Below are 112,203 nucleotides of genomic sequence, written 5' to 3' on the forward strand. Positions count from 1 at the left end.
GAAAAGCTGGTGTATTTCCCCACCGTGACCCGCGAAGAGTTCGACAACCAGGGCCGGATCACCGACCTGATCGCCAACGGCGAGCTGTTCGAGCGCCTGGGCGTGGAGCCGTTCTCGCTGGAGAACGACCGCATTATGCTGTGCGGCAGCCCCGATATGCTCAAGGACATCCGCACGATGCTGACCGAGCAGCACTTCACGGAAGGCAATATGAGCGAGCCGGGCCACTTTGTGCTTGAAAAGGCATTTGTGGGCTGATCGTCAGACCCTTATGGCGATGGCCGGGGCTGCCCGGCATCGCCTAAGCCTGCTGGCGAGACATCACCCAGAAGTAAAGACCCAAGGTGGTCGGGAAGATCCTCGCCAACTGCATCCACGCCAGTTCCATCCCCAGCGACAGGTATAGGCCGGCAGCACCGGCGGCCGTACCGGTTCGTCCGTGCCAAGCCTGGCGCGATCCCCTCCGCGGTTCGCCGTCCCAACAAGGTTCTCCGGAAAGGGCCTTGTCGTCGGGCGAGAATTACCAAATTCCTTCGCGCTGCGCGCAGCGCAGGCCCAGTTCAGCCAACGTCCCGACCTTGCGGTTGATCTCAAGGGTATCGCCGCCTGCTGTACGGGCTGCAGCGCCATGAAGGATCGCAGCCATGCGGAAGAAGTTGTAGGCGAGGTAGAAGTCCCAGTGCTTGATGGCCGGGATGCCGCGTGCCCGGCAATAGTCTTCGACGAACGCATGCTCGGGCGGTATGCCTAGCGACAAAATGTCCACGCCGGCCACGCCATGCCAGAGTTCCGGCGGCACGCGCCAGCACATGCAGTAATAGGACAGGTCGGCCAGTGGGTGCCCCAGCGTTGACGCTTCCCAGTCCAGCACCGCGGCCACGCGTGGTTCGGTCGGATGCAGGATCAGGTTGTCCATGCGGAAGTCGCCATGCACGAGACAGGTTTCATCACCGTCGGGTATGTTGGCCGGCAGCCATCCTATCAGGGACTCCATCGCCATGACCGGCTCCCGGGCCGATTCCCAATATTGCCGCGTCCAGCGATCGATCTGCCGGGCGAAGTAGTTGCCCGGCCGCCCGAACGAATCAAGTCCAGCGGCACGGTAGTCCACGGCATGCAGAGCCGCCAGCACGCGATTGATGTCGGCATAGACTTCCCGCCGCTCGACCTTCCCAAGGCCTGGCAACGCAGGATCGGTGAAGTTCCGGCCCTTCACGTACTCCATCAGGAAGAACGGCGAGCCTACCACCGAGGGATCTTCGCAGAACGCCAGCATGCCTGGCACTGGCACGCCGCTGTCCGCCAGCGCAGCCATCACGCGGAACTCGCGGTCTATAGCATGCGCCGGTGGCAGGCGTTTCCCGAGCGACTGCTTGCGCAGTACGAGCGATCCGGAAGCCGTCTCGATCACGAATGTCGGATTCGACTGGCCGCCTGAGAGAGGAGGGCGCACCCGCAGGCCGTCGGCGTCAAGGCCTCGGTTGCGGAGAAAGCCTGCAAGGCGTGCGGCCTCCGGCGTGTGGGTATCGTTTTGCATGCGTCGCGTGGATTCTTCCTGGCAAGTCCGTCGGGATCGCCCGGCGCCTGGTGGGACGATACGACGTGGCCATAGCCGCCGCCAGCACCGATCCGGTCATTATCTCCAGCCAGTCTGCCGCGTGCCTCGTTCAAAGGAATGATTTGCGGGCGGCGCCATCTCGAGCCCACTCTTTCTGGCAGCCGCGGGAAAACCCGGGCAGCGAGGCGCCCGAAGAATCATCCGTTCGAACGAGGCGACGCCCTGGCTCCCCCACAGATAATCGACTCGCAGGCTGTGTCCCTTGGCAGGGCGTCGATACCTGCGCCCAACGACAAGACAATAAGGAGACTACCGGATGACCACCGCGCCGCTTTCCTATTCGATGGAAATGCCCATGCTGCTTTCCACGCTGCTGCATGGCGCAGCACGCCACCACCGTAAGACGGAAATCGTATCGGTAATCGACGGCAGCACACATCGCCAGACCTACGGCGAATGCGAATTGCGCGCACGCAAGGTCGCGCAGATGCTGCTTGCGCAGGGCGCGCAGCCGGGCGACCGCATCGCCACGCTGGCGTGGAACGATCATCGCCATCTGGAGCTGTACTTCGGCATCAGTGGCATGGGAGCGATTTGCCACACGATCAACCCGCGGCTGTTCGCCGAGCAGGTAGTGCACATCGTCAACCATGCGCAAGATCGCTTCGTGGTGTTCTCGCCCGACTTCCTGCCGCTGCTCTCGTCAATTGCGCCGCAGTGTCCAGGCGTGGAGCAGTGGATCATGCTGGGCGAGCCGGGCGACGGGCTTGAACTGAACGGCATGGCCGTGGCCGGCTTCGAGGCCTTGTTGGCGCACCACGAAGGGATCTGCGACTGGCCTGAGCTGGATGAGCGCAGTGCCGCGTTCCTTTGCTACACGTCCGGTACGACCGGCCTGCCGAAGGGCGTGGTATACGGGCACCGTGCCACGGTCCTGCACGCTTATGCGTGCGCGCTGCCCGACGCGCACAATCTGTCGGCACGCGACGTGGTGATGCCAGTGGTGCCGATGTTCCATGCCAACGCCTGGGAAGCGCCTTTCTCGGCGACACTCACCGGCGCAAAGCTCGTGCTGCCGGGCGGCCGGCTTGACGGTGAATCGCTGCATCGCCTGATTGAGCAAGAGGGCGTGACGTTCTCAATCGGCGTGCCCACGGTGTGGTTCACACTACTGCGCCACATGCAGCAGCATGGCTTGCGTTTCCGCACATTGCGCCGGCTGCTGCTGGGCGGTGCGGCCACACCGCCAGCAATGATCGAAGGCTTTGCCGAGCTGGGCGTCGAGCTCTACCAGGGCTGGGGCATGACGGAAACTGCCGCGCTGACGACCTGCGCTCGCCCGCTGCACCACCAGGCGGGGCTGTCGGACGCCGAATTGCGCAAGACGATTTACCGCAGCGCCGGCCGTGCCGCAGCCGGCGCCGACATGCGCGTAGTCGATCCCGAAAGCCGGGAAATCGCCTGGGGAAGCGGCATTGCCGGCTCCTTGCAGGTGCGGGCACCGTGGGCCATCACCCGCTACTACGGGGCTGCCGATTCTGCGTTGCAGGACGGCTGGCTGCCCACCGGCGACATCGCCGAGATCGACGAAGACGGCTTCATGCGCCTCACGGACCGCAGCAAGGATGTCATCAAATCCGGCGGCGAGTGGATTTCCTCGGTGGAGATCGAGAACATCGCTGCCAGCATCCCCGGTGTGCACCTGGCAGCGTGCATCGCGGCCGCTCATCCGAAATGGGGCGAACGCCCGCTGCTGGTCGTGCAGCGCAAGCCTGGCAGCAGTGTGTCAGAGCAGGAAGTGCTGGCCGAACTGGAGGGCCGGCTCGTCAAATGGTCGCTTCCAGATGCGGTCGTATTCATTGACGAGATGCCGCTGACAGCAACGGGCAAGCTCTTCAAGTTGCAATTGCGCGAACGCTATGGCAGTTACCTGGCGGACAGGATGCGAGCAGCCTGAGCGCAACCTCCAGGCGAAGCAAAACCCAAAGGCGGCAGCAGAACCGTCAACACAAATGACAGGCCAAAGCGCCAATCCAAGGAGACTATCGCATGAAATCGCAGCAATCCCGGGCAGGAGCCCGCCCCCAGCTTTCACTGTCTGTCCTGTTGGCGCTGATGCTGGCTGGCGCGGCGCCCGGCCTGGCATCCGCCGCCGCGCAGCCTGCTGGCCTGTCGGATGGTGAAGTCCGCATCGGCGTGCTGACCGATCTGTCAGGCATTTACGCGGATGCAAGTGGCCGCGGCTCGGTGCTGGCCGCACAGATGGCGATCGACGACTTTACGGCGCAGGCCAAGCCCGCCTTCAACGTCAAGCTGCTTTCCGGCGACATGCAGCTCAAGCCGGACGTAGGGGCCAATATCGCACGCACATGGTTCGACCGCGAGGGCGTGGACATGATAGTGGACTTGCCGTCCTCAGCCGTGACACTGGCTGTGATGAACCTCGCAGCCGAGAAGAATCGCGTGGTCATCCCCACCGGGCCCGCCTCGCTGCGAATCACCAACGAAGACTGCATGCCCACTACGCTGCACTGGGCTTACGACGAGTACTCCCAAGGCCAAGGCACTGCGCGCGCCATTACCGACGCCGGTCACAAGACCTGGTATTTCATCGAGGCAGACTACGCCGGCGGCAAGGCACTGCGCAATGGGTTCGAGGAAGCGCTGAAGGCTGCCGGCGGCAAGGTCGTGGGTGGCGCGAAACACCCTCTCGGCGCAGCCGACTTCTCGTCGCAGATCGTGCAGGCCCAGGCCTCCAAGGCCGAGGTCATCGGCATGGCCAACGCGGCCGGCGACTCGGCAAACCTTGTCAAGCAGGCCGCGCAATTTGGCGTCACACCCAAGCAGATCATGGCCGCGTCGCTGATCCATATCACCGACATCCACGGGCTGGGCCTGAAATCGACCAAGGGCATGTACCTGACCGACGGCTTCTATTGGGATCGCAATGAGGAGACGCGCGCGTGGTCGCGCCGCTTCTTCGAAAAGCAGAAGAAAATGCCAACCATGGTTCAGGTCGGTACCTACTCGGCAGTGCTCCACTACCTGAAGGGTGTTGATACCGCGGGAACCGACGAGGCGAAGGCAACCGTGGCAGCCATGAAGGCGATGCCGGTGAACGATGTGTTCGCCAAGAACGGCCGCATCCGCGACGACGGCCGCATGGTCCACGACATGTACCTGTTCGAGGTCAAGAAGCCCGAGGACGCCAAGTACGCGTGGGACTACTACACCCTGCGCGCGACCATTCCGGCCGACAAGGCTTTCCGCCCGCTATCGCAGTCCAGCTGCAAGTACGTCAAGCCGCAAAAGACCTGATCCGCGAGCGTGCCGGCGTTGCTGCACAGCGCCGGCATCGTCAGGCGATCAGCCCCAGCTTGCGCGCGACGGCCACGGCGTGCGTGCGCGACGAAGCGCCGAGCTTGGCATTGATGCTGCGCAGGTGCGTCTTGACGGTCGTTTCCGAGACAAAAAGCCGGACCGCCATTTCCTTGTTTGCCATCCCGTCCGCCAGCAGGCGGAGCACCTTCAGTTCCTTTTTGGTCAGGCCATGGCCGTCCTGCACCGGATGGGCGTTCGCTATGGCTTGCACTACGCCCTCCGGCGCGGAGGCGGTACGCTCGGCAAACATGCCGGCGAGTTGCGCTACCAGACCGCGGGCCGCCGGCGACAGCTGTGGGCCGCCGTGCGGCCCGCCTGCGCCCACCGCGCCTATCATGCGAGCCACCGGCTCGCCCTCGTCGATGAACGTACTGACGAAGCCTTCGCTGGCGCCAAATTCCAATGCCGGCGCCAGCTCCTGCAGCGCAAGCGCACTGTCGCCTGCGGCCTGCAATGCCGTCGCCAGCAGGATGCGCAGCTTCAGTGCCCGGCGACCTCGCTGTGCTGCCTGGGCCAGCGCCAGCGCATCGCGCAGCGCTTGCGCGGCGCCGGCGGGGTTGCCAAACGCGATCTCCAGCCTGCAACGCGCCAGTTCCACGGTCTCGACGTCGTTGGCATGCGGCACAAACTCCGGGCCGAACGACCAGGCGCGCAGCGCCTGCGCCGCTGCCAGTTCCAGTTCCGCGCCATCGCGGTCGCCGCGCTGCACCGCGATGCGCGAACGCTCCAGCCGCGCGTTGGCGACCATGCGCAACAGCCCGGTCCGGTAGCCCATCTGCTCGCAGTCGTGGAGCCACAGCATCGCGTCGTCCTCGCGGCCGTCAGCCAGCGCCCCCCGGCATAACAGCACAAACGTGACGATCAGCGGATCGACATAGGCCGCCTCGCGGATCAGCGGCAGGTAGGCGCTCAGCAAGCGCTGCGCCTGATCGCTGCGTCCCGATTCATAGAGGGCTTCGGCCAGGAAGGCCCCGGCGATCTCCTGCCCGTCCACGCGCTGTTCGCCCCGGCTGGCGTCGGGTTCGTGCGCGCCGCGGTAGCGTGTCAGCGCCTGCCGCAACCGGCCCTGGACCAGGTCGATCGATCCGTCCAGGCAATGCGCCACGCGCATGTTCGCCCCGCCGCCGATGCCGGCGTGGACCTGCCGGCTGCTGTCCAGCATCCGGCGCGCCTGGTCGAAGTGCCCCAGGTAGATATGGCAGGACGCCAACGAATTGAGTTGCACGCCATAGGGAAACACGTGGCTTGGGGAGAGCTTGCGCAAGCAGTCCTGCCATGCAGCGTAGGCCTGGTCGAGCTTGTCGCCCAGCGCCAGGATAAATGCATGCAGCGCAAGCATGCGCGCGGCAATCTCGGCATCGCGCTCGCCCGCATCGTGCATGTCTTCGAGCATGCGCAACGCCTTGTCGCCGCGATGCAGGAACGTCAGCGCCCAGGCCTGCACCAGCCTGAGCCGTGGACGGTTCGACAGGCTGTCGGGCGGCAGGCATTCAAACCAGCGCGCCAGCAGGCGCACTCGCCCCTGCCACAGCAACGGGTCCGCGTGCTGCTGCAGCAAGTCCAGCGCAGCGCAGAAGTCTTCTGCCTTGAGCGCGTGCTCGATGGCGGGCACCGGCCGGCCTTGGCCGATAAACCATTCACTCGCCAGGCGGTGCAGCCCGGCGATCTCCACGCTGCCGTGCAGTTGCGCCAACCGTGCCTTGAGAAAGTCGGAGAACAGGCTGTGATAGCGATACCACTGGCCGGCCGCATCCAGGCTGGTAAGGAACAGATTCTCGTGCGCGAGGCGTTCCAGCATCGCGGTGCCGTCGCTGCGCCTTGTCACCGCATTGCAGAGGTCGGCGCTGAACGGACCCAGCAGCGATGTCTTCAGCAGGAAATCCTGCACTTCCGGCGACTGGCGCGAGAGCACGTCTTCGGCCAGGTAGTCGGCCACGGCTGCATCGGAGCCGGAGAATGTACCGATGAACGCCGAAACATCCTCGCAGCGCTGCATGGCCAGCACCGCTAGCCAGATCGCCACGACCCAGCCCTCCGTGCGCAGGTGCAGCTTGCGCAGGTCTGCCATGGAAACGCTCTGCCCGATGCGCTCGCGCAGGTAGGCGCCCGTCTCTTCGAGGGTGAAGCGCAATGCGTCGGTCGTGATCTCCAGCAGCCGGCCGTGGGCCCGCAGCCTGCCGAGCCCCAGTTCCGGTGTGCCGCGCGAGCCGACCACGAACTTCCCGTGCGCTGGCATCTGTCCGATCAACTGGCGCAGGAATTCCAGCGCGGCTGGGTTGTGCAACGTCTCGAAGTCATCGAGGAATATGGCGAATGGCATCGGGAAGCGCGTCAACCGGTCGACCAGCGTATCCGTCGGCAAACCGTCTTGCCCGGCTGCGCTCACGTCTTCGTCCCCCTCGCACAGGGCATCCACCGCCACGTTAAGGGATGCCAGGAAGATGGAGAAGTCGTTGTCCGCGGCCCCCAGCTGGCACCACGCCGTGCGCATGCCGGCGGCCACACAGGCCGCATGGATATCGAGCATAGTGCTCGTCTTGCCAAAGCCGGCCGGCGCCTGCACCGAGACGAGCCGCACATCGCTGGCCTGTATGACGGGCGCCGCCAGGCGGTCCCGGGTCAGGTGCGTGCGCAGTCGCTGGGGAACAAGGAACTTGGCGGGCGGGGTACGCATGGCAATCCGGATGGACTTCGCTACTGGTGGGACAAGCGTGGATTCTATCCGCTCATGGCGCTATCCTGTGCCAGTCATGGCGTGCTCTGCCGGTATCGACGCCACAATGCGGGAAAATCGTCCCTTTGGATGAAGTATCGCCCGTGCGCAGGCGCTAACCTTGGCGGCACCCCGGCTTGGCCCGGCCCAAGCGTGTACCCGCCTGCCGGCCGCACACCGGCAGGCGTCACCACAGCACCAGAGCGAGACGAATATGGACTTCAGTTTGAATGCCGCGCAGCAGGCATTGCACGCACCCGCGAGTTCATCGCGGAACACGTCATGCCGATGGAGCGCGATCCCAGGCAGACCGCACACGGACCCACCGAAGCGCTCCGCACGGAACTGGTTGCAAAAGCCCGCGCCGCTGGCCTGTTGACGCCGCACGCCTCGAAGGAAGCCGGCGGCCTTGGCCTGAGCCATGCCGACAAGGCGATTGTGTTCGAAGAAGCGGGGTATTCGCCTCTTGGTCCGGTCGCGCTGAACATCCACGCCCCCGACGAAGGCAATATCCATCTGATGGAAATCGTGGCGACGCCGGCGCAGAAAAAGCGCTGGCTGCAGCCGCTGATCGACGGGCACACACGCTCCTGCTTTTGCATGACGGAGCCGTCGCCAGGTGCCGGAGCGGACCCGTCCATGCTCCAGACTGTCGCGGTCCAGGATGGCGGCGACTACCTCATCACCGGCCGCAAGTGGTTCATTACCGGTGCCACGGGCGCCACCTTCGCCATCATCATGGCGCGCATGGAAGACGGCACGGCGACGATGTTCCTTGCCGACATGGACCAGCCGGGCGTGGAAATCGAGCGCCAGATGGATGCCCTCGACACCTGCTTCACCGGCGGGCATGCCGTCGTGCGGTTCGACAAGCTGCGCGTGCCGGCCACCGATGTCCTCGGCAAGGTGGGGGAAGGCTTTCGCTATGCGCAGTTGCGTCTCGCGCCCGCCCGCCTCACCCACTGCATGCGCTGGCTTGGCGCGGCACGGCGCGCCCATGACGTGGCGGCTGACTATGCGCGGCAGCGCCGCGCGTTCGGCCGTAGCCTGGTCGAGCACGAAGGCGTGGGCTTCATGCTTGCCGACAACGAGATGGAACTGCACATTGCCCGGCTGACCATCTGGCATTGCGCCTGGGTCCTGGACCAGGGCGAGAAAGGCCGGCACGAGTCAAGCCAGGCCAAGGTGATCTGTTCCGAAGCCCTGTGGCGCATCGTGGATCGCTCTGTCCAGGTGCTGGGTGGCAGCGGCGTAACCGACGAGACCATCGTCGCCCGCATTTTCCGGGACATGCGCGCATTCCGCATCTACGATGGCCCTTCGGAAGTCCACCGCTGGAGCATGGCGAACCGCATCGCGCGGGGATAGGAATACGGGCGTTTCCGTTGGCCGGAAACGCCCGTATTCTCCTGTCGGACTGTACGCAGAAGACCCGTGCGCGCTAGGCCATGCGCTCCGACAACCCCAGCGAGCGGCCGACAATCTCCAGCATGATCTCCGAGCTTCCCGCATAGATCCGCGACACTCGCGCATCGCGGTACATACGGCTGATCCGGTATTCGTCCATATAGCCGGCTCCGCCGTGGAACTGCAGGCAATCGTCGATCAGGCGATTCTCCAGTTCTGAAGTCAACAGTTTGGCCGAGGCGGCCGTCGGGGCGTCCAGCCGCCCGGCGTTGTGCTCAATGACCAGAGTGTCGATCCAGGACTGCATCGCGTCAAGTTCCGCATGCTTGCGCGCCAGTGCGAACCGTGTGTTCTGGAAAGCGCCCAGCGGACGGCCGAACGCACGTCGCGCCTTCACGTAGTCCAGCGTCAGGTCCAGCGCCACCTGCGCGTGCGCGACCGACTGGCAGGCACTGAGCAACCGTTCTTCCGCCAGTCCTTCCGCCAGGTAGCCAAGCCCCTTTGCGGGGTCACCCAGCAGGTTGGCATCCGGCACGAATACGTTGTCGAAGAACAGTTCGGCCGTGTCCTGCGCGTCAAGGCCAAGCTTGTCCAGCTTGCGCCCCCGCTCGAAGCCGGGCATGCCGCGTTCCACCAGGAAGAGGCCGAAGGCGCGTGGCTGGGCCGGATCGGTGCGGGCCACCACGATGACCGCATCGGCATTCAGCCCGTTCGAGATATATGTCTTCGTGCCCTGCAGCAGCCAGCCGCCGTCGGTTTTTCGCGCGCGGGCCTGGATGCCCGCCAGGTCCGAGCCCGTTCCGGGCTCGGTCATGGCAATGGCCAGGATGCGCTTGCCGCTTGCCGCATCGGGCAGCAGCCGCGCTTTCTGTTCATCATTGCCCAGGCGTGCGATGTATGGTGCCACCAGCCGTGAATGCAGCGTAAAGAACACGCCGATGTCGCCATGCCGGATCGTCTCCTCGTACAGGATCTGTTCGTAGCGGAAGTCCGCCATGCCGGCGCCCCCATACTGCTCAGCGGCCCACATCAGCAACAGGCCCTGCTCGCCGGCCTTCTCGAAGACGGTACGATCACAACACCCAAGCTTGCGCCAGGCATCGACATGCGGCGCAACCTCCTTGCGGATAAACCGTGCCACCGAGTCGCGGAACTGGTCGTGCTCGGGCTCGAAGATTCTTCGTATCGTGCTCATGCCGCCTCCGTGCGGTAGAACGGCTCGCCGCGCCGTGCGCGCTCGCGAAGGGCCTGCGTAGGCCGGAACCGGGAGCCGTACGCGTCGGCAAGCGCATCGCAGGCAAGCACGAAGGCGCGCACGCCAACGGTGTCGACCAGCGACACAGGCCCGCCAGTCCATGCCGGGAAACCGAGTCCAAGGATGGCGCCAATGTCTGCATCTTCCGGCGCCGAGATCACCCCCTCTTCCAGGCAGCGGACCGATTCCAATGCCTGGACATGCAGGAGACGCCGCTTCACTTCTCCCAGGCCGGGTTGCTGTCGCGCCGCTGGGTACGCTTGCGCCAGTCCAGGCCACAGGCGCTTCTTGCCGCCCTCTGGGTAGTCGTAGAATCCGCCGCCGCGCTTGCGGCCCAGCCTGTCAATGGCATTCATGCGGGCGATGACCGGCTGTGCGTGGATGCGGCGCAGCGGCTCGGGCACACCGTCCGCCTCGGCCTGCCTGACCACGTGCTGCTGCAGGTCCAGCGAAACTTCGTCCAGTACGGCCAACGGGCTCACCGCCATGCCGGCCATGCGGGCGGCGTTCTCGATCAGCGCCGGCTTGACACCCTCGGCAAGCATCGCCATCGCCTCGTCGACGTATGCGCAGAAGATGCGGCTGGTGTAGAAGCCCGGGCTGTCATTGACCACGATGGGCGTCTTCTTCAGCCGGGCAGCCAGGTCCATAGCGTGCGCCAGGGTTTGGCGCGATGTCCGCTCACCCAGGATGATCTCCAGCAAGGGCATGCGCTCTACCGGTGAGAAGAAATGCATGCCGATGAAGCGCTCCGGCCTGCCGGTGCCTGTGGCCAGGCTGGTGATGGGCAAAGTGGACGTATTCGAAGCAAAGATCGCCGTGGGCGACAGCACGGCCAGCGCACGGGCGATCACATCGGCCTTGACAGCGCGGTCTTCGAACACGGCTTCGATCACGAAGTCGCAACCGTCGAGGTCGGCGTAATGCTCCGTCGCATGAATCAGCTTGCCCGCGCGCTGCGCGGGCTCGCTCTGCGTCGTTGACACCCCCGCGCCGGTTGCCAGCTCCATGGCGCGGAGCCGGCCAGCAGCCGCTTGCTCGCGTGTGGCATCGAGCAGTACCACTTCGATGCCGGCCCGCGCGGCGGCAAGCGCGATGCCTGCCCCCATCATGCCTGCGCCGAGAATCCCGAGCCGCTGCGCCGACCCCTGGGGAATGCCCTGCGGACGGTGCGCAAGCCGCTCGTAGCGCTTGCGGTTGACGAACTGCGTGCGGACGAGGTTGCGTGCGACCGGGTCCGCAGCGAGCCGCGCGAAGTACTGAGCCTCGATCGCCATGCCGCGGTCGAAGGGAAGCTGCGTGCCTTCATAGACCGCCGAAAGAATCGCCAGCGGCGCCGGATAGTTGCCGTGCGTACGGCTGCGAACTTGTGCCATGCCGGTGTGGAAGCTGCGCAACGCATGCCCGGCCAGCGCGCCGGCGCCCCCTGGCACGCGGTAGCCGTCCCGGTCCCAGGGCTGGCGCGTGCCGCGATTGGCCAGGAGCCAGCGCTTGGCACGCATCACCAACTCTGCGCACGGTGCAATCTCATCCACGACGCCGAGCCCCAGCGCACGATCGGGAGCGAGGGTGGTGCCATCCAGCAGCAGCGGCAACGCGGCTTCAATCCCGAGCAGGCGTGGCAGGCGCTGGGTTCCGCCACCGGCCGGCAACAGGCCGACCCCGACTTCTGGCAGCCCGACGCGCGTATCGGGCGCATCCGACAGAACGCGGTAATGGCAGGCCAGGCAAAGCTCCAGCCCGCCGCCGAGCGCCGTGCCATTGATGGCGGCGGCGAACGTCTTGCCGCCGGTCTCCATGCGGCGCATGAAAAGGTTCTCGGCGACGAAACCGGGCAGCGCGCTTCGCCCCTGCGTCAGCGCCGCCTCCAGCCGCCCAAGCACCGCGTTGAGGTCGGCGCCGGCGAGGAAGCCGTCCTTGCCGGAAGTGATGATGGCGCCGACGATCGCGTCGTTGGCCAGCACGTGCTCGACCGCCTCGCTCATCCCAGCCGTCAAGGCCGGCGTATAGACGTTGACGGGCCGATCGGCGCAGTCGATTGTGATCAGCGCAATCCCGTCTTGATCGACGGAAAAGGAAATGGGCTTCATCAGTACGTTTCCTGATTTGGGATTCGGTATGGCTTGCACATGTTCCGCAAGTTAGACACGCTCGATCAGCGTCGCGGTGGCCTGGCCGGCAGCAGCGCACAAGGTAACCAGCCCACGGTGCAAGTCGCGACGCTCCAGTTCGTCGAGCAGCGTGCCCAGCAGCATGGCACCGGTCGCACCCAGCGGATGGCCCAGCGCAATTGCACCGCCATTGACGTTGACCTTCGCGTGGTCGATATCGAAGGCCCGCATGAATACCAGCGGAACGACGGAGAACGCCTCATTGACTTCGAAGAGATCGATGTCGGCTATGCGCAAGCCGCTGCGCGCCAGCAGCTTCTTCGTGACAGGGACCGGCCCCCCCAGGTTCATGTCGGGATCGCTGCCAAGCGCTGCAAAGTGGCGGATGCGGGCGCGCGGCCTCAGCCCGGCGCGTTCGCCGAACGCCTTGCTGCCGACCAGCACCACGGCGGCGCCATCGACAATGGCACTGGAGTTGCCGCTTGTGTGGATATGCTCGATTTGCTCCAGTTCCGGATAGCGCTGCAGGGCGATCGTGTCGAAGCCCTGCTTTCCGGTGCCGGCAAACGCGGGTGCGAGCTTCTTGAGGCCTTCCATGCTGGTCTCGGGCCGGACGGCTTCATCCCGCGCCAGGACGACGTCGCCGATCACGTTGCGCACCGGAATCAGCGATCGGTCAAAATGACCTTGCTTACTCGCATGCGCCGCGCGCTTCTGGCTCTCCAACGCGTAGGCGTCCACATCGTGACGCGTCAGGCCCTTCAGGGTGGCAATCAGGTCGGCCGCCACGCCGTTCGGCATGTAGGGAAACTGCCGCGTAATGGACGGATCGGTATAGATTGCACCGCCATCCGAGCCGATGGCCACGCGCGACATCGATTCGACGCCGCCGCCGAGGGCGGCTTCGATCTGGCCGGCCATGATCGCCGCCGCGGCCTGGTTGACCGTATCGAGGCCGGATACACAGAAGCGGTTGAGCTGGTAGCCCGGCACGCTCTCGCCGTAGCCCGCGGCCAGCAACGCGATGCGCGGCAGATCGGAACCTTGTTCGCCCAGGGGCATGACAATGCCCAAGCCTGTCTCCTCGATCAGTGTCGGGTCCAGCCCATGACGCTCGCGCAGCGCGCGCAGCGTCTGCGCGGCGAGCGAGACAGGCGTGATGTCGTGCAAGGCTCCGGTGTCGCGGCCCCTGCCGCGCGGCGTTCGGACGGCGTCATAAAGAAAGGCTTCATTCATCTCGATTCCTGGTCTGCATTTTTTCGGGCAGGGCGCCAAGCGTGCGCGCGGCCTCTGCGGCACCACATCTTTTGCGAAAGGATTATGTTGTGCCGCTCGGGCGACGCGCCTCGTTCAAAGGGATGAATATTCGTGGACGTTGGCTACATTGCCCGCCTTTTGTCCTGCTGCAAATAGCGACCCATGCACTTCGTCGACAGCTTCAGGCCCGGGCAGGCGTGCTCCATACAGGTCCGGGCTCCCACATTAAGGTCCGCTTGGCCGAGGCGGTGTCGGCAGACATTTCCCGGCGTCCACAAGAGGTACTTCAGCAGCCTGAACCGGTGCATGCCTAGGGTAAGTCCGTACTCGGATATTGTTAGGGCTGTAAGCATAATTGATTCGGGAGGTCCAGGTGCTCACGGCGCGACGCGTCGCGATGAGGAGATCCGCATGGCCGCGGCAACTGAAATGCCCGCGACCATGGCTTCTCGGGTGCGTGATGGCGTGGCGCCATTTCACGACGATCGCCGGGCTACCGCAACGTTGGAAACCTGTCTTGCAATCCGAACTTCAGCGCAGCTAAAACGGGATGCCGCGGCTAGTCAGCAACGGCCACTGACGAGGGAGGATCTGAGGAAGCCAGGGGATGCCGGAGTGATCCAATGGCGAGAGATGCGACTGGCACGTCGCTCATTCCGCTCGCGAACTTGCTCGATGCAAGCGTCAATTTATTAAAGAGGCAGGAATGCGGTTACTTTCGAAAACATACTGGAATGGTTCGTGGGTGAGGTTTCGGGAGCCAGTCGATACGTTTGCTACTTGCGAGCAGGTTACAGCCAACGCCAGCGATGGCGCGCAGAGCCGCGGTCTGTATTGGACGCCGAAAAGAAATCCACGTCCTCGCGTCGCAATCGTAGCGGCGCATCCGAGGGTGGATTTCAGCCAACACTACGCTTTTCCGGGATTGCTGCGCGCGGGATATGCGTGCCTCGGCGCTAATGTTCGTACGCTGAATAACGACATGACCTGCGTCCATGAGCAGATCATCCTGGATATTGCGGCACAAGTCCGGTGGTTGAGGGAGTGCCGCGGCGTGGAAAAAATCATCTGGCTGGGCAACTCTGGCGGCGGGTCGCTTGGTGGCTTCTACCAGTCGCAAGCGCAACTGGAGCCATCGAGACGGCTTGAATTCACACCAGCTGGCCGGCCGACCGCGCTACGTACTGCGGTGATGCCGGCCTTCGATGCCATGATCGTTTCAGCCGCCCATACTGGTCAAGGTCTGATATTGAACGAGACAATCGACCCCTCCGTCATCGACGAAGAGAATCCATTGCTCACCGAGCCCAGCCTCGACATGTATGACCCGATCAATGGGTTCAAGCCTCCGCCACAGTGGTCGCACTACAACTCGGAGTTCATCCAACGCTACCGCGCCGGGCAGTTGGCCAGGATTGCGCGAATCGACGCGAAGGCACGAGCGTTGGTCGCAGCGCAGAAGGAGGCGGAGCTTGCGACCACGGGGCCAATGTTCCCGGCACTGACGCTGGCACAGCAGCGTGCGATTCTCCGGCGCTCCGCATTCCAGCCGGTCATGACGATCTACAGAACCATGGCTAACCTGAACTACACGGATAACGCACTCGATCCCGGAGTCCGCGGCTATGGCAGCCTGCTCAGCGAACGCCCGGATCTGATGAACTACCAATTGCTCGGCTTTGCACGTGTGGTGACACCCGACGCCTGGCTCTCTACATGGTCTGGCTTGTCAAGTAATGCCAATTTCCTGAAGACCGCGCCCACGATCAAGCTACCGGTCCTGGTTATTCACGCAGGGCGCGATCTGGACTGCTACATGCAGACGCACTCCAAGGCGCTTTTCGATGCGTTCGGAAGCCTCGACAAGACATTGGTGAACTTCCCGGAGCATTTGCACTACTTCGAGCCCGATGAAGGCGAGCCCGAGAACGCGGGAGCCTTGGCCCAGACAGAAAAGGTAGTCCCGTGGGTTGAGTCCCGCATGCCGCTGTAGAAAGCGCTGCATGCGATGTCCCACTGGAGCGCTGGGGCCGGGTTAGGGGCGTTCTGCCCGATTACGTTGGCAACAGGCGGGGCAGGGGAGGTGCCTGAAAGTTGTCTCCAGTTCGGGATCACTTGAAGAAGACGTGAGGATATTCCCAAACACAGGCCAATCAGGTGGGAGAAAGAATGAAGGATCTTGTCAGTAGGAAGCGCCGTTTTATCTTGAGCGGGCTGAGCATTGCCGCGCTGGCATCGATGCAGAAGCCGGCAATGGCTCAACGCGGGACATGGCCGGATCACCCAATCAAGCTCGTGGTGCCAGTCGCCCCTGGCGGAGTTGCTGACGCTATCGCGCGCCGATTTGCAAAGAACATGGCGGAGCAGCTTGGGCAGCAGATAATCGTGGAGAATCGCCCCGGCGCCAGCACAATCATTGGAACCCTCGCGGTTGCGAAGGCCCCGCCGGACGGCTATACGATTCTCCTGGCACAGACCTCTCATATCCAGAATCCAATTCACTTCAAGAAGGTTGCCTATGATCCGATGAAGGATTTCACGCCTCTGGCCAGGATCGGACTAAGCGCAACGGTCGTTGCGGTTCGTCCCGATTTGGGCGTAAATAATGTCGATGAGTTTGTTAAAGCCGCTCGAGGTAAGCGCTGGAGCTATGGCGCAGGATCAACCGGACCGCAGGTGATCTTGGAGATTTTAAATAAGGAGAATGATCTGGGAATGACCGGGGCATTGTACAAAGGGGAGACTCCTGCCCTCACCGATCTACTTGGTGGTCAGATCGAGATGGGATTGTTCTCCGTGTTTGCTGCCAAGAGTTATTTGCTCTCAGGCAAGCTCACGCCCATTGCCGTTATAGGCGAAAAGAGAGTGGGTTCCCTGCCAAATGTGCCTACGTTTACTGAGCAAGGGCACAACGAGATGAGCTATGGGGGAGGCTGGTATGCCCTTATGGCCCCGGCGAACGTACCGCCGGAAATTGCTGGCCGTCTAAGCATGGCTATCAAGGCATTCCTCGACAACCCGGTCGAGCGCAAGTATCTGGAGGATATGGACGTCATTATATATTGGACTAATGGTGATGCTTTCGCGCCACAAATGAAGCGGGACATGGACGCTTGGCGGGAGATGGTAAATCGCTCCAAGGTTGTTATAGATCAATAGGAAGTCACATTGCGGTGTGAAAAATGGAATTTAATTTAACGTGAAATTACGGGAATTGAGATTTGATTGACGGTGTGTCCAATACTGCCGGGAAGAATCATGACAATGGAATTTGAAAAGAAGGCGGTGTTTGTAACCGGCGCGGCGTCGGGTATCGGGAAGGCGACGGCATTGGCATTTGCTGCTCGCGGTGCGCGGGTAGCTGCAGTGGACCGCAACAAGGAAGGCCTCTTGGAAGTAGTGGAGGCAATTGGGGCGATTGGAGCCGAAGCGCAGGCACTGCACTGTGACCTGACAGAAGCCGGCGCGGTACTTATGGCTGTGGAATCGACCGTTGCCAGCTGGGGATGCATTGATTGCGCAGTCAATGCGGCTGGCGTGGAGGGAGCGACCAGGAAGTTGCTGGAGGAGGATGATGATGATCTCTACCATCGCACCATGGACGTCAATGTCCGAAGTGTGTGGATTTGCATGAGGGGCCAGATTGCCCAGATGTTGACGCAGGAGGGCGGGGGAACGATTGTCAATGTCTCGTCGGGCGCCGGACTGGTTGGCTCCGCCCGTTCGGCCATCTACAGCGCATCCAAGCACGCCGTGATCGGTCTTACTCGTAGCGCCGCATTGCAGTATGCAAGAAGCGGTATTCGCATCAATGTCGTCTGTCCGTCAGGGGTGCGGACGCCGATGTCAGATCGCATAGTTGCGTCTTTCGGAGGCGCCGCACCTTCAGAAAACGGCGCGAGATATCCGCTAGCCCTACCTTCGCAAGCTCGGTGTTGTTCCGCGGCGGCACCGAGTCGGAATGCCGCGTAGATACTGGATTTCGCTTGATTCTTTGGCTCTGAGATGCTACATGAAAGAACATGCACATCTTCGAACGAGAAGTCAACGGCCATCGCTACCGTATTGCCGCGCAGTCGGTGTGGGACGCCGAGCGGGGCCGTTCCGTCGCACGCCAGGTCGTGCTGGGACCGGCCGAGCCGCCGCGAGTGGCGGATCTGAGCGCGACCCAGACGGTGGGCACGCGCGGGGTCGGCGATGTCGGAGCCTTGATCTGGGTGGCCGAGCAGCTGGACTTGGTCGGGCAGATTGATCGCGCGTGCGCAGGGGTTGGCGCCAAGGATGGCCCGTCGGTGGGTGAGTTGGCGGTGGCTGTGGCGATTCAGCGTGCGTGTGCGCCGGGACCCAAGTGCGAGCTGGGTGATTTTCTGGACGCGAGTTTGCCGCGGCTGTCGTGTTTGCCGGGGTCCGCGTTCACCGGCCAGGCCTTTCATCGCATCGCGCAGCAGGTGACCGATGAGCAGTTGGAGCAGGCTCAGGTGGCCATCGCGAAGGCCGCGGTGGCCCGCTTCGAGCTGTCCGCCGACGTGCTCGCGTTCGATACGACGAACTTCGATACCCACATCGACACGCAGACGCCCGGCGAACTGGCCCGGCGAGGCCACGCCAAGAGCAAGAGAAGCGACCTGCGTGTCGTAGGGCTTGGCGTCCTGGTCAGCGAGACCGGACATGTGCCGCTGTTGTATCGGACGTATCCCGGCAACGGCTCGGACCAGGCCGTGCTCGCGGCGTGCCTGGGTGGGTTGGCGCAGTTGCACGAGGCACTCGACAGCGGTGAGGGCCGCGCGCGGCCGGCGCAGCGCACGGTGGTACGGGACGGCGGGTTTTGGAGCCCGCAACTGGAACTCGATCTCGATGCCGCCGGCTACTACAGCCTCATCTCGTTGCCGCTGGGACACAAGGCCGCGGAGGAGGCGCTGCGGATGGCGGCGCAGCGCGGTGCCATGAAGCCGCTGTCAGGCAAGCTCAGCGACGTGCGGGCGGCGCGGGTTCGGACCACCGTCGGCGAGTTGGATCGCACGCTCGTCGTGGTGGAGAGCCAGGAGTTGCTGGCGGGCCAGAAACGCGGGATCGCGACGGCACTGCGCAAGGCGAAGGTGGAACTGAGCACGCTGGAGGAGTTGGTCCAAAAGGGCCGCATCACGCGCAGCCGGCTGGAGCTGCGGGTCAAGAAGGCGCTCGCTCGGGAACACCTATCGAGCTTCGTCGTGACCACCATCGCCGGCAGCGAAGCGGTACCGACCTTGCATTGGCACGTCGATGCCACGTTGCGCCGCGAACTGGAGAGAACGCGGCTGGGCAGGCGGGTGCTGTGTACGGATCGGCACAACTGGAGCACCGGGCGAATCGTTTCCGCCTTCCGAGGACAGTGGAACGTCGAGGAGCTGTTCCGCAGGGCCAAGAAAGGCGGCGTGGTTCCCTGGGGACCGTCACACCAGTGGGCAGATGGATCGTTGCGTCTGCACACCTTCGCGACCGTGCTCGGCCTGATGCTCGTGAGCTTGGCGAAGATTGCCCTGCGGACCGACGCCTCGGCCCGTCGCATGATGGAAGGACTGGCCGAGATCAAGGTGACGTTGGTGAGGACGAAGACCGGGGCGGCGGGACGACGGCCAACGGCAATGCTGGCGCCGGAGCTCACGGCCGAGCAGCGCCGCGCCGTGAAGGTTTTCGAACTGCAGCGGTGGGGACCAACGTTGTTTCATGTATGACCTGGGCGCCCGTTCAGCCACGATTGACGGGCAAGAACCGTCGATCCGGCCCCTTGCTTTGCGAAAGTAGCGCTAGGGCGATACAGCACACCGGAGGAAATTGCTTCGGGCATCCTCTGGCTGAGTTCGGCAGGCGCTGCCTCAGCGATTGGCAGCGTCATGGCAATTGATGCGGGTTACACTGCGGCTTAAGCCGGGCAGCCGGAGCTACTCCGCCTGGGCATCGGCACCGAGATTGTTGATCATCACGAGCAGCGCACGGCGAGTCGTCTCCACTTCCTTGGCTGGAATGCCATTCAGTGCCAATGCGTTGACTTCTTCGGCCAGCGGAACAAGCAGCTTCTTCAACTTCCTGCCCAGAGGCGTCAGGAACACGTAGATATTCTTGCGGTTGTCGGGCCGCTGCTGGAGGCTGACGTAGCCAAGTTTTTCCATGGCCTTGAGCGCAACGACCGTGGTGGGTTCCATCACGCCTGCCTCTATGCTGAGCTCGCGCTTCGTCAGGCCGTCGCGCTCCCATAGGATGCGCAGGAAGGTCCAGTGCCCCAATTGCACATCGTGGCGGGCAAGCCTCGTCTGTAGCGCTCGCAAAAATCCCCGCGTCGCGTCCTTGACGAGATGTGCCATTCGATCGTTGGGCACTGCTTCGTGCCAGTGCCGCAGCATGCGACTGGCAATTTCCGTATCTCTGGTGTTGCTCGGCATGGAAAGGTCCAGAAGCTCTTCAAGAGGAAGAGCGGATTATCGCAATCCCGGCTGTGGCATCGACCGCACGCCGGGGTCCGGCAGGACGCTGCATGCGGATGAAGGTATCGCCAGCGGGATTTGTTTATGAGCCTAATATTAACATCATGCCAGGGATGGGCTGCGCAGACATGGATCGGCAGGTGGAGATGGCGCGAGCGGGAGCAGCCATGCGGTTGGTCACATCGCTGTAGGCAGTGCCGGAGCGCGTCCCCGACATGCGTCGATACAGGTGCCAGGCGCGGAATCTGCTGTGGTCGCACAGGTAATGGAACGGTGCATGGCGGGGACGCCGATGCGTCCCCGCTCAAGAGCCGGCGGCAACCAGTTCGACCGCTGTGCCATGTAGGCCCGGAATTGGGCGCCGTGGATCTTATCGTTTCCCCGCGGGAGATTGAACCGCGCCAGCCTGCGATGTTATTGTCGGATATCCGACTGGCAGGATCACGCTACTCCGCGACTACCTGGGCCATCTTGATGGCTTCGACATAGCGCGCCGTCTCGTCGCTGAGCGCCTTGGCGTAGTCCGCGCTCGACCCACCCACCGGCTCTATGCCTGCGATGTGCAGCTGCGAAATGACTTCTGGCATCTTGACGGCATCCGCGACGGCGTCTGCCATCTGCTTCACCACGGCCTCAGGCGTTCCCGTCGCCGCGAGTACGCCAACGGTTACGGCATAGTCGTACCCGGGCACTACTTCCGAGATCGCCGGAATCTGCGGTGCGAGCTTGGACCGCTGCAGTGAGTTGGTGCCAAGGATCTTCACCTGGCCGGACTTCACGAAGCCCGATAGCGAAGGCAAAGCGGCGAACACCACTTGCACCTGGTCCCCGATCAGCGCCGGGACGGACTGGCCGGAGCCGCGGAAGGGGATGTGCCTGATATCGATCTTGAGTGAGGCTTTCAGTGCTTCCATCGATAGTTGATGCGTGCTCCCTATGCCGGACGAGCCGTAGTTGAGTTGGCCAGGCTTCGACTTTGCAAGGGCAATAAAGGATTGGAGCGAGTTTGCCGGCACACGGGCATTGACGGCTAGAAACAGCGGAGATCTCGCCGCCAACGAGACTGGCACGAAATCGCGCTTGGGCTCATAGGACAGATCCTTGTAGATCGCGGGGTTGATTGTCATCATCGACCCGTCGGTGACCAGAAAGGTATAGCCATCGGCAGGGCTCGTTTTAAGCGCCTGCGCAGCTACCACGCCATTGGCGCCGGGACGATTCTCGACCACGAACGGTTTGCCCAGACGTTGTGTCAATTGCTGGGACAGGACGCGGGCAACGGTGTCGGGCAGACCGCCCGGCGCATAGGGAACGATCAGCCGGACCGCCTTGTTGGGCCAGGAATCGGCGCCTGCCAGAGTCGCCGTTGGGGCGAATGCGGCGGCCGTTAGGCACAGGCACAGGCACAGCTTGCGCCGTGCGAGATGGTTGGGGGGGCGTCTCATGGTGTGTCTCCTCTCTTTATAGTAGTGCGCCGCTATGTCGGGTAAGTTTGATGCGGCAATTCGATGTCCCGGGCCTCACGTGCCGAAGCCAGCATCGCGAGGCAGACTTCGAGCGTGGCCTTTGCCCAGGGTCCGCCGTGGATTGGGCGCCGGCCGTGAACGACGGCGTCAATCAGTTCGTCGATGACTTCGAAACGCGGCACCGACGGCGCCGGCAGCGGGATGTGTTCCCGTTCCCTATCGCCATAGACCCAGATGCCGTCTGGCATGGGGCGGATGTCTGCGTGCTCGCAGCTGACGATAACGGGGCCGAAGTGCTGGTGGGCGAGCGGGGCGTGCGCGCCGGCGGGCGATGTCCAGGATGGCCCGCCGTAGGTGGCGTCCGCCTTGAGCCGTGTTTCCGCCTCGGCCGAGCCGATGCCGGCGAGCCTGCGTCGCGCCTTTCCGTAGTCCTCTTCGTGGGCTGGGAAACCCATTTCGGTGAATCCGCCGTTCCACGGGTCCGAGTCGAAGCGGCCGTAGCCGCTATAGGTCAGGGAAGCATAACTCCCGTTCTCGAACCAAAGCATGGCGGAATATGCGCCTTCGGTCGGTCGGGATGGATCCCATTGGCCAAGCGTCGCCCGGACCCGACTGGCCGGGGAACCGGCGAGCAGGCGGACCACGTCGACCTGGTGCGCCGCCTGGCTGAAGACGACCCCACCGCCAGCCTCGGTCTGAAGTTCCTCCGGGCGCCGCGGCCGGTAGAGAAAGTCCGTGTAGTTCAGCGCGTGGATCATCCGCACTGCGCCGAAGCGGCCCGAGTCGAGCAGGCGACGAGTGTGCAAGTAGGGGGAATCGAAGCTGTGGCAATGCCCGACGATCATTTGCACGTTAGCCCGCGCACACGCCTCGATCATCTGGTCGCACTCCGCCATCGATAATGCCATTGGCTTTTCGACCAGCAGGTGCTTGCCATTCGCCGCGGCAAGGCATGCGTGGGCGGCATGGAACTGATGTGGACTGGCAACGTAGACTGCATCGATGGCAGGCGAGAATGCCATCTCAGACAGGTCCTCGTACACCGGGGCATGGAAATCGCGCGCAAACTGCCGGCGCGCAGTGTCGCGCGGGTCGCAGGCGGCGGCGAGGACCACGCGATCGTCTGCGAGGAAGGTGGGCAGCATGAGCGAGAATGCCCGGCCGAGTCCGACGACACCCAGGCGCACCTTTCCGTCAGGTTTCCGTTTCATAGCTCGATCACGAGTTCGGCGCTTCTTGCCCGCGAGACGCAGATCATCACCTGGCCTTTCATCTCTTCCGGCATCAGGACCATGTCACGGTGATCCGCCTCGCCCGCCACCAGCGTGGTGCGGCAGGTACCGCACGTTCCGCTCTCGCAGGAAGACGGCACGTTGCAGCCATGCTGGCGCAGGACACTCAGGATACTCTTGCCCACCGGAACCTCGAAGCGCTGCCCGGTACTGTTCAGCACAACGTCGAACGGCTTGTCGTGCGCGCGCACCTCGCCCCCCTCGTTGAAGCTCTCAAAGTGAATCTTCGTGGCGGGCCAGTGACCTGACATGTCACGCACGGCGTCCATCAGCCCGCGCGGGCCGCAGCAGTAGACGTGCGTGTCGCACGGCCGCTCCAGCACCGGCCACAGGTCGAATGCCTTGTCGGGATCGCCGAAGTCATGATGGATCTTTACCTTGCCCCGGAGTTCGGGTGCCTGCAACGCATCCAGGAACGCGGTGGTCTCCGGCGAGCGCGTGAAATAGTAGAGTTTCCACTTGGCCGTCGACAGTTCTCCAAAGCTGCGGATCATCGACAGGATGGGTGTGATGCCGATGCCACCAGCGATGAAGATGAACGCCCTGCCATTGTCGACGAGAGGGAATGCGTTCTCCGGCAAGCCAACGGGAAGCGGGTCGCCCTCCCTGGCGTCGTCGCAAAGACTCACGGAGCCGCCCTGGCCGTTGGCGTCACGCTTCACGGTGATGATGTAGTGGTGACGTTCCGCGGGGTCGTTGCACAGCGAGTACTTCCTCAGCAGGCCGTTGGGCGTCTGCACCTTGATATGCGAGCCTGGCGTGAAAGGAGGCAGATCGGTGCCATCGGGCTGCACGAACTCGAAGCTGCGGATACCTTCCGCCGCGTCATGGATGCGGGCGATACGCAGGAGCATCTGCGTATCGGCGTGGGGCTGTGTAATGGTCGTCATAAGTCTCTCTTGTCAGGCGTCGAATCGCATCGACAGGTCGATGGCGAACACGTCCTTGGTCAGCTTGCCGCTGGATATCCGGTCTACGCCGGTGCTCGCGATGGCGCGCAGCGATTCCCAGTCCACACCCCCCGATACTTCCAGCAGCGCGCGCCCGGCGTTCAGGGTGAAGGCCCGGTGCATATCGTCCAGGCTGAAGTCGTCCAGCAGGACGCTGGTGGCGCCTGCCGCCAGCGCTTCTTCCAGTTCCGCCAGGTTCTCGACTTCGATCTGGACGGACACGTCGGTGCCAAGGTGCCTGGCCCGCTCGAGTGCCGCCTTGATCCCGCCTGCGGCCGCGATGTGGTTTTCCTTGATCAGGATCCCGTCCCACAGTGCCATGCGGTGGTTGACGCCGCCTCCAACGCGAACGGCGTACTTCTGGGCCTGGCGCAGCCCAGGCATGGTCTTGCGCGTGTCGAGGATGGCACAACCCTTCGGGTTCGGCGATACGTCGGCGATGCGCTCGGCATAGCGGCGCGTCACTGTTGCCACGCCGGACAGCATCTGCAGGAAATTCAGTGCCGAGCGTTCGGCAGACAGCAGAGCCCGCGCGTCGCCTTCCAGGCGAACAAGCTCCTTGCCCGCCGCCGCCGTGGCACCTTCGGCGACCAACCATTCGATCGACGCGGTCGGGTCGAGGCGCAGTACGCAAGCGCTGAACCACGGCTGGCCGGCGATCACCGCGCTTTCCTTGGCGATCACGCGAGCACGTATGCGTCTGCCGGCCGCCACGAGCTGGGCCGTCCAGTCGGTGCGCCCAATGTCCTCCCGCAGGGCATCCTCGACATTGCGATGCAGCGCCTGCTCCAGGCTCTCGTTGTACTCGAACATCCTTGCTCCCAGGGGCGCGCGTTGCAGCACGATCTGCGCGCGCGATCTTGTCAAATGCTGTATGACTCGTAGGTGGACGGGTGAAAGATGTCTTCCACCGGGACCAGGCGCTCGGACAGTCCCTGGCCATGGTGATGCCGCACGAAGGTTTCCAGAGTCCGGCGGTTCGCTTGCACACCGTAGGACCAGTAGTCCTCGCCGAGCGTCTCGCGGGCGGCCTTCAGCATCTCCTCGACAAAGGGCATGGTCACCTTCGTCGCCGACGTGTCGGACAGCTGTTCGAGAGCGTAGGCCTTGGACTGGCTGAATGCCTTGAACACCGCGCCGGGAAGCCAGGGATGGGCTTGCGCCAGGGTCTTCCGGACGCCAACCACGTGCATGATCGGAAAGACCCCCGTGCGACGGAAATAGTCCTTGGCTTCCGCGGTAGGGTCATCGAACAGCCACGCGATATTCTCGTTGCGCAACGCGCTGGCGCCAGGCGGTCGGGGCGCGATGAACCCGTCGATCTCGCCGTGGTCGAGCATGTCCGAGATCGTGCGTCCTTCCGGCGCGGGCTCGACGCGGACGTCGGCCGGCAACTGGAGCTTGACCTTCTCGGGGCGGCCCGCCGTATCGATGCCGCCGCGCACCCAAGTGACGTCGGACGGACGAACCCCGAACTCGTCCTGGAGGATCGCTCGCGCCCATACGATCGCGGTGAGCTGGTATTCGGGGATGCCGATGCGGCAGCCCTTCAAGTCTTCAGGCCGCTTGATGCGGTCCTTGCGGACATAGATCGACGTATGGCGAAAAGCTCGGGAGAGAAAGACGGGGACGGCGATGTACGGGCAGTCGCCACGCGAGTGCTTGACCAGGTAGCTCGAGAAGGAAAGCTCCGTGATATCGAAGTCCTGGCTGCGCATCGCGCGGAAGAACATCTCCTCGGGGGTGAGCGTCATGTAGACCGGGTCGACACCGTCGATCTGGGCGCGGCCATCGAGCAGGGCGCGGGTACGGTCATAGTCGCCCATGGCGACGGAAAGGCGTAGTTTTGTCATCGTGCAATGGCTCTGGGGGCTGGGTCTGATAAATCGGAAGGTGCCGGGCGCGTCCTACGTCGTGATCGAGTAAGAAGGTTCGAACTCCGGCCGGTCCTGGCCATCCGCCCATACATAGGAGACCGTGAAAGTCCGCCAGTCGTCCGTCTTCGGCACGACGGCCTGGAACGCGCAGACGTCGGCGGGAATCGCGTTGGCGCCGGTGCCGATCGCTTCGCTGCCTTCCTGAAAGGCCTTGACGGCATCCAGCATCTGCTTGCGGAACTCGACGATGGCGAGATCGCTGGCACCGAGCCGATCATGGGTTCGGTCCGCAATCGGCCCCATCGTCAGCCACATTGCCACGTCCTGGTTGGGGAAGCCCGAGATGCCGGTGAAGTTGCCAGCCTTCATGGCCTGGCGATCCTGCCAGAAGCGGTTCTCCATATTGCGCAGCGGCCGGTAGTAGGGGTCCAGGTCGACGCCCACGGTCTGGCGGAGGAACTTGCGCCAGGATTCGGTCTCGGGTGTCTGCGCAGGATGGCCCCAGGCGATGAAGTAGAACGCCGTGTTCGTGTCATCCATCGGGACATTGACATTGGCGACGTTGTAGAGATTGTTGGGAGGAATCAATGCCGTCGCCGGGGCAACGAACACGGTCGAGCGGACGTAGTCGTGGGTCTGCGCCTCGTGGATGGGCCGGCGAATGGCGGCATAGCGGAATCCGTAGCTGCCGCGCTGCACCTGCAAGCGCGGCGCCTTGTCGGTCGAGGGACGGAGCCAAAGGTTCGAGGTGGCCTTTGCGCTGTTCACCCGTGCCGGAACCATATCGGAGCTGTGCAGGCTGGAACTGTGGGCCGAATCGATCGCGCCCTCGAGCACTTGTGCCCAGTTACATGGCAGGAGTACCTTGGCAATGCTCACTCGGGTCTCTTCGGTCGGCGCCCATCGTGGCGGCGTGAATTCCGGTATCGAGTCCGCCGGGCCCATATAGGCCCAGACCATGCCGCCCCATTCCTTGCTGGGATACGCCTTGTGCTTGACCTTCTGCGCCATGCAACTCGAGGGGGGCTCCGAAACCATCTCCAGCACATTGCCTGCGACGTCCATCTTCCAGCCGTGGTAGAGGCAGCGCAATCCACCTTCTTCATTGCGGCCGTAGACTAGAGAGGCCCGGCGGTGCGGGCAGTATTCGTCCATCACGCCGACCCGACCATCGCTGTCGCGGAATACCACCAGGTCTTCCCCGAATACGCGTGATTTCACGGGCGCACCGTCAGGTTCCGCAACCTCCTCGATCAGGCATACCGGCGTCCAGTGCCGGCGCATCAACTGTCCCATCGGCGCGTCGCCTTCGACTCGGCACAGCAGTTCGTTGTCTTCTTCGGTGATCATTTCTCGGCACTCCTGGCGGACGTCTCCCGGGTGGGATCGGTCGTGCACATCGGTTGTTTTGGATGGTAAAACTTAGTTAGCTAAGCATAATGAGGTGGGACGGCAATGACAAGAAGACCGAACGAAAACCAAGGGAAAATACTTAGTGATGTAAGTATATTTTTTAGAAACGCGGGCTCAGCAGGCGTATGCGAAAGCTGGTAGCAGCCGAGCGGGTGGGCGGTGGCGCAGGATCTGGCAATCGGAATTCATCACGCGAGCAGGCGTGTCTGGCGTGGCACGGGAAGCACAAATGGCGCACAGCATGTACTCGCCGGGCTCAGGCCGATTCCGCGCAGTTGCTGAGTTGCCGGGTGCGAGCGTCATTGCAACTGCATCCGGCCGTCATTGCTGCCGACGGTGAGGGTGTTCGGGGTGGTGTCGGGGTGACGGTCACCGCGTCGGGTGCTAACCCGGTGCCCAACCAGCTATCCTCCCCAAGGTCCGGAAGGACGAGGAGAGGGGCACGGTGATGACGCTGGACAGCACCTTGCATGCCGCCCTGACGCGCGCGCTTGCTACGTGGGTGGGGGCAATAATTCGATCGGCAGGCTGGACGGCGACAATGGCATGTAATGCGTCCCTCGCCGCCCGGCAGCCGGATCATTCGCCGATCTCGACCTCCATGTTGGTGATGGTCGGGAAGTCCTTGTTCTGTTTCAGGTTGACGGAGAACGTCACGCCCTTGCGCGTGCCCATCACGTAGCCGGTATTTTCATCCGCGTCGGACTCAGCATCTTCCAGCGGCGGCGTGAGTTGCTGGTAGAAGGCCAGCACCTGCTCGATGCTGTCGGTGGTCTGCAGCCTGAGCACGCGCTTGGCCTTGGCGTTGCTCAGGGCGTCCTGCGCGGTGCGATAGATGATCGCCTTCGGATACAGCGGCACCTCCGGGGAGAATCCTGTGGGGCGCTTGACCGGCTTGCCCGCGGTGTTGCTGGCATCCAGCGTGACGTATTCCACCGTGGCGATCTTCTCGCCGTCCCCATTTTTGAGGTCCTCGGGCACGTCCTGGCTCCACGTGACCAGCGGCTTTGCCTTGGCGCGATCGAAACCGGGCCGCAGGAAGACAGACAGCACGCCGTGCTGGCTGTCCTGGCAGGACGTCAGCCCCTTCTTGCCGCATTGCCGGTGCACCATCGCCGCGGCCAGCACGTCGCCGCGATCGTCCACCAGCACGGCCGCGCGTTCGGCGCCGTCGGAGAGCTGGCGGCGCGACGACAGCAGGCGCAGGTCGCCGGGCAGTTGCTGCCGGGTCCGGTTGGGGCGCGATGCCAGCCCGGACAGCAGTTGTTCGGCCAGCAGCCCTTCCGCCCAGTAGTAGGTACCGGACGCGTTGCCCGCAAATCGGGTCACGGCGAGATCCAGCGCGGGGGCGTCCCTCGTTTCCTTGGGGCTGGTGTCCAGGACCAGGACGGCATCGGCGGCCAGGGCATAGGGCGCGGTGCCCAGGGTGGAGAGCAGCAAAGCCAGTGCGGCGCAGTGGGCGGGACGAAATCGAAGAGTCATGCGGTGAGCGGAAAAAGGTAACGATGTCAGGCCGGGAAACAAGAAAACGGACGCCGGAGGGTCCGTTTTGACGGAAGGCTGCGAAGCCTCATGTGATTAAAAGTATACTTGGTAATGCCAGGTAGTTGACGCCGGGCACCGAAGACGGTGGCCGCGACGACGACAGGTGGATCGAGTAACCCGGCATTTGAATGGACGCGTAGCGAGATATGAACAAGAAGATCTCAGTATTCCTGATGGCCGCCGGCACGATCGGGCTTTCCGCCCCGGCTCACGCACAGGCAGACCCGGCTGTGCTCAAGGGTATGTATGAGATGTCCCGCAACGTCGCCGGCCTCACCAGCTACTGTGTCGGAAAGGGCTTCCTGAAAGCGGACAGCATCAAGAACGCCAGGAAGATGGTGGCTTTGATGGCGGGGCTCCCTGGCGTCGACACGAGCGGGGGCGATGCCAGCGAGGCTACGGGTTTGCGCGGCAAGGTGAGGCTGTCCGACGGTAGGGAAGAAGGGATTGAAAGCAGCCCGCTCGGCGCCAGGCAGTGGTGCAAAGACTCGGCACAAGGCGTGTCGGACGGTTTGAAGAGCGCTGCTGCCGGCTGATTGCGCGGCCGCGCAGAGACAGCCTTCGGCTGCTTCGATGCCAACTGCGCAGGCGCCGCCTGGTACCGCGCCCAGGCTCCCGCGCAAAACCGCATATCGACACGCGTTCTTATTCCTTAAAGATCGAACCGCGACGGCGTATGTTCATGTTCCAGCCGCGTGGCGCCTTTCATCCCGGCGCTGCGGCGTTACCGAGAACCAGGAACAGGAGCCTACGATGAGCGTGGAAATCATTGGCATGATCCAGAGCCAGAAACAGTCGGAAATCCATCCGGCCAGCGGCCCGGCGGTGGATCGCGACTATGTGCGGGCATTTGCACAAGCGCATGAGAACGCCGGTTTCGACCGCGTGCTGGTACCGCATCACTCCACCGGCCCCTCCGCCACGCTCACCATCGCCTACGCGGCGGCCGTGACCGAGCGGGTGCATTTCATGCTGGCGCACCGGCCGGGCTTTACCGCTCCCACGCTGGCGGCCAGGCAGATTGCTTCGCTCGACCAGTTCAGCGGCGGCCGGCTGGGCGTGCATTTCATCTCCGGCGGCTCGGATTCGGAGCAGCAGCGCGACGGCGATTTCCTCGGCCACGACGAGCGCTATGCACGTACCGACGAATACCTAGGCATCCTGCGGCGCCTCTGGACGGAGGGCAAGCCGTTTGATCACGAAGGCAAGTATTACCGCTTTACCCAGGGCTTCTCGGAAGTGAAGCCGGCCCAGAAGCCGCATGTGCCGATCTTCTTCGGCGGTGCTTCGGACGCGGCGATTGAAGTTGCCGGACGTCATGCCGATGTCTACGCACTGTGGGGCGAGTCGCTCGACCAGGTCCGCGACATCACCACGCGAGTGCGCGCCGAAGCCGCCAGGCATGGTCGGCAGGTGCGCTTCTCGGTCTCATTCCGGCCGATCCTGGCGGAAACCGAGACGGCGGCATGGGCCCGCGCCAATGCCATCCTCGAAGAAACGCGCCGCCTGCGCGCAGCGGCCGGCCTGGGGCAGGGCGGCCCGCAGCAAAGCGAAGGCGCGCGCCGCCTGCTGGCCGCCGCCGACAAGGGCCCGCGCCTGGACAAGCGCCTGTGGACAGAGATCGCCACGCTGACCGGCGCGCGCTCCAACTCCACGGCACTGGTCGGCACGCCGGAGCAGGTGGCCGATGCACTGCTGGACTACTACGACCTTGGTGTGACCACCTTCCTGATCCGCGGCTTTGATCCGCTGGAGGATGCCGTGGACTATGGCCGCGAGTTGATTCCGCGCGTGCGCGAACTGGTGGCGCAACGCGATGCCGCCAACGGCCGCAAGGCTGCCTGAAGGGGATGGCGAGCGGCACCATGACGACATCCCGAAGACAATTCCTGCACTACGGCGCGGCGGCGGCTGCGAGCAGCGCTTTGCCTTTTTCCGTTTCCGCCCAGGGGCGGCCCGTGCTCAAGGCCGGCGACCAAAAGGGCGGCCTGCGGGCGCTGCTGGAAAGCGCCGGCGAACTGAAGGGCCTCGCCTACGACATCCAGTGGACAGAGTTTCCCGCCGCCGCGCCATTGGCCGAAGCGCTCAATGCGGGCGCCGTGGATTCCGGCCCGATCGGCGATGCGCCGGCCATTTTCGCGCTGGCCGCCGGCACGCCCATCAAGATCATCGGCGCCAACCGCTCGGACCCGTTCGGCACCGCCGTGCTGGTGCGCGCCGATTCGCCTCTCAAGACGGCGGCGGACCTGCGCGGCAGGAGCATCGGCACCAACCGTGGCTCCATCGGCCATTTGGTCGCCCTGAAGGCGCTGGAATCGGCCGGGCTCAAGCCGGAGGACGCCAGCCTGCGCTTCCTGCCGCCTGCGGACGCCAAGCTTGCGCTGGTCAACGGCTCGGTCGATGCCTGGGCCACCTGGGAGCCCTACACCGCGCTGGCCGAGACCAGCGGCCACGCACGCGTGCTGGTCAGCGGACGCGGGCTGTGGTCGGGGCTGAGCTACCTGGCGGTGACGGACAGCGCGCTGGCTGCCAAGCGTGAAGTGCTGCGCGATTTCCTGCAGCGCGTGGTGCGCGCGCAAGTGTGGTCGTACCAGCATGTGGACAGCTTTTCCGCCGCGCTGGCGCGCATCATCGGCATCCCGCCGGAGGCGGCGCGGCTGCAGTTCGAACGGCGCCATACGCAATGGCGCAATATCGATGCGCAGTTGATCGCCGAGCAGCAGCGCACGGCGGATTTCTACCTGAAGGCCGGGCTGCTCAAGCAGCGGCTGGATGTGCGGACGACGTTCGACACCAGCTTCCCGCTGGCTGTCTGAGACGCTGCGCCGGCGACCGCGCCTGCCTGCCCGGTTTCACGGTGGAGGCCGCGCTGGCGGCGGCTGTGGCCGGCGAGCCGGCATCTCTCGCTCAATCTCAGGGTGTTGATCGACTTCCTTGGCGAGCGGGTGTTCCCGCGCCGCTGGTGACTAGTGCAGCGGCGGCACGAGATCGGATTCACGCAGGCTGACTACCCGGTTGCGGCCGCTGCGCTTGGCCTGGTACAGCGCCTCGTCCGCGCGGGCATATGCCTGTTCGAAGCTGGTGCCGGGCGGGTTCCAGCTCACGCCGAAACTGGCCGTCACCTGCAGGCTCCGGGGCAGCGCAAACGCATGGCTCGCGATATGCAGCCGCATGCATTCCGCGAGCTTGACCGCGGCGTCGAGCGTGCGCCCTGGCAGCAATGCGGCGAACTCCTCGCCGCCCACCCGGCCGATCAGCCCGCCATCCGGCACGGTTTGTTCCAGGCAGTCGACGACACCGCGAATCACGGCGTCGCCCACCGGATGGCCAAGCGTGTCGTTGACCCGCTTGAAGTGGTCGATGTCGAGCACGATCAGCGACAGGCTGCCGCCAGCAAGCAAAGTTCCGGCCCGCTCGATGATGGCGCCGCGGTTCAGCGCGCCCGTGAGCGTATCCCGCGTCGCGCGGAACTCCAGTTCGCGCGCCAGGTCTTGCAGCCGGTGGTTGAGCCGGTTCATTTCCAGCTCTTCGCGGTCGCTGCGCCGTATCAGGCGCCGTGTCTCGCGCATCAGCCGTTCGTAATAGCCAATCAGGTCGCCGAGCGTGTCGCGGTACGCCTGGGCGCCGGCATCGGGATTGGCGAATATCGCCCTGGCACCGGCCAGGACGCTGTTTTCCGACTCGAAAAGGTCTGGCTCGGTCATGCGCGGATCAGCTTGTCGTCGTGGCGTGGTCGAAGAATGCGATGGCCGGAAAATCGGCGTGCAGGTCCTGGCCGAACTCAAGGATGGTGTCATCGTCCACGTCGTGATACCAGTGCAAGATCACCCGGTTGCCTTTGTCGGCCGCATCGTTCATGGCATCGAACATGCTGAACAGCACCTTGGTGCTGGAGCTGTTGAAGTACGTCAGCGCAACGTGGACGGTGACCTCCGTATCCTCGCAGGCAGCCAGGTACTTGCGCAGGCGCAGGATCACGTCTCCGTAGAACACGGCGGCATTCTCCGGATAGGACTCGCCCCTGAGCGAGAGGGTGTGCTGCTTGAAATCGAAGCTCACCTCGGGCGAGGTCGGCGTGGCGGCTATGAACAGGTTTTCCATCAGGTTCCCTTTCGATCCCGTTCAGATTGTTCAGATGGTTGCGGTGAGGAAGAACATGGTCGAGACCGGGTCCGTATCGATAGGCTGGAAGCTGTACTCCAGCGGCGCGCTGGCGTCGCGGGCCACCGTCAGGAAGCCGAGGCCGGCGCCCTTGCTGCCTTCCGGCGCCTCCGCCCGCATGGTTTCCTTGTACGCCTGCTTGATCTGGTCCAGCGTCATGCTGCGCAATGGTTCCAGCGCGGCGCGCAGTTGTCCCACCCTGGTGACCGCCACCGGGTTGGAGCACATCAGCCGGTAGCGGTCGTCGACCATGCAAATGCAGACCGAGCCGTGCCGCAGCTGGTTGCTGTCCTGCGTGGGCGGGGTCAGCGCATCGGACGAGTAATGGACGATGTTCTGCGCCATCTCCACGAACGAGGAGAAGAGCTTGCGCCGGGTCGATCCGTCCACGCCGCTTACCGTCAGTTGCAGCCGCACCGCGTCCGACATCGCCGCGATGATGTTCTGGGAGAAATAGCCGACGTAGTAGAAGATCACGTTGCGTTCCCTGGCCATTTCAAAGAATGGGCCATATTCGTTGTCAATCGAATTACCGTTCATATCTGGACTATTGAACGCGAAAACAGAAAAATGTGAGATCGTCGCGGCGGCGGTGATGGGCTTGCCATGCGCGATACTGATCCAGCACCGCCTGGTTGATCTGTGCCGCCGAGGCATGCCGGCTTGCACGGATCGCTTCGCGTATACGGCGCTTGCCAAAGGCAATCTCCTTGGGGCCGCCAATCTGGTCGATCAGCCCATCGGTGGTCACGAACACCACGCTGCCAGGCCGGGTCTGGATCACGCGGTTCCGCCACGCAAAATCCAGGTTTGTGTCGACATAGCCGACGCCCATGCGCTCGCCGTCCAGGATCTCGCCTTCTTCGTCGCCGGGCTGCAGCACGAACAAGGCGCTCTTGGCGCCGGCGAACGCGAGCCGCCGGCTAGCGTTGTCGAACCAGAAGAACGCCGCATCCATGCCGTCATTGGACCCGGGCGTGTCGTCGTCGCCATCGATCTGGCTCAGCATCTGCTTGATGCCACGGTTCACCGCCGCCAGCAGCGCCCCGGGGTCGCGCGGGCCGCGCTGCTCGATGGCCTGGATCAGGATGGACGAGGAGATCAGGGTCAGGAACGCGCCCGGCACGCCGTGGCCGGTGCAATCGGCCAGCGCGGCGAACCAGCCGTCTTCAAAGGCGGCAAAGTGATAGAAATCCCCGCCGACCACATCGCGTGGCTCCCACACCAGGCTGGCGTCGCCAAGCGTTCTGGCAAGCGCCTCGCGAGAGGGGCGCAGCATCGAACGCTGGATGGTGCTGGCGTAGTCGATGCTGTGCATGATCTGGCGGTTCTTCTCGGCCTGCATGTCCGCGACCACGCGCATCAGTTGCAAGCCATGCCCGATGCCAAGGAAGCGGCCGTCCCGCGCGATGATGAAGCCGTCGGCAAGCGCCTTCTCGCCATACTCCACCGCCTTGAAGGTGAGTGCCTCGATGCTCATCGCGGCATCGACCACCAGCGGCTCCTTGTCCATGAAGGCGATGCAGCTCTTGCGGTTATACAGCTCCCGGTGATAAGGCTTGCTCATCTGCGACATGAAGATCGCGCGATTGATCAGGCCGATCGGCGTGCCGTTCTCGGTCACCGGCAGGCTGGCAAGGTCCCGGTGCTTGCCGAACACATCCAGCACTTCCTGATTGTTCTGCTCGGTGGTCACCGATGGCGTCGTGACGCAGAGATCCTCGGCACAGGGCTGCCGAAAGCGGGAACGAGCCAAGTGTGAGTCAACCGGAACGTCAGGCATCGCCAGGGCATTCGGACTATTGGGAAGCCGCCGATTGTATGGCGCGCGCATGACGGTTACGTGACATGTGGCCGCGGCCCATCCTGGTGGAGGTAGTGTCGCTAGCCACCGCTAGTCGGTTGCCGGCGCGCTCGCTTCCTTTAGTGCCGCCGCGTCATACTCACGCGCCGCGTCGGCGGCGCGGCCCCTTCCCCGCACGCGGAAGGTGGCCGGATCGGCGCCGTCGATCGCCACCAGGTTCACATAGCCGACGATGTAGGCATGCTTACGGTCGCGCGCAAAGTCGGCGTCGAGGAATTCGAGGGTGGGCAGGTGCACGCGCCTGGCCGATACCGGGCGGCGCCCGAAGAAGAGCTGGTCGCCGGCCAGCAGGAAGCCGGGGTGGGGCACCTGCAGCGTATCGTGCGGCGCGGCCACCTTGAGCGGCTTGTCGTCGCAGAACAACTGCGCGTCGTCCCACGCGTAGCAGCCCGCGATGCGCAAGGTATCAGGGTTCACGCCTTTTTTTGCCTTGCCGCGATAGAAGGCGCGGCTGGCATCCCGGGCCCACGAGTGCTGCAGCACGGTAAAGCCGGCGGGATCGATCTTGCGCAGGGCTTGCGGCGTTTCATCGTGGTTCGGTGCGTAGAACACGGTGGCGCCGTCGCTGAGATAGCCGTCCCCCAGCGCTTGCAAGCTGGATATCGGCCGCGAGGAAAGCAGGGTCAGTTCGCATGGGCCTTCGCTGTACCAGTGCAGCCAGTGGATACCATGCGCATCGCCACAGAACACGCCGGTAAGACCGTGGCCAACGGGCAGTTCCCGCGCCGCAAAGGTGACCGGATCGAGCCCGGTGAGGCGATGGCCGTCGTATAGCACATCGCGCGCTGGCGTGGCTTCTGCGGCTGGCGCCTGCAGGCGGTGCCACCAGTAATCCTGTAGCGTGGGGAGAGCGGTGAAGAAGTCCCGCCAGCGCTCCACCTCGTCCTGGTCGAGCGCGGTCCTGCGCTTGCCGTCGTCGATCGGGCCGAGCTTGTCGGTCATGCGCAGCGGGCCGTCGCCATTGGGCGCTACCACCAGGCTGGCCCGGTCGGCATCGATGCGCCGGCCGAAGTAGTAGACATGCCCGGCATCCGCAATGTAGTTGCCCGGGAGGCCCACCACGGTGGCGCCGTCGGCGCCGATCACGCGCTTGCCGTTGAAGTAGGCCGACTCGGCGTCCACCGCGTAGTAAGCATGCGTGCAGGCCACCGGCTCCAGCGGGCCGCTCTCCGGCCAGCGCCAGCCCTGGTAGGTGAGCGGCCGGAAGGCCTGCGGGCTGCGGGTGCGGATGGTCTTGCCGGTAATGAAGTACGCCTGGTGGGCATCGCGGGCGTAGCGCTCGTTCAGGACTTCGAAGGTGGCTAGATCGGCGTCTTCGATCCGGTAGAAGTAGTACCAGGCCGTGCCGCTGCCTTGCTGGGCCTGCACGATGACGTGCTCGCCATCGGTGAACCAGCGTCCGTCGATGCAGCGAAACGCCTGCGGGTGGGCGATGGGCAGCGGGTTGCCGTCCTTCCCCCAGAGCGGCCGGTCGTTGTATGACCAGATCACGGTGTCGCCTTCGATGAAGTACGAAGGATGGTTGGTTGGCTGGCGCGATGCAGTCATGAAAGGCCGTTTTGAATGCCGAGTGGAGCAAAGCCGACATGGTAAGCGGTAATCCCGCACAGGCCAATGCCTTCCGCCGTTCATGATTGCAATTAACGGCCAGGAAATTTCCCCGCCCGTATGTGGCGCGCCGGCCACTTGCGGCCGGCGGCAGAGGCGTGCAGGATGTGGGGCGGTAAGCAAAACCCTTGAATGAATTGGACGAACTGGAGACCTTATGCCGTACATGCTGCTCATCGTCGAACCGATTGGCCAGCGCGCCGGGCGCACCCCGGAACAGGGGCGCGAAGCCTACGCCAGCATGCAGCGCTTCGCCGAAGGCCTGAATGCGCGCGGGGCGTTGCTGGGCGTCAACTCCCTCACCTCGGAAACCAACGGCGTGCGCGTGCAGGTGAGGGAGGGGCGGCGCGACCTGCTTGACGGCCCGTTCGCCGAGGCCAAGGAAATGATCGGCGGCTACTTCCTGATCGACTGCGCCACGCAGGACGAAGCCATCGCAATCGCCGGCGAATGCCCCGCCGCGGCGTGGTGCACCGTGGAAGTCCGCGAGGTTGGCCCTTGCTTCATGTAAGGCCGCTGGGGGGCGGCGGCGTGGCGCAGATTAGGGAGTTACCCTGCATCGGGGATTTTTTTCGCATTGCGTGTCGATCAGGGCGCGCGTGGTTCGTCGTACCGGTAAGAGCCACCGAAACGGCATGGCTTGCTACCGACAACGGATTACCCCGAGTACAAGGAGAACTGCAATGCGATTCATGATCCTGGTGAAAGCCACGCAAGGCAGCGAAGCCGGCACGATGCCGGAAGAAGGCCTCTTCGCCGCGATGGCGGCCTATCACGAGCAACTGGCCAAGGCGGGCGTGTTGCTGGACGCCGCGGGCCTCAGGCCCACCTCCGCCGGCTGGCGCATCCGCTATGCCGGCGGGCAGCGCACGGTCATCGACGGACCGTTCGCCGAGACCAAGGAAGTGGTGGCGGGCTACACGCTGATCCAGGTGCGCAGCCGCGATGAAGCCATGGAATGGGCGCGGCGCTTTCCCTCGCCGCACGGCGAGTTGGCCGACGGCGAGATCGAGGTACGGCAGCTGTTCGAGCTGGAAGACTTCGGGCCCAGCCCCTCGGTGCAGCGCTTGTGCGACATTGGCGCGGGCCAGCATTGAACCCGGCGCCAGATTCGAATCCCTCCCAGCCAGCCAATCCGCGGACACCCATCATGCTCAAGACCATCCTGCTAGTCGCCTTGTCGGCCGTCGCCCTGTTGCTGATCTTCACCGCCACGCGCCCCGATACCTTCCGCGTGGAACGCAGCGCCAGCGTCAAGGCGCCGCCCGAACGCGTGTTCGCGCTGATCAACGACCTGCACAGCTTCAACCAGTGGAACCCGTATGAAAAGAAGGACCCGGCGCTCAAGGGCACCTACGGCGGCACGCGCAGCGGGCAGGGCGCCGCCTATGCCTGGGAGAGCGACAAGGTGGGCGTGGGACGGATGGAGATCGTCGACACGGTGCCGGCCTCCCGGGTCACGATGAAGCTGGATTTCTTCAAGCCGTTCGAAGCCCACAACACCGCCGAATTCACGCTCAGGCCGGAGGCCGGTGCCACGCGCGTCACGTGGTCGATGCAAGGCGCCGTGCCGTACTTCGCCAAGCTGGTGCACCTGGTCTTCAACATGGACAAGATGGTGGGCAAGGACTTCGAGGAAGGGCTGGTCAACCTGAAGACGCTGGCCGAGGCGCCGGCGGCCCGGTAAGCCCCGGCCATCTCCAGGCATGCACGCCAACACGCGATTCCGGATTCAAAGGACAACATCATGCATAAGCAAATCTACCTGAACCTTGCCGTGGCCGACCTGCAGCGCTCGCAGGATTTCTTCAAGGGCCTGGGATTTACCTTCAACCCGCAATTCACCGACGACAACGCCGCCTGCATGGTCATCGGCGAAAACATCTACGCGATGCTGCTCAAGCATGAATTCTTCAAGTCCTTCACCACCCGCAAGCTGTGCGACACGACCGACAGCACGGAAGTGCTGATCTGCCTCTCCTGCGAGAGCCGCGCCGAGGTGGACGCCCTGGTCGCCAAGGCCGTGGCCGCCGGCGCAACGGCGCCGCGCGCACCGCAGGACCACGGCTTCATGTACGGGCACGGATTCGATGATCTCGACGGGCATATCTGGGAATTGGTGTATATGGAGCCCTCGGCGCCCGGCGCGACCAGCGCGGCCTGAAGCACATGGTGACGACGACACCGACGCAGCGGGCGATCGAAGCCGTCTGGCGCATCGAATCCGCCAAGGTCATCGCCCACGTTGCGCGCGTGGTGCGCGACGTGGGGCTGGCCGAAGAACTGGCGCAGGACGCGCTCGTTGCCGCGCTGGAGCGCTGGGGCGAGACCGGCGTGCCGGACAATCCCGCCGCCTGGTTGATGACCGCGGCGAAGAATCGCGCGCTCGACCATCTGCGCCAGCAGGCACTGCATGCCCGCAAGCACGAGCAGATCGGCCACGATCTCGAAGCGATGGAGGCTCACGTGGTGCCGGATTTTGTCGATGCGCTTGACGCCGCGCGCGCGGACGATATCGGCGACGACCTGCTGCGGCTGGTCTTCACCGCCTGCCATCCGGTGCTCTCCACGGATGCGCGGGTCGCCATGACGCTGCGCTTGCTGGGCGGGCTGACCACCGAGGAAATCGCGCGTGCCTTTCTCACGCCGGAGGCCACCATCGCCCAACGCATCGTGCGTGCCAAGCGCACTCTCGGCGCGGCCCGCGTGCCCTTCGAGGTGCCCGGCCCGCAGGCACGGGCGCCGCGCCTGGCTTCGGTGCTGGAGGTGATCTACCTGATTTTCAACGAAGGTTATTCCGCCACGGCTGGCGACCACTGGATGCGCCCCGCGCTGTGCGAGGAAGCGCTGCGCCTGGGCCGCACGCTGGCTCGCCTGGTGCCGGAGGAAAGCGAAGTGCACGGACTGGTGGCGCTGATGGAGATCCAGGCCTCGCGCACGCATGCGCGGGTGGATGCACAGGGCCGCCCGGTGCTGTTGCCCGACCAGGACCGCAGCCGCTGGGACCACTTGCTGATCCGGCGCGGGCTAGGCGCGCTGGCGCGGGCGGAGGAACTCGGTGGCGCGCTCGGGCCCTATGCCTTGCAGGCGGCGCTGGCGGCCTGCCACGCCCGCGCGCCCAGCGCCGACGAGACCGACTGGGCGCAGATTGCCGCGCTCTACGATGCGCTGTCCCAGGTCGCGCCGTCCCCGGTGGTGGCGCTGAACCGCGCGGTGGCGGTCGGCATGGCCTTCGGCCCCGAAGCCGGCCTGGAGCTGGTCGATGCGCTCGTTGCCGCGCCGGTGCTGGCGAAGTACCACCTGCTGCCCAGCGTGCGCGGGGACTTGCTGTTCAAGCTGGGCCGCCTGGATGAGGCCCGTGCCGAATTCGAGCGCGCGGCGGGCATGACGCGCAATGCCCGCGAGCGCGAGCTCCTGCTCGGGCGGGCGCGCGATGCGGGGGCCACCCGGTCGTGATTCGCCAGCGCGCATTGCAGCGCGTCACCACCGCCCCCGGTAAAACTCTAATATCGGATACCGAAATATCTAAATTCCCCAATACCGGAAAGCCGACGATGATCCTAGCCAAGGGCCCGGGGGATCGATTGCTCCCGGGCTCTGCAAAAGCCAACCGGCCGCCGACGACGGCAGGACCGGCAGGCCTCACCATCGAAGTGTTCCAGGAGACTCCAATGATTCCACGGCTACTGTCGACCGCCAGCCTGGCGCTGGTCGCATTCTTCGCCTCTGGCACCGTCGGCGCGCAACAACCCGCGCCACAGCCTGCACCTCAGGCCGCACCGCAAGCCGCGCCTCAAGCTGCGCCTCAAGCGCCCATGAATGCAAAGGAAGCAAAAGCGAAATACGCGGAAAAGTTCGCTGCCGCCGATACCAACCACGACGGCAAGCTGACCCGCGAGGAGGCGGAAGCCGGCATGCCGGAGGTCTACAAGAACTTCGACAAGATCGATACGAAGAAGAAGGGCGAGGTTACGCAGAAGCAGATTGGCTCGTACTTTGTGGCCAAGGCCAAGCAGAAGGCCGCGGCGCAGAACCCGGGAAGTCTGAACTGACCTGGCGGTGCCGGCAGGGAATTCGCGAGCGAAACGCTTCAGGATTCCGCTGGCAGCGGATGGTGGGGCAGCATCGGAAATGCAGGTCCCCGACGACAGAGATCCCCGGAAACTGGCTGGATTGCAACCAGTGCCGGGGAGCTTTAAATATTCTTTAATTCTATTTAATACCTTTTATACCTGAACACGACGGAGGGTTTCCGTTGTCGTTTCAGTCAGGTCAGGTCAGGTCAGGAGATTGAAGGCGAACCCTAGCGCAATTGCGCCGCCGAGCGCCTCCACTGCTGCCAGCGCGAGAAGGTTCTTCAAAATGAAGGCATCGTCCTGCTTCGTCACCATGGTGTTGTCTCCTGAAGTAGGAATCAACGGCTGGAAGGTAATGGCTGCCACAGCAGTACCGATCCACGCTCCAGCCATGTCTTGATTCGCTTCCAGTAGACCGCAACCCGAAGCCGGCGAAAAGTTGGCATAAACCCCTATTCAGGCGTCCGGTGGACCGCTGGCCTGGGGCGACTCATCACAATCCGGAACTTGCAGCAGGCCTGGAAGCTGAGAAATCTGCAGTTCGGGTTTCTAGTTTCTATTCCGATCGCAAGGCCTCCTGCGGAGCAAGCCGTGCCGCCCTGCGCGCCGGCAGCACTCCGGCAGCCAGACCAATCACCACCGCCAGCAGCTCGGCCAGCACAGCGTAGGACCACGGTGTGTGGACCGGCAGCGCCGGCAACGCCGTTGTAAGCACCAGCGCGATACCCCATCCCAGCAGCAGTCCCGCCATGCCGCCGATGGCAGCGAGCACCGCGGCTTCACCAAGGAAGAGGAGCATGACCTGTGCCTCGGTCGCACCGATGGCGCGCAGGAGCCCGATCTCCGATGTGCGCTCGGCCACAGCGATGGTGAGGATCGTGAGGATCCCCACGCCGCCCACGATCAGCGAGATGGCGCCGATCGCTGCCACCGCGAAGGTAATGGCATCGAGTACGGTGCCGAACACGTCCAGCATCTTCTGCTGGGGCGTGACGGTGAAGTCCTCGGCACCATGGCGCGCGCTCAACAGGCGTTTAATGCCGTCCTCCACATCGGGGAGCGGGGCGGTGGGATCGTAGGTGACCTCGATCTCGACCAGGCTTTCCCGGTTGAACAGGTCCAGGGCACGACCGGCCGGTATATAGACCGTATCGTCCAGGTCGAAGCCCAGCATCTGGCCCTTCGCTTCCATCACGCCCACCACGCGATAGCGTTCACTACCCACGCGGATGCGCGCGCCCAGCGGGTTGTCGCCGCCGAACAGTTCGCGCGCCACTCTTGCGCCGAGTACCGCCAGCGTCCGCGCGGCGCGCGGATCGTCATCCGGCAGGAACTGGCCGGTGGCCACGCGCATGCTCAGTGCCTCGGTGAACCTGGGCCCGACACCATACAACGTCACCCGCCTGCTCTTACCGAGGTAGTCGACTTCGGCATTGCCCTGCACCAGTGGGTTGGTCACCCGCACGTGGGGGGCATGGCGCAGGGCGATGGCGTCCTCGATCGTGAGTGGGCGCACGGTGTTGATCGACCCGAGCGAAGCACCGTGGGTCTGGGTGCGGCCTGGCGTCACGCCGATCAGATTGGTGCCGAACTGGGTGAACTCTTCGATCACGAAGCGATGCAGCCCTTCGCCGATTGAGGTCAGCAGGATGACCGCGGCGATGCCGACGGCAATGCCCAGCGCGGTGAGCAAGGTGCGTAGCCGGTGGGCAGCCAGGGAGGCGAGGGTGAACTGGATGAAGTCTGCGTAGCGCATGGGTCATCGTCCCGACAGGGCCTGCACCGGATCCAGCTTTGCCGCGCGTTGGGCCGGTGCCACGGTGAAGGCGATGGCGGTCACGACGGCGATGGCCGGCGCCCCCAGCAAGGCCCACCAGGGCGGGGTGAAGGGAATCGCCGGATAGAGCCGTACGGCAAGCCTGCACGCGGCTTCGCCCACAGCCAGGCCCGCGGCCACGCCGCCGAGCGCCAGCAGTACCGCCTCGGTGAAGAAGAGCAGCCGGATGTGGCCGGCGGTGGCGCCGAGCGCCTTGAGCAGTCCGATTTCGCGCTGCCGCTGGGTCACGGCAATCAGCATCACGTTCATGATGAGAATGCCGGCCACGGCGAGACTGATGGCTGCGATGCCGCCCACCGCCAGCGTGAGCGCGCGCAGGATGCGGTCGAACGTGGCGAGCACCGCGTCCTGTGTGATGACGGTCACGTCGCGCTTGCCTTCGTGACGCTGGCGAATGATCTCCTCGGCGTCGGCCCTGGCGCCCTGGATCTGCTCGCGGGCCTTCGCCTCGATCAGGATGCGGAACAGCGAGTCGGTGTTGAACAGGGCCTGGGCCGCGGACAGGGGAACGATGACCAGTTCGTCCGTGTTGAAGCCCAGCGATTCGCCCTGGCCGGCCAGCAGCCCGATCACGCGAAAGCGCCGGTCTCCGATGCGCAGCCATTCACCCAGCGCCTGGCGCGTGCCGAACAGCTCCATCGCCACCCTGGTGCCGATCACGCACACGGGCTGGCCGTGGTGCGGATCGCCCTCGGGCAGGAAACTGCCCTGGGCTAGTGCCATATGGCGCACCGCCAGCAGTTCGGCGGTGGAGCCCAGCACCGGCGCTTCGCGTCGTAGCGCGCCAACATGCAGATCCGCGTTCCCGACAATGAGCGGCGCGACGCGCAGGACGGCGGGACTGCGCCTGAGTGCGAGCGCATCATCCAGCGTCAGGTCGCGCGTGGTTGCGCCCAGCACGATCCCCGGCGCTGCGCCGGCCGTTTCGCTGCGCCCGGGCAGCACGATGACGAGGTTGGTGCCAAGTGCGCCGAACTGGTTCACCACGTACAGCCTGGCTCCCTCGCCGAGCGCGCTCACCGTCACCACGGCGGCGACACCGATTCCCATGGCGAGCAGGATCAGCAGGCTGCGTGAGCGGTAGCCGCGCAGTACCTGCCAGGTGAAACCGAGGACGTCAGTGAGCCGCATGGGTATCCTGCCGCGGCTCGTCACCGGCGATGCCGCCGTCCACCATGCGCAGCCTGCGCCGGGAGCGGGCGCCGATCTCCGGGTCGTGCGTGACCACGATCAGCGTCGCACCCTGTGCATGCAGGCCTTCCAGTACGGCCATGACTTCCTGGCCGGTATGCCGGTCCAGGTTGCCGGTGGGCTCGTCGGCGAGAATCATCGCCGGGCGCATGGCCATTGCACGGGCGATGGCAACCCGCTGGCACTGCCCGCCCGAGAGTTCGTCTGGCCGGTGCCTGGCGCGGTCTTGCAGGCCGTACTCGCCGAGCAGCGCGTCCACGCGGCGGCGGCGTTCGGCCGGGTCCATCCCTGCGAGCACCATCGGCAGCTCGATGTTTGCGGCGGCAGTGAGGCGCGGCACCAGGTGAAAGAACTGGAATACAAAGCCGATCTTCTCACGCCGCAGGCGCGCCAGTTCGTCGTCCGGGAGCGCGGTCACGTCGCGGCCGTCCAATTGGTAAGTACCTGTATCGGCGCGATCCAGCAGGCCCAGGATATTTAGCAAGGTGGACTTGCCAGAGCCCGATGGGCCCATGATGGAGAGGTACTCTCCCTGAGCAACCGCAAGGTCGACTCCATGGAGCGCATGCACAGCCTCGCCGCCCAGCACGAAGGTCCGCCCGATGCCGTGGAGCCGGATCATTTTGCTTGCGTCTCCACGGAAGTCTGTTTTTCCTCGACAGCGGCGATGCCGGCCTGGAGGCCAATCCGTTCCGGTGACGTGACGACGCGCTCACCGCGCTTGAGCCCCGCCGTCACCTCGGTGAACTCCGTGTTGGAAATCCCGGTGTCGAGCTTGCGCGCCTCCAGCCTGCCGGCGGCATTCAACACCAGCACGCGGTTGCCGGACGTCAGTGCAGCGGTAGGGATGCGCAGCGCCTGGTCGCGGGCATCTGTCACGATTTCCACATCGGCGCTATAGCCCACCAGGAGATGGCGGACGATGTCGGGGCTGTCGAACTGGACCTCGACTTCAACGGTGCGGGCCTGCTTCTCCAGTGCCAGGACATAGGGGGCGATGCGGCGCAGCCTGCCTTCGAAATGCCTGCCCCGATAGGCGTCGAGGGTGACGCGCGCCGGCATGCCGACCTGCAGGCGTGCCGCGTCGATCTCGTCGATCGGTGCGGATACATAGAGGCACGAGTCGTCGATCAGGTCCACGGCGGGCAGCGTCGGGATGCCGGGCGGCGAGGGCGTCAGGTATTCGCCAATCTCACCGTTGACTTCGGCCACCACGCCGTCGAAAGGCGCCTTCAGCACCGTGCGCGCAGTATCCGCGCGCGAGGCGGCGATACGCGCCCCGGCCTCCTTCACCTGCGCCTTCGCGGATTCGCACGCGGCGCGCCTGGAGTCGGCGTCGGCATCGGTCCGTTCCACTGCCTGGGGCGAGACGAAGCCTTTCCCCACCAGTTCCCGCGAGCGCCTGGCGTCGCTTGCCGCCGCCTTGGCCAGTTCGCACACTTCGCGCACGTGCGCGGTGGCCGTTAGCAACTGGTTTTGCGAGAGTTGTTCGCGCGCGACCAGATCTTCGTTCCAGAGGACGAGGAGTATCTGGCCAGCCTTCACCCGATCACCCTTGTGGATATTCAACACCTCGATGCGTCCGGCCGCCGGCGGCGCCAGTTTCGCCCGCCGGCAGGCTGACACCGAGCCTGCCCGGGTGTTGGCGACAGTGGCCTCGACTCGCCCCTGCTCGACCTCGGCAGTGAGTACCGCTACCGGCTTGGCTCGGGTTGCGTACCAGCCTGTGCCAGCGAGGCCCGCGAGTATCGCCACGACAATCGCGACTCGCTTGACGAGGCGGCTGCGTGTCAGCGTTCCTGGCGGAGACAGCGGCTTGTCTGGCATAGGGTCAGGGATGCGAAGACGTCGGGTGCGAATGTTGCGCTGCATCAGCCCCACCGTCCCGCGGTCTTTTTATCCTAGCCCATCCGAGGGACACCCATGCGGCGCATTTCCGGGATCATGTGATGTAGGAGCGGGGCGGGACGGGGGCTAGCGATGGGGGCGCGGGTGATGCGCCGGCAGCTTAACTACCGCGCAGTGCGCGGTCCGGCGCGCTAACGCACCAGCGCGCGCAAGCCCCCCAGCAATTTCCCGATCTCCGCCTCGGTGGTCAGGTAGCTGACCGAGGCGCGGGCAATCTGGCTGAGTCCGCGGGCGTTCATATCCAGGGGCGTATAGGCGGCGCCGTTGCTGCCGATCACCACGCCCTGCGCCGCCAGGCTGCGCTGCACCGACACGGGGTCCTGGCCGGCCACGTTGAAGGCCACCAGTCCGGAGCGCTCGCGGCCCTGGTCCAGCACCGTCACGCCGGGTATTTCGGCCAGTTGCGCGCGCAGCGCCTGTGCGGTGGCATCGATCCGCGCACGGATGTTCTCAAGGCCGATCTCCAGCGCTTCCTGCAAGGCATTGGCCAGGCCGCAGCGCAGCGCCATCGATGCTTCCGCCGATTCGAAGCGGGCCGCGCCAGGCAGCAAGACGGGCTCGCCGCGCGCATCCAGCGGCGCGGAATAGGTGTCGACGAATGCCGGCGTCAGGCGGGGCAGGAAATCCTGCCGCACGTAGAGCAGGCCGGTGCCCCTTGGTCCGCGCAGCGCCTTGCGGCCGGCGCCGCTCAGCACATCGCAGCCTACCTGGGCCACGTCGACCGGCAACTGGCCCACCGCCTGTGCGGCGTCGATGAAGTAGGGGATGCCGTGGCGCCGCGCCACCTTCCCGATGGCTGCGGCGGGATTGATGAGTCCGCCGTTGGCCGGCAGCCAGGTCAGCGCAATCAGGCGCACGCGGTCGTCCAGCATAGCCTCCAGCGCTTCGGGATCCACGGCGCCGCTGCTATCGGACGGAATGGCTTCGATCGAGGCGCCCGCGCGCTGCGCCGTGAGGCGCATGGCGGCCAGGTTGCCGCCCCATTCATGGCGCCCTACCAGGATGCGGTCGCCGGGCTGCCAGGATCCCAGTGCGGCAAAGGCGGCGCCCCAGCCGGGAGAATTGCCTGTGGTCAGGGCGATCTCCGCCGGCTGGGCGTTCAGCAACTGCGCGGCAAGCGTACGCGCGCGTTCCGTTTGTTCGCGGGCCGCTACGCCGGCCTCCATTGGCCCCTGCGTGGCTTCGCGCCGCAGGTGGGCGTGGATTGCCTCCAGCGTGGCCGCGGAGGGCAGCGAGGCGCCGGCGTGATTGAAATGCGTGGTGGTCAGCGTGCCTGGCGCGCGGGCGCGCTGCGCGTCCACGGCGGCGGGGGTGAGGGGGGCGGGCATGGGGGTTCCGGTAGGGCGCGTCGGGTTCAGGGCTGGGTCAGCGAGAGCACGGCTTCGACTTCCACGGCAACGCCGCTGGGCAGCGACGCAACGCCAACGGCGGCGCGCGCGTGACGACCCGCCTCGCCGAATACCTGCACCATCAGGTCCGATGCGCCGTTGGCGATGGCGCTCTGGCGATGGAATTCCGGCGTGCTGGCCACGAAGACGCCAAGGCGTACGACACGGGCCACGCGGTCCAGCCGGTCACCCGTGGCGGCGGCAATCTGCGACAGGATGCCCAGCGCCGACAGCCGCGCGGCCTGCACGCCGTCTTCGTCGGAGATGTTGTCGCCCAGGCGCCCCAGGTAGGCGGGCTGGCCATCCTTGCGTGAGATCTGGCCGGAGATAAAGAGCAGATTGCCTTCCTGCACGAACGCCACGTAGTTGGCGGCGGGAGCGGCCGCGGATTCCAGGGCCAGGCCGAGTTCGGCCACGCGGGCGGAGATGGAGAGGGTCATGTCGGTTACGCCGGAACGAGGTTGGGAAACGCCAATCCTATCGGCTTGGCCACGTCGGAACCAATCAATTCTTGGCCCGCATGCATGAGTAAAACTAATGCGTGGCGGCTAATGCGTGCCGTCCATCGGGTCGCGGACGGCGGTTTCGAGGAGCCACGCACGGAATGCCGACGCGGCCTCGCTCAGCGGGCCGCGCGGCGTGACCAGCCACCATCCGATGCCGGGGTCATCTAATACCGCGCCGGGCAGTGCGGGCACCAGTGCGCCGCTGGCCAGCTGCTGGGCGATCAGGCGGTGCCGGCCCATCGCCATGCCTTGCCCGGCGAGCGCCGCTTCCACCACGATGTTGTAGTCGTGCAGGCGCACGGTCTGTGCCTGGCCAAGCTCCAGGCCGAAGCGGCGGGCCCAGGCATCCCATTCGAACGGATGCCTGGCATGCGAGGCCAGGAACGGGTAGCGCAGCAGGTCCTGCGGCTTGCGCGGGCGGTCCGGGCCCGCGATCAGCGCGGGGACGCAGACCACCGACAAGCGCTCGGGCATGATCAGTTGCGCGTCCACGCCCGGCCAGGCGCCCCGGCCGTAGCGGATCGCCACGTCCACCTCGCCGCCCGCCACGTCCGCAAGGGCGATATCGGGGCGCAACTGCAGGTCGATGCCGGGATGCTCGGCCGAGAAGGCCGGCAACCGCGGCGCCAGCCAGCGCGTGCCAAAGGACGCCAGCAGCCCCACGGTCAGGGCCGTGCGCGCGCCGGCGGGGGCGCGGATCTGCTCGGTGCCCTGGCGCAGCAGCTCGAATGCCGCATGGACCTGTGCGTAGTAAGCCTGCCCCGCCTGGGTCAGCGCTACGGCGCGGGCGCGCCGCTCGAACAACGCCACGCCGAGGTCTTCTTCCAGTTTCTGGATATGGTGGCTGACCGCGCTTTGCGAGACGAACAGCTCTTGCCCCGCCTGGCTGAAGCTCAGGCGTCTTGCAGCCGCTTCGAAAGCGCGCAGGGACACAAGGGGCGGCAGGGATCGCGTGGAACGCATGAGGCTAGGCGGAGGGCTTGGGGAGCCGATATGCTACGCCTTGTCGCGGGGAGGTGCTTGCGGGCGGGGGGCTGCTAATGCAGGGCGGGCGCGGGCGGCATCGGCGCGGCCCACCGATAAACCAGCAGGCGCCCCTTATAGGCCTCCACGCCGGGGGAGGCCGCGCGGTCCAGCTTTTCCTCGCGCATCAGGAAACCCTGCTCGGCCATCTGCCGGTTGAAGGCCGGGCGGTTGCCGCGGTCGGGATCGACGATCCAGACCTCGACGGTGGGGCTGGCATGGCGCCCGATAAAGTGAGCCAGGCTGGCATTGGCATCGCGCTCGTAGAGCAGGTCGCTGCCGATGATCAGGTCGAAATGGCCGTGGACGTAGGCGCTGGCCGGGCTCGCACCCTCGGCGGCGTCCTGTTCCGGCGCCGTGGCGCTCCAGTGCCCGTGCCGGTATTTCATCGGCGCCAGGCCATTCAGGCGCACGTTTTCCGCCAGGAAGCTGGCTGCCATCGGATGGCAGTCGCTGGCGGTCATGTCGGCGCCGCGGCGGTGTCCCACCAGGCTGGCCAGGCCCAGGCCGCAGCCGATCTCCAGCACGCGTTCGGTGATATCCACCGGACGCGCCGCCATGCGGGCAGCCAGGTGCGCGCCGGATGGCCACAGCAGGCCGAACAGCGGCCACATGGCGGAAGAAATGCCCATGCGATCGGCTTCGCCGAGGGGGTCGTAGTACTGCTGCTTATCCAGCAGCGAGCGAATGACCAGGTCGGCGACGCCGGCGACGGCGATGCTCTCTTGCTTGGTTTGATAGCCGGGCATCGAGGGGGGGGGGAAGCCAGGACGCCGGCTTCGCAATGGGGAGGGAGCCAGCCAGTATGCCCGAAAAGCACCGCAGCAGCGCGGAAACAGGCGGCAAATGCGCCGAAGTGCAGCGAAAAATGCGGAAGAAGGGCTCCGGACGCCGTAGCGGCGGCGGGAATGTGCCGGAAAGGCCAGCCGCGGCAGACCGCTCTCGCGCCCAAGCCATGTGCGAGAATCCGCGATAAACAAAACATCGGATATTGTTGTCCGCCTATTCTCGGAGCTTATCGCCGTGACCATCCCATCCAGCGCGTCCATCCGCAAACGCCTGCGTATGCGGCACCTGCAGCTGATGCTGGCGCTGTCGGAGTCGCCCTCGTTGCGCCAGGCGGCGGAAGGGCTGGCGCTGACCCAGCCGGCGGCCACCAAGTCCTTGCAGGAACTGGAGGATGTACTTGGCGTATCGCTGTTCACGCGCCACGCACGCGGGCTGGACCCCACGGTGTCGGGCAAGGCGGTGATGCGCTACGCGCGGGTGGTTTTTGCCGACATGGACGAGTTGCGCGAAGAACTGGTCGCCATCCAGGCTGGCGATGTCGGCAAGGTGCGCGTGGGCGCCGTGATGGCGCCGGCGCCGGATTTGCTGACCCGGGTGATCGTCAGGCTCAAGCAGGCGCATCCGCGCCTTCACATCATCGTGCAGATCGATACCAGTGATGTGCTGGTGCACGCCCTGCAGCAGGACCAGATCGATATCGTGCTGGGCCGCATCCCGGATGGCTGGCCGTCGGAGGAGCTGTCGTTCGAGACGCTGGGGGAGGAGGCGCTGTCCATCGTCACCCGCGTGGGGCATCCGGCGGCGGAGCGCGGCAAGCTGAAACTGGCCGCGCTGACGGAATACGCGTGGATCATCCAGCCGCATCCCAGCCCGATGCGCCAGATCATCGACCAGACCTTCCGTGAGAACCGCGTGCCGCCGCCGGTGAGCACGGTGGAGACGTCGTCGATCCTCACCACGCTGTCCGTGCTGCGCGAATCCGACATGCTGGCCGTGCTGCCCACCTCGGTGGCCCGCTACTACGAAGACCTGAACATGATCGCCACGCTGCCGGTAGCCTTGCATGGCCGGCTCGCACCCTATGGCCTGGTGCTGCGCAAGAGCCGCCCGCCCACGCCCGCCATGCAGCTTGTCATCGACATGCTGCGCACGGGCGGGCACGACGGGCAGGGCGGGGCGGCCACCGTCAGGCCTTGATCCCGCGCACTCACTCCGCCGAGATCCGGGCTCGCCGGACCACTTCGCCGTAGCGCTGCATCCGCTCGGCCATCATCCGCTCGAAGGCGGCCGGCGCCATCTCCTCGGGCGGGAACACGCCGCGCGCGCGCAGGGCCGTCTGCATGGCGGGGTCGCTGGCGGCCTGGCGCACCGCCTGGTAGAGCTTCTGCACCACCGGCTCGGGCGTGCCGGCAGGCGCGGCAATGCCTGTCCAGGAGCTCAGGTTGAGCTGTGGATAGCCTAGCTCGGCCATGGTCGGCACATCGGGCAGCTGCGGCAGGCGCTGTTCGGAAGCCACCGCCAGCGCACGCACCTTTCCTTCCTTGATGTAGGGCAGCATGATGACCAGGTTGTCGAGGATGAACTGGACTTCATTGCTCAGCACTGCCGTGATCAAATGCGTGCCGCCGCGATAGGGAATGTGCGTGGCATAGATGCCGGTGCTGGCCTTGAGCATCTCCACATTCAGCTGGCCCATGCTGCCAACCCCGCCGCTGCCGTAGTCGAGCTTGCCCGGGTTCTTTTTCGCGTAGGCGAGGAACTCCGCGAAGGTACGCACCGGCAGGCTCGAGTGCACCACCAGGGCGTTGGGCTGGCGGCCCAGGATGGCGATGTTCTCGAAATCCTTGATCGGGTCGTAGCCCAGCTTCGGCTGGGTCAGCGGGTTGGCCAGGTGACTGCTCTGGGAGGAGACCACCAGCGTATAGCCATCGGGCTTGCTGCGCGCCACCGATTGCGTGGCGACCGAGCCGCCCGCGCCCGGGCGGTTGTCGACGACCACCGGCACGCCGAGGATGCGCGAGAGCGGCTCCGAGTACTGGCGGGCCATGATGTCCACCGAACCACCGGGCGGAAAGGGCACCACCAGCGTGATGGGGCGCGAGGGATACGCGCCTTGCGCTTGCGCGGCCAGCGGCGCGGCACACGCGAGCGCGGCTACGCTGAGGCCGGTGCGGAGGAAATGGCGGCGAGAGAATGGCACGTTCGGCATGGCAGTGTGGTGAAGGTGGTTAAACATCGGATGCAGGGGAAGTGCCCCGGCTCAGCGCAGTGCGAGGATGGCTAGTGCTACCGCCTGCGCGCGCGGCACGAAGGTGGCAAGCTCGCAGTACTCGCGCACGGTGTGCGCATGGCCGCCCACCGGGCCGGTGCCGCACAGCGTGGGGGTGCCCACCGAGGAGGTGAGCCCGCTATCGGCGGCGCCGCCGGTGAATTCGCCCTCTACCGAGAAGCCCAGCTGCTGCGCGCCGCGCTGGTACAGCGCCAGCAGGTCCGCGGGCGTGCGGGTCATCGGCCGGGTGCGGCGCATGTCGGTGATCCGGCCCGTGGTACGCGGCAGCGATTCGGCCTCGATGATGGCGCGTATCTGCTCGACCAGCGCGTCGATGTCCGTGTCGGCGGTGAAACGCACGTCGAGCTCGGCCTGCGCATGCGGTGCCACCATGTTGGGCACGATACCGCCTTTCACGCAGCCCACATTGGTGGTGATGCCCCGCTCGGCGTCGGTCAGCGCATGCAGCGCCAGGATCTTGCGCGCGAGCGCGTCGATGGCGCTGGCACCCTGGGCATGATTGACGCCCGCGTGCGCGGCCACGCCCTCTACCTCGAACTCCACCACCATCGACCCCTTGCGCCCGGTCACCAGGTTGCCGCTGACGCGGCCAGGCTCGGCGTTGAACACGGCACGCGCGCCGCGCGCCACGTCCATGATCCGCTCGCGGGTGGCGGCCGATCCGATTTCTTCGTCGCAGGAAAAGAAAAGGCGCACTGGCAGGGCGTTGCCGCCGCAGCGCGCCAGGGCCTCGGCCACGAACACATTCATCACCAGGCCCGATTTCATGTCGGCCACGCCTGGCCCGTAGGCAAGCCCGTTTTCCACGCGGAAGGGACGGCGCGCCGCCGTGCCGGCCGGGAACACGGTGTCCATATGGCCCATGAGCAGGATCGGCGCGCCATCGCCGGCGCCGGGCACCAGCGCATCCAGGCACACGCCGTAGCCGGGCACGGCATGCAGCGTGACCGCAATGCCCGCAGCTTGCAGGTGTCCGCGCAGGACCTCTGCCACGGCCGTCACGCCGGCTTCCTGCCGGCTGCCGCTGTCGATGTCCACAATGCGCTGCAGCAGCGCCTGCATTTCAGCCTGCTGGCCTTCCAGCCAGTCGATCACCTCGCCCGCCGCCTCGGCAAGCATCTCGCTATCCGCCATATACCCCCGCTCCTTCCACCGTGTGGATCTGATTCATGCATTGCAACAGTGCTATGATCATGCAATATGCATTGCAATGTGTCAACGCCATGAAAAATCGACAGGAGCCCCCTCAACACAGCGCCACCCTGCTTGAGCGCCTCGCGCGCGAGGCGGCCACGCTGACCACCCGCGAGCGCACGCTGGCCGATGCACTGGGCCGCGACTATCCGCATGCGTTGCTGGAATCGGCCACCTCGCTTGCCGCCCAGCACGGCACGAGCGCCTCGACGGTGGTGCGCCTGTTCGCCAAGCTGGGCTATGCCAGCTATGCCGACGCCCAGCGCGAGGCGCGGGCCAGCGTGACGGCGCTCCTGCCCACCGCCGGCCAGCGCGCGCCGGCCACGATCGGTGGCAAGCGTACTTTGCGCGCCTGCGTGGACGACGCGCTGCTGCACGACCAGCACAACCTGGCGGCCACCCACGATGGGCTGGACATGGCGGCCTTCGAGGCGATTGCGCGTCTGCTAGCCGAGTCGCGCGGGCGGTTGTTCGTGCTGGCGCAGAAAAACAGCGCGCCTGTGGGGGCATGGCTGGCGCTGCATCTGAACATGTGCCGGCCGCAGGTTCAGGAGTTGGGGGCAGGAGCGGTGACTGCCACGGACGCCATGCTGTGGGTGGAGCCCGAGGATGTGCTCCTGACGTTCAGCATCCGCCGCTATTCCAGCGCGCCGGTGAGCATCGCCCGCGCTTTCCGGGAGCGCGGTGCGCGCGTGATTGCGATTTGCGACAGTCCGGCCGCGCCACTGGTTCCGCTGTCGCATCATCATCTGCTGGTGCGCACGGCCAATGCTTCCCCCTTTGATTCCTATACGGCGGCCTTCTTCTTGTGCAATGCGCTGGTCTCGGCGGTAGCGCAATTGCGCCATCCGGCGGTCATTAAGGCGTTGCAACGGCGCGATGCGCTGTGGGAAGCCTTTGAGGCTGATCCTGTTGAGGGTTTGAGGCGGGGGTAGGCTGGTGCTGGCACTGCCGGGGATTTCGCCGCTGGCGCGGGGCTACAAGCAGCCCCCCCAAAGGCATGCATTAACTCACACCACTACATCTTCCAGCGTGACCAGCTGCGCGCCATCCTGCACCTGATCGCCGATGGCGTAGAGCACTTCCTGCACCACACCGTCGGCGGGCGCAGTCAGTGTGTGCTCCATCTTCATGGCTTCCATCACGATCAGCGGATCACCCTTGCCGATGACGGCGCCGGCCTGAACCATCACCGCGATGATGCGGCCCGGCATCGGTGCCACCAGCTTGCCGCCCTCGGCATCGGCCGTGCCCGCGTGGGCGAGCGGGTCGATGACCTCCAGCCGGGTTTGCTGCGCGCCGCTGAACACGTAAAGCGTTTCACCGTCGATATGGGTGCTGCCCTTGACGGTGCGCGCGCCAAGGTCGAGCGCGTAGCCGCCGGCCTGGGTGGTGGCGCGGAAGGGCACGGTCTGGTCGCCCACGGTGAGCCATTGCTTGCCGCTATCGCTGCGCAGGCTGGCAAGCGTTTCGCCTTCGCTGGTGCGCAGGCGGAACTGGCTGCTGGCGTCGCCGTTCAAGCGCCATGCCCCGGCGTTTTGCCACGGCGAATGCGCATCGGCCGGATCGACGCGCCGCGCGCGGGTTTCCGCATCCACCAGCGCCGCTACCGCCAGCGCGATGGTCTCGGTGCCCACCTGCGCGGTCGGCGGGAATAATGCTGCCTGGTTGCGTTCGATCAGCCCGGTGTCGAGGTCGGCGGTGCGGAACGCCTGCGAAGTCACCAGCCGTTGCAGGAAGGCGATATTGGTCGACAGGCCCACCACGTGATACTCCGCCAGCGCCTGCGCCATGCGGGCGAGCGCTTCCTCGCGGTCGCGGCCCCACACGATCAGCTTGGCGATCATGGGGTCGTAGTAAGGGCTGATGGTGTCGCCCTCGCGCACACCGGAATCGATGCGCACGCCGGCCGGGCCGTCGCCGTCATGGCCAAGGGCGAACGTCACCGCCGCCGGGGTGCGCAGGTAGCGCAGCGTGCCGGTGGAGGGCAGGAACCCCTTGTCGGGATTCTCGGCGTAGACGCGCGCTTCCAGCGCATGGCCGTGGATGCGAAGCTGATCTTGCTTCAGCGGCAGCGGCTCGCCCGAGGCCACGCGCAGTTGCCATTCCACCAGGTCTTGCCCGGTGATCATCTCGGTGACCGGATGCTCCACTTGCAGGCGGGTGTTCATCTCCATGAAGTAGAACGAGCCGTCCTGGTTGGCGATGAACTCAACGGTGCCCGCGCCGACATAGCCGACGGCCTGCGCCGCCGCAACGGCGGCTTCGCCCATCGCCCGCCGGCGTTCCTCGCTCATGCCGGGCGCCGGGGCTTCCTCCAGCACTTTCTGGTGGCGCCGCTGCACCGAACAGTCGCGCTCGAACAGGTAGACGCAGTTGCCATGCGTGTCGGCAAACACCTGGATTTCGATATGGCGCGGTCGGGTCAGGTATTTCTCCACCAGCACGCGGTCGTCGCCGAAGCTGGCGCTGGCCTCGCGCTGCACCGAAGCCAGCGCGGCTTCGAAGCCTTCGCTGGCTTCCACCACGCGCATGCCCTTGCCGCCGCCGCCGGCGCTGGCTTTCAGCAGCACCGGGTAGCCGATGCGGTCGGCCTCGTGCCGCAGCAGCACCGGGTCCTGGTCTTCACCGTGATAGCCCGGCACCAGCGGCACCGCGGCTTCTTCCATCAGGCGTTTGGCCGCGCTCTTGCTGCCCATGGCGCGGATGCTCGATGCCGGCGGGCCGATAAAGACTAGGCCCGCCGCGGCGCAGGCATCGGCGAAGCCGTCGTTTTCTGAGAGGAAGCCGTAGCCCGGATGGATCGCCTGCGCGCCGGTCGCCTTGGCCATCTCGATGATGTGGTCGCCGCGCAGGTAGCTGTCGCGCGCGGCGGCGGCGCCGATGTGCACGGCCTCGTCGCACAGCGCCACGTGGCGCGCGTTGGCGTCGGCATCGGAGTAGACGGCTACCGTGCGGATGCCAAGGCGGCGGCAGGTGGCTGCCACGCGGCAGGCGATTTCGCCGCGGTTGGCGATCAGGATCTTGTTGAACATGGCTGTTCCTAGTTTTAGTTCTGGCGGCGTGGCTGCGATGGCCGCGCGGGTGGTTCGGCGGCTACCCGTGCCGCACGGCGCTTGATTGGCTGGGGGCTGGCTGGAGGTTCGCTCAGGCAGGCCGCCAGGACGGCGAGCGTTTTTCCAGGAAGGAACGCACGCCCTCGCGGCCTTCTCCCGAGGCGCGGATCGCGGCAATGCGGTCGGCGGTATCGGCCAGCAGCGCATCGTCGATAGCCCGGCCCGACACCTCCTGCACCAGCCGCTTGCTCTCGCGCACGGCGTTGGGGCTGTTGGCCACCAGCGCGGCGGCCAGTTCGGCCACCTTGGCGTCCAGCGCGTCGGCCGGCACCACCTCATGCACAAAGCCGAGTCGCAACGCCTCGGCCGCGCCGAAGCGCTCGGCCGTGATGAAGTAGCGGCGCGCGGCCTGCTCGCCCATGGCGCGGATCACATAGGGGCTGATGGTGGCGGGCAACAGGCCCAGGCGCGCTTCCGACAGGCAGAAATTCACCGGTTCCGCGGCTACCGCGATGTCGCAGGCCGCAACCAGGCCCACGCCGCCGGCATAGGTGTCGCCGTGGATGCGTGCAATCACGGGCTTGGGGCAGGCCCAGATCGTGTGCAGCATCTGCGCCAGGGTCAGCGCATCGGACCGGTTCTCGTCGTGCGAGTAGCCGGCCATCTTCTTCATCCAGTTCAGGTCCGCGCCCGCGCAGAAGGCCGGGCCATTGCCCGCCAGCACGATGGCACGCACCGCGGGCTCGCTGCCCAGCGCGCGGAAGGCGCCGGTCAGCTCGGCGATCACGGTCTCGTTAAAAGCGTTGCGCACGTCCGGCCGGTTCAGCGTGACGGTGGCCACGTGCTGCGCGGCGGTGACGGTCAGGGTGGTGAATTCCATGGTTGTGTCCTGTGCGATGCGGTGCGATTCAATATCCGGGGCATTTACGCGTGCAATGACGGCGCGCGATCACATGCGGAACACGCCGAACTTCATCTCGCCGATCGGCGCGTTCAGGCTGGCCGACAAGCCCAGGCCCAGCACCGTGCGCGTCTGGGCGGGATCGATCACGCCGTCATCCCACAGCCGCGCGCTGGCGTAGTAGGGGTGGCCCTGGTGCTCGTACTGGTCGCGGATCGGCTGCTTGAACTTGTCCTCGTCCTCGGCGCTCCAGCTGCCGCCCTTGGCCTCGATGCCGTCGCGGCGCACGGTAGCCAGCACGCTGGCCGCCTGCTCGCCGCCCATCACCGAGATCCGCGCGTTCGGCCACATCCACAGGAAACGGGGCGAATACGCGCGCCCGCACATGCCGTAGTTGCCCGCGCCAAACGAGCCGCCGATGATTACCGTGAACTTCGGCACCTGCGCCGTCGCCACCGCCGTCACCATCTTGGCGCCGTTGCGCGCGATGCCTTCGTTCTCGTACTTGCGGCCCACCATGAAACCGGTGATGTTCTGCAGGAACACCAGCGGGATCTTGCGCTGGCAGCACAGCTCGATGAAGTGCGCGCCCTTCAGCGCCGATTCCGAAAACAAGATGCCATTGTTGGCGATGATGCCGACCGGATAGCCCCAGATCCGCGCAAAGCCGCAAACCAGCGTGGTGCCGTAGCGCGCCTTGAACTCGTCAAAATCCGAATCGTCCACGATGCGTGCAATGACTTCGCGCACGTCATACGGCTTGCGCGTGTCGGTAGGAATTACGCCATACAGTTCTTCCACCGGATAGCGCGGGGGCAGGGGCTCGTGCAGGCGGATCTGGTCCGGCTTGCGGCGGTTCAGGTGCTGCACGATATTGCGCGCGAGCGACAGCGCGTGCGCGTCGTTCTGCGCGAAGTAATCGGCCACGCCAGAGAGGCGTGTGTGCACGTCGGCGCCGCCCAGGTCTTCGGCCGTGACTTCTTCGCCGGTGGCCGCTTTCACCAGCGGCGGGCCGCCCAGGAAGATCGTGCCCTGGTTCTTGACGATGATGGACTCGTCGCTCATCGCCGGCACGTAGGCGCCGCCCGCCGTGCACGAACCCATCACCACCGCGATCTGCGGGATGCCTTGCTTGGACAGGTTGGCCTGGTTGTAGAAGATACGGCCGAAGTGATCGCGGTCAGGGAAGACGTCGTCCTGGTTGGGCAGGTTGGCGCCGCCGGAATCCACCAGGTAGATACAGGGCAGGTTGTTCTGCTCGGCGATTTCCTGCGCGCGCAGGTGCTTGCGCACGGTGAGCGGATAGTAGGTGCCGCCCTTGACGGTGGCGTCATTGCAGACGATCACGCATTCCTGCCCGGCGATGCTGCCGATGCCGGTGATGATGCCGGCGCCGGGCGCGGCATTGTCGTACATGTCGTAAGCCGCGAGCTGCGACAGTTCCAGGAACGGCGTGCCCGGATCGAGCAGTTGCTGCACGCGATCGCGCGGTAGCAGCTTGCCCCGCCCGAGGTGCTTGGCGCGGGCTTCCTCGCCGCCGCCTTCGGCCAGCCTGGCGATCTTCGCCTTGAGGTCGGCGACCAGCGCCTGCATGGCGTCGGCATTGGCGCGGAAGGATTCCGAGCGTGCATTGAGTTTGGTTTCGAGCGTGGGCATAGGTGTCGGGTCTCTATTCTTTTATGTCGTGCAGTGATCGCGGCGGCGCAGGCAGGCCGGCAGGGCAGCTTACGCCGTTTCGGCGTACAGCTCGCGCCCGATCAGCATGCGGCGGATTTCCGACGTGCCGGCGCCGATCTCGTACAGCTTGGCGTCGCGCCACAGCCGGCCGACCGGGTATTCGTTGATATAGCCGTTGCCGCCCAGGATCTGCACCGATTCACCGGCCATCCAGGTGGCCTTTTCGGCGGTGTACAGGATGACCGCGGCGCAGTCCTTGCGCACCTGGCGCACGTGTTCGGTGCCCAGCGAATCCAGGTTCTTGCCCACCGTGTACAGATAGCTGCGTGCCGCCTGCAGCGTGGTGTACATGTCGGCCACCTTGCCCTGGATCAGCTGGAACTCGCCAATGCTCTGGCCGAACTGCTTGCGGTCGTGGATGTAGGGGGTGATGACGTCCATGCAGGCCTGCATGATGCCGACCGGGCCGCCGGAAAGCACCGCGCGCTCGTAGTCCAGCCCGCTCATCAGCACCTTGGCGCCGGCGTTCTCCGCGCCGAGGATGTTCTCGACGGGCACTTCCACGTCCTGGAACACCAGCTCGCCGGTGTGCGAACCGCGCATGCCCAGCTTGTCCAGCTTCTGCGCCACCGAGAAGCCCTTCATGCCCTTCTCGACGATAAAGGCGGTCATGCCGCGCGCGCCCAGGTCCGGCTCGGTCTTGGCGTAGACCACCAGCACATCGCAGTCCGGGCCGTTGGTGATCCACATCTTGGTGCCGTTGAGCACGTAGCGGTCGCCCTTGAAGTCGGCGCGCAGCTTCATGCTCACCACGTCGGAGCCGGCATTGGGCTCGCTCATGGCCAGCGCGCCGATCCAGTCGCCGGAGACCAGCTTCGGCAGGTATCTGGCTTTTTGCGCGGGGGTGCCGTTGCGGTGGATCTGGTTCACGCACAGGTTGGAGTGCGCGCCGTAGGACAGGCCAACCGAGGCGGAAGCACGGCTGATCTCTTCCATCGCGATCATGTGGGCCAGGTAGCCCATATTGGCGCCACCGTACTCCTCCGCCACGGTGATGCCGAGCACGCCGAGATCGCCCATCTTCTTCCAGGCGTCCATCGGGAACTGGTCGGTGCGGTCGATCTCCGCGGCGCGCGGAGCGAGTTCGGCCTGCGCCCAGTTGCGCACGGATTCGCGCAGCATGTCGATATCTTCGCCGAGGTGGAAATTGAGGCCTGGAAGTTCGTTCATAGGAGTGCTCGTTATGTTGTTCAGTGGGGCTGCGAGAAGCACAGCCCGATGTCAGGTGGAAGCCGGGTCGGAGTCAGGCGGTCTTGGTCTCGTCGAGTCCGAGTTCCTGTGTCATGCGGTCGCGCATCACGAACTTTTGCACCTTGCCGGTAATGGTCATGGGCATCTCGCTCACAAAGCGGATATAGCGCGGAATCTTGTAGTGCGCGATCTGGTCGCGGCAGAAGGCGCGGATATCGTCCTCCGTGGCGGTCTCGCCCGGCTTCAGCACGATCCATGCGCACACTTCCTCGCCGTACTTGGGATCGGGCACGCCGAACACCTGCACCGCCTGCACCTTGGGGTGGCGGAACAGGAATTCCTCGATCTCGCGTGGGTAGATGTTCTCGCCGCCACGGATCAGCATGTCCTTCACGCGGCCGACGATATTGCAATAACCCTCTTCGTCGATGGTGGCGAGGTCGCCGGTATGCATCCAGCCATCGCGGATCGCCTCGCGGGTGCGCGGTTCATCGTCCCAGTAACCCTGCATCACCGAATAGCCGCGGGTGCACAGCTCGCCTTTTTCTCCAACGGGCACAATCTCGCCCGCGCCGTCGACCAGCTTGACCTCAAGGTGTGGCTGGATCAGCCCGACCGTGGTCACGCGCTTTTCCAGCGGGTCGGTGGTGGAGCTCTGGAAGGAAACCGGGCTGGTTTCGGTCATGCCATAGGCGATCGTCACTTCCGCCATGTGCATTTGCGAGATCACGCGCTTCATCGTCTCGATGGGGCAGGGCGAGCCAGCCATGATGCCGGTGCGCAGCGTGGAGAAGTCGAATTTCCCGAAATCCGGGTGATCCAGCTGCGCGATAAACATGGTCGGCACGCCATGCAGCGCCGTGCAGCGCTCCTCGCTGACCGCCGCCATGGTGGCTGCCGGTTCGAACGCCTCGCCAGGGAACACCATGCAGGCGCCGGTGGACACGCTGGCCAGCACGGCCAGCACCATGCCGAAGCAGTGATAGAACGGCACCGGGATGCAAAGCTTGTCCTGCTCGGAGAACCGCATCGCCATGGCGATAAAGCGTCCGTTATTGACGATGTTCCGGTGCGTCAGCGTGGCGCCCTTCGGCGCGCCGGTGGTCCCGCTGGTGAACTGGATATTGATCGGGTCGTTGCGATCCAGTTGCGCGGTGATCGCGTCCAGCTCCCCGGTGATGGCGTGCGTGCCGTGTGCCAGCAGCGCATCGTAGTTCAGCATGCCCGGCGTACGCTCGCCGCCCATGCGGATCACCCAGCGCAGTGTGGGCAGACGCGCCGCCTGCAGCGCGCCCGGCTCGCAGCTTTGCAGCTCCGGCGCCAGGGTCTGCAGCATTTCCAGGTAACGCGACGTCTTGAACGACTCCGCCGCCACGATCGCCTTGCAGCCCACCTTGTTCAGCGCGTATTCCAGCTCCGACAAACGGTAGGCCGGGTTGATATTCACCAGCACCAGTCCCAGGCGCGCCGTCGCGAACTGGGTGACCAGCCATTCCACGCGGTTCGGCGACCAGATACCGATCCGGTCCCCGCGCTCCAGGCCCAGCAGGCGCAAGCCGCCGGCCATGGCATCCACCACCTGCGCGAACTCGCGCCAGCTCCAGCGGATACCCTGCTCGCGGAACACCACCGCCTCGCGGTCCGGGAAACGCGCTACGGTTTCCGCGAGCAAGGCCGGCACCGTCAGTTCGGACAGGGGGATATCGGTCCGGCCCCGTACGTGGGAGAGCCCGCCAATGGGCAAAGTGGTTGGGCTAGCGGCACCCTGTGTGGTCATACTTGTCTCCAAAGCGCTGTCGCAATCATGTCTGTTACCTGACTTCTTGAGCTCTATTCAACTTTGTTGAGCGCGGCTCAAGTCTCGGGGTGCGCATATTTTCTTGTATCTGGGCCTGCCATCCAGGCACCGGACCAGTAGCGTTGAGTGGAAAAGTACACGCTAGACCGGAAAATTGCAACCTAGACTTGAGTAAAGATCAATTACAATGCGATGACAGGGCCGAGGGGGCGCGGAGGCACGCCCGGGCGCAGGTTTTCATGCTGCGCGGCACTATAATCGCCGGCTTCCGGCAAGCGAGGTAACACGTCGATGGACGACATCATGGTGCGGCGCCGCATTCCCGCGGGCGCCAAGGCGGAGCAACGCATCCGCGACATCCTCCGCGTGAGCCGCGAAGTCTTTGCCGAGATGGGGTACGAGCGGACCACCACGACCGAGATCGCCCAGCGCCTCGGCATCTCGGAGGCCACCGTGTTCACCTACTTCCACGGCAAGCGTGAGCTATGCGTGCGGGTGATCGAGGACTGGTACGACGAGATCATCGCGGCGGTGGAAGAGGGCATGCCGCGTGACCAGACCACCAAGGCCCAGCTCGAGTTCTTTGTGCGGACCCATTTACGGCTGTTCCTGATCCAGGGCACCGGCCTGTGCGCGCTGGTTCTTTCCGAGGGCCGCGCCAAGGGGCCCGGGCTGGGCGAGGTATTCGTGCCGCTGCAACGGCGCTACACGGCGCCGCTGATGGATATGCTGGCGCGGGCCAGGGAGAATGGGGAGATCCGCACCGATTTGCCGTTGAGTTTGCTGCGTTCGGCGATTTTTGGGCCGATGGAGCACATTCTCTGGGATGCGATCGCCAGGCAGCGGCCGGTGGACATCGAGCGGACCGCCAGGGACATCGTTGCGCTGCTCTGGCCGGCCTTGTTGCCGCCGGATCTGGAGGTGGTGGCGCTGCGGGAGTTTTATGGGGAGGTGGGGGCGGCTTTGCGGCGGGCGAGCGGCGGGCCGGTATAGGGCCAGGTGTTCCGCGCCTTGGACAAGGACTCCGCACTCGCCACCAATGCCGCCCGTTCCGTAGGCTACGCTAGAGATAGTCCGAAATCTCCACGGTGTTTATGTTGAAGCCGACGGCGAGCGCTAGCCCGATAAGAAACAGGATAAATGGCTGGAACGCCGATAGCGGCTGGAAACACGTTCCATGGCATGTCAAACCAGGTTTCGATGTGCTTGCTCCTCGGCACTGATGGACTCAAGACACTGCCCCGGTTCGTCGTCATTGGAAAACAAGCGCGGGGTGGAAAGGTAATCGCATTCAGGCGCCTGGCGGGGCTCCGGTCTCACCCAAGGTGATGGTCACGAACTACACGATGGCGCTCGCACAATGAGTGCGTGGTGCCTGTCGTCAAACGGGGAGTACCACGATGACTGACGAAGAGATCATCTTTCAGGAGTGTGGCCTGCAGATCGACAGGGTCGGCGAGCTTGCGCTGCTGATCGCGGACGTGTTCAACGCTTGCCGCGAAAGCAAGGCCAGTCTCAGGCCATCGGGGCTTGAGGATTCCCTGTTTGCCCGGCTGGTTGCGACGCAGGCCGTGGCCGGCTACCTGGTGGCAAGCGATGTGCTGCTCGGGCTGGACCGGCGCATGCACATACTGGCCGAGAGGGTCTGCTACGGTGTCGTCCTGAAGGAGCCATTCGGTGCCGGCACGGACTTCATCGTCATCCGAGGCACGGCCAGTCTGCTTGAGTGGCTGGTCAACGCAGAGTGCGAACTGGTCGGGGTACCGTCCGTCACGACCGCCGGGAAGGTCGAACTGGGTTTCTCGAGCATATTCACTTCCATGCAGTTCCTGAGCGCCGATAACACGGGGGACGCCCAACCGCTGCTTCCGAGCCTCATGAATGTGGCAAACGGCAACAAGCTGGTCGTCACGGGGCATAGCCTGGGGGCGGCCATCGCAAGCTATCTCACGCTAGGCCTGGCGAAGGCGGGTATCGGCGGTGACAAACTGGCGGCCTGTCTCTTTGCGTCGCCGCGGCCTGGGGACCAGGGCTTCGCGGATGACTTCCAGAGCAAGGTTGATAACTACATCGTGATCAACCACGCGCTTGACGCCGTGCCAAAGCTGCCGAAAGAGATTGCTGGCTTCAGATCGCTCCGGGACGTGTTGACATTCCCCAACCCAAACATTCCGTCTGTTGGCCCGACGATCAGGGATGATCTTCTCTGCCATCACCACGCAGTCTGCTACGCGGCGCTGGTGGCGCCTGGCGCCCTGCGCGCCTACACCGCGGACGCGGGAGTCGCGCCCGGCAAGGTTTCCTGGGCCAGCCTGCTTACGGCAAACCATGACGAGATGAACTGTATCGTGACGGACGTACTCCTCGTGCAGCAGAATCTGGACCGTCTGCGCGGGGCATAGTCCGGGTCCGGCCTGTCGCGGCGTTCCGTTCGGAAGCGAATTACCCGGCGACTGGCGCGATTGAATTTGCTGGCACAGTTCGCCGCGATTGCAGCTACATCACCAGCGCCGGCAGGAGGGTCGCCAGAATACAAGGCGCTGAAAGGTTGGCAGGTTCGGTCGCGGCGCAGTCCCACAGTAGCCCCACAGCAGCCCAAATGAAAAAGGGCTTCCATAACTGGAAGCCCTTCAAATAGGTGGTGCGGCTGGCAGGATTCGAACCCACGACCCCTTGGTTCGTAGCCAAGTACTCTATCCAACTGAGCTACAGCCGCACGCGAGGGCAGAACTATATCGCAATCGCGGAAAAATGCAATCTATTTTTGGTTAATGCATGCGCAGGATGTGCGGCGGGCTCTTGTCGTACCCCAGCCAATGGCGCGAATAAAGCCGCGTGACGAGCGGGTTCAGAATATCTCGGGCTGAACCAACGCATGGCCTCTCTCCTTGTTGCCGTTTCCCGCGGACGCGAACCTGCGTTGCGCGCCAAATGCCGTGCCCGACCGCACACAAATCAGGCGCCCCTACGGAAACGGGAAATTTTGCGCCGGGTAATCCCCATTTTTGCGTGTCGTGGGGTGTGGGCGTACCTTCCAATACGCTTCGGGTGAGGCGTGCGGCACTCGCGCCGCCGGCCGATTCCACTGCACCGCTTGCATCGCCACCGCGCCGGCGCGGCGCGGGTATCACTCCATATGGTGTTCCCGGCCCCTATCGCCAATAATGGTCTAACTGACATTGCCGGACGAGGGCGCGCCATGCTTTATAGTCCCGATGCAATTCGTACGATTGCCCTGCTGGGGCACGCGGGGTGCGGCAAGACCTCGCTGGTCGAAGCGCTGCTGCACAAGGGAGGCGCGCTGCATCTCCCGGGCAGTATCGAGCGCGGCACCACGGTCTGCGATTCCGATCCTCTCGAGCGCAAGTATCGCCACTCCCTCACCTCCGCGGTTGCGCACCTGCACTATCGCGACACCCGCATCTACCTGCTCGATACGCCCGGCTATCCCGATTTCTCCGGCCTGTCGATGAGTGTCCTCCCGGCGGTCGAGACTGCCGCCATCGTCATCAACGCGCAGACCGGCATCGAGATGACGACCCGGCGCATGATGGCCTGGGCGCAGGATCGCAAGCTGTGCAGGATGATCATCGTCAACGGCATCGACAAGGAAAAGACGGATCTGCCCGCGCTGCTGGCCGACATCCAGGAGGCCTTCGGCAAAGAGTGCTTGCCGATCAATCTCCCGGCGGGGCGCGCCGGCGAGGTCGCCGACTGTTTTTTCAGTCCCGCCGGCGAGGCGGACTTCCTGTCCGTGGCTTCGGCGCACGACGCGCTCGTCGATCAGGTCGTGGAGATCGATCCCGAGTTGATGGAACTCTATCTGGAGCAGGGCCAGGCGATCGCGCCGGAGCAGTTGCACGCGCCGTTCGAGCGGGCGCTGCGCGAAGGCCACCTGGTGCCGATCTGTTTCGCGTCGGCGGCCAGCGGCGCCGGCATCAGGGAACTGCTCGACGTGTTTGTGCGCCTGCTGCCTAACCCGACCGAAGGCAATCCGCCGCTTTTCTACCGTGACGCAGGCGAGCGCCGCGTCGCCGTTCGCGCCGAGCCGGTGCCCGACAAGCATGTGCTGGCGCATGTCTTCAAGATCACGATGGACCCGTATCTCGGCAAAATGGCCGTGTTTCGCATCCACCAGGGTATCGTCTCGCGCGACAGCCAGCTCTATATCGGCGACGGCCGCCAGCCCTTCAAGATCGCGCATCTGCTGATGCTGCAGGGCAAGGAGCGCGTCGAAGTGCCGCAGGCCGGACCCGGCGATATCTGCGCGGTGGCCAAGATCGACGAGATCGCCTTCGATGCCGTGCTGCACGATGCCAGCGAGGACGGCAACATCCACCTGGTCCCGCTCGATTTTCCGAGGCCGATCTATGGCCTGGCGATCGAACCGGCGCGGCGCGGCAACGAGCAGCGCCTGTCGGAAGTCCTGCAGAAACTCGGCGCGGAAGACCCGTGCCTGCGCATCGAGCATCCGGCCGGCACCAACGAAACCGTCGTGCTTGGCCTGGGCGAGCTCCAGCTGCGTTGCGCGCTCGAGCGCCTGACCGACCAGTACAAGCTCGAGGTGGTGACGCGGCCGCCCAAGATCGCCTATCGCGAAACCATCGGCGGCAAGGCCGAGGGGCACCACCGCCACAAGAAGCAGACCGGCGGTGCCGGCCAGTTCGGCGAGGTGTTGCTCCGCGTGGAGCCGCTGCCGCGCGGCACGGGCTTCGAATTTGTCGACGCGGTCAAGGGCGGTGCGATTCCGGGGCAGTTCATTCCCGCAGTTGAAAAGGGTATCCGCCAGGTTCTCGAAAGCGGGCCGCTGGCCGGCTTTCCGATGCAGGACGTGCGCGTTACCGTGTTCGATGGCAAGAGCCATTCGGTCGATTCGAAGGAAGTGGCGTTCGCGGCCGCCGGGCGCAAGGCCTTTATCGATGCTGTGCTCAAGGCGCGGCCAAGTGTGCTGGAGCCGATCGTGGATATTGAGGTGACGATGCCCGAAACGGCGATGGGCGACATCATCAGCGACCTCTCCGCCAAGCGCGGACAGGTGCGCGGCACGCGTACGGGGGCCGGCAACAGCGTCGTCGTGGCGGGGCAGGTGCCGCTGTCCGAGCTCAACGACTACCAGTCACGCCTGAACAGCATCACGGGCGGACACGGCAACTACACGATCCAGCTCAGTCACTATGAACCCGTGCCGCCCGCCCAGCAGGAACTGATGGCTTCGCAGCACAAGTCGCATGGGGAGGGCGCGGCCTGACGGTGCAGCAGGCCGATGGCGCCGGCGGTATCAGGCGTTCAGCGCAGGCAGGTTTTGCACTCTCAGCGTTTGTGGCACCGACAGTGAGATCTCGGCCGCGCGCAGCCGCTTCAGGATCTCGAACAGCAGGTCGCTCTTTGTTTCCGTGGCGATCCGCGGGCTGCCTACGTAGCCCGTCACGCTCAGCGTGATCCCGTTCGATGCCAGCTGGCTGAACGTGACGGACGGCGCGGGCTTCTCGAGAATCGCCATGTTTTCGCGGTAAGCCTCCAGCAGCAGATCGCGCACATGCTCGGGGTCGATGTTCAACGGAAACGTCAGCTGCAGCGTCGCCACACCTTGCGTGCTATTGCTCATCGTCACGTTGCGCAGGTTCTGCGATATCAGCTGCGAGTTCGGCACGATCACGGTGGAGCGGTCGCCTAACTGGATTTCCGTCGCGCGCACGTTGATGCGCCGGATGTCGCCCTCGACGCCGCCGATGCTCACCATGTCGCCGACCTTCACCGGACGCTCGGTCAGGAGAATGAGCCCCGACACGAAGTTCTTGACGATTTCCTGCAGGCCGAAGCCAATCCCGACCGACAGCGCACTGACGATCCACGCGAGGTTGTCCCATTTGACGCCCAGCAGCGACAAGGTCAGCAATACGATCAGTACGTAGCCAATATTGCTGAACAGCGTAACGAGCGAGACCCGCAAGCCCGGCTCCATGCATACCTTGGGCAAAAGCTCCGCATCCAGCCAGCGCCGTACCGAGCGCAGCAGGTAGATGCCAACCGACAGCGCGATGGCCGCGCTGAGGATCCGATCGGGCATGATATTGAGGCGGCGCAGCTTTTCTCCGCCGAGCACCGTGAGCAGGCTGTTCAACAGATCGCTCGGTGTCGTGCCGAAGCCGCCGGTCAGCAGGGCAATGACCGCGACCAGCAGCAACAGGCTCGTGCCGATGCCCGACACCACCGTCGACGCCTGCTCGAGATGGCTGTCCCCCAGGCCGAACAGCTGCTTGATGACTTTACCGCTCGAATGATGCAACGAGAAAACGCACTCGCAGATGTCGCGTGTCAGTTGCGTCAGCAGATACAGGCTACACAGGACGATATCGACCCAGACGAGTTCGTAGGTCAGGAAGCGCGCGAAAGTGATATAGCCGATAAGCAGGGCGAACAACGATGCGATCACCGTAATCGTCACGCCAGCGTGGATCATGCCGGCCAGCGTGGAGCGCGCCTCGGGCTGCTCTCCCGCCGCGCAGAGCAGGGTGCGCACGCGGTTGGCGCGCAGCAGCGCCGCGCCGATTGCCAGGACCACAACAAGCGACACAAGGCCGCGGCCCGACAGCGTGACTTGCAGGCTGGTATCGGCGCTCCGGTTCAGTTGCTCGAGCGTACCGGCCAGCAGCAACAGGCCGGCGAGGACAGCTGGGAACGGGCTCATCGCCAGCGCGACCCGATCGGCGAGTGCCGGCAGGCGCCATGACGGATGACGCGTGCATAGCAGCGCGCGGCCGAGGCCGGAAATCAGCGCGCTGGTCAGCGTCAGCTTTCCGAGTTCGCTGATCAGGTCTTGCAACTGGGGCGGCGGCTCGTAGTATCGGGTGAAGGCGAAGCAGACGATCTGTACCGCGACCGCCGTCGTCACGACGGTTGCGAGGGCTGTCGCCAGTGCGAGCGCACTGCGCCGTAGGCGGGACTCCGGCAATTGCGTCAGGCAGAACCACGCGAGAGCCCGCTCGATGAGCCGCCGGCCGATCAGCCAGACAGCCAGCGCAAGGAGTACGAGGAGGGTGGTGACAGCCTGCTGACCCGGCTGCCAGGCCAGTTGCCACAACGGGACGACCTGGTCCTTGAACGCACTTAGCCTTTGCTGGTCTTCCGGTGTCGGCTTGAACAACGGCATCCAGAACTGCGCGCTCAGGATGCTGTCCGAGCGCAGCGCCAGCTGGTTCTTCAGCAGGCTGCGCTGCAGCTTGGCGATCTGCCCGTTCAGGTTGGCTACGTTCTCCTTGTCGTCGGCCGCCTGTTTCAGTCCATTGTCCAGCTGCGTCTTGCGCGCGTTGAGTTCGCCCCGCTGCAGCGCGACGGCAGGTGCTTCCGGCGTCGTTCCGGCGGCGGGCGCCGGCCCGAGCACATCGAGCTGTGCCTGCAACTGCGCACGCTCGGGCAGCAGTGCCGCAGTCAGCTTGTCGACGTCGCCCGCCAGTTGCTTGATGTCATTGTCAAGCCCTTCGAGCTGCGTGCTGCTCGTGGCGGCCGACGCCAGCTGCTTGATACGGTCCTGTTCTGTCTGGAGCCTCTTCAGTTCAGCGACGGCCTCGGCGTGCGAAAGTGACGTTGCGAGCTGGGTGTCCGTACTTTTTACGGTATCGGCGGCGGCGGCTGTCGGCAGCGCGGCCGGGCTCAGGTGGAATAGCGCAATCAGCACAAGGCTCAGCGCGAGCTTGGGGAGTTTGCTCATAAGACAAAAAAAGCTACAGATCGGCTAGCCGGGCAAGCAATCGGGCACTTTTCCGTGGATGGCCTTGGTTCGCCAGACGGCGCGTTGCCAGGCTCGACGATCGGGATGTTGGACGGCCGCGGCGCCGATCAAACGGGAAGTCGATCAGACGGCTGGGGCGCGATTTCGGCGGCGTGCTCTTGCTCTGGCGGAGAGGACGCCCGGTACTGGGCGGTCAGTGCGGGACACTGCGATACGATGCCGTGCGGGCGGTAAGCCGCTGCAGCAGGGCCGGATTGGCGGCCGAACTGGCTTATTCATCGCTTGCGCAGGCCACATTGCGCTGACCAGTCTGGTGGCGGCGTGACCTAAAGAAGCTGCATTATACATAGGCATGCCGGCCCTCCTGATCGTGCGGTGGTCCGGTGTCCGCAGGAAAGGAACTTGCCAAACAGCATATTGGCTCGCGAGGAATTACTGCATTGCGAGGCCGTCCGCCATCTGGTCTAGCGCCATGGGAGTGACTTCGGATGAGCCGTAGATCACGCCGGCCACAGGCGCGCTGCCTGCCGCCACCATAATCGTCTGGACCGGTTGTTGCGCCCGGTACGTGACGGCACCTTTAATGACACTGGCCGCTGTCACGGTATAGGTGCCCGCTTCCAGGTTCGCCAGCGTCGTCGATTGCCCCACAGTCTGCCGGTAGCCGCCGGGGCCAGTGACTGCAACGTTGGCGGGCGTTCCCGCAGGCAGGCCCGAGATGATGATGGAGAGGGTGCCGGGTGTGCCGTCACCGGTGGTCACTACGATTTCGCCGCCCCCGCCGCACGCGGCGAGAATGAGGCAGCAGGTGCTGAGAAGTAAGCACAGGGCGTGGCGGAGCGTGGAGGTCATGGCTGGCTCCCTCGTGGAGGTTGGCCGTAATGGAATCATGGCGGTGCGGCAACGCGATGTCCACCCCAGGGGAGGCAGGGACTTCCGGGCGCGGTCGGCGCCAGCGCCTCGCCGCAGTCCATGGACGGCCGCTTCTAAGACAGGCAAGGCGCCGGCTACGGCTTGCGGCCTTCCTGCGGCTTGATGGCCGGGGATTAGCACCGCAATGCCTCGGCCATGGCACGAAGCGCCAAGATGCAGCCGGCAGGCTAGGCGTTGCTGCGCCAGATCCCGTGATAGCCGAACGGCACGCGATGCGGCAGCCGGGCGATCGCGACGAATAAGTTTGGTTGTTTTTGGCGCAATACGCTAATTGCCCTGCATTTTCCGCATCGCCTGCACGAATATGTTCAGGTGTTCCGGTTCCGCGTCGGTGATGGCCCAGAAGTTCATGCCGTTCTGTTGCAGGCGAAGCGGGGGCTTTACCCGTCTTTTTCTTATGTTTCTTTAAGATTTGCCTGCCTGATTCCGGCTCCGCTGCCCCCCGGCGGACGACCTCGGGGCAATCAGGTTGCCCACATCCGTCCGGCCGTCACGCCAGACTCCAATATCTTCCTAATGCCCAGAGCAACGCGCTCAGCGTAAAGAACGACACAACCGTAGTCACCAGCAACGTCACCGCGCTGAAATCTTCCTGCCCATAAACCTGCCCCAAGGTCGCATAGATCCCCATCATTGGCATGGCCGCCATCAGCACAGCTGCCATCCGCAGCGAAGGCTCGATCTCCCCGAGTCCGAGCATCGGCACCATCGTGATCGCCACGAAAACCAGCAACGGATGGAGCACCAGCTTGCCAACAACAATCGGCGCAATCCGCGAGCCGTGTCCGCGCATGGGAAGCCCGACCAGCGTGCCGCCAATGACAAACAGGGAAAGGGCACTACAGGCAGTCGCCAGCATATCGACCGTGCGTATCACCGGCCCGGGCAGTTTCAATCCGAGTACCGACACGGCCAGCCCAGCGAGCAAGCCGATAATCAGCGGGTTATAGGCCATCCGCATCAGCGATTTGCCCAATGCACGCCATTGTCCGGCGCCGCCTTGCCTGCTCTCGGCCATGCAGAGCAGGAAGGGGATGAGCAGCAGGTTCTCCACCGTCATGTTGAGCGCAAGCGATACCCCGGCCACAGGGGCGAGGGTGAGCAGCAGGATGGGATAGCCGACATAGCCGCTGTTCGAGCACGACATGCCCATCGCGTAGAAAACGCTGGTGGCCGGATTCAGCCCGGCAGCCCGCCGGCACCAGAAATAGCCCAGGCCAACCATTGCCCACGATCCGAGGCAATACGCGAGCAGGTAGCTGATATTTAGGATCTCCCCAAGCTGTCGTTGCGACAGCGTCCGGAACAGCAGCGCAGGCAACGCCAGATTGATCACGAACTTGCCGAAGACGCGCATGTCGGCCTTGGCGAAGATCCCCGCGCGGGTCATCGAGTATCCGATCAGGATGGCGATATAGATCGGGGCGATGATGGCCAGGATGTCGAGCATTAGGTGGCTTCCGAAAGGCGTCCGTTAAGTTAAGGCTGGCGCGCGCAACGCCGCCGTCATGCCGCGGCGCCGGGGAGGGCAACCACAGCATGCGGGCGGCGTTGCGGCTTTTGTTCTTGCAACTGGAGGGTCGCTGGCAGCGCTCAGAACTTGTGGCGTATCCCGGCCATGACGCCCAGCCGTGTGCTGTTGCCGAACGTATTGCCGCTGTTGATGAAGGTGGGGGAACTGTTCAGCGGGATCCATGCGCCGCTCAGGTGGGTGTAATCGACCGCCATATAGACGTCGGTCCGCTTGCTGAAGTTGTAGTCCAGCATGGCCGCGGTGGTCAGGCGCTTGCCGCTTTCGCCGGCGTGCTTGAGCCAGTCGTACTGGAAGGTTCCGATCAGGCTCAGGGCGTCGGTGAGGTTGACGCGGGTGCCCACGTAACCGACGTTGTTGCGATAGTCGGCGACATCGAGGCGATTGTTGGTATAGCCCAGGTAATACTGCGCGCGCGCGGCTTTCCAGGTGCCGCCCAGGCCCCAGACGGTCTGCTTGCTGGCTTGCGAAGCGGGTACGGCGCCAAAGAAGGCGGAGGAGACGTCGTGCGTGACCTGGTAGACGGCGCCAACCTCAAAGGGCCCGGAACTGTAGACCAGCGAGCCGGCAGCGGCGTTGCTGGCCGAGGTACTGCCGGCGACTTCGCCAAAGGTGTAGGCGCCGGCCACCTGCAGGCCGCCGAAGGATTTGATGTACTTGATGGTGTTGTCGTAGCGCAGGCCGGTGTAGTTGCCGCCCTGGTACCCGACGATGGAGTTGTTGGCGAAGGCCATGGCCTCGTAGGAGGACAGGATCTCGTGCGCAAGGGTGTACTGCCGGCCGAGGGCGAGCTTGCCCAGATTGCCGTCCAGGCCGACCACCGCAGTGCGTCCGAAGAGGCGGCCGCCTTGCTGGCTGGTGCCGGTATCGGGGCTGAAGCCCGATTCCAGGATGAAGAAGGCCTTCAGGTTGTTGCCCAGGTCTTCGGTGCCGCGCAGGCCCCAGCGGCTGCCGGTCAGTTCGCCGTCTGTCATTTGCCATTTGCTGTTGCCGGCAGCGTTCTCGTGGGTGGAGAAACGAATCGTGGTGTCGATCAGGCCATACAGGGTGACGCCGGATTGCTGCGCGAATGCTGGCCATGCTGCGCTCCCCAGGATAAGCAGGGCGGCGGCTTTTTTCATATTGATACTCCTCCGGTTGGCTTTTGATATTTATTGATATCTTTTAATCCGTCTTGATAGGTCGCAAGCTGCCTCAGGCGAGTGCCTTGTTCACTTTCGCTTCGCCCATTGCCTCTTCCCGCAGCCGGTCGTATTCCCGCTTGTCCATGGGGACCGCGCCGCGTTCTCCGAGGTCGCTCATGCGGATGCGATGGGTCTCGCGGGCACTCCAGGCGGCGATCGCCGCGATGATCGTCACGGCGAGGGCGATCGCCCCGACCGTCAGGGGGATATTGGTCGAGCCCGGCGGCGCCACCGTTGCGAAGAGTGCCGGAAGCAGGGCGGTGATAGCCGTGCCGACGTTTTGGGCGATGGCCATTGCCGAGACGCGGGAACGGGTCGGGAACAGCTCGGGGTAGAAGCTCGGGAAGATCGCGTTATAGCCTTGGTAGACGATGCCCCACATCAGCAGCGACGATACGATGGCGAGTGGCACGTTGTGGATGCTGATGGCGTAGAGGTAAGCAAATGAGAGCAGCCCGGAGCCAAGCGCACCGACAATGATCGGCAACCTGCGGCCGATCTTGTCGGACAGATTGCCGACATACGGAATGACCAACACCGCGACGATGTTGCCCGCGACCGGAATCCACAGATAGACACTCTTGTCGAAGCCGATGCCATACGCCGGTTGCACAGCGTAGGCCGCGCCGAAAATCGTGGCGACCACCGGGATGACGTTCATCAGGGAGAGGCATACGACCCGGATCATGTCTGCCCAGCTGTGCTTGAAGGCTTCGGCGATGGGCGAGCGTGCCACTTCGCCGCTCTTGACCTCTTTGGCAAACGCCGGCGTTTCATGGACTTCCCGGCGAATGATAAAGCCGGCGAGGAGCACGAAGGCGCTCAGCAGGAAGGGAATGCGCCAGCCCCATGCGTTGAAGGCATCGGCGGGCATGTAGTACGCCAGCGGCAGGAATACCGCGGCGGCGAGGATCTGGCCGGCCTGCACGCCCTGGAGCGTGAAACTGGCGTAGTAGCCGCGCCGGCCGAACGGGGCGTGCTCGAGAATCATCGAACTGGCGCCGGAAATCTCGCCGGCCACCGCGAAACCCTGGATGAGGCGAAGGACGACCAGCAGCACCGGGGCAAGCATGCCGACCTGCTGATACGTCGGCAGCAGGCCGACCGCCATCGTCGAGAAACCCATCAGGAACATGCACAGGACAAGCACGGTCTTGCGTCCGTGGGTGTCGCCCCAGTGGCCCAGGAAGAATGCGCCGATTGGCCGTGCGATGTAGCCGACGCCATAAGTTGCCAGCGACGCGACGATCGCGATCTTGGGGTTGCCCGAGGGGAAGAAGATCTGCGGGAAGATCAGGGACGCGGCCGTCGCATAGATGAAGAAGTCATAGTATTCGAGCGCCGATCCGATCCAGCCGCTCGCGGTCGCCTTCTTCGTCTGGCGTGCGCCGTGTGTGTCACGGTCGATGGTGGTAGCCATGTTGTCTCCTGTATTTGGTGCCTGAAAATTAAGCGATCGCCGGTCCCCGGACAAGCTCAATTCGCGCAAGTTGCGCGCTAATCGCGCGACTTGCGCGTTAGACGCCCGAAAGTCGGGTTTTTACTAGCGGGAGGGGTTTCCGGGACCTGCGCCGGGGTCAACTGCGGCGACAGCGCTGGCAAGGTGTACACGGCACTCGAGCGCCTGCCGAGCGACCTGATCGCCACGGCGCCGCCAATCGCCGGCTGCGCGGTATCTGCGAGACGGGAGATCAAGCGCGGCAAGTTGGGGGGCCGATGCCGGTGTGCCGCGGGCGGGGAGCGTCGGTGAAAGGGGGGAAGAAGCCGCGAACACATTCGTTGTCACTGTGATCGGGGAAAGGAGCGTCCGGCTGCGAGGCCCGCTTGTCGCCACCGCTGCCTTGCGCAACGGATAGCCGCCAGCGCGCGCCCCTGGCCCGCGCCGGCGGCTCCGGGACTTAGTCGCCTTTGAAGCCGGATGCCTTGATGACCGGCGTCCAGCGAGCGGCAAGTGCGTTCGCATATTTGCCGACTTCGTCCGCTGTACCGCCAGGCAGCAAGTCATAACCGGTGCGGCCCAGTTTCTCGCGGACGTCGGGCATGGCCAGCACCTTGCGCACGGACTGGTACCACTGTGCGGACACCTCGGGCGCGGTGTTGGCGCGCACGTACAGCAGGTAGCGCGACGAGGTCACCAGGTTTGGAAATCCGGATTCCGCAAACGTGGGCACGTCGGGGAGGGCGTCCGCGCGCTTGTCGCCGGCCACCGCCAGCACGCGGAGCTTGCCGGCACGGTGGTACTCCATGAACGAGGTCGTCGCGTCCATGCCCGCCGCAATCTGGTTTCCCATCAAGTCCGTCACCAGGGCGCCGCCTCCGCGATAGGGCACCAGGGTGCTGCCGGTACGGGACTGGGCCACGAATTCCCCGGCGAGGAAGTGGAGCAGGGTACCAACCGTGCTGATGCCGATCGAATGGTCAGCGGGACGGGCTTTGGCTGCCTGGACAAACTCGGCCAGTGTCTTGGCCGGGGAGTTTGCATTGACCGCCAGGCCAAACTGAACGCCGGCCACGTCGGTGATCGCCCTGAAATCGGTGGCGGGATTGAAACGCATATTGTTATAGATCAACGGTCCGATAAACATCGGATCCACCGGCGCCAGCAGCACGGTATGGCCGTCTGCCGGAGCGTTCTTCAATACCTCCGCCGCCACGCGGGTGCCGGCACCGGGCCGGTTGTCGACGATGACGGTCCGGCCAAGCGTTTCCTTGAGTTTCTCGGCCAGCAGACGGCCCATGAAATCGGCGGGTCCCCCGGCCGGGAATGGCACGATGATGCGAGACACGGATTGCCCCCATGCGGCGCGCGAGATCAGGCTGCCGGTGCAGAGGGCGGCGGCGGTGCCGGCCAGCATGGCCCGGCGCGAAAGCCACGCAGGGGAAGTCGGGTTGCGTTCGTTCATGGGAGTCTCCTGTCTTGGTTGCGGGGGTTGTTATCGAGCGGTGAACGGGGTGAAGCGCGCGGCGTCTTCTATGACCTGGCCTGCCTGCAGCAGCAGATCCTCCCGGAAGCGCCAGGCCAGCAGTTGCACGCCGACGGGTACACCGCCGGCCATGCCTGTGGGCACCGAGAGGCCCGGCACGCCCAGCATGGCAGTGGCTAGCAGCGGGCTTTGGGCGTCAAGCAGGGCGTGGGTTTGTTCCAGCGTGCCGGTATCCGCGTCCTGCGGGCATGGGCGCTGCCATGACACCGGCATCAACACCAGCGGATATTTATGCAGAAAGACCGACCAGTTGCGGCCCAGTGCCTGGCGCCGCGCCAGGGCATCGAGGAAGCCGTCGCGGTCGGTCTCCGGCATGCCCGCCAGCATGTTGCGCTGGCTGCGCCGCATGGCGTCGTCGCCATGTTGTTCCACGCCCGCGACGATATTCCGGCGGCTGTCGTCAGTCGTCAGCGTGCGCCACAGGGCGGCGGCTTCCACAAAGTCCGGCAGCGCGGCTTCCTCGACGGCGTAGCCGGCTTGCTGCAGCCAGTGCGCAGCGCTGTCCAACGCTTCGCTGATTGCTGGATCGATGGGGATGCCGGGGCAGCGTTTGAACAGCGCCACGCGGATAGGGCCCGCCGGCTGCGGCAGTTCCAGCGGTACCGGCACCCAACTGGGGTCACGCGCGTCATGGCGCGCCATCGCGTGGTATCCCAGCCGCAGGTCAGCCATGTTGCGTGCCAATGGTCCCTGCACCGACATGAGTTGCGGCGTGATGCCGCGCTCGACGCTGGCAGTGGGGTTGTACGCGGGTACCCGGCCTGTCGTGGGCCGCAGGCCAGGCACGCCGCAGGCATACGCCGGATAGCGGATGGAGCCGCCGATGTCATTGCCATGTGCCAGCGCGCCCATGCCGCAGGCCACCGCGGCAGCGGCGCCACCGCTGGACCCGCCGGGAGTGATATCCGGGTTCCAGGGATTCAGCGTGCGCCCGTGCAGACCGTTGTCGGTGAACCAGCGCGACGAGTAGGTGGCGGTGTTGCTGCGCCCGACGATGATGGCGCCGGCATTGCGCCAGTTGGCAACCACCGGGGCGTCCTCGCGCGCGATATTGTCCCGCAGCGGGATGACGCCGTTGGTGGTGGCATGGCCCGCCTGGTCCACGTTGATCTTGATCGTGACGGGCACGCCGTGAAGCGGCCCGAGTTGCGCTCCGCTCGCGATCAGCCGGTCGGCTGCATCGGCGCTGGCCAGTGCCTGCCCGGCCAGCACTTCGGCCAGGGCGTTGATGCTCGGGTTGAGCTGCTCGATGCGCGCGAGCGCGCTGGCCGTGGCCTCGCGGCAGGATATCTCGCGCCGCCGTACCGCGGCGGCAATGTCGACGGCGCTCCAGCGCCACAGCGTTTCATGGGGTTTCACGTGGGACTCCAAAAATTAGAGCAAAAGCGATCCCGCCCACATCGGCTGACGGCTGATGGGAGTGTGGCGGGGAGGAGGTCTGTGCCGGCGGGCGAGACCCGCGCGGCCAAGGTCAGTCGCCCGGATTTATCAGCAGGCTGCTCCGGTCGACCCGCGACTCGGCTTCGAGGGCCAGGGCTTCGGCGTGCGCCATATGCTCTTGCATGAGTGCGCGGGCACGGTCGGCGTCGCGCGCGCGGAATGCGTCCATCAGGGCCGTGTGGCTGTGGACGATCTCGTCGTCAAAGCGGTCGAAACTCTCTTGTGCGTTGCGTACCACAATCACGCGGCGAATGATGTCGTTGAGCAGGCGGCAGAACAGCGCCAGCATGGGGCTGCTGCAGGCATCGGCGAGCCGGTCGTGAAAGAGCAGATCCGCTTCGCGGCGCTCGTTCCAGTCCTCGCTGCCGCCATGCGCCGGATGGCTCAGGCCGATCAGCGCATCGAGATCGGCCAGGTCGGCCTCGGTCAGGCGCAATGCCACATTGGCCGCCAGTTCGGGCTCAACCGCGCGGCGCAAGGCATATAGCGTCGCGATATCGACCGGCTGGAAGTAGAGGAAGTTGGAGACAGCCTCCAGGCACTGGACGTAGGAGGGCTGCGTCAGCGTGGCGCCTCCGTTGGGCCCGGTAGTGACGGTGACCAGGCCCTGCACCTGCAAGGCGGTCAGCGCCTCGCGCACCGTCCCGCGGCCGACGCCCATCTGCTCGATCAGCGCCGCCTCCTGCGGCAACTTGCCGCCCACTTTCTGGTGCGTCTGGACGATCCAGCGCTTGATACCGTTGACTACCTGATCGACGCGCTTTACGCGCTTGCTGCCGGATAACCCGGGCTTGGGGGTGTGAGGCATTGCTGACTCTATTTATGATCATAATTATCATAATTGGTCAGCGGCCTGATTTTTCCTATGCGGGTATTCCCGAGGCGGTGGCTTGCGGGCATCGCGCCTTCGTGGAGGCGGCGCAAGAGGTGGATGGCCGGCTGAAGGCTGATGGCGAGGCCCCTGGCGCCGCGCAAGGCAGCCGGAACAAGCCCGGCACGCAGGCGCCGTAGCGCCCCGCGTACGGGGCTGGCGCGGACGCTGCACGCTGTGCGCAGGCCGCCGGAAGAGGCCGTCCCGGGATACCAGCCGGGCAGGCAATGCGTGTTTTTTGCATTTCATAATGCAAAAAGCCATCTCGTGTTTAAGCCCCCCGAAGCAAAATCAGGCAAAATTCGACGTTACTGCCGGGCTGCGACCCAGCCGGTGGCGTTCTCCAACCCATTTCTTGACCCTGAGAGAAGCAATGAGTACCCAGCAACCCACCATCATCTACACGCTGACCGACGAGGCGCCGCTGCTGGCGACCAGCGCCTTCCTGCCGATCATCCGCACCTTTACCGCGCCGGCCGGGATCGACGTCACCACCAGCGATATTTCGGTGGCGGGCCGTATCCTGGGCGAATTCCCGGAATTCCTGACCGAAGCGCAGCGCGTCCCGGACAACCTGGCCGAACTGGGCCGCCTGACCCTGCTGCCGGACACCAACATCATCAAGCTGCCCAACATCAGTGCTTCGGTGCACCAGCTGGTCGGCGCCATCAAGGAACTCCAGGCCAAGGGCTACAACGTGCCTGACTTCCCGGAAGACCCGAAGACCGATGCCGAGAAGGCCATCCGCCAGCGCTACTCCAAGTGCCTGGGCAGCGCCGTGAACCCCGTGCTGCGCGAAGGCAACTCGGATCGCCGCGCACCGGCCGCCGTGAAGAACTACGCCCGCAAGAACCCGCACAGCATGGGCGAGTGGAGCATGGCTTCGCGTACCCACGTGGCGCACATGAAGCACGGCGACTTCTACCACGGTGAAAAGTCCATGACCCTGGACCGCGCCCGCGACGTGAAGATGGAGCTGGTCACCAAGAGCGGCAAGACCATCGTGCTGAAGCCCAAGGTTTCGCTGCTGGACGGCGAGATCATCGACAGCATGTTCATGAGCAAGAAGGCGCTGTGCGACTTCTACGAAGAGCAGATGGAAGACGCGCGCAAGACCGGCGTCATGCTGTCGCTGCACGTGAAGGCCACGATGATGAAGGTCTCGCACCCCATCGTGTTCGGCCACGCCGTGAAGATCTTCTACAAGGAAGCCTTTGCCAAGCACGGCGCGCTGTTCGAAGAACTGGGCGTGAACGTCAACAACGGCCTGGTCAACCTGTACGACAAGCTGGAAAGCCTGCCCAGCTCCAAGCGCGAAGAAATCATTCGCGACATGCACGCCTGCCACGAGCATCGCCCGGAACTGGCGATGGTGGATTCGGCCAAGGGCATCTCCAACCTGCACGCCCCCAACGACGTGATCGTGGACGCCTCGATGCCGGCCATGATCCGCATCGGCGGCAAGATGTGGGGCGCCGATGGCCGCCCGAAGGACACCAAGGCCGTGATCCCGGAAAGCACGTTCGCTCGCATCTACCAGGAAATCATCAATTTCTGCAAGACCAACGGCAACTTCGACCCGGTCACCATGGGCACCGTGCCCAACGTCGGCCTGATGGCCCAGCAGGCCGAGGAATACGGCTCGCACGACAAGACCTTTGAAGTGCCCGAAGCCGGCGAAGCCCGCATCGTCGACATCGCCACCGGCGACGTGCTGCTGGTGCAGAACGTGGAAGAGGGCGACATCTGGCGCATGTGCCAGGTCAAGGACGCGCCGATCCGCGACTGGGTCAAGCTGGCCGTTACCCGCGCCCGCAACTCCGGCATGCCGGCGATCTTCTGGCTGGACCCGTACCGTCCGCACGAAGCCGAGATGATCAAGAAGGTCGAGACCTACCTGAAGGACCACGACACCACCGGCCTGGACATCCAGATCATGTCGCAGGTGCGCGCCATGCGCTACACGCTGGAACGCGTCATCCGCGGCCTGGATACCATCTCGGTCACCGGCAACATCCTGCGCGACTACCTGACCGACCTGTTCCCCATCATGGAACTGGGCACCAGCGCCAAGATGCTCTCCATCGTCCCGCTGATGGCCGGTGGCGGCATGTACGAAACCGGTGCGGGCGGTTCCGCGCCCAAGCACGTCAAGCAACTGGTGGAAGAAAACCACCTGCGCTGGGACTCGCTGGGTGAATTCCTGGCGCTGGCCGTGTCGCTGGAAGACCTGGGCATCAAGACCAACAACGCCAAGGCCAAGATCCTGGCCAAGACGCTGGATGCCGCCACCGGCCAGCTGCTGGAGAACAACAAGAACCCGTCGCCCAAGACCGGGCAACTGGACAACCGCGGCAGCCAGTTCTACCTGGCCATGTACTGGGCCCAGCAACTGGCGGCGCAAACCGACGATGCGGCCCTGGCCGCGCAGTTCGCGCCGCTGGCCAAGCAACTGACCGACGACGAGCAGGCCATCGTGGCGGAACTGTCGGCCGTGCAAGGCAAGGAAGCCGACATCGGCGGTTACTACAAGCCCGACTTCGCGAAGCTGGATGCCGTAATGCGCCCGAGCAAGACGCTGAACGCGGCGCTGGCGGCTGCGCAGGCTTAAGGAAGTTCCGCTGCTTCCCGGTCGGGGCGGGTTGTACGTGCGCTCTCCCTGACCGCTCCCTTCCGGCCCATGGCCGGGAGGTATGTTGTTGATCGTCCCGTTGATGGCAGCAGTTGCACAATGCGCTTCGGGATAAGGCGATATTTTTCTTCCGGTTCGCTATGCGGAGCACTTGCAAATTCCGATCCGTTAGGTAGAATGCGCCTCCTCACCTAGCCCAGGTGGCGAAATTGGTAGACGCACTAGGTTCAGGTCCTAGCGGTGGCAACACTGTGGAGGTTCGAGTCCTCTCCTGGGCACCAAGATAGAAAGCAAAAGGCCTGCATTCGTGCAGGCCTTTTGCTTTGTGCTTCGCGGCGAAATGCGACCCCTTGCCGCGTCAAGGCAAAGGCCTAGGTATTTGTGCTTAGTTGCACGAAGAAACTATTGCAACGAGAATCTGTTGTCGATATCGACTAATTCTCCGAAGCGTGGCATGCCATCCTCCGATCACCCCATCCTCGAATACCTGTCGTTCCGGCTCGATCGGCTGAGCGAGCTGAGCAAGGCGGCGGGTTCGCAGTTCTACGAAAACGAGTTCGGCGTCACGGTGCGGGACCTGCGCGTGCTTCGCCTGGTTGCGCTGGAGCCGGGGCTGACCCTGAGCCGGCTCATCGAACTCTCCTTGCTCGAAAAGACACAGGTGTCGAAGCTGGTCAGCGCGCTGGTGCGGCAAGGGCTGCTGAGCCGGCAGATCGGCGAACTCGATGCCCGGCAGATCAATCTGTTCCTGAGCGCGGAGGGCGAGAGCATGGTGAAGCGAACCTACGAGCGCGGCAATACGCTGGAGAAGGCATTGCTGGCCACGCTGACCGAGGCGGAGCTCAAGACTTTCAATCGCTGCATCGACAAGCTGACGGATACGCTCGAGTATCGCGCGAGGGACGCCGGCGGGGAGGGGGCGGCCAGGGTCAAGCCCAAGCGGGCCGCATAGATTCTTCGTTCCCCGTGCCGGGGTTGCGAATCCGGTGCCGGCTGATGGACCTTCACCCAGAGATGACCCAATGACAATAAACGAGACAAACGAGACAAACGAGGCAAACGAGGCAACTGCCCTCAATGCACTGAGCGCCACGACGCTGCTCGACCTCTATGCCCGCAAGGCGTTATCGCCAGTGGAGGTGACCCAGGCCGTGCTGTCGCAAATGGAAGCATGGGAGCCGCATATCCATGCGGCCTATGCCCTCGACACGCAGCGCGCGCTGGCGATGGCACGCGAGTCCGAGGCGCGCTGGCAGCGCGGCGCGCCGCAAGGGGCGCTGGACGGCGTGCCGGTGACGATCAAGGAGAACATCGCCACGCAAGGGGTACCCGTCCCGCTGGGCTGCGCCGCGACCGAGTTGGTCCCGGCCGCGAAGGATGCGCCCCCGGCGGCGCGCTTGCGTGAAGCCGGGGCTGTGTTCCTCTGCAAGACCACGATGCCGGACCTCGGCATGCTTGGCGCGGCCATGTCCAGCTTTCACCCCCTGACGCGCAATCCATGGGACCTCAGCCGGAATACGGGCGGCTCCAGTTCGGGCGCGGGTGCGGCAGCGGCGGCCGGCTATGGTCCCCTGCATGTCGGCACGGACATCGGTGGCTCGGTGCGCGGGCCGGCCGGTTTTTGCGGCATATTCGGGCTCAAGCCGAGCCTTGGCCGCATTCCGATCGATCCGCCTTATGCGGCGCGCGTTGCCGGTCCGATGACGCGCACCGTGGCGGATGCCGCGCTCATGATGCGCGTGCTGTCGCAGCCCGATGCGCGCGACCATATGAGCTTGCCCTACCAGGCTATTGAGTGGAACCGGCTGGATCGCAGCCTCAAGGGCCTGCGTATCGGCTTGTGGCTTGAGCTCGACTGCGGCATCGCGCTCGATCCGGATGTGCGCGAAGCGGTGGAGAGGGCGGCCAGGGCGTTCGAAGCGGCCGGCGCGGTCGTCGAACCGATCCGGCCGTGGATCGAGCCGGGCATGCTCGAAGGCGTTAGCCGCTTCTGGTCCATGCGCACACGCATGGACCTTTCCGCGCTGCCCGAAGCGCGGCGCGGCAAGGCGTCGCCAGCCATCCAGTGGGCGGTGCAAAAGAGCCAGGAGGTCAGCGCCGAGCAGCTATACAAGGCACACGCCCAAGGCCTGGCGCTGCGCGCGGCGACCGTGGCCGCCACGCGCGATTTCGACTATGTGCTCTCGCCCGTTTTCCCGCAGCCTGCGTTTGGCGCGGAACAGACGCATGTGGAATACGAGGGCGTCGAACCGATTCACCAGGCAAGCTTCACGATCGTCTACAACTTCTCCGAGCAGCCCGCGGCATCCGTCAATTGCGGGTACGCAGCGGATGGCATGCCCATCGGCCTGCAGATTGCCGGACGGCGTTTCGACGATCTGGGCGTCCTGCAGATGGCCAGGGCCTGGGAGGAGATGCGTCCCGCGCAACGGCCCTGGCCGCAACCGCCGCGGACGGCAGCCTGAGCGCGTCGGGCAGCGAGGACGTCGCCCGGTGAGGCGGCGTCCCGTCAGCTACCCAACCGGGCTTCGATCTTTCCGGTCAGCCCGTCAACCCAGGTACGCAGCAGTTTGTCGGAGACCACCAGCGGCACTGATGCCGCCACGATCTGGTACACCTTGTTGCGTCGTACCTTGGAGACTTTTCCGGGGTCGAGCCAATCGTCGTTATTGACGAGCAGCAGCAGGGTTTCCAGGCCGATGAGGACCGGCCACAGGCACGCCAGCCGCAACCGGATGGAGAACGCCGGGATGGCGAGCGTGTATTCAACCGCCTCCCGGAAGTGATCCAGCGTTTCGCGGATCAGCTCGAACAGGATGGGTTGGGCGCGCAGGGCGTTGGCCGGCAGCAAGAGATCTTGCGGCGTTAATCCAAACCGGTCCAGCAGCGTGGCTGGCAGATAGCAACGGCCGATGCGCAGGTCCTTGCAGCAGTCACGCAGGACGTTCGTCAACTGCAGTGCCTTTCCGAAGCGCACGCCACGGTGCAGCATGGTCTCCGGGCTACCCTTGAGTGTCCCCGGCATGTGCGCATAGGTCATCTTGGTCCAGAATTCCCCCACGCACCCCGCAACCAGGTAGGTGTACCGGTCAAGCTGTTCCGGTTCGCGAAGCGCGACGATCTGCCCGGAGCATTCGTCGGGGAAGGTACGGAGATCAAACTCCATGCCCGTCGTCAGGGTCGTCACGATCTCGCGCACCGCCTCCCGGTCGGACTCGCTCAACTGGGACAATATCGACAGCGCGGGCCCCAGCGACTCGAGCAGGACCTTCTCGTCCGACTGCGTCTGCTGCCCCGCGACTTCCACCGCCATGCGTCGCAGGAACGTCCCGTCGTCCGCGGCGCCGTTGACCCGATCACGCAGCGACAGGAGCAGATCCAGCCGTTGCCGCGGCGGAATGAGCGAAGTGTCGGCGATCGTGTCCGCGGCGCGAGCCAGCAGATACGCCAGGCCAACGGGATCGCGCATCCCGGCGGGCAGCACGCGCAGCGTCAGGTAGAAAGAACGTGAAACGCCTTTCAGTAGCGGGCCGAGGAGGAAGGCCCGGGTGGGGTTAGGCATGGATTGGGGTCAGGTCGGTATTGGACAGGTCAGGCGCTGCCGAATTGTATCCGGCAACGATGCCGCGGCGGTGATGCGTAGCGAGTGGCCATCCAAGGCGGATTAATGCTTTTTCTCATCGACTCTCTGCGACCTCGGTGTGGAGGTGACAGTGAGGGGCACAGATCAGCCACGTTGCGGCGGTGCATTTGCGGCAGCCTGTGAAGTTTGCTTCCAGCTCGAAACCGTCATGCCAAAGTGTTTTCTGAACCAGAAAGCGAAAGCGCTGGGACTTGAGAAGCCGAGCAGATCGGCGAGTTCGGCGAGGGAGCGATCGCTGTCGAGGATCTGGCGGGAGGCGAGTTCAGCTCGGACCGACTGGAGCAGCGACAAAAAGCCCGTGCCTTCCGCAGCGAGATGGCGATGCAAAGTCCGGCGATCCACGCCAAGGTGCTTTGCCACCTGGTCCGATGTACACCTGCCCCCAGGCAACATGGCAACCACAACCTGCCGAACGGTGTGCGTCGCACTTTCATTGGATCCAGACAGGGCCTGATCGAGAAAGCGACGGACATATGGCGTCATGCGGTAGTCATTGGCCGGCATGGGCGCGGCGAGGTCCTTTGCGGCACAGACGATGCCATTGAAACTTGCATTGAACTCAACCGCCGAGCCGAACAGCGCTTTGTGACACGTGGCACCGTGCGGTTGACGATGCTCGAAACAGACGCTTCGGGGGCGCCAGGTTGGCCCCAATAGTTCCTGGATCGTGCGGTATAGCACGCCCACGGCCATTTCAATGGACTGCCGCACCGGGTGCTTGCCGGTGGCCAGGATCTCTTCACGAATCAATACGGCGTCGCCAAAGTCTTCGATGCGAGTCAACAGCGACGCATTGATCAGGCGCATATAGCGACACAGGTTGTCCAGCGCCTGCCGGGCATTCGGCGCTTCGCGCATCACGAAACTGATCGGGCCCAGGTTGGCCAGCCGCCGGTCCATGGCCAGTTGCAGGCCGAAGTCTTCCACGCCTGCCATCAAAGCACTGTCCTCAAGCAGCCGGCGTACCGCCATGGTACTGACCGGCATATCGGGATCGAGAAGGCTCCGGGGACTCAACCCCACCTTGCGCAGCATCGCCTCAGGGTTGAGTCCATGGTGGCGCGCCAGTTCCGTGTAGCCGGTAAGACTGGCGCTTCGGATCAAGGGCGTGTAACCGGGCATGGGAATGTCCCAATTTAGACATCGAATGTCCCAAATAATACATCACATTGGATCTTGCAGCGATAGTCTTCGGATGTGGATCTGATCCCCGATGCCCGGCGGGGCGAGGTCAATGGAGCGCAGCGTGGCTTCAGTCTTTACGCCGGACCTCATGCGCAAAACCGAGCTGTTGACAGACCCGAGTCGCAGCATCACCTCAAATCGAATTCGATCATGACAACATCCACAGTGCTTATCGTCCCCGGCCTGCGTGACCAGGTTGCCGAGCATTGGCAGACATTGCTGGCCGAGCGACTGCCCAATGCCCGCACAGTGCCGCCAATGGGGCGCGAAAACCTGGACTGCTATCGCCGTGTCGCGGCAATTGAGCAGGCGGTGGCAGACATTGGCGGTCCTGTACTGCTGGTCGCCCACAGCGGGGGCTGCATCATGCTTGCCCACTGGGCCCTGACAACCGCACACGCGGCACGCATCAAGGGCGCATTGCTGGCGTGTCCGCCCGACTTTGAACGCCCCATGCCGGAAGGCTACCCGACACTTTCCGCGATCCACGCCAACGGCTGGCTCCCGGTCCCACGCCAGCGGCTTCCGTTTCCCAGCCTGGTTGCTACCAGCCAGAACGATCCGCTGGGCGAACTGCCGAGGGTGATCGAACTCGCGCAGGCCTGGGGCAGTGACACGGTGGACCTGGGCGAGGTCGGTCATCTGAACCCGGCATCTGGCTATGGCCCCTGGCCGATGGCCACGCAGTTGATCGAGCGGCTTGAGGCAGGGCGCCTCTCGAGCAGCGCCGAGTCCACGTTGTACCACTGACCAAGCAAGCATCAGCGGCAGCTCTCAACGCAAGAGCGGCCCGACCAGCGCTACGCGCCGCATGTAGCGGCCATGCTCACCGCGACCTCGAGTCCCGCAAGACCACGGGATCGTCCGTCCTGGTGATCTGAACAAAAAAAACAAGGAGACAAGCCATGCATATCGAACCGTTGACGTGCGCCATAGGTGCCGAGCTCGTGAACGTGAACCTGGCGGACGCCGTGCACGACGATGGCCTGTTCGCCGAGATCAGGGCCGCGCTGCTCAGGCACAAGGTGCTGTTCCTGCGCGACCAGGACATCACGCGCGCTGAGCATGTGGGCTTCGCGCGCCGCTTCGGCGAACTCGAGGACCACCCCGTGGTCGGCAGCGACCCGGATCACCCGGGCCTGGTGCGCATCTACAAGTCGCCGGACGCCCCCAACGACCGCTACGAGAACGGCTGGCACTGCGACGCCACCTGGCGCGAGTCGCCGCCAATGGGCTGCGTGCTGCGCTGCGTGGAGTGCCCGCCGGTGGGCGGCGACACCATGTGGGCCAATATGGCGCTGGCCTACGACAAACTGCCCGACCAGGTCAAGATCCAGATCGCCGGCCTGCGTGCGCGGCACAGCATCGAAGCCACGTTCGGTGCGGCCATGCCGATTGAGAAACGCCTGGCACTCAAGGCCCAGTACCCGGATGCCGAGCATCCTGTGGTGCGCACCCATCCCGAGACCGGCGAGAAGGTGCTGTTCGTCAACGGCTTCGCCACTCATTTCACGAACTTCCACACGTCGGCCAACGTGCGCTACGGCCAGGACTTCACGCAAGGCGGATCGGCTCTGCTGCAGTACCTGATCGGCCAGGCCTTGATCCCCGAGTACCAGGTGCGCTGGCGCTGGAAGCCAAACAGCATCGCCATCTGGGACAACCGCTCGACGCAGCACTACGCCGTGATGGACTACCCGCCCTGCCATCGCAAGATGGAGCGCGCCGGCATCGTCGGCGACAAGGTGTTCTGATCCTCAGTTCCGCCAACCCTATCGCCTTTCTGCTTTTCCCACCCAGGAGACACGCCATGAACTTTCTCGACGGACACCTGTTCCCCGAAAACCAGCAGCCGCTCATCATCACGGCCGCGCCCTACGCGCCGTCCTATGTCCCCTCTGACTTTCCCGAGGACATCCCGGTGACGATGGAGGCGCAGATCCAGAAGGCGGTGGACTGCTACAACGCCGGTGCCACGGTGCTGCACCTGCACGTACGCGAACTCGATGGTCGCGGCTCCAAGCGGCTGTCCAAATTCAACGAACTGGTCGCCGGCGTGCGCAAGGCCGTGCCCGAGATGATCATCCAGGTGGGTGGCTCGATCTCCTTCGCGCCGGAGACCGATGGCGCTGCCGCCAAGTGGCTATCCGACGATACGCGCCACATGCTCGCCGATCTCGATCCCAAGCCCGACCAGGTCACAGTGACCGTGAACACCTCGCAGATGAATGTGCTGGAGCACTTCGATTACGAAGACCTGCGCGGCACGTCGATGGAAGATCCGGCCACCTTTCAGGCTTACAAGGAAATGACGGTGCCCTCGCAGCCTGGCTGGGTCGAGGAGCACATCCGCCGCCTGTCGGCCGCCGGCATCCAAAGCGCTTTCCAGTGCTACAACATCAACAGCTTCGAGTCGGTCGAGCGCCTGATGCGCAGGGGCATCTACAAAGGCCCGCTGGTCATGAACTGGGTGGCCATCAGCGGCGGCATGGACGCGCCCAACATCTACAACATGGCCAACATTGTGCGCGCCGTGCCCGATGGGGCGGTGCTGACGGTGGAAAGCTCCGTGCTCAACGTGCTGCCGATCAACATGATGGGCATCGCCATGGGCCTGCATGTGCGCTGCGGCATCGAGGACAACCTCTGGAACCAGCAGCGCACCAAGAAGTTCAGCACGGTCCAGCAGGTCGAGCAACTGGTGCGCATTTCACGCGAGTTCGGCCGTCCGATCGCCACTGCGCAGCAGGCGCGCGAGATTTCCAAGATCGGCGTGTTCTACGACACCGTGGAGGAGTCCCTGGCGGCCAACGGCTTCGCGCCAAACCGCATCGGTCGCCAGCAGGGCCACCTGCGCAAGGTCGCCTGAGCGCCGCCACGCCCTGGCTAACAACAACAAGGAGACAAAGGATGAAGCAAGCAACCAAGTACCGCCAGCGCGCGACGCTTCTCGGGGTCGCCTTCGCCCTGTGCGCGGCGCCTCTGGCGGCAAACGCATGGTCGCAAAAGCCGGTCAGGGTCGTGGTGCCGGCGCCCGCCGGTGGCACGATGGACGTCGTGGCGCGGGTGCTGTCCGAGGCCATCTCGACCGAGATCGGCCAACCGGTGATCGTCGACAACAAGCCGGGCGCCGGCGGCGCCATCGGTGTGCAGGGACTGAATCTCGCGCCGCCGGATGGCCAAACGATCATGGTCATTGCAAGCAACATCCTGACCGAAATTCCGCTGGTGATGAAGACGGGCTTCGATCCGGTCAAGGACGTGAAGCCGGTGACGATGGTGGCTCGCTCTGCCATGGTGCTGGTGGCAACGCCGACGGTGCCGGCCAAGGACCTGAAAGGGTTGATCGGCTACCTCAAGACCGCCAAGGGTGGCCAGGGAAGCTATGCGTCCTACACCGCGGGAACCAGCTCGCACTACGCAGGCGCCATCTTTGCCAACAAGTCCAGGCTGGACCTGCAGCACGTGCCCTTCCCGGGCTCGCCACCCGCGCTGCAGAACGTGATGGGCGGCCAGGTCGACATCATGTTCGACGGTGCCGTGACCTCGCTGCCCCTGATCAAGGCAGGCAAGCTCAAGGCCTTCGGCGTCGGGACGACGACGCGGCTGGCGCAACTGCCCGATGTGCCAACGATGGCGGAGCAGGGCTTCCCCGAGATCATCGATTTCTCGAACTGGGTGGGCGTCATCGTATCGGCCAAGGTGCCCGACGACATCGTGAACAGGATCAATGCCGTGGTAACCAAGGTGGCCTCGACGCCAAAAGTACGCGAGAAGCTGATGGGGCTCAGCTTCTCTCCGATGGTCAGCGAGAACCCCGAAGCGCTGGCCAAAGTGACGCATGCCGAGTACGAGCGCAATGCGCAGATCGTCAAGGTGTACAACATCAAGTTCAACCAATGAGCGATCGGGCCCGGCCATGCCTCCGGCGTGTTGATGCATTCAGTGCCTGGCCCGGCCACGAACCCATCGCCGGACTGTCAGCGACCAACTGAGTCGGCCGCATGGGACCCCTCAGAACATACACAGGAATACAAGCATGTCAAAAGCCATTCGCTTCTACGAAACCGGCGGCCCGGAAGTGCTGAAGTTCGAGGACGTCGAGGTCGGCGAGCCCGGGCCCGGCGAGGCCCGCGTGCGCCACAGCTACATCGCGCTGAACTTCATCGATATCTATTTCCGCACCGGCCGCTACCCGCTGGCGCTGCCCAACGGGCTGGGCTCCGACGCGGTCGGTGTGGTCGAGGCCGTGGGTTCCGGCGTGACGGACATCCGCGTGGGTGACCGCGTTGGCTACCTGATCGGGCCGCAGGGCGCTTACTCCCAGGTGCGCGTGATGCCGGCCGCGGTGCTGATTCCGCTGCCCGATGGCATCTCCGACCGCACCGCCGCCACGCTGATGATGAAGGGCATGACGGCGCAATACCTGTTCCGTCAGGTCTACCCGCTCCAGGGTGGCGAGACCATCCTCTACCATGCGGCTGCGGGTGGCGTGGGGCTGATCGCATGCCAGTGGGCGCGGGCGATGGGCGTCACCATGATCGGAACCGTGAGTACCGACGAGAAGGCCGCGATCGCCAAGGCCAACGGCTGTGCGCACACCATCGTGACTTCGCGCGAGAACATCGTGCAGCGCGTCAAGGAGATCACCGACGGCAAGGGTGTTCCGGTGGTCTATGACTCGGTGGGCAAGGACACGCTGGAAGCCTCACTGGACTGCCTGCAGCCGCGGGGCTCGCTGATCAGCAACGGCACCTCGTCGGGAGCGGTGATTGTCGACTCCCAGATGCTGGCCGTGAAGGGATCGATCTGGTTCACGCGGCCCGCCATGATGCACTATATCCAGCCGCGTGCACACATGCTGGACATGGCCAGGGAATTGTTCGACCACGTGCTGGCCGGCAGCGTCGCGAGCGAACCCCAGCAGACCTTTGCCCTGGCCGATGCCGCCGACGCGCATCGGGCGCTCGAGTCGCGCAAGACAGTAGGGTCCACCGTCCTGGTGCCCTGACAGAGGCATTGTCACGTTGTAGAAGCGATCGCCTGAGATGGCGTGACGAAGACGATATCGCTTTGTCACCGCCATCTCGGCGCTTGCTTCCGCAAACGCCGCGGATCGGATTGTCCCGATCTTGACTTTTGATGGAAGTCCGTGCGGACAGAATCGGCCATGAACGGCCGTTCCTTATAGCTCCCCAATCCAGGTCGATCGGAACCGATCCCTAGCATTCGCCATTACGCCCGTCTATCTTGCGCGCTTCCAGGTTACCGTCGCGGAGCCGCCCCCGGACGCTTGCGCAGTCATGTATTGAAGATCGTCTCGGCTGAGCGCGACCACGGAGCGCTTCTGCTCGGTTGCGTCCCAGTTTGGAAAGGTCGATTTATCGATATTGAGAGTGAGGCTCTTCCCTTCCGGATTTAAGGCGTAGGTGCCAAAGAGGGCAACGCTCTTGCCGATTACCGCCTTGTTTTCCTCCGGCGAACCAGCAGCGCGATTACCGGAGGTGAATTTTGGAAGGTCCGCCCCAATGATGGTTAGCATAAACCGACCTTGGGCATCCAGAATCATCATCCCTTTCGCGCCTGGACCGAACTGATCGATCTTCTTTCCGTCCTTATCGAGAACGGATGAGACAAGCGTCCACGTTCCGACTATGTCGTAGGCTTCCTGAGCAAACGCGCCAGTCGCTGGGAGCGCCATGCCCAGCAATATCGCCACCATTGCAGAGCACTTCCCAAGGATGCTGTTCATTCGACTCCTCCAGGGTCAATGGATGACTCGTTCCCAGCGCCCCCGTGCCGCGGGCAATGGGCAATGATTGGTCCCGCCGCCTCATACAGGGCAGAGGCTGCGCACACGCACATAGTGCCGCCGAGTCCTTGGACGTCTGTTCGCTTGCGCACGTTGGAACTGCGGCTCCTGCCAGGCACAGGTAAAGGTTCGCCTCGGCGGAGAGGGGGGTTTTGCGTCGGCACCGCGCCGACAGCCGGCGAGTGTCGACTCCGGGACGCCGCAAACGGTTAGGGATGCTGCCGTCCTGAAATTAGCTTTGGTACCCTTCGCCCCGTTGCAACTAATGGATCAGAACTTTCGCCCGTCGCATCTCGCATTGAAACAGGGTGGTCGCAAGCTAGCCGCTAACAAGAAGTTCTGAAGAAGGCCGGCCTCGGCTTGTGCGCCTAATGCCGGCCTTTTTTGGGCGATGGCCGCCGCCCCACAGCGGAGGCCATCGGTGGCTAATGTTTGCTGTGGCTCGAATGCACCTTCCCGTGCCGCTCACCCGCGCGCATTTCGCTGCGATCCTCGGCGCGCGATCGCCCCTTGTCCCGGTCTCCCGCATTTGGGCCATTGCTATTGATCAGGCCACGGCTACTGATGTGACTGACCGAGCGGCCACCGAGATCACCGCCGGCTCGAGCCGCCCCGCCCATGCCGCCGCCAGGCTGCGCGTGAGTGGCTACCGGGGTGGCCGCCAGGATGGAAGTTGCGATCAGGGAAAACAGGTGGATCTTATTCATGCGATTCTCCTATGCTCGATGTTGTTCAAAAGAAGCACGCTGCGTGCTCAGCAACGCCCTTTCTTTGCCTGCCCGGGCGGGCAGAAGCCGGGACCCGGCCCCGAGTCGACGACCACCCCGGCCGGGACAACAACGGCCGCGCCGGGTGTGTAGACGGCGCAGCCGGCCATGAGCGTGGCGGTCAGCACGGCTCCGAATAGTAATTTCATCTATGGCTACTCTCTTATCGGGTTTGAGTGTCGGTGCGGCCGTGGCACCCGAGCGTCAGAATGCGAAGTTCTGGGACACGCCCGTTGTGGTCACGGTGACCGGCTGAGTGATGACCGACCCGCTGGCACTCGTAGCCTGGATACTGTACTTGCCGGCCACAGTGCCATCCTGCGTGAGCGGGATCCCCCCAGCCGGCAGGGGGGTCTGGTATGTGCCAACCGCAGGTCCAGCCAGCGGCAATGCCGGCTGCGCCAGGAACAAGCTGTAGGCGCCCGAATCCGACGCCGCCACGGTGGCGGCAATCTCGAAGGTGGCGCCGCCAGTCTGCTGCAAGGCACGGACCGTTCCCGCTGCAGTGGCGGGAGTGATCGTCCCGGAGACCCTGCCGAACGTTGAGGCCGGCAGGCTGAGCGGTGCAGCAGCCGTCGCGACGGCAGTGCTGCCGCGCGCCACGACCGGCACGCCCCGCACGATGCCGGTGCCGCGCCCGGTGGCCGAGGTTGGCACAACCACAACGTCCACATTGCCGGCGGTACTGCTCTGCTCGATCGGCGACAGCGTGAAGTTGCCGCTGGCGTCAGCCACGGTCGCCTTGACCACGACGCCATTGCGTTCAGCAAATACCTGGGCGCCTGGCGCAGAGGCCACCACACCAGTGACAGCGCCGCTCACCACCGTTGGCAAAGCGGTAACCACCGGCTTGAGCCCATAGGTCTTGTTGCCGCGTGTGACGATCGACTTGCAAGCATCGAAGTCCAGCACCAGATCGGTCAACGTATCAGGGGCCACGGTGAAGGGGCGGTTGATCTTGATGCCGGACTGGACGGCGCTGGGTGTGTCGAGCGCTTGCTCGGCAGCGCCAGTGGGTACCACCGAATTGGCAAGCGCGCCGGCACCATTGGCCACGAGCACCAGGCGGATCTGTTGGTAGGTGCCTGCCGGAAGCGGAGTCTGACCGAGAGTGGTGAGTACGCCATTTGTAAGCGACAGCAGATCAATTCGCCGTGCCGGGCTCACAGTGACGTCGACCCAGCCGGTGCCGTTGGTGTCTGCGTTGGGATCAGTGTGGACCCGAACTTTGTCGACCGTGACAAAGACATGATCAAAGCCACAGGCGGGTGCATCGGTCATCGACACACTCAAGGTGCCGGTACTGCTGGTGGTGCCGTTGCTGGTGTTGCTGTTCGATGAGCCGTCGCCTCCGCCGCCGCAGGCAGCAAGAGCGAGTGCACTGCTCAATGCAAGAAGTCGCAATGGCGATGAGATGATTGTTGTGGTGTTCATGATATGTCCCCCTCGGAAATCGTTGGCTTGGCGAGCATAGTTTGGTTCGCTCAGTCTCGTTGTAAAACTTTGTTAATGTCCGGCTGACGCAAGGAAGAATTGCAACAGGCGCCAGACAACAAGACAATGTTATGTCTAAAACCAATTGCGCGTTCCAGAAATCGATCTGCCAGGTGCAGCCAAATTCGGCGCTTTATGGTCGCGTCGAATCAATCGAGCCGGTGAATAAGCAACAGGAAGTTCCAGGCTTGCTGGGCACGGTCACCGGTGCTGTGGCGCGCAACCAGATCGAAAGACGCACCGGCACCCAGATCGTCTACCGTGTCAACGTGCGGCTGGCCGATGGTCGCCTGGCAACAGTCCACGCAGCAGAATTTGGGTAATCTGCGCGTGGGCAGCCGTGCAAAGGTGGCCAACGATATGGCAACGCCAAATGGATCGGCATCACGCGTGAACGGCACGCGCTGCGGATAGCCGCCAACAAATGATGTAGAGAGACCGGAGCACTGGTCCGATTGCGCTGCCCGTGCAGCCGAGCCCTTGCCGGATTCATATCCTCGCGTCCACACGGGTAAAGAGCTTGCTCACAAGCGCATTCGCGATGAGCTCGTCCCCGATCACGACGTCCGACGCGCCGGCGCTCTCAAGTAGGGCTTTTCGTAAGTCATTCTCGCCGGCCGCGGCGATAGCGAGCGCAGGATTGAGTGTGTGAGCCATCAATGTGACAGTCAGCTTATTGTCGGCGTCGTGGGTAGCTACGACAAGCGCTTTGGCACAATCAAGCCGCGCGAGCCTGAGCACGTCGTCGAACACACCAGGTGGGCCAAGTAGGGCCATATACTCATGAGCACACGCTCGTTCGGCCGTGCCCCGATCCGCGACCAAGACCAGTACTGTCTCGCCTGCCTCGCGCAGTTGTCCCGCCACCAACTCACCGAGCGAATCGAAGCCAACCACGACGACATGGTTGGCGAGCTTTTCTAGCTTGCGTTCCATCGCCCTGTTCTCGCGATAGGCCATCACGTCGTCGCCTGACAGCATGCCTGTAAGCCTTGTCACTGCGTAGCCGCCGACCAGCATTGTCGCAACCATGGCCACCAGCATGAACACCTTTCTTTGCTCATCGAATTCGGAGAAGTCGCCGAGCGTGGTGACAAGGTTCATGCCGTCCCACAAGGCCGCAAACAGTTTGGTGCCGGTCGGTGCGTTCGATCGATCAAGCAGCGCCAGCCCCACGACGGCGCCAACGAGCAACAGGATCAGCAAGCCGATCGTATGGCGCACACGACGGCGCCATTCGCGTATTCGCAACGCGCCAAGGTGAGGTTCATCGACCCGATATAGCCACATCATTTACCCCCTAAACTGTTAAGGAAATGATCAAAGGGGTCTGCGGGTCTGCGTTACGTTGCTCGCCGTTTTACCTGCAGTTTTCTGCGAAGGACACACGAAGATTCATCGTCATTCGTTCGTCGTGTCGAGCGCCTCGTGGCGCACTTTGTAAGCACTTCAATCGACCGAAAAATCTCTGAGCTGATGCGAAGACCTGAACAGGGCTTGCCAGTACTTACGACACCTCGGTATCACTTCTCGTACTTGTCTGTGAAGAATATGCATCCTTCAGGATAAGCCATTCATGAGGGATTATCTGGTAAGCCCGAGGCGAACGGTATGCTGCAGTGCCGCACGACACTCGAGATCGCGATTTCGGGTACACGACCGTCAAGCTTGCCGGAGTTGTCCTGCATGGATGGCCTCTCCCTGGTCCTCAGGCAAGGATCTGCCAGCAGAAAGGTCGGCCAGCGATATACGCGGTTGTGGAAGCAGGCAGCGTAGCTGCCTTGCTCGCGCGCGCCCAGGCGGGAACACTTGCGGCCGACGAAAGGCACGTGGTTGTCGACACCCGCCGTGGGCACATTTACCGTGGCCGTGCCAGCCTGGGCGTGCCGCTTGAAGTGCCGCACGTGCTTGAGCGACTACGAGCAGATGCCGGCGGCCGAGCCGAATTCGGTATCGTTGGATATAAACTACGAAGAATAATCTGGCGCGGTTCGCCACGCTATGCGGAGGAGACATGTTCAGCATTGGCAAGTCTCGTCGCAATGCAAGACTCGCTCTTGCCTGCGCCGGCGCGGCACTCGTTTCTGGATGCACGAATTGGGTCGGGCCAGACATGATCCGCGCCGGCCGACCGGCCTACAATACCGCGATACTCGCCACCGGGGACGAGCAACTCCTGCAGAACATCGTGAGAACGCGATTCTATGACAGTGTAGGCTTTCTTACGGTGGCTTCAGTGACCGCAAACGTTTCAGTCACTGCTTCGGCGACAGTGCAGGCGGGCTTCGGGCCGGCGAGCAACTACGCTGGCAACCTCGTTCCGTTTGCCGGCATGCTCACGACGGAGCAGAATCCCACCATCTCCTACGCACCTCTCGCGGGCGACGAACTCCTACGGCATCTCGGCGCGGAAACGACGATGGAGCGCACTTTCCTGATGCTGAACAGCGCGGCCACGCCGGAGCAGGTCTGGAATATGATCGTCAGGCGCATTAACAACTTGCGCAACCCTGATTTTCCAGATCCACCGCTACTCATCGTCGACCCTCGGTTCGAGCAGGTCGTAGCCACCGCAAGCCTCCTGCAGCGGCGCGGGGTGCTCTACTGGGTGCAACTCGCGGGCAGTCAGAGTGGCTATGGATTGGTGATACACAGCTATTCGCCAGATAACACTCGTGAGGTCGCGAAGCTGCTTTCGTTGCTCGGCGTGAAGTCTCCAGTGCTTGCCGGCGACGACGTCACGATTCCCGTCCAGCTCTCCGTCGGCTCGCCGGATCCGGGCAGCATTGCCATCGAGACGCGATCGCTGTTCGACATGATTCGAATAGCAGGCGCCACTATCGACTTGGCCCCTGACACGTCGGGCGTGGCCCGTCAACCTGCTCCTGGCCCGGCAGCCGGTGACTTGCGAATTCGTTCGGGAAGCGCTCCGCCAGCTGATGCGCGGGTAGCAACGCAATATCGAGGCAGGTGGTACTACATCGACGGCGACGACCAGTTAAGCAAGCAATGGTTCACAGTCCTGCAACTGCTGGCAGGCGCACCGGCGGGGGTCAGCTCCGCAGCGCCGGTGCTGACGATTCCTGTCACCGGCCGGCGTTAAGGCTGCCAATGCATGTTGAGGCAAAACTGAAGATGTCCTATGGACGCAAGAGTTCGCGAAGGTGACGGGCGTGGTTTGGGGCTGGCCGTCAGGTCACAGCTGTCTGGTAGCGGCCAAAGGGTGAGTTTTTGTGCAGTTTTCTGATTGAAGTTGCCAAGCTCGTTGTCTGACCCCATCAATTGGGCGCAGCAAGCGCCCAGATCACCCAGTTGAATCCGCAGCCGAACCCGGCCATCCACCTCATCCTTGCGCCGGGCAGGCCGGTTGCCCCTGCCTTGATGCGCTTGCTACGATCCGGTCAGCCTGCGCCGGACGAAGACAATATGCTCGCGCAGTACATAGAACTGGTCGGCGTAGGCGAGCGGCATCTTCATCCTGTTTACCGCCTCCTCGATCTGGTCGAGGCGCGCTGCCAGTTCGGTCTTTTCCTCGTCGGTGGGGTTCACCAGCGCGACGCGCTCGATTTCTATCAAGGCGCCGTACCAGCGATAGATGCGGGATTTGACGCGCCAGCTGTACAGCGAAGGCACCAGCCGGAAGGCCGGGATCAGGATCACGATAATAGGCACCAGCACCACCAGTGCGCGGTCGAGCAGGCTCGCCAGCCAGAACGGGAGATGCCGGTAGAGGAAGCCCTTGCCCGATGCGTAGTAGCGGGTGGCATCGTCGCTCAGCGGAAACTCGTGTGCGGTCGCGGAGGGAAACTGCCCGGCATTCTGCATCAGGCTGGCTTTGCCGTGGACCTCGCGCGCGGCTTCGATCAGCAGGTCGGACAGCGCGGGGTGCAGGGTGTCGCGCGCCACCAGTTCCACCGTCGGGCTGATCAGGCGGATGGGATGCGCCGGCAGGTTCTTGCCGAGGTCGAATACGCCGGTGGGCAGCACCAGTTTCTGCAGGTAAAGGAAGCGCCGGGTATACGCATCGGCCTGGGCGAAATCCAGCAGGCGGATGCCTGGCGTGCGGAACAGCTTGCGCATGGTCGGGCCCGTGGCGGAATCGCCGGTGAGCATGGCCACGTCGATCTCGCCGTCGACCAGCGCTTGCGCGGCGTCGTCGCCATCGTATGCGATGAGGCTGGCGCTGCCGCCAGGCTCGATGCCGTTTGCCTTGAGCAAGGCCAGGGCCAGCACGCGGGCGCCGCTGCCTTCGCGGCCGATGGCGATGCGCGACTTGCGGAAGTCGGACAGCTTGTGCATTTCCTTGCCGCGGTACAGCACGGAGATGGGGGCATAGAACACGCCGCCCAGTGAGACCAGTCCCTCCTTGTCCACCTCACTGGAGATGCCGCTCTGCACCAATGCCAGGTCGACTGCCTGCTTGCCGTCGGCCAGCCGCCGCACATTGTCCAGCGAGCCCTCGGAGACCAGCACATTCAGCTTGATGCCATTGCGCGCGAGGATCTGTGCGTACTTCTCGGCCGCGTCATGGAAGGAGCTGCCCTTGGGGCCTGCGCTGATGGAGATGGTGTTCGGCGGCGCCGGCTGCACCAGCCAGACCGCCAGCCACAGCGCCGCGAGGCTGAATACAAGCGCGGGACCAAAGGACACAGCCAGGTCGCGCCAGGAAATGGCGACGAAACGGGCGCGCAATCGGTGGATATCGGGGAGCGCAGTGGTTGGTCTGGGTTTTTCTGGCGTGGGGTCGGGCGTCATCGGCACGATTGCGGAGGGTAGAGCCGCTGGATGATAGCACCCGTGCAAGGCTGCATTTTCCATGCCCGGCGGCAGTCCGCATTGGTTTTGCGGACTTCCGGAGCCCGGCGCGCTGGAAAGGGTGCGCGCACGTTGTCTACCGGTCACATCCAGCCTGCCCCCGGGAACCGGGCCAGGTATCTCCCCGAGGCACCGAAAAACGCAAGACGCTGACCCGTGGGCGTACAAGCGCTGCCGCCCGACGCAGGAGCCGCCTTGCCGCTCCCGATGAACTATGCTGAATATCCGCCCTGCATCGTGAAGGAGACCGCCGTGCGCAAGTTCCTTTCCATTCTCGCCGCGCTTGTCCTGCTAGGCACAAGCAGCCTCGCGCTGGCCCACAATTGCCCGAACGAGATGAAGGCGATCGACGCCAAGCTGTCCACCAAGCCGGCGCTATCGCCGGAAGACGCCGCCAAGGTGGCCAAGCTGCGCGCCGACGGCGAGGCCTATCACAAGGCCGGCAAGCATGACGAGGCGATGAAGTCGCTTGGCGAGGCCAAGAAGATCCTTGGCATCTGACCGGGCGTGCCGTACGCCTGAAACCGAATGCTGCAGAGTGGCATCGATGCCGCCCTGCAGCGTTTTTTTATTGGCGCTCCGGCCCCGGGACAGGACTCCGTTCAGTGCGTTTTCCCTGCGGGATCGCCCAGGATGGTTATCAGCTCCGGCACTGTGGGCTGCGCCCGTTCGCTGTGGCTGGCGCGTTCGTAAGTATTCCGGACTGCCTCCGCTGTCGCGCATGCCGCGCCCAACTCCTGCGCCATGGTGGTGTAGTAGCCCATGTCCTTGAGCGCATTGGCGATCGAGAAGCGGAAGCCCGAGTTGTCCTGCGACTCGATGTAGGGGCGCAGGCGGTTCAGGATGACGCCGTCGCCGCCGCCCTTGGCGAGCACTTCCACCAGCACGGCCGGGTCCACGCCGGAGCGCCCGGCGCAGGCGGCGGCTTCGGCCAGCACCGCGGAGAAGCCCAGCGATACATAGTTGTGCAGCAGCTTGAGCCGGTGGCCTGAGCCGGCCGGCCCGGCGTAAACGATGTTCTCGGCGAAGCAGGCCAGCAGTGGCCGGCATTCGTCGAACAGCGCGCGGTCGCCGCCGACGATCAGGTTGAGGCGGCCTTCGGCGGCTTCCTTTGGCGTGCGCGTCATGGGGGCATCGAGGAAGCGCCCGCCGGCCTCGGCCACCGCGGCGGCAATGCGCTCGGTGGAGGAGGGGATGGCGGTGGAGCAGTCGATCACCACGGCGCCAGGGCGCAGGCCGGCGATCACGCCATCCGGGCGGAACAGCACGTCTTCCACTTCCGGCGTTCCGGTCACGCACAGGATCACGACATCCACCGCGCGCGCCAGCGCGGCCGGGCTGGCAGCAGTGGCGGCGCCGGCAGCCAGCAGGTTGTCCAGCGGCTGGTTGCCGGGATGGTCCAGCAGCACCATCGGGTGGCCGTGCTTTGCGATATTGGTGGCGATGCCATGGCCCATCATGCCGATGCCGATCATGCCGATTGTCTTCATGCTGTCTCCGTTCTTGTGCTGGGTATTGCGGCGCGCTTGCCGGGGCCGCCGGCGCAGATGCCTTTGATTTCCAGGTAGTCCCGGCGCGCCGCAGCGCCCGGGAAACCGGCAAGTGCGATGACCGTGGCAGATCGTATCACCGAGTTGCTCGCAAGCCAGATCCGCGGGGGCACCTATCTCGTCGATGCGCGCCTACTTACCGGGAAGTTCGTGACCGGGCAATACGGCGTGAGCCGTACGGTGGTGCGCGAGGCTATTTCGCGGCTGAAGTCAGAAGGGCTGGTGGAGACGAGGCAGGGCAGCGGCACCTTGGTGCTTGATCCCAAGGCCACTGAGGTTTTGCGGCTCGAGCCCGGCGACGACAATCCGGCGCGGGTCGTGGTGCGCATCATCGAGTTGCGCCGCGGCATCGAAGCCGAGATGGCGGTTCTGGCGGCTCTGGCGGCTCTGGCGGCAGAGCGCCGCAGCGAGGCCGAGATGGCGCGGATCCGCCGGGAGCACGAAGCCATGTGCGCCGCCATCCAGGCGCGCGACCCGGAGCGCGCGCAAGGCAGTCTCCGAGCATATGAAGAATACGGTAGACCGTGTCGGGCAAGCCGACCAGGACTTCTGGGCCCGCCCGCGACTCGCGGCTGGCCGACGGATGGCGTCAGGCCGGTGGTGGTGCGAAGGCCGCGGATTGCCCTGGCTTGCGCAGCATCTTGTCTACCTCGCCCGCGTGCAGTTCTTCGATCTGGATCATCTGGCGCGCGAACTCCTCCAGCGCCACCGAGCGGTCTTCCACCAGCGCCAGCAACTCGCGATACAGCTTGAGGGCGGCGTTCTCCGCCTCCAGCGATTCGCGCAGCATGGCTGCGGTATCGAAGGTATGGCTGTCGAGCAGCTTGCCGATGGCCAGCGACGGATAGGCGCCGAGTGTGGTGATCCATTCCCCGGCCTGCTGCGCATGCAGCAGCGATTCGTTAGCCTGCTCGCGCAGCCAGGAAACGATCGGGATGCGGCCAAAGCCGAACACCAGCAGCGAGTAATGGGTGTAGCGGACCACCCCGGCAAGCTCGGCTTCGAGGATCCGGTTGAGCACGCTTACCACCTTGTCTTTTTCCATTTCGGCCATGGCAGGTCCTTCCCGTCGTGTCGGCATTGCGATGCTGCGCTGCTATTGCCGGGTTGCGATCATCATGGAATCCGGCCCGCTGAGCGGCTCCACGCGCGCCTGCGCAAAACCCACCTGCCGGGCCCATGCGCAGCACTGCGCGCCGGTGTAATCGAAGCCGCCCGGCGTTTCGATCAGCATGTTCAGGCTCATCAGCAAACCGAAGGCGTTTTGCCGGCGCGCATCGTCGATCATGGCGTCGTAGACAATCAGGCGCCCACCGGCCGGCAGTGCCGAGTAGCACTTCTCCAGCAGGTAAAGCTTCTGATCGATATCCCAGTCGTGGAGGATGTGACCCATGATCAGTACATCCGCGTGCGGGCAAGGGTCCGCGAAGAAATCGCCGGGGTAAAAGCGCAGGCGGTCCTGCAAGCCATGCGCGGCGACATATTCCTGGAACACCGGGCCAACCGCCGGCAGGTCGAAGCCGCCGCCGCGCAGGTGCGGGTGAGCCAGTGCGATCTGCACCGGAAGCGCGCCTTGCGCGGCGCCGATGTCGATAAAGGTCTGGCATTCCGCCCACGGGAATTTGCGCGCCATGGACTGGGCTGCGGCCAGGCTGACGCCGGTCATGGCTTGCAGGAATCCGCGCAGGCTCTGCTCGTCGCGATAGATCGCCGCGAAGAGGTCTCCCTCTTCGGCGGCCTCGCTTTGCGGGCGGCCGGTGCGCAGCGAGTCCGTGAGCGATGCCCAGCTCGGATACAGCCGCGCATTGGCCATTTCCAGCAAGCCGCCCACGTAGGTGGGCTTGGCCTTGTCCAGGAACAGCTCGGCGTCGGGCGTGTTGCGGTAGAGATTGCCGGGCTTGCCGTCTTCGCGTTCGAGTGCGTGCAACGCCACCAGCGCGTCGAGGAAATCCACCGCGCCACGCGGATGCAGGCCAAGCACGGCGCTCAGTGCCGCCGCGTCCTGCGGTGCCTTTGCCAGTTGCGTGAACACGCCAAGCTCCACCGCGCTCAGGAGGGTCTTGGCGGCCCAGAAGCCCATGCCGAGTTGCAACAGCCGATCCGGCGTCAGGTCCGGCACCTGCCAGGGGCTGGCGGCAGTTGCGTCGCGGGCGGCATCTTTTCCGTTCTGCATAAGTCACCTCATCACCGCCACCGGCTGACATCCGGGCGCCTGGGCGTGGGGTAGGATGCTGGTAACTCTAGATGCCGGAAGAGGCGAAATCCAGCGATTCCGGCAGCCGGCGGCGATGGCGGCGATCAAGCAGATGTGCAGGCCCCGGGACCAGCGCTTGCCGGCGCGTGTCGCGCTGGGGCAGGTAGGCGCGGCGCAATGCAGGAAGTCTGATTACCGCGCGCCAGGCCTGCGCAAACCGACAAGCCCGCCGCTCGGCGGGCCGTCATCCGATGGCGTCCGCCACCGCACGAAGCGCAACGTCAGCGCGAAGCCCTGGCGCGTGACGGCCGGCTGCGGATGGCTTCTTCAAGCGTATCGGCCAGCGCGCGCGTCCGGCGTTCCGCCAGTTGTTGCGCGGTGGCTTCTCCCGCCTGCGCGGGCTGCGCCGACAACGCCGGCAGCGTGCCGGTGCCCACCTCGTTCGAGATATTTGCGCGTCGGGCCGCATCGATATCTGCGTTCGGATTCTGGAACATAAGCGTCAGGGTCAAAGGCGGGTATTACGGTATTGCGGTATAGGCAGATCCGCATGTAGCGGGCTGGCCGCATTGTGCACCCGCGCGACGCGCGATCGATCCCCCGTGTCGGGGTAATCGCGAAAGACTATTGATTTGACCCTAGTGTGCTAAGGGGCACTTTTTGTGCCATCGCAAGGCCACGCTATTGGCGGCTCGGTGCGCTCAGTCCGTGGAGCGCGGCAGAAAGCGCCAACCCGCAGGCTCCAGTGCGAAAGCGAATCCGGTGACGCGCTTTTCCGGTGCGCCGCCAACCGAAATCATGGCGTCGCAGCCAAGATTGCCGCTGTCGCGGCTCAGGCCGCAGTGGTTCAGTTGCTTGACCACCAGCGACTCGGCCATCGAAGTCAGTTCCGCGGCATGCTCGCCGGACGGATTCTTCTTCAGTTCCGCGCGGGCGAATTCGCGCATCGCGGCGGTGGCCTGGGCGGCATCGGGCCCGTTCACATCGGGCGTTTCACGCCGCACCAGGACCCACGGCTCGGGATTGTCGCGAAAAGCCAGTGCGCGATAGCCGTCGCGCAGGCCGGCCTGGACGCCTACGATGCAAACGATCTCGCCGGCGCTGGCCGGCAGGCAGCCCTTGACCGCATGGGCCTTGATCGAGGCGACCAGCGAGGCCACGACCGGCGAGCGGGCGCGTTCGGCGGCGGCCGGATCGGTCTGTTCCAGTTGCTTGATGCGCTCGGCTTCGAACTGCTGGATGGCGGCGGTGACCTGGGCCGGCGTGGGGGCCGCCGGGGTTGCCAGCGCGCTAGCGTATGCCAGGGAGAGCGACAGCGACGCGAATAGGGAGAGGCGCATGAACAGGGGGAGAGGGCCTTGATTGAGAAGGCCGCGAGTTTAGCACCTGGGTTACTGGCATGAGCAGCAAGGGGCGCTTGGACCCGCCTTCCGCCGCCGGTGCCGGACTTCGCGCCCTGTCCGCGCATGAAAAAACCCGCCGGGTGGCGGGCGGGGAGGCCTTCGAGAGCCTTCCGTGTTGCGAGGGCGCTAACCGGTCTTCTTCTGGTGATGGACGATGCGGTCCCACCAGTAGTGGAAGGGATGGGCGTGTTCCGGATAGAGCACGGATTTGTGGAAAAAACCGGCGCGAATAATGAAAGCGTAGAGCAGGACGATTGCCCCGAGGAAGAGCATATAGGTTGTCATGGCGGCTCCTTTGAGGTGGCCATGATTCATTGTAGGCCTGTCGGGTTTAACGAATGGCGGCGAAAGCGCCAATGGCCGACCCGGCGTGCGCCCTGCGGCCGCGGGCCGCCGGCGCGCAAGCAAGCGGTAAGAATTTCAAGCAGGCGGTGCGTCGTACACACGAAGGGTGTCGGCGTCGCCGGTCAGCGCATGCACGAGCCGCACCACTTCGTCGGGGTGGCAGGGCTTGGGGCAGTAGCGCACCGTGGCATTAGCAATCGCGGGTTCCGGCCTTGCGCTGGTCGAGATCACGACAGGCGTAGCACTGAGCGCTTGCTCGCCCAGCAGCAGATTGCACAACAGCGCGCCATCGGCGTGCGGCATGACCCAGTCGGTCACCACCATGCTGGGATGCACGCGCTGCGCGAGGGCAAAGGCGCTGAGCCCGTCGGACGCCCTTTCCACGGCATAGCCGTCTTGCTCAAGCGCGCAGGCCAGGGCGTCCGCTACGCCAGGTTCGTCGTCAACTACGAGAATGGTATGTACGCGACTCTGCACGGGATCTGCCTATGATGGAGGCGGGCTTCGAGACTGAAGCGCGCTCGGGTGATCCGGATGCACGCAAGGGCCGGGCCAGAGGGAATATGAGGGAGCCGCGCCCGCATGGCCGTGCTGGTGCGTTCTCGCCATCGTGCGCGGCTGCGCCTGTGGCGTCTCGGGCATCCATGTTGCACGCCGCAGCGGTTTCTTCGGCGACGTGCCTGCCATCCTCGCTCACGCACGGCTCCAGGGGCCGGAAACTGCCTATGCCACTCATCGAAAGCGATATCCCAGCCCGCCTCGACCGCCTGCCGTGGTCGCGCTGGCACTGGCGGGTGGCGATCGCGCTAGGGGTGGCGTGGGTGCTGGACGGGCTGGAAGTCACGCTGGTGGGCTCGCTGGGCGGCGTGCTGGAGCGCCCGGACGGGCTGGGCCTGGATGCGTCGCAGGTGGGATGGCTTGGATCTCTGTATGTGGGCGGGGCGGTCCTGGGCGCGCTGGTGTTCGGGCGGCTCGCCGATCGCCTGGGCCGCAAGACGTTGTTCCTGGTGACGCTTGCCGTGTACATGGCCGCGACCCTGGCCACCGCTTTCTCTACCGGTTTTGTCTTCTTCGCGGTGTGCCGTTTCCTGACGGGCGTTGGCATAGGCGGAGAGTACGCGGCCATCAACTCGGCGATCGACGAACTGATCCCGGCCCGCCTGCGCGGACGAGTCAATCTCGCGATCAACGGCAGCTTCTGGGTTGGCGCGGCGCTCGGTGCGGGGCTGAGCCTGATCTTGCTGGATCCGCGCCTGCTGGGCCCGGCGCTGGGCTGGCGCGCCGCGTTCCTGCTCGGCGCGGTGCTGGCGGTGGCCATCCTGATGGTGCGCCGGGATGTGCCGGAAAGCCCGCGCTGGCTGCTTTCGCACGGGCGTGGCGAGGAAGCCAGCCAAATCGTCATCGCGATCGAGGCGCAGGTGACCGCGCAGTACGGGACGCTGCCACCCGCAACCGGCACGGTCACGTTTTCCCGCTGCGGCGCGGCCACCCTGGGCGAGGTTGCGCATGTGCTGTTAAAGCGCTACCGGCTGCGCAGCGCGGTGGCCCTGGCGCTGATGATTTCGCAGGCGTTTTTCTATAACGCCATCTTCTTCACCTATGCATTGGTACTGACGCGGTTTCACGGCGTGCCTGACAACCGCGTAGGGTTGTACATCTTCCCCTTCGCGCTGGGCAACGTGCTCGGTCCGCTGCTGCTGGGGCCGCTGTTCGATCACGTGGGTCGGCGCCGCATGATCGGACTTACCTATGTGCTGTCAGGCGTGGGCCTGGGGTTGACCGGATGGGCCTTCGTGCAGGGCTGGCTCGATGCGCGCAGCCAGGCGCTGTGCTGGTCGGCCGTTTTCTTCCTGGCGTCCGCCGCGGCCAGTTCTGCCTACCTGACGGTTAGCGAGGTCTTTCCGCTAGAGACGCGCGCGCTGGCCATTTCCATCTTTTACGCAGCGGGGACGGGCAGCGGGGGTTTTATCGGGCCTCTGCTGTTCGGCGCACTGATCGAAACCGGCAGTCGCGCGGCGGTGGCCGGCGGCTATGGCATTGGCGCGGCGCTGGTGATTGGCGCGGGCCTGTTCGCCTTGCGCTATGCCGTCAGCGCGGAAAAACGGCCACTGGAGGAGATCGCTCCACCGCTGTCGGCGCGCAAATAGTGAATGCCGCCAGCGCGAACGCCGCATCCGCGGGCGCGGTGGTCGCGCTCGCCTTGCTGTCCCTTTCGCGGGAGCGTTTCAGTTGTCTAGGAAGCCGAGACCGGATCCTTCCGGCGGAATGCTGCCTGCGCGGTGGCGATCAGCCGGCCCTGGCTATCCGTGATCTCGGCGTTGGAGAAGAACACCCGCCGCCCGCCGCCCACGCGCCGGCCCACCACTTGCAGCGGTTCCACGTGCGCGGAGGAGACATAGTTGACGTTCAGCGAGATGGTCGTGGCGGCGCGGCGCACGCCGTTCTCCGGGAACAAGCCGGCGTAGCCCCCCGCCGCGTCCAGCAGCGTGGCCAGGATGCCGCCTTGTACCACGCCCGTATTGTTGACGTGCGCGGCCTGCGGCACCAGCGACATCCGTACCAGGTCCGGCTGCCACTCTTCGATGACGACATCCAGGGATTCGAGAAAGGGATTTTCCAGCGCGTAGGGCTGGCTTGCGGGGGTGTTGTCAGGCATGGCTACCGGGCCGGTGGTGATGAGTTGGAATGGCCGTAATGATAGCCCCGCATTCGTGGCTGGCATCCTTCACGGGTTCTTCGTATCATCGAAACGCTAGGTTCGCTGCTCCGGAGTGAAGGGGAAGTAGAAACGGCGTTGCATACCCTCACCCCTAAGGAGACCGCGATGCGCAGGCATCCACAGTCCCTGGCCACCGTGCTGAGCGTGGCGCTTGCCGTTGCCGGGACGCTTGGCCCGGCCGCCGTGGCGCTGGCTGCGCCCACCACCGATGCCAGGATCGTCGTCGAGGCCACCAATGGCCAGCTCAAGGCGCTCAAGGGCAAGGTCTTCGACAAGGCCTGCAATGAATCCGTGGACTACGACGCGACCGTGATCGACCTGAACGGCGACGGCCAGCCGGAGGTGTTCACCAACCTCTACGGCACTTGCGTGGGCGGCATGGCCGGGGTCTTCATGCAGTTGTACATCAAGGATGCCAGCGGACAGTGGAAGCCGCAGTTCGGCTTTCCGGGGCAGCCGGAGGCGTTGAAGTCGAAGAACCTCGGCTTTCCCGACATCGCGGTGGGCGGTCCGGGCACCTGCTTTCCGGTCTGGCGCTGGAACGGCAAGGAGTATGCGCCGTACAAGAAATGCCGGTAGCCATGGCTCAGGGCGCCACGCTCATGACCAATAGCCCGCATCCGCCCAGCGCCCCCGTCCACAGGGACGCGCGTACGGCGATCGCAGGCGCGTAGGAAAGCAGCAACACCAGCAGCAGCGCGCCGAGCGTCAGCGTGCCGAGCCAGGAGACGGTGCCCATCGGCCAGCCTTCGTGCCGCACGCAAGCCGCCAGGGCGAGGGCCAGCGCGGCCCAGCCCAGCCCATGCAGCCGCAGCCGCTCCGATGCGCAAGGGGAACTGCCGCGGCCATGGCGATCGGCATAGTGGCGGTCAAGCGTCTGGCTGAGCGCCGTGAAGCCGCTATAGGTCAAGGCTAGCGCGGTGAAAAAGCCATGGCTGGCGTTCATGCCGCCCCCTTCGCGTCGCCGCCCTGCAGACCCGCGTCGCCGGCTCGCGCCGCGTGCCGCGCGGGCGTGCGTGCCTTCGAGCGGCGGCCCAGCATATACGCTGCTGCGCCCAGCGCGATGCCCAGTGCCAGTACCGTCATGTCGAAGCCCGCCACGGCCGCGGGCCCCTGGCCTTGCAGCAGCGTCACGCCGAGGTGGGTATCGGTGGTGACGGCGTTGAGCACCGGTATGGCGGCGAGCATCAGCGCGCCGCCCCACAGTTGCGCACGCCACATTCCGCGCGTTGGCCGTAACTGTGCCAGCACGGCGGCTGTGGCCCAGGCGATGAAGAAGGCATGGATCTCAGCGTCGGGGCGCTGCGCCATCGACACCGGCAGCAGCCGGTTGGCCCAGAAATAGGCGGCGAACGCGATCGGAAGGCCGGCAATGGCACCGATGTTAAGTGCATCCACCAGCCGCAGGCCGAAGCTTGGGCGCGCGCCCGTGGCCAGCGCCCTGGCCTGGCCCTGGCGCGTCTTCACGCCCCATAGCAGCGCGCCCGTGGCGACCATGGCGCAACCTGCCAGGCCGCTCAGGAAGAACAGCGCGCGTAGCAGGGGGCCGGCGAAGTGCGCCTCGTGCAGGCCCACCATCACGCCGCGGGTCTGGCTGGCGGCCGCGGGCGTATCGCCCACGGTTGCGACAAGGGCGCCCGTGACGCCATCGAAGCGCATCGACGGTTCGTCGGAGGACAGTGATTTACCCGCGCCGCGCGACACCCTGATGGTGGCGTTGGTGTCGCCGGGCACCGTGATATCGATCCTGCCGGGCTGCGCGCCATCCCAGCGGCGCGCGGCTCGCTCGACCAGCGGCGCGACCGGTGCCAGCGGGGCTGCCTGTCCGCTCGGCTTTGCCTGGGGCGCGCGTCCGAAGGCATCGTTGAAGAAGGCCTGCTGGCTGCCCTGGTATGCCGTCTGGATGCCCCACGGCATGTACATGAACATCAGCGTCACCAGGCCGGTGTAGGTGATCATCAGGTGAAAGGGCAAGGCCAGCACGGCCGTGGCATTGTGCGCGTCGAGCCAGGACCGCTGGCCCTTGCGCGGCCGGAAGGTGAAGAAATCCTGGAAGATGCGCCGGTGCGTGATGACGCCGCTGAGGATGGCGACCAGCATGAACATGGCGCAGAAGCCGACGATCCAGCGCGCCCAGATCGATTGCATGAAATACAGGTCGAAGTGCAGGCGATAAAGGAACTCGCCGCCGCGCGTGTCGCGCACCTGTTGCAGGAAGGCGCCGGTGGCGGGGTCCAGCGTGCGGCTCTCGAAGCGTCCGCGGCCGCCCCCGATGCCGGAGGCCGCGGCGCCGGGCGGACGCATCCAGCGCACCTGCACCGCGGGGTTGCGCTCGTCCGGCAGGTCGATGAGCCAGCGCGGCGAATCGGCTGCGTTGTGCTGCAGGAATGCCACCGCGCGGCTCGCGGCTTCGGCGCTGGACACTGGCGTGGCCGCCGGGCGATGCAGCTCAGGCTTCATCCACAGCGTGATCTCGTCCTTGAAATAACTTGCTGTGCCGGCGCAGAACACCAGCAGCAGGACCCAGCACACCAGCAGCCCGGACCAGCTGTGCAGCCATGCCATCGACTGACGCAAACCGGCTTTCACGATGCGCTCCGCAAGGCAGCCAGCAGCGCGCCAAACGCGATCGCGGGCACGGCCACGCCGGTCCATGCACGCAACGCGCTGCCGGCGGCGAACACCCATAGCACCGCGCACGCGTACAGCGAGAACGACAGCAGCGTGGCGGTCATCACCGCCTCGGCGGGCGGCAGCGGCAGCAGCACGGCCAGCAGGCCGGTGGCTACGGACGCCAGTACGTAACCGCCCCCGATGGCGGCCACCATGCGCGAGACAACGCTCAGGCGATAGCGGCCGGTCTGGCTCAGCCCCATGTCGGCCCCTTCCTTACTTGTTCGGCGCGGCGGCCGGTGCGGCGGGCAGCGCGGCCAGGCCATCCGTCTGCGTCAGCGACAGGGTGGTGACGTAGCTGGCGATGTCATACGGCTTGCCGTTGCGCTCGCCGGGCGTCTTGTCGACGTGGTGCACTTCCAGCACGTAGGTGCCCTGCCACGGCTGCGCCAGGCGCACGATCCCCTGGTCGTCGGTGCGCAGCTCCCGGCCCCAGCCCGACTGTACCGCCACGCCCACCTTGGCCTTCGGCAGCGGACGGCCGGCGTAGACCACCTGGTATTCGCCGGCGCGGCCGGTCGGCACGATGTCCAGCGCGAGCTTGGGGGCCAGCGCGGCAGTGCCGCCGGCGCCAAGCAAGCGGGCTGCCGGCGTCCAGGCGGTGCGGATCACCTTGTCGCCGTCCTTGCGTTCGCGCACGGGATAGCCGGCATCCTGCGCGACGATGGACTCGCCAACGCCGGCACGCGCCGATAGGACGAAGCCGTTGGCCGCCTTGTCGGCCTTGAGCGGCTGCTCGCCGCTGGCCGTCACCAGGGTGGCGCTGGGCTGCACGAAGCGGTCAAGCAATCCCGGCGAAATCTCGCGCAGGTTCTCGTTGAACTCGCCGAAATACAGCTGGGCCGTCGCCGGCGTCTGTTCCAGCCAGACCTGATGGGCCTGGGCGGTGCCGGCAAGCGCGGCGCCGCAAAGGAGGGCGGAGGTAATGAGGCGATGCATTGATGCGTCCTTTCAAGGTGAGACGGTGCGTGGCGGCGCCGAGTTGCGCATGGTGCCCGGCCGGATACCCGGAAAGCGCCTTGCGAAAGACGCATATGATAATCGTTCTCATTTGAAATGTGTGGGTTTTGCAATATGACGACGGATTGCCCGGGTTGGATGCAGTACCGGGCGGAGGCGCTCCGGAGGCCGGTTTGCAGCGCCTGGGAGGGCGGCCGGAGTGGGGCTTTTGGCCTGTTGGAAGTATGCTGATCTGGAGGGTTGCGGGGCCGGAGTCCGCGCTCGGCTATCATGTGCGAACTTCAGGATGACCGGTGTGCGGCCAGCATCGCATCCTCGACCATTTTCCCGCCCCTATTACCCGCATATATTGTGTCTTCCGCCATGCCTTCTTCAGTTCCCGCCGACGTCAGGAAAGTCGCTGCCATTGTCTGGATTCGCGTCCAGATAGAGCGGCTCGGCATCTCCATGGACGAACTTGAGGCGGCAGGTTGTTTCGACAGGGTGGTGGCCCCGGCCCCGGTCGCCGCGCCCGTGCTGGCCACGGTGGTGGCGGAACCGGTGTTGCCGCCGGCGCTCTTGCCTGCCGGCCCCGTGACGGCGCCGCCGGCGGTAGCGCCGAAGCCATCGCGCAGAGTGGCAGCCCACAAACGCGGGCCGGCCCGGGATACCGCGCCAGTACAAACGCAGGCGGCAGCCGCGCCGGCGGCTATCGCAGACGCAACGCCCGTGCCCGCGCCCGATTCAACTTCGGTGGCGATGCCGGCGGCAGATTCGGTGACGTCGCCTGTATCCGCTTCGGAGCCGGCGCCTGCCCCGGCAGCGGTGCAGTTGCCGTTGCCGCTGCCGTTGCCGGCGCGGGTGACGATGTCCGTGCCCGCGTCGAAAGCGGGGGCAATCGTGAAACGGGCGCCAGTTGCGGGGCCGGCTCCGGCATCGGCTCCGACAGCATCGGCACGCGCAGTGCCGGCACCGGCACCGGCACCGGCCATTGCAGCTTCACAGACGCCTGCGGCCGCTCCCGCACGCCGCTATCGCAATGCCGAGGGACAGGTCTGGGATGGCGAAGGCCCCATGCCGGCCTGGCTGCTGCGCGCGGTGAACGCGGGCCAGTCGGTGGAGCACTTCCGGGTGAGCTGACGGCAGCGGCGGGTTGCCGCTGCCGTTGTTCAGGCCTGTGGGTTGAGCAGGGTGCGGCAGCGGATAAAAGCCGGTTCCGCGTCCAGCGCGGCAATCAGTTCCGGCGACGGGGCCTTGTCCAGATCGGTCACCACATAGCCCATCTGCCCACTGGTTTGCAGATGCTGCGCCACGATGTTGACCCCGTCGCGCGCCAGCAGCGTGTTGAGCGCGGCGAGCGCGCCCGGCGCATTGCCGTGCACGTTGAGCAGCCGTGCCGGCGACGTCAGCGGGCCGGGGCTGACCTCGGGGAAATTCACCGCGCCGATGGTGTCGCCGGTCCGCAGGAAGGCGATCAGCTTGGTGGCGACTTCGGTGCCGATATTTTCCTGCGCCTCTTCGGTGCTGCCGCCGATATGCGGCGTCAGGATCGCGTTGGGCACGCCTTGCAGCGGGCTGGTGAAGCGGTCCGCGTTGGTCTTGGGCTCCTCGGGGAACACGTCGATCGCGAGGCCGGCGATGTGGTTCGCGTCGCACGCCGCGCGCAGCGCGTCGATGTCCACCACCGTGCCGCGCGAGGCATTGATCAGGATAGCGCCACGCCGGAACTGGCCGAGCACCTCCGCATCGATCATCTTTCTGGTCTGCGCGGTGGCCGGCACATGCAGCGTCACGATGTCGGCATGCGACACCGCATCCGCCAGCGAGCGCGCCGCGCGCGCCGAACCGAGCGACAGCCTGGCCTGCACATCGTAGTACACCACGCGCATGCCCATGGCTTCGGCCAGCACGCCAACCTGCGAGCCGATATTGCCGTAGCCGATGATGGCGATGGTCTTGCCGCGTGCCTCGAACGATCCGGTGGCGCCCTTTGCCCACTTGCCGGCATGCGCCAGGGTGTTCTTCTCCGGAACGCGGCGCAGCAGCAGGATTGCTTCGGCGATCACCAGTTCGGCCACCGAGCGCGTATTCGAGAACGGTGCATTGAACACCGGCATGCCGGCGCGGGCCGCGGCGTCCAGGTCTACCTGCGAGGTGCC

Annotated in this window: 100 protein-coding genes, 2 tRNA genes and 3 pseudogenes (2 of these 105 only partly in view); 39 read left to right on the plus strand and 66 right to left on the minus strand. The window is 64.8% G+C overall.

Annotated elements, in window-relative coordinates; genetic code table 11:
• A protein-coding gene (locus ACZY0R_RS14315; RefSeq protein WP_488859011.1) for a ferredoxin--NADP reductase crosses the window boundary here: on the plus strand, positions 1-258 show its 3' portion. It extends 513 nt beyond the left edge of the window; the window shows 258 of its 771 coding nt (coding positions 514-771); its start codon lies off the left edge, out of view; its stop codon occupies positions 256-258.
• A 262-nt stretch (positions 259-520) separates the two neighbouring features.
• Here the strand turns inward: ACZY0R_RS14315 and ACZY0R_RS14320 are convergent, their stop codons facing one another.
• On the minus strand, positions 521-1,537 hold the full coding sequence (locus tag ACZY0R_RS14320) for a phosphotransferase family protein (protein ID WP_488859012.1): 1,017 nt from the start codon (positions 1,535-1,537) through the stop codon (positions 521-523).
• Positions 1,538-1,874: 337 nt separating this feature from the next.
• Here ACZY0R_RS14320 and ACZY0R_RS14325 point away from each other — a divergent pair, with 337 nt between their 5' ends.
• Together ACZY0R_RS14325 and ACZY0R_RS14330 are read left to right on the plus strand one after the other, a co-directional pair.
• Complete coding sequence (locus ACZY0R_RS14325) at positions 1,875-3,515, plus strand: long-chain-fatty-acid--CoA ligase (RefSeq protein ID WP_488859013.1); 1,641 nt, start codon at positions 1,875-1,877, stop codon at positions 3,513-3,515.
• 92 nt (positions 3,516-3,607) lie between these two features.
• Positions 3,608-4,876 carry an ABC transporter substrate-binding protein gene (locus ACZY0R_RS14330; protein WP_488859014.1) on the plus strand — a complete coding sequence of 423 codons (1,269 nt, stop codon included), beginning with the start codon at positions 3,608-3,610 and terminating at the stop codon, positions 4,874-4,876.
• A 40-nt stretch (positions 4,877-4,916) separates the two neighbouring features.
• Here the strand turns inward: ACZY0R_RS14330 and ACZY0R_RS14335 are convergent, their stop codons facing one another.
• Entirely contained in the window at positions 4,917-7,613 is a 2,697-nt protein-coding gene (locus ACZY0R_RS14335; protein WP_488859015.1) for a winged helix-turn-helix domain-containing protein, read from the minus strand.
• Positions 7,614-7,934: 321 nt separating this feature from the next.
• Between ACZY0R_RS14335 and ACZY0R_RS14340 the strand changes: the two genes are divergently transcribed.
• A complete protein-coding gene (locus tag ACZY0R_RS14340) occupies positions 7,935-9,020 on the plus strand; it encodes an acyl-CoA dehydrogenase family protein (protein WP_488859016.1) in 1,086 nt (361 codons plus the stop codon).
• 73 nt (positions 9,021-9,093) lie between these two features.
• Here the strand turns inward: ACZY0R_RS14340 and ACZY0R_RS14345 are convergent, their stop codons facing one another.
• Genes ACZY0R_RS14345 through ACZY0R_RS14355 form a run of 3 tightly spaced genes read right to left on the minus strand, consistent with a single transcriptional unit; the run spans position 9,094 to position 13,661 of the window.
• Positions 9,094-10,254: an acyl-CoA dehydrogenase family protein gene (locus ACZY0R_RS14345; protein WP_488859018.1), complete on the minus strand. Its 1,161-nt coding sequence runs from the start codon at positions 10,252-10,254 to the stop codon at positions 9,094-9,096.
• Positions 10,251-12,404, minus strand: a complete 2,154-nt coding sequence (locus tag ACZY0R_RS14350) for a 3-hydroxyacyl-CoA dehydrogenase NAD-binding domain-containing protein (RefSeq protein ID WP_488859020.1) — start codon at positions 12,402-12,404, stop codon at positions 10,251-10,253. The genes ACZY0R_RS14345 and ACZY0R_RS14350 overlap by 4 nt, the downstream gene beginning before the upstream one ends.
• Positions 12,405-12,455: 51 nt before the next feature.
• Positions 12,456-13,661, minus strand: a complete 1,206-nt coding sequence (locus ACZY0R_RS14355; RefSeq protein ID WP_488859021.1) for an acetyl-CoA C-acetyltransferase — start codon at positions 13,659-13,661, stop codon at positions 12,456-12,458.
• Between the two features lie 913 nt (positions 13,662-14,574).
• Between ACZY0R_RS14355 and ACZY0R_RS14360 the strand changes: the two genes are divergently transcribed.
• From ACZY0R_RS14360 to ACZY0R_RS14375, 4 genes are all read left to right on the plus strand, one after another.
• Positions 14,575-15,675, plus strand: coding sequence for a hypothetical protein (locus tag ACZY0R_RS14360; protein WP_488859022.1), 1,101 nt, complete (start codon positions 14,575-14,577; stop codon positions 15,673-15,675).
• A 176-nt stretch (positions 15,676-15,851) separates the two neighbouring features.
• A complete protein-coding gene (locus ACZY0R_RS14365; RefSeq protein ID WP_488859024.1) occupies positions 15,852-16,841 on the plus strand; it encodes a Bug family tripartite tricarboxylate transporter substrate binding protein in 990 nt (329 codons plus the stop codon).
• 99 nt (positions 16,842-16,940) lie between these two features.
• Entirely contained in the window at positions 16,941-17,654 is a 714-nt protein-coding gene (locus ACZY0R_RS14370) for an SDR family NAD(P)-dependent oxidoreductase (RefSeq protein WP_488859025.1), read from the plus strand.
• 50 nt (positions 17,655-17,704) lie between these two features.
• Complete coding sequence (locus ACZY0R_RS14375) at positions 17,705-19,393, plus strand: IS1634 family transposase (RefSeq protein WP_488859026.1); 1,689 nt, start codon at positions 17,705-17,707, stop codon at positions 19,391-19,393.
• A gap of 207 nt (positions 19,394-19,600) precedes the next feature.
• Here the strand turns inward: ACZY0R_RS14375 and ACZY0R_RS14380 are convergent, their stop codons facing one another.
• The 8 genes from ACZY0R_RS14380 to ACZY0R_RS14415 all read right to left on the minus strand — a co-directional run bounded on the left by ACZY0R_RS14380 (position 19,601) and on the right by ACZY0R_RS14415 (position 28,620).
• Positions 19,601-20,098, minus strand: a complete 498-nt coding sequence (locus tag ACZY0R_RS14380) for a MarR family winged helix-turn-helix transcriptional regulator (RefSeq protein ID WP_488859027.1) — start codon at positions 20,096-20,098, stop codon at positions 19,601-19,603.
• A 488-nt stretch (positions 20,099-20,586) separates the two neighbouring features.
• Positions 20,587-21,585, minus strand: coding sequence for a Bug family tripartite tricarboxylate transporter substrate binding protein (locus ACZY0R_RS14385; RefSeq protein WP_488859028.1), 999 nt, complete (start codon positions 21,583-21,585; stop codon positions 20,587-20,589).
• A gap of 32 nt (positions 21,586-21,617) precedes the next feature.
• The gene (locus ACZY0R_RS14390; protein ID WP_488859029.1) at positions 21,618-22,817 is read right to left on the minus strand and encodes a Gfo/Idh/MocA family protein; all 1,200 of its coding nucleotides are present in this window, start codon (positions 22,815-22,817) and stop codon (positions 21,618-21,620) included.
• The gene (locus tag ACZY0R_RS14395) at positions 22,814-23,788 is read right to left on the minus strand and encodes a PDR/VanB family oxidoreductase (RefSeq protein ID WP_488859030.1); all 975 of its coding nucleotides are present in this window, start codon (positions 23,786-23,788) and stop codon (positions 22,814-22,816) included. The genes ACZY0R_RS14390 and ACZY0R_RS14395 overlap by 4 nt, the downstream gene beginning before the upstream one ends.
• Positions 23,789-23,800: 12 nt before the next feature.
• A complete protein-coding gene (nadC, locus tag ACZY0R_RS14400; RefSeq protein ID WP_488859701.1) occupies positions 23,801-24,661 on the minus strand; it encodes a carboxylating nicotinate-nucleotide diphosphorylase in 861 nt (286 codons plus the stop codon).
• 50 nt (positions 24,662-24,711) lie between these two features.
• Positions 24,712-25,701: a substrate-binding domain-containing protein gene (locus tag ACZY0R_RS14405; protein ID WP_488859031.1), complete on the minus strand. Its 990-nt coding sequence runs from the start codon at positions 25,699-25,701 to the stop codon at positions 24,712-24,714.
• A gap of 54 nt (positions 25,702-25,755) precedes the next feature.
• Positions 25,756-27,075, minus strand: coding sequence for a Rieske 2Fe-2S domain-containing protein (locus tag ACZY0R_RS14410; RefSeq protein ID WP_488859032.1), 1,320 nt, complete (start codon positions 27,073-27,075; stop codon positions 25,756-25,758).
• Between the two features lie 642 nt (positions 27,076-27,717).
• Positions 27,718-28,620: a hypothetical protein gene (locus ACZY0R_RS14415; protein ID WP_488859033.1), complete on the minus strand. Its 903-nt coding sequence runs from the start codon at positions 28,618-28,620 to the stop codon at positions 27,718-27,720.
• Positions 28,621-28,829: 209 nt separating this feature from the next.
• On the opposite strand from ACZY0R_RS14415, the gene ACZY0R_RS14420 reads away from it, so the two are divergent.
• The 3 genes from ACZY0R_RS14420 to ACZY0R_RS14430 all read left to right on the plus strand — a co-directional run bounded on the left by ACZY0R_RS14420 (position 28,830) and on the right by ACZY0R_RS14430 (position 31,499).
• The gene (locus tag ACZY0R_RS14420; protein WP_488859034.1) at positions 28,830-29,219 is read left to right on the plus strand and encodes a hypothetical protein; all 390 of its coding nucleotides are present in this window, start codon (positions 28,830-28,832) and stop codon (positions 29,217-29,219) included.
• 217 nt (positions 29,220-29,436) lie between these two features.
• Positions 29,437-30,528 carry an LLM class flavin-dependent oxidoreductase gene (locus ACZY0R_RS14425; RefSeq protein ID WP_488859035.1) on the plus strand — a complete coding sequence of 364 codons (1,092 nt, stop codon included), beginning with the start codon at positions 29,437-29,439 and terminating at the stop codon, positions 30,526-30,528.
• A gap of 20 nt (positions 30,529-30,548) precedes the next feature.
• A complete protein-coding gene (locus ACZY0R_RS14430; protein WP_488859036.1) occupies positions 30,549-31,499 on the plus strand; it encodes an ABC transporter substrate-binding protein in 951 nt (316 codons plus the stop codon).
• 150 nt (positions 31,500-31,649) lie between these two features.
• On the opposite strand, the gene ACZY0R_RS14435 is transcribed toward ACZY0R_RS14430, so the two are convergent.
• From ACZY0R_RS14435 to ACZY0R_RS14455, 5 genes are all read right to left on the minus strand, one after another.
• Entirely contained in the window at positions 31,650-32,387 is a 738-nt protein-coding gene (locus tag ACZY0R_RS14435) for a GGDEF domain-containing protein (protein WP_488859037.1), read from the minus strand.
• Between the two features lie 7 nt (positions 32,388-32,394).
• Positions 32,395-32,784, minus strand: coding sequence for a DUF1987 domain-containing protein (locus tag ACZY0R_RS14440; RefSeq protein ID WP_045242415.1), 390 nt, complete (start codon positions 32,782-32,784; stop codon positions 32,395-32,397).
• A gap of 30 nt (positions 32,785-32,814) precedes the next feature.
• Entirely contained in the window at positions 32,815-33,384 is a 570-nt protein-coding gene (locus ACZY0R_RS14445; RefSeq protein WP_276289991.1) for a SiaB family protein kinase, read from the minus strand.
• Positions 33,385-33,391: 7 nt separating this feature from the next.
• Complete coding sequence (locus tag ACZY0R_RS14450; protein WP_488859038.1) at positions 33,392-34,627, minus strand: SpoIIE family protein phosphatase; 1,236 nt, start codon at positions 34,625-34,627, stop codon at positions 33,392-33,394.
• 111 nt (positions 34,628-34,738) lie between these two features.
• Positions 34,739-36,256, minus strand: coding sequence for a hypothetical protein (locus ACZY0R_RS14455; protein ID WP_488859039.1), 1,518 nt, complete (start codon positions 36,254-36,256; stop codon positions 34,739-34,741).
• A 217-nt stretch (positions 36,257-36,473) separates the two neighbouring features.
• Here ACZY0R_RS14455 and ACZY0R_RS14460 point away from each other — a divergent pair, with 217 nt between their 5' ends.
• The 6 genes from ACZY0R_RS14460 to ACZY0R_RS14485 all read left to right on the plus strand — a co-directional run bounded on the left by ACZY0R_RS14460 (position 36,474) and on the right by ACZY0R_RS14485 (position 40,368).
• On the plus strand, positions 36,474-36,827 hold the full coding sequence (locus tag ACZY0R_RS14460) for a YciI family protein (protein ID WP_488859040.1): 354 nt from the start codon (positions 36,474-36,476) through the stop codon (positions 36,825-36,827).
• A gap of 172 nt (positions 36,828-36,999) precedes the next feature.
• Positions 37,000-37,413: a YciI family protein gene (locus ACZY0R_RS14465; RefSeq protein WP_488859042.1), complete on the plus strand. Its 414-nt coding sequence runs from the start codon at positions 37,000-37,002 to the stop codon at positions 37,411-37,413.
• Positions 37,414-37,466: 53 nt separating this feature from the next.
• Complete coding sequence (locus tag ACZY0R_RS14470; RefSeq protein ID WP_488859043.1) at positions 37,467-38,003, plus strand: SRPBCC family protein; 537 nt, start codon at positions 37,467-37,469, stop codon at positions 38,001-38,003.
• Between the two features lie 60 nt (positions 38,004-38,063).
• The gene (locus ACZY0R_RS14475) at positions 38,064-38,480 is read left to right on the plus strand and encodes a VOC family protein (protein ID WP_488859044.1); all 417 of its coding nucleotides are present in this window, start codon (positions 38,064-38,066) and stop codon (positions 38,478-38,480) included.
• A gap of 5 nt (positions 38,481-38,485) precedes the next feature.
• Positions 38,486-39,772, plus strand: a complete 1,287-nt coding sequence (locus ACZY0R_RS14480) for an RNA polymerase sigma factor (RefSeq protein ID WP_488859045.1) — start codon at positions 38,486-38,488, stop codon at positions 39,770-39,772.
• A gap of 215 nt (positions 39,773-39,987) precedes the next feature.
• Positions 39,988-40,368 (plus strand): EF-hand domain-containing protein, encoded by a 381-nt coding sequence (locus ACZY0R_RS14485; protein ID WP_488859703.1) that lies wholly within the window; start codon positions 39,988-39,990, stop codon positions 40,366-40,368.
• A gap of 580 nt (positions 40,369-40,948) precedes the next feature.
• Here ACZY0R_RS14485 and ACZY0R_RS14490 read toward each other — a convergent pair.
• From ACZY0R_RS14490 to ACZY0R_RS14525, 8 genes are all read right to left on the minus strand, one after another.
• Positions 40,949-42,148 (minus strand): ABC transporter permease, encoded by a 1,200-nt coding sequence (locus ACZY0R_RS14490; protein ID WP_488859046.1) that lies wholly within the window; start codon positions 42,146-42,148, stop codon positions 40,949-40,951.
• 3 nt (positions 42,149-42,151) lie between these two features.
• Positions 42,152-43,360 carry an ABC transporter permease gene (locus ACZY0R_RS14495; RefSeq protein ID WP_045242423.1) on the minus strand — a complete coding sequence of 403 codons (1,209 nt, stop codon included), beginning with the start codon at positions 43,358-43,360 and terminating at the stop codon, positions 42,152-42,154.
• The gene (locus tag ACZY0R_RS14500; RefSeq protein WP_488859047.1) at positions 43,347-44,042 is read right to left on the minus strand and encodes an ABC transporter ATP-binding protein; all 696 of its coding nucleotides are present in this window, start codon (positions 44,040-44,042) and stop codon (positions 43,347-43,349) included. Before ACZY0R_RS14500 ends, ACZY0R_RS14495 begins: the two co-directional genes overlap by 14 nt.
• A complete protein-coding gene (locus ACZY0R_RS14505; protein WP_488859048.1) occupies positions 44,039-45,247 on the minus strand; it encodes an efflux RND transporter periplasmic adaptor subunit in 1,209 nt (402 codons plus the stop codon). Before ACZY0R_RS14505 ends, ACZY0R_RS14500 begins: the two co-directional genes overlap by 4 nt.
• Positions 45,248-45,459: 212 nt before the next feature.
• Positions 45,460-46,656, minus strand: a complete 1,197-nt coding sequence (locus tag ACZY0R_RS14510; RefSeq protein WP_488859049.1) for an aminotransferase class V-fold PLP-dependent enzyme — start codon at positions 46,654-46,656, stop codon at positions 45,460-45,462.
• Between the two features lie 26 nt (positions 46,657-46,682).
• Positions 46,683-47,156 (minus strand): RidA family protein, encoded by a 474-nt coding sequence (locus ACZY0R_RS14515; RefSeq protein WP_488859050.1) that lies wholly within the window; start codon positions 47,154-47,156, stop codon positions 46,683-46,685.
• 108 nt (positions 47,157-47,264) lie between these two features.
• Positions 47,265-48,185, minus strand: a complete 921-nt coding sequence (locus tag ACZY0R_RS14520) for a LysR substrate-binding domain-containing protein (RefSeq protein WP_488859051.1) — start codon at positions 48,183-48,185, stop codon at positions 47,265-47,267.
• Between the two features lie 74 nt (positions 48,186-48,259).
• The gene (locus tag ACZY0R_RS14525) at positions 48,260-48,994 is read right to left on the minus strand and encodes a class I SAM-dependent methyltransferase (RefSeq protein ID WP_045242428.1); all 735 of its coding nucleotides are present in this window, start codon (positions 48,992-48,994) and stop codon (positions 48,260-48,262) included.
• 316 nt (positions 48,995-49,310) lie between these two features.
• Between ACZY0R_RS14525 and ACZY0R_RS14530 the strand changes: the two genes are divergently transcribed.
• Positions 49,311-50,231 (plus strand): LysR family transcriptional regulator, encoded by a 921-nt coding sequence (locus ACZY0R_RS14530; RefSeq protein WP_488859705.1) that lies wholly within the window; start codon positions 49,311-49,313, stop codon positions 50,229-50,231.
• A gap of 10 nt (positions 50,232-50,241) precedes the next feature.
• On the opposite strand, the gene ACZY0R_RS14535 is transcribed toward ACZY0R_RS14530, so the two are convergent.
• Positions 50,242-51,243, minus strand: coding sequence for a Bug family tripartite tricarboxylate transporter substrate binding protein (locus ACZY0R_RS14535; protein WP_156177412.1), 1,002 nt, complete (start codon positions 51,241-51,243; stop codon positions 50,242-50,244).
• Between the two features lie 51 nt (positions 51,244-51,294).
• The gene (locus ACZY0R_RS14540; RefSeq protein ID WP_488859052.1) at positions 51,295-52,458 is read right to left on the minus strand and encodes a M20 family metallopeptidase; all 1,164 of its coding nucleotides are present in this window, start codon (positions 52,456-52,458) and stop codon (positions 51,295-51,297) included.
• Positions 52,459-52,547: 89 nt separating this feature from the next.
• Here ACZY0R_RS14540 and ACZY0R_RS14545 point away from each other — a divergent pair, with 89 nt between their 5' ends.
• Positions 52,548-53,453 carry a MurR/RpiR family transcriptional regulator gene (locus ACZY0R_RS14545; protein WP_488859053.1) on the plus strand — a complete coding sequence of 302 codons (906 nt, stop codon included), beginning with the start codon at positions 52,548-52,550 and terminating at the stop codon, positions 53,451-53,453.
• Positions 53,454-53,528: 75 nt separating this feature from the next.
• Here ACZY0R_RS14545 and ACZY0R_RS14550 read toward each other — a convergent pair whose 3' ends face one another.
• The 5 genes from ACZY0R_RS14550 to ACZY0R_RS14570 form a co-directional block, all read right to left on the minus strand.
• Complete coding sequence (locus tag ACZY0R_RS14550; RefSeq protein WP_488859054.1) at positions 53,529-55,553, minus strand: acetyl/propionyl/methylcrotonyl-CoA carboxylase subunit alpha; 2,025 nt, start codon at positions 55,551-55,553, stop codon at positions 53,529-53,531.
• A 112-nt stretch (positions 55,554-55,665) separates the two neighbouring features.
• Complete coding sequence (locus ACZY0R_RS14555) at positions 55,666-56,454, minus strand: enoyl-CoA hydratase/isomerase family protein (protein ID WP_488859055.1); 789 nt, start codon at positions 56,452-56,454, stop codon at positions 55,666-55,668.
• A gap of 69 nt (positions 56,455-56,523) precedes the next feature.
• Positions 56,524-58,131 (minus strand): carboxyl transferase domain-containing protein, encoded by a 1,608-nt coding sequence (locus ACZY0R_RS14560; RefSeq protein ID WP_045242432.1) that lies wholly within the window; start codon positions 58,129-58,131, stop codon positions 56,524-56,526.
• Positions 58,132-58,200: 69 nt separating this feature from the next.
• Complete coding sequence (locus ACZY0R_RS14565) at positions 58,201-59,382, minus strand: isovaleryl-CoA dehydrogenase (protein WP_488859056.1); 1,182 nt, start codon at positions 59,380-59,382, stop codon at positions 58,201-58,203.
• A gap of 73 nt (positions 59,383-59,455) precedes the next feature.
• A complete protein-coding gene (locus ACZY0R_RS14570) occupies positions 59,456-61,180 on the minus strand; it encodes an AMP-binding protein (RefSeq protein WP_488859057.1) in 1,725 nt (574 codons plus the stop codon).
• A 312-nt stretch (positions 61,181-61,492) separates the two neighbouring features.
• Between ACZY0R_RS14570 and ACZY0R_RS14575 the strand changes: the two genes are divergently transcribed.
• Entirely contained in the window at positions 61,493-62,194 is a 702-nt protein-coding gene (locus tag ACZY0R_RS14575; protein WP_488859058.1) for a TetR/AcrR family transcriptional regulator, read from the plus strand.
• A gap of 407 nt (positions 62,195-62,601) precedes the next feature.
• A complete protein-coding gene (locus tag ACZY0R_RS14580; RefSeq protein ID WP_488859059.1) occupies positions 62,602-63,603 on the plus strand; it encodes a lipase family protein in 1,002 nt (333 codons plus the stop codon).
• A 237-nt stretch (positions 63,604-63,840) separates the two neighbouring features.
• On the opposite strand, the gene ACZY0R_RS14585 is transcribed toward ACZY0R_RS14580, so the two are convergent.
• Positions 63,841-63,917: transfer RNA gene (locus tag ACZY0R_RS14585), tRNA-Arg, on the minus strand.
• 483 nt (positions 63,918-64,400) lie between these two features.
• Here ACZY0R_RS14585 and fusA point away from each other — a divergent pair.
• Complete coding sequence (gene fusA / locus ACZY0R_RS14590; protein ID WP_488859061.1) at positions 64,401-66,449, plus strand: elongation factor G; 2,049 nt, start codon at positions 64,401-64,403, stop codon at positions 66,447-66,449.
• A 30-nt stretch (positions 66,450-66,479) separates the two neighbouring features.
• Here the strand turns inward: fusA and ACZY0R_RS14595 are convergent, their stop codons facing one another.
• From ACZY0R_RS14595 to ACZY0R_RS14630, 8 genes are all read right to left on the minus strand, one after another.
• The gene (locus ACZY0R_RS14595; protein ID WP_488859062.1) at positions 66,480-68,909 is read right to left on the minus strand and encodes a DUF3772 domain-containing protein; all 2,430 of its coding nucleotides are present in this window, start codon (positions 68,907-68,909) and stop codon (positions 66,480-66,482) included.
• A 453-nt stretch (positions 68,910-69,362) separates the two neighbouring features.
• The gene (locus ACZY0R_RS14600; protein ID WP_488859063.1) at positions 69,363-69,782 is read right to left on the minus strand and encodes a hypothetical protein; all 420 of its coding nucleotides are present in this window, start codon (positions 69,780-69,782) and stop codon (positions 69,363-69,365) included.
• Positions 69,783-70,353: 571 nt separating this feature from the next.
• Entirely contained in the window at positions 70,354-71,313 is a 960-nt protein-coding gene (locus ACZY0R_RS14605) for an AEC family transporter (protein WP_488859065.1), read from the minus strand.
• Positions 71,314-71,456: 143 nt separating this feature from the next.
• Positions 71,457-72,515: a porin gene (locus tag ACZY0R_RS14610; protein ID WP_488859066.1), complete on the minus strand. Its 1,059-nt coding sequence runs from the start codon at positions 72,513-72,515 to the stop codon at positions 71,457-71,459.
• Positions 72,516-72,588: 73 nt separating this feature from the next.
• On the minus strand, positions 72,589-73,998 hold the full coding sequence (locus ACZY0R_RS14615) for an MFS transporter (RefSeq protein WP_488859707.1): 1,410 nt from the start codon (positions 73,996-73,998) through the stop codon (positions 72,589-72,591).
• Positions 73,999-74,476: 478 nt separating this feature from the next.
• On the minus strand, positions 74,477-75,481 hold the full coding sequence (locus ACZY0R_RS14620) for a Bug family tripartite tricarboxylate transporter substrate binding protein (RefSeq protein ID WP_488859068.1): 1,005 nt from the start codon (positions 75,479-75,481) through the stop codon (positions 74,477-74,479).
• A 30-nt stretch (positions 75,482-75,511) separates the two neighbouring features.
• Positions 75,512-76,921, minus strand: coding sequence for an amidase family protein (locus ACZY0R_RS14625; RefSeq protein ID WP_488859069.1), 1,410 nt, complete (start codon positions 76,919-76,921; stop codon positions 75,512-75,514).
• 112 nt (positions 76,922-77,033) lie between these two features.
• Entirely contained in the window at positions 77,034-77,810 is a 777-nt protein-coding gene (locus tag ACZY0R_RS14630) for a FadR/GntR family transcriptional regulator (protein WP_488859071.1), read from the minus strand.
• Between the two features lie 14 nt (positions 77,811-77,824).
• Here ACZY0R_RS14630 and ACZY0R_RS14635 point away from each other — a divergent pair, with 14 nt between their 5' ends.
• The 5 genes from ACZY0R_RS14635 (at position 77,825) to ACZY0R_RS14655 (ending at position 82,970) form a co-directional block, all read left to right on the plus strand.
• Complete coding sequence (locus ACZY0R_RS14635; protein ID WP_488859072.1) at positions 77,825-78,013, plus strand: hypothetical protein; 189 nt, start codon at positions 77,825-77,827, stop codon at positions 78,011-78,013.
• A gap of 233 nt (positions 78,014-78,246) precedes the next feature.
• Complete coding sequence (locus ACZY0R_RS14640) at positions 78,247-80,484, plus strand: NADP-dependent isocitrate dehydrogenase (protein ID WP_488859073.1); 2,238 nt, start codon at positions 78,247-78,249, stop codon at positions 80,482-80,484.
• Positions 80,485-80,699: 215 nt separating this feature from the next.
• Positions 80,700-80,786, plus strand: a tRNA-Leu gene (locus tag ACZY0R_RS14645).
• Positions 80,787-80,959: 173 nt separating this feature from the next.
• Positions 80,960-81,457, plus strand: a complete 498-nt coding sequence (locus tag ACZY0R_RS14650) for a MarR family winged helix-turn-helix transcriptional regulator (protein ID WP_488859074.1) — start codon at positions 80,960-80,962, stop codon at positions 81,455-81,457.
• A gap of 70 nt (positions 81,458-81,527) precedes the next feature.
• Positions 81,528-82,970, plus strand: a complete 1,443-nt coding sequence (locus ACZY0R_RS14655) for an amidase (RefSeq protein WP_488859076.1) — start codon at positions 81,528-81,530, stop codon at positions 82,968-82,970.
• Positions 82,971-83,014: 44 nt separating this feature from the next.
• Here the strand turns inward: ACZY0R_RS14655 and ACZY0R_RS14660 are convergent, their stop codons facing one another.
• Positions 83,015-84,067 carry a phytoene/squalene synthase family protein gene (locus ACZY0R_RS14660; RefSeq protein ID WP_488859078.1) on the minus strand — a complete coding sequence of 351 codons (1,053 nt, stop codon included), beginning with the start codon at positions 84,065-84,067 and terminating at the stop codon, positions 83,015-83,017.
• 165 nt (positions 84,068-84,232) lie between these two features.
• Positions 84,233-85,270 (minus strand): AraC family transcriptional regulator, encoded by a 1,038-nt coding sequence (locus tag ACZY0R_RS14665; protein ID WP_488859079.1) that lies wholly within the window; start codon positions 85,268-85,270, stop codon positions 84,233-84,235.
• 213 nt (positions 85,271-85,483) lie between these two features.
• Between ACZY0R_RS14665 and ACZY0R_RS14670 the strand changes: the two genes are divergently transcribed.
• The 5 genes from ACZY0R_RS14670 (at position 85,484) to ACZY0R_RS14690 (ending at position 90,344) form a co-directional block, all read left to right on the plus strand.
• Positions 85,484-86,083 (plus strand): RBBP9/YdeN family alpha/beta hydrolase, encoded by a 600-nt coding sequence (locus tag ACZY0R_RS14670; protein ID WP_488859080.1) that lies wholly within the window; start codon positions 85,484-85,486, stop codon positions 86,081-86,083.
• A gap of 155 nt (positions 86,084-86,238) precedes the next feature.
• Positions 86,239-87,087 carry a TauD/TfdA dioxygenase family protein gene (locus ACZY0R_RS14675; RefSeq protein ID WP_488859082.1) on the plus strand — a complete coding sequence of 283 codons (849 nt, stop codon included), beginning with the start codon at positions 86,239-86,241 and terminating at the stop codon, positions 87,085-87,087.
• A 56-nt stretch (positions 87,088-87,143) separates the two neighbouring features.
• Entirely contained in the window at positions 87,144-88,202 is a 1,059-nt protein-coding gene (locus ACZY0R_RS14680) for a beta-keto acid cleavage family enzyme (protein ID WP_488859083.1), read from the plus strand.
• Positions 88,203-88,243: 41 nt separating this feature from the next.
• A complete protein-coding gene (locus ACZY0R_RS14685; RefSeq protein ID WP_488859084.1) occupies positions 88,244-89,236 on the plus strand; it encodes a Bug family tripartite tricarboxylate transporter substrate binding protein in 993 nt (330 codons plus the stop codon).
• A gap of 136 nt (positions 89,237-89,372) precedes the next feature.
• Complete coding sequence (locus tag ACZY0R_RS14690; protein ID WP_488859085.1) at positions 89,373-90,344, plus strand: quinone oxidoreductase family protein; 972 nt, start codon at positions 89,373-89,375, stop codon at positions 90,342-90,344.
• A 234-nt stretch (positions 90,345-90,578) separates the two neighbouring features.
• On the opposite strand, the gene ACZY0R_RS14695 is transcribed toward ACZY0R_RS14690, so the two are convergent.
• From ACZY0R_RS14695 to ACZY0R_RS14710, 4 genes are all read right to left on the minus strand, one after another.
• On the minus strand, positions 90,579-91,085 hold the full coding sequence (locus tag ACZY0R_RS14695; protein ID WP_488859086.1) for a lipocalin-like domain-containing protein: 507 nt from the start codon (positions 91,083-91,085) through the stop codon (positions 90,579-90,581).
• A gap of 485 nt (positions 91,086-91,570) precedes the next feature.
• Positions 91,571-91,852, minus strand: a complete 282-nt coding sequence (locus ACZY0R_RS14700; protein ID WP_488859087.1) for a hypothetical protein — start codon at positions 91,850-91,852, stop codon at positions 91,571-91,573.
• A gap of 47 nt (positions 91,853-91,899) precedes the next feature.
• Positions 91,900-92,061, minus strand: a complete 162-nt coding sequence (locus tag ACZY0R_RS14705) for a hypothetical protein (RefSeq protein ID WP_488859089.1) — start codon at positions 92,059-92,061, stop codon at positions 91,900-91,902.
• 55 nt (positions 92,062-92,116) lie between these two features.
• Positions 92,117-93,346 carry a DUF4382 domain-containing protein gene (locus ACZY0R_RS14710; protein ID WP_488859091.1) on the minus strand — a complete coding sequence of 410 codons (1,230 nt, stop codon included), beginning with the start codon at positions 93,344-93,346 and terminating at the stop codon, positions 92,117-92,119.
• 170 nt (positions 93,347-93,516) lie between these two features.
• Here ACZY0R_RS14710 and ACZY0R_RS14715 point away from each other — a divergent pair.
• A pseudogene (locus tag ACZY0R_RS14715) lies at positions 93,517-93,820 on the plus strand (hypothetical protein); the annotation flags it as partial.
• A 75-nt stretch (positions 93,821-93,895) separates the two neighbouring features.
• Here the strand turns inward: ACZY0R_RS14715 and ACZY0R_RS14720 are convergent.
• Positions 93,896-94,699 carry an NAD-binding protein gene (locus ACZY0R_RS14720; protein WP_488859093.1) on the minus strand — a complete coding sequence of 268 codons (804 nt, stop codon included), beginning with the start codon at positions 94,697-94,699 and terminating at the stop codon, positions 93,896-93,898.
• A gap of 455 nt (positions 94,700-95,154) precedes the next feature.
• Positions 95,155-95,370 (minus strand): annotated as a pseudogene (locus tag ACZY0R_RS14725) (aldehyde dehydrogenase family protein); the annotation flags it as partial.
• A gap of 50 nt (positions 95,371-95,420) precedes the next feature.
• Between ACZY0R_RS14725 and ACZY0R_RS14730 the strand changes: the two are divergent.
• Positions 95,421-96,509 (plus strand): hypothetical protein, encoded by a 1,089-nt coding sequence (locus ACZY0R_RS14730; RefSeq protein WP_488859094.1) that lies wholly within the window; start codon positions 95,421-95,423, stop codon positions 96,507-96,509.
• Between the two features lie 287 nt (positions 96,510-96,796).
• On the opposite strand, the gene ACZY0R_RS14735 is transcribed toward ACZY0R_RS14730, so the two are convergent.
• Positions 96,797-98,161, minus strand: a complete 1,365-nt coding sequence (locus ACZY0R_RS14735; protein ID WP_488859096.1) for a TAXI family TRAP transporter solute-binding subunit — start codon at positions 98,159-98,161, stop codon at positions 96,797-96,799.
• A 267-nt stretch (positions 98,162-98,428) separates the two neighbouring features.
• Here ACZY0R_RS14735 and ACZY0R_RS14740 point away from each other — a divergent pair, with 267 nt between their 5' ends.
• Positions 98,429-98,722, plus strand: a complete 294-nt coding sequence (locus ACZY0R_RS14740) for a hypothetical protein (RefSeq protein ID WP_488859097.1) — start codon at positions 98,429-98,431, stop codon at positions 98,720-98,722.
• Between the two features lie 101 nt (positions 98,723-98,823).
• Here the strand turns inward: ACZY0R_RS14740 and ACZY0R_RS14745 are convergent, their stop codons facing one another.
• Positions 98,824-99,768: an NAD(P)-dependent oxidoreductase gene (locus tag ACZY0R_RS14745; RefSeq protein WP_488859709.1), complete on the minus strand. Its 945-nt coding sequence runs from the start codon at positions 99,766-99,768 to the stop codon at positions 98,824-98,826.
• A 60-nt stretch (positions 99,769-99,828) separates the two neighbouring features.
• Here ACZY0R_RS14745 and ACZY0R_RS14750 point away from each other — a divergent pair.
• Positions 99,829-99,966, plus strand: a pseudogene (locus tag ACZY0R_RS14750) (GntR family transcriptional regulator); the annotation flags it as partial.
• Positions 99,967-99,981: 15 nt separating this feature from the next.
• On the opposite strand, the gene ACZY0R_RS14755 reads toward ACZY0R_RS14750, so the two are convergent.
• The 7 genes from ACZY0R_RS14755 to ACZY0R_RS14785 all read right to left on the minus strand — a co-directional run bounded on the left by ACZY0R_RS14755 (position 99,982) and on the right by ACZY0R_RS14785 (position 104,190).
• Positions 99,982-100,260 (minus strand): hypothetical protein, encoded by a 279-nt coding sequence (locus ACZY0R_RS14755; protein ID WP_488859760.1) that lies wholly within the window; start codon positions 100,258-100,260, stop codon positions 99,982-99,984.
• Between the two features lie 100 nt (positions 100,261-100,360).
• Entirely contained in the window at positions 100,361-100,825 is a 465-nt protein-coding gene (locus tag ACZY0R_RS14760; protein ID WP_488859099.1) for a ferritin-like domain-containing protein, read from the minus strand.
• Positions 100,826-100,867: 42 nt separating this feature from the next.
• Positions 100,868-101,944, minus strand: coding sequence for a methyltransferase (locus ACZY0R_RS14765; protein ID WP_045237546.1), 1,077 nt, complete (start codon positions 101,942-101,944; stop codon positions 100,868-100,870).
• Between the two features lie 302 nt (positions 101,945-102,246).
• Positions 102,247-102,477 carry a hypothetical protein gene (locus ACZY0R_RS14770; RefSeq protein ID WP_156177058.1) on the minus strand — a complete coding sequence of 77 codons (231 nt, stop codon included), beginning with the start codon at positions 102,475-102,477 and terminating at the stop codon, positions 102,247-102,249.
• 189 nt (positions 102,478-102,666) lie between these two features.
• Positions 102,667-103,305, minus strand: coding sequence for a hypothetical protein (locus ACZY0R_RS14775; RefSeq protein ID WP_488859101.1), 639 nt, complete (start codon positions 103,303-103,305; stop codon positions 102,667-102,669).
• A 189-nt stretch (positions 103,306-103,494) separates the two neighbouring features.
• The gene (locus ACZY0R_RS14780) at positions 103,495-103,653 is read right to left on the minus strand and encodes a hypothetical protein (protein ID WP_488859102.1); all 159 of its coding nucleotides are present in this window, start codon (positions 103,651-103,653) and stop codon (positions 103,495-103,497) included.
• A 135-nt stretch (positions 103,654-103,788) separates the two neighbouring features.
• A complete protein-coding gene (locus tag ACZY0R_RS14785; RefSeq protein WP_488859103.1) occupies positions 103,789-104,190 on the minus strand; it encodes a response regulator transcription factor in 402 nt (133 codons plus the stop codon).
• A gap of 248 nt (positions 104,191-104,438) precedes the next feature.
• Here ACZY0R_RS14785 and ACZY0R_RS14790 point away from each other — a divergent pair, with 248 nt between their 5' ends.
• Complete coding sequence (locus ACZY0R_RS14790) at positions 104,439-105,860, plus strand: MFS transporter (protein ID WP_488859104.1); 1,422 nt, start codon at positions 104,439-104,441, stop codon at positions 105,858-105,860.
• Positions 105,861-105,946: 86 nt separating this feature from the next.
• Here ACZY0R_RS14790 and ACZY0R_RS14795 read toward each other — a convergent pair whose 3' ends face one another.
• Positions 105,947-106,369, minus strand: coding sequence for a PaaI family thioesterase (locus tag ACZY0R_RS14795; protein ID WP_488859105.1), 423 nt, complete (start codon positions 106,367-106,369; stop codon positions 105,947-105,949).
• A gap of 168 nt (positions 106,370-106,537) precedes the next feature.
• On the opposite strand from ACZY0R_RS14795, the gene ACZY0R_RS14800 reads away from it, so the two are divergent.
• Complete coding sequence (locus ACZY0R_RS14800) at positions 106,538-107,011, plus strand: hypothetical protein (protein ID WP_052685929.1); 474 nt, start codon at positions 106,538-106,540, stop codon at positions 107,009-107,011.
• Positions 107,012-107,018: 7 nt separating this feature from the next.
• Here ACZY0R_RS14800 and ACZY0R_RS14805 read toward each other — a convergent pair whose 3' ends face one another.
• The 5 genes from ACZY0R_RS14805 to ACZY0R_RS14825 all read right to left on the minus strand — a co-directional run bounded on the left by ACZY0R_RS14805 (position 107,019) and on the right by ACZY0R_RS14825 (position 111,036).
• Positions 107,019-107,378 carry a DUF3325 domain-containing protein gene (locus ACZY0R_RS14805; RefSeq protein ID WP_488859106.1) on the minus strand — a complete coding sequence of 120 codons (360 nt, stop codon included), beginning with the start codon at positions 107,376-107,378 and terminating at the stop codon, positions 107,019-107,021.
• Positions 107,375-109,021: a PepSY-associated TM helix domain-containing protein gene (locus ACZY0R_RS14810; RefSeq protein WP_488859107.1), complete on the minus strand. Its 1,647-nt coding sequence runs from the start codon at positions 109,019-109,021 to the stop codon at positions 107,375-107,377. Before ACZY0R_RS14810 ends, ACZY0R_RS14805 begins: the two co-directional genes overlap by 4 nt.
• Complete coding sequence (locus ACZY0R_RS14815; protein ID WP_488859108.1) at positions 109,018-109,308, minus strand: iron transporter; 291 nt, start codon at positions 109,306-109,308, stop codon at positions 109,018-109,020. The genes ACZY0R_RS14810 and ACZY0R_RS14815 overlap by 4 nt, the downstream gene beginning before the upstream one ends.
• Positions 109,309-109,321: 13 nt before the next feature.
• Positions 109,322-110,044, minus strand: coding sequence for a DUF4198 domain-containing protein (locus ACZY0R_RS14820; RefSeq protein ID WP_488859109.1), 723 nt, complete (start codon positions 110,042-110,044; stop codon positions 109,322-109,324).
• Positions 110,045-110,346: 302 nt separating this feature from the next.
• On the minus strand, positions 110,347-111,036 hold the full coding sequence (locus ACZY0R_RS14825; RefSeq protein WP_488859110.1) for a hypothetical protein: 690 nt from the start codon (positions 111,034-111,036) through the stop codon (positions 110,347-110,349).
• Between ACZY0R_RS14825 and ACZY0R_RS14830 the strand changes: the two genes are divergently transcribed.
• Positions 111,008-111,184, plus strand: a complete 177-nt coding sequence (locus tag ACZY0R_RS14830; RefSeq protein ID WP_414629486.1) for an H-NS family nucleoid-associated regulatory protein — start codon at positions 111,008-111,010, stop codon at positions 111,182-111,184. The genes ACZY0R_RS14825 and ACZY0R_RS14830 overlap by 29 nt on opposite strands.
• Before the next feature lie 29 nt (positions 111,185-111,213).
• Here ACZY0R_RS14830 and serA read toward each other — a convergent pair whose 3' ends face one another.
• A protein-coding gene (gene serA / locus ACZY0R_RS14835) for a phosphoglycerate dehydrogenase (RefSeq protein WP_045237537.1) crosses the window boundary here: on the minus strand, positions 111,214-112,203 show its 3' portion. 222 nt of this gene lie beyond the right edge of the window; only the last 990 of its 1,212 coding nucleotides appear in the window; the start codon falls outside the window, past its right edge — the gene reads right to left on this strand; its stop codon occupies positions 111,214-111,216.

The organism is Cupriavidus sp. F041 (genome assembly GCF_057814235.1).

Bases quoted from the DNA above. Each gene is read 5' to 3' on its own strand.
- ACZY0R_RS14680 (WP_488859083.1), top strand. From the start codon at position 87,144: ATGAACTTTCTCGACGGACACCTGTTCCCCGAAAACCAGCAGCCGCTC.
- ACZY0R_RS14545 (WP_488859053.1), top strand. From the start codon at position 52,548: ATGAAAAATCGACAGGAGCCCCCTCAACACAGCGCCACCCTGCTTGAG.
- ACZY0R_RS14390 (WP_488859029.1), bottom strand. From the start codon at position 22,817: ATGAAACGGAAACCTGACGGAAAGGTGCGCCTGGGTGTCGTCGGACTC.
- ACZY0R_RS14510 (WP_488859049.1), bottom strand. From the start codon at position 46,656: ATGCCCGCCCCCCTCACCCCCGCCGCCGTGGACGCGCAGCGCGCCCGC.
- ACZY0R_RS14795 (WP_488859105.1), bottom strand. From the start codon at position 106,369: ATGCCTGACAACACCCCCGCAAGCCAGCCCTACGCGCTGGAAAATCCC.
- ACZY0R_RS14685 (WP_488859084.1), top strand. From the start codon at position 88,244: ATGAAGCAAGCAACCAAGTACCGCCAGCGCGCGACGCTTCTCGGGGTC.
- ACZY0R_RS14525 (WP_045242428.1), bottom strand. From the start codon at position 48,994: ATGCCCGGCTATCAAACCAAGCAAGAGAGCATCGCCGTCGCCGGCGTC.
- ACZY0R_RS14705 (WP_488859089.1), bottom strand. From the start codon at position 92,061: ATGAAATTACTATTCGGAGCCGTGCTGACCGCCACGCTCATGGCCGGC.
- ACZY0R_RS14575 (WP_488859058.1), top strand. From the start codon at position 61,493: ATGGACGACATCATGGTGCGGCGCCGCATTCCCGCGGGCGCCAAGGCG.
- ACZY0R_RS14665 (WP_488859079.1), bottom strand. From the start codon at position 85,270: ATGCCCGGTTACACGCCCTTGATCCGAAGCGCCAGTCTTACCGGCTAC.
- ACZY0R_RS14700 (WP_488859087.1), bottom strand. From the start codon at position 91,852: ATGAATAAGATCCACCTGTTTTCCCTGATCGCAACTTCCATCCTGGCG.
- ACZY0R_RS14320 (WP_488859012.1), bottom strand. From the start codon at position 1,537: ATGCAAAACGATACCCACACGCCGGAGGCCGCACGCCTTGCAGGCTTT.
- ACZY0R_RS14325 (WP_488859013.1), top strand. From the start codon at position 1,875: ATGACCACCGCGCCGCTTTCCTATTCGATGGAAATGCCCATGCTGCTT.
- ACZY0R_RS14455 (WP_488859039.1), bottom strand. From the start codon at position 36,256: ATGACTGCATCGCGCCAGCCAACCAACCATCCTTCGTACTTCATCGAA.
- ACZY0R_RS14475 (WP_488859044.1), top strand. From the start codon at position 38,064: ATGCATAAGCAAATCTACCTGAACCTTGCCGTGGCCGACCTGCAGCGC.
- ACZY0R_RS14465 (WP_488859042.1), top strand. From the start codon at position 37,000: ATGCGATTCATGATCCTGGTGAAAGCCACGCAAGGCAGCGAAGCCGGC.
- ACZY0R_RS14670 (WP_488859080.1), top strand. From the start codon at position 85,484: ATGACAACATCCACAGTGCTTATCGTCCCCGGCCTGCGTGACCAGGTT.
- ACZY0R_RS14555 (WP_488859055.1), bottom strand. From the start codon at position 56,454: ATGGAATTCACCACCCTGACCGTCACCGCCGCGCAGCACGTGGCCACC.
- ACZY0R_RS14815 (WP_488859108.1), bottom strand. From the start codon at position 109,308: ATGGGGCTGAGCCAGACCGGCCGCTATCGCCTGAGCGTTGTCTCGCGC.
- ACZY0R_RS14600 (WP_488859063.1), bottom strand. From the start codon at position 69,782: ATGACCTCCACGCTCCGCCACGCCCTGTGCTTACTTCTCAGCACCTGC.
- ACZY0R_RS14470 (WP_488859043.1), top strand. From the start codon at position 37,467: ATGCTCAAGACCATCCTGCTAGTCGCCTTGTCGGCCGTCGCCCTGTTG.
- ACZY0R_RS14765 (WP_045237546.1), bottom strand. From the start codon at position 101,944: ATGCAGAACGGAAAAGATGCCGCCCGCGACGCAACTGCCGCCAGCCCC.
- ACZY0R_RS14730 (WP_488859094.1), top strand. From the start codon at position 95,421: ATGTTCAGCATTGGCAAGTCTCGTCGCAATGCAAGACTCGCTCTTGCC.
- ACZY0R_RS14335 (WP_488859015.1), bottom strand. From the start codon at position 7,613: ATGCGTACCCCGCCCGCCAAGTTCCTTGTTCCCCAGCGACTGCGCACG.
- ACZY0R_RS14435 (WP_488859037.1), bottom strand. From the start codon at position 32,387: ATGACCGAGCCAGACCTTTTCGAGTCGGAAAACAGCGTCCTGGCCGGT.
- ACZY0R_RS14775 (WP_488859101.1), bottom strand. From the start codon at position 103,305: ATGCGCCTCTCCCTATTCGCGTCGCTGTCGCTCTCCCTGGCATACGCT.
- ACZY0R_RS14820 (WP_488859109.1), bottom strand. From the start codon at position 110,044: ATGCATCGCCTCATTACCTCCGCCCTCCTTTGCGGCGCCGCGCTTGCC.
- ACZY0R_RS14495 (WP_045242423.1), bottom strand. From the start codon at position 43,360: ATGCGGCTCACTGACGTCCTCGGTTTCACCTGGCAGGTACTGCGCGGC.
- ACZY0R_RS14760 (WP_488859099.1), bottom strand. From the start codon at position 100,825: ATGGCCGAAATGGAAAAAGACAAGGTGGTAAGCGTGCTCAACCGGATC.
- ACZY0R_RS14480 (WP_488859045.1), top strand. From the start codon at position 38,486: ATGGTGACGACGACACCGACGCAGCGGGCGATCGAAGCCGTCTGGCGC.
- ACZY0R_RS14740 (WP_488859097.1), top strand. From the start codon at position 98,429: ATGAACTATGCTGAATATCCGCCCTGCATCGTGAAGGAGACCGCCGTG.
- ACZY0R_RS14660 (WP_488859078.1), bottom strand. From the start codon at position 84,067: ATGCCTAACCCCACCCGGGCCTTCCTCCTCGGCCCGCTACTGAAAGGC.
- ACZY0R_RS14460 (WP_488859040.1), top strand. From the start codon at position 36,474: ATGCCGTACATGCTGCTCATCGTCGAACCGATTGGCCAGCGCGCCGGG.
- ACZY0R_RS14515 (WP_488859050.1), bottom strand. From the start codon at position 47,156: ATGACCCTCTCCATCTCCGCCCGCGTGGCCGAACTCGGCCTGGCCCTG.
- ACZY0R_RS14330 (WP_488859014.1), top strand. From the start codon at position 3,608: ATGAAATCGCAGCAATCCCGGGCAGGAGCCCGCCCCCAGCTTTCACTG.
- ACZY0R_RS14735 (WP_488859096.1), bottom strand. From the start codon at position 98,161: ATGACGCCCGACCCCACGCCAGAAAAACCCAGACCAACCACTGCGCTC.
- ACZY0R_RS14365 (WP_488859024.1), top strand. From the start codon at position 15,852: ATGAAGGATCTTGTCAGTAGGAAGCGCCGTTTTATCTTGAGCGGGCTG.
- ACZY0R_RS14350 (WP_488859020.1), bottom strand. From the start codon at position 12,404: ATGAAGCCCATTTCCTTTTCCGTCGATCAAGACGGGATTGCGCTGATC.
- ACZY0R_RS14420 (WP_488859034.1), top strand. From the start codon at position 28,830: ATGAACAAGAAGATCTCAGTATTCCTGATGGCCGCCGGCACGATCGGG.
- ACZY0R_RS14520 (WP_488859051.1), bottom strand. From the start codon at position 48,185: ATGCGTTCCACGCGATCCCTGCCGCCCCTTGTGTCCCTGCGCGCTTTC.
- ACZY0R_RS14580 (WP_488859059.1), top strand. From the start codon at position 62,602: ATGACTGACGAAGAGATCATCTTTCAGGAGTGTGGCCTGCAGATCGAC.
- ACZY0R_RS14490 (WP_488859046.1), bottom strand. From the start codon at position 42,148: ATGCGCTACGCAGACTTCATCCAGTTCACCCTCGCCTCCCTGGCTGCC.
- ACZY0R_RS14540 (WP_488859052.1), bottom strand. From the start codon at position 52,458: ATGGCGGATAGCGAGATGCTTGCCGAGGCGGCGGGCGAGGTGATCGAC.
- ACZY0R_RS14405 (WP_488859031.1), bottom strand. From the start codon at position 25,701: ATGACAAAACTACGCCTTTCCGTCGCCATGGGCGACTATGACCGTACC.
- ACZY0R_RS14430 (WP_488859036.1), top strand. From the start codon at position 30,549: ATGACGACATCCCGAAGACAATTCCTGCACTACGGCGCGGCGGCGGCT.
- ACZY0R_RS14780 (WP_488859102.1), bottom strand. From the start codon at position 103,653: ATGACAACCTATATGCTCTTCCTCGGGGCAATCGTCCTGCTCTACGCT.
- ACZY0R_RS14370 (WP_488859025.1), top strand. From the start codon at position 16,941: ATGACAATGGAATTTGAAAAGAAGGCGGTGTTTGTAACCGGCGCGGCG.
- ACZY0R_RS14695 (WP_488859086.1), bottom strand. From the start codon at position 91,085: ATGAACAGCATCCTTGGGAAGTGCTCTGCAATGGTGGCGATATTGCTG.
- ACZY0R_RS14690 (WP_488859085.1), top strand. From the start codon at position 89,373: ATGTCAAAAGCCATTCGCTTCTACGAAACCGGCGGCCCGGAAGTGCTG.
- ACZY0R_RS14650 (WP_488859074.1), top strand. From the start codon at position 80,960: ATGCCATCCTCCGATCACCCCATCCTCGAATACCTGTCGTTCCGGCTC.
- ACZY0R_RS14655 (WP_488859076.1), top strand. From the start codon at position 81,528: ATGACAATAAACGAGACAAACGAGACAAACGAGGCAAACGAGGCAACT.
- ACZY0R_RS14615 (WP_488859707.1), bottom strand. From the start codon at position 73,998: ATGGCTACCACCATCGACCGTGACACACACGGCGCACGCCAGACGAAG.
- ACZY0R_RS14800 (WP_052685929.1), top strand. From the start codon at position 106,538: ATGCGCAGGCATCCACAGTCCCTGGCCACCGTGCTGAGCGTGGCGCTT.
- ACZY0R_RS14395 (WP_488859030.1), bottom strand. From the start codon at position 23,788: ATGACGACCATTACACAGCCCCACGCCGATACGCAGATGCTCCTGCGT.
- ACZY0R_RS14560 (WP_045242432.1), bottom strand. From the start codon at position 58,131: ATGCCCACGCTCGAAACCAAACTCAATGCACGCTCGGAATCCTTCCGC.
- ACZY0R_RS14450 (WP_488859038.1), bottom strand. From the start codon at position 34,627: ATGCCTGACGTTCCGGTTGACTCACACTTGGCTCGTTCCCGCTTTCGG.
- ACZY0R_RS14550 (WP_488859054.1), bottom strand. From the start codon at position 55,553: ATGTTCAACAAGATCCTGATCGCCAACCGCGGCGAAATCGCCTGCCGC.
- ACZY0R_RS14425 (WP_488859035.1), top strand. From the start codon at position 29,437: ATGAGCGTGGAAATCATTGGCATGATCCAGAGCCAGAAACAGTCGGAA.
- ACZY0R_RS14720 (WP_488859093.1), bottom strand. From the start codon at position 94,699: ATGATGTGGCTATATCGGGTCGATGAACCTCACCTTGGCGCGTTGCGA.
- ACZY0R_RS14345 (WP_488859018.1), bottom strand. From the start codon at position 10,254: ATGAGCACGATACGAAGAATCTTCGAGCCCGAGCACGACCAGTTCCGC.
- ACZY0R_RS14605 (WP_488859065.1), bottom strand. From the start codon at position 71,313: ATGCTCGACATCCTGGCCATCATCGCCCCGATCTATATCGCCATCCTG.
- ACZY0R_RS14595 (WP_488859062.1), bottom strand. From the start codon at position 68,909: ATGAGCAAACTCCCCAAGCTCGCGCTGAGCCTTGTGCTGATTGCGCTA.
- ACZY0R_RS14535 (WP_156177412.1), bottom strand. From the start codon at position 51,243: ATGCCGAACGTGCCATTCTCTCGCCGCCATTTCCTCCGCACCGGCCTC.
- ACZY0R_RS14630 (WP_488859071.1), bottom strand. From the start codon at position 77,810: ATGCCTCACACCCCCAAGCCCGGGTTATCCGGCAGCAAGCGCGTAAAG.
- ACZY0R_RS14410 (WP_488859032.1), bottom strand. From the start codon at position 27,075: ATGATCACCGAAGAAGACAACGAACTGCTGTGCCGAGTCGAAGGCGAC.
- ACZY0R_RS14340 (WP_488859016.1), top strand. From the start codon at position 7,935: ATGCCGATGGAGCGCGATCCCAGGCAGACCGCACACGGACCCACCGAA.
- ACZY0R_RS14640 (WP_488859073.1), top strand. From the start codon at position 78,247: ATGAGTACCCAGCAACCCACCATCATCTACACGCTGACCGACGAGGCG.
- ACZY0R_RS14440 (WP_045242415.1), bottom strand. From the start codon at position 32,784: ATGGAAAACCTGTTCATAGCCGCCACGCCGACCTCGCCCGAGGTGAGC.
- ACZY0R_RS14385 (WP_488859028.1), bottom strand. From the start codon at position 21,585: ATGAGACGCCCCCCCAACCATCTCGCACGGCGCAAGCTGTGCCTGTGC.
- ACZY0R_RS14790 (WP_488859104.1), top strand. From the start codon at position 104,439: ATGCCACTCATCGAAAGCGATATCCCAGCCCGCCTCGACCGCCTGCCG.
- ACZY0R_RS14485 (WP_488859703.1), top strand. From the start codon at position 39,988: ATGATTCCACGGCTACTGTCGACCGCCAGCCTGGCGCTGGTCGCATTC.
- ACZY0R_RS14805 (WP_488859106.1), bottom strand. From the start codon at position 107,378: ATGAACGCCAGCCATGGCTTTTTCACCGCGCTAGCCTTGACCTATAGC.
- fusA (WP_488859061.1), top strand. From the start codon at position 64,401: ATGCTTTATAGTCCCGATGCAATTCGTACGATTGCCCTGCTGGGGCAC.
- ACZY0R_RS14530 (WP_488859705.1), top strand. From the start codon at position 49,311: ATGCGGCACCTGCAGCTGATGCTGGCGCTGTCGGAGTCGCCCTCGTTG.
- ACZY0R_RS14570 (WP_488859057.1), bottom strand. From the start codon at position 61,180: ATGACCACACAGGGTGCCGCTAGCCCAACCACTTTGCCCATTGGCGGG.
- nadC (WP_488859701.1), bottom strand. From the start codon at position 24,661: ATGTTCGAGTACAACGAGAGCCTGGAGCAGGCGCTGCATCGCAATGTC.
- ACZY0R_RS14505 (WP_488859048.1), bottom strand. From the start codon at position 45,247: ATGCCAGACAAGCCGCTGTCTCCGCCAGGAACGCTGACACGCAGCCGC.
- ACZY0R_RS14610 (WP_488859066.1), bottom strand. From the start codon at position 72,515: ATGAAAAAAGCCGCCGCCCTGCTTATCCTGGGGAGCGCAGCATGGCCA.
- ACZY0R_RS14675 (WP_488859082.1), top strand. From the start codon at position 86,239: ATGCATATCGAACCGTTGACGTGCGCCATAGGTGCCGAGCTCGTGAAC.
- ACZY0R_RS14710 (WP_488859091.1), bottom strand. From the start codon at position 93,346: ATGAACACCACAACAATCATCTCATCGCCATTGCGACTTCTTGCATTG.
- ACZY0R_RS14620 (WP_488859068.1), bottom strand. From the start codon at position 75,481: ATGAACGAACGCAACCCGACTTCCCCTGCGTGGCTTTCGCGCCGGGCC.
- ACZY0R_RS14380 (WP_488859027.1), bottom strand. From the start codon at position 20,098: ATGCCGAGCAACACCAGAGATACGGAAATTGCCAGTCGCATGCTGCGG.
- ACZY0R_RS14500 (WP_488859047.1), bottom strand. From the start codon at position 44,042: ATGATCCGGCTCCACGGCATCGGGCGGACCTTCGTGCTGGGCGGCGAG.
- ACZY0R_RS14415 (WP_488859033.1), bottom strand. From the start codon at position 28,620: ATGACTCTTCGATTTCGTCCCGCCCACTGCGCCGCACTGGCTTTGCTG.
- ACZY0R_RS14445 (WP_276289991.1), bottom strand. From the start codon at position 33,384: ATGAACGGTAATTCGATTGACAACGAATATGGCCCATTCTTTGAAATG.
- ACZY0R_RS14635 (WP_488859072.1), top strand. From the start codon at position 77,825: ATGATCATAATTATCATAATTGGTCAGCGGCCTGATTTTTCCTATGCG.
- ACZY0R_RS14565 (WP_488859056.1), bottom strand. From the start codon at position 59,382: ATGAACGAACTTCCAGGCCTCAATTTCCACCTCGGCGAAGATATCGAC.
- ACZY0R_RS14825 (WP_488859110.1), bottom strand. From the start codon at position 111,036: ATGGCCGGTGCCGGTGCCGGTGCCGGCACTGCGCGTGCCGATGCTGTC.
- ACZY0R_RS14375 (WP_488859026.1), top strand. From the start codon at position 17,705: ATGCACATCTTCGAACGAGAAGTCAACGGCCATCGCTACCGTATTGCC.
- ACZY0R_RS14355 (WP_488859021.1), bottom strand. From the start codon at position 13,661: ATGAATGAAGCCTTTCTTTATGACGCCGTCCGAACGCCGCGCGGCAGG.